Raw genomic sequence first — 115343 nt, forward strand, 5'->3', positions numbered from 1 at the left:
ACCCCCACTGGACCCTGCACGCGGCCGCCGACCAGTCCTACGAAGGCCCGGCCGCCCCCTGGCCCAAGCCCTACCGCGCAGGCAGCCGCAAACCCCCGACGGGCCGCGGCTGACGCCGCGCGCCACCGCCCGGGAGGCTCCTCTCAGGCACCCCGCAGGGGGCCGGCGCCTACAGGGCCACGAACTCCGCACCCAGGTCCCGCAGGCGGGCGTGGAGTTCCGCGAACACGGCCGCCGCCCGGTCGCCCGGCCAGTCCGCCGGGAGCAGTTCGCGCGGCAGGCCCGGGTCGGCGTACGGCAGGCGGCGCCAGCTGTCCAGCGCCAGGAGGTAGCCGCGGTAGGCCTCCTCCGGCGTCGGCCGGGGGCCCGACTGGAGAGCGCGCAGGGCGGGTTCGTGCAGGTCGAGGAACTCCTCGTGCTGCTTGGCCAGCGAGGTCAGGTCCCACCAGCGGGCCACCGCCTCGGCGGACGGCGCGAAGCCCAGATGGGTCCCGCGGAACAGCTCCACATACGGCGTCAGGCGCAGCCGCTCCAGCGTGTGCGCGGTCTCCTCCGCCAGCCGGGACGGCGCGATCCACACACCCGGCGCCACCGCCCCGAAGCCGAGCCCGGCCAGCCGGGACCGCAGCAGGTGCCGCTTGCTCCGCTCCTGCTCGGGCACGGAGAACACCGCCACCAGCCATTCGTCCGACGCCCGCGGGCCGCCGTAGATCCGGCGGTCGCCGTCGTCCAGCAGCCGGCGCGCCTCGCCGGACAGCTCGTACGCCGCCGCGCCGTCCGCGGCGCGCGCGGGCAGCAGGAAGCCGCGCCGCTTCAGCCGGGACACCGACGAGCGGACCGACGGGGCGTCCACGCCGGCCGCGCCCAGCAGGCGGACCAGCGCGGACACCGGGACCGGGCCCTCGTAGGACCGCCCGTAGGCGCCGTAGAACGTGACGATCAGGGATCGCGGAGTGTGCTGCTCGACCACGGTTTCACTCTAGGGCGTCGCGCCGGTCGGACCGGACTCCTTGATCGCGCAGCCGAAAGCGCTGGAGCTTGCCCGTGGCGGTGCGGGGGAGCGCCGGCAGGAAGACGAAGGAGCGCGGGCACTTGTGCGGGGCCAGCTCGGCCCGCATGAACGTGCGCAGGGCGTCCTCCGTGAGCACCACGCCGTCACGGACGACGGTGTACGCCACGACGACCTGCCCGCGTCGCTCGTCCGGGCGGCCCACGACCGCGGCCTCCACCACGTCCGGGTGGCGCAGCAGGGCCTCCTCCACCTCCGGGCCCGCGATGTTGTAGCCGGCCGAGACGATCATGTCGTCCGCGCGGGCGACGTAGCGGAAGTAGCCCTCGGTGTCGCGCACGTAGGTGTCGCCGGTCAGGTTCCAGCCGTTCTGTACGTACTCGGCCTGCCGGGGATCGGCCAGATAGCGGCAGCCCACCGGGCCGCGCACGGCCAGCAGTCCCGGCTCGCCGTCCGGGACGGGCCGTCCGGCCCGGTCCACGACGCGGGCCTGCCAGCCGGGCACCACCCGGCCGGTGGCGCCGGGCCGGATGTCCCCGTCGGCGGCGGAGATGAAGATGTGCAGAAGCTCGGTCGCGCCGATGCCGTTGACGATGCGCAGGCCGGTGCGTTCGAACCAGGCCTGCCAGGTGGCGGCGGGCAGGTTCTCCCCGGCTGAGACGCAGCGGCGCAGCGCCGACAGGTCGTACATGCCCACGTCGTACGGGCCGAGGGCGTCCAGCATCGTCCGGTAGGCGGTGGGCGCGGTGAACAGCACCGTCACCCGGTGCTTCGCCAGCGCGGGCAGCAGCCGGCGCGGCACCGCGTCCTGCAGCAGCAGCGCGGACGCGCCGGCCCGCAGCGGGAAGACGACGAGCCCGCCGAGGCCGAAGGTGAAGCCGAGCGGGGGACTGCCCGCGAACACGTCGTCGGGGCGGGGCCGCAGCACGTGCCGGGAGAAGGTGTCGGCCACGGCGAGCAGGTCGCGGTGGAAGTGCATGCAGCCCTTCGGCCGCCCGGTGGTCCCCGAGGTGAAGGCGATCAGGGCGACGTCGTCGGCGGAGGTCGCCACGGCCGGGAAGGGCGCGTCGTGACGCTCGGCCCGTCTGAGCAGGTCGTCCTCGGCGCCGCCGCCGTAGGCGGTGATCCGCAGCCCGGGCACCTCCGCCTTCACCAGGTCGTCGAGCACGTCCGCGTGGCACAGGGCGTGCCGGACCTGCGCCATCGCGCACACCGTCGCCAGCTCCTGCGCGCGCTGCTGGGGCAGTACGGTGACGGCCACCGCACCGGCCTTCATGACCGCCAGCCAGCAGGCGGCCAGCCACGGGGAGGTGGGCCCGCGCAGCAGCACCCGGTTGCCGGGTACGACGCCGAGATCGGCGGTCAGGACGTGGGCGATGCGGTCCACACGGTCGCGGAGCCCGCCGTACGTCCACACCTCGCCGGCGCCGTCGCGGAAGGCCGGGCGGTCGGCGCCCTCCGGCCCGAACCGGGCGATGGTGGCGTCGAGCAGCTCGGCACCGCAGTTCAGCCGGTCCGGATAGGCCAGTTCGGGCAGATCGAAGAGCAGCTCCGGCCAGGCGTCCGCGGGTGGCAGATGGTCGCGGGCGAAGGTGTCGACGTGAGCGGAAGGCTTGAGGTCCAAGGCGGGTACGCCCCCTTGCAGCGGTCCGGAGTGGGTGGGGCCGGCCGTGCGGTCGTTTCTCCCGGCGACCGCCGGAAGGTACTCCTTGGAGCGTATCGTGACGGTGACGGCAGTCAACAGGACGCGATAGATGCGGGGATGTTCGGATGACCGGATTCGCGCTCGGGTTGGACCAGGAGGAGTGGTGCGGGCGGTTGCGCGCACTGTCGGAGCAGCGGCTGAGGCCGCTCGCGGAGAAGGGGGAGCCGGGCCGCGTCAACCGGCCGCTGCTGGCGGCGCTGGGTGAGCTCGGCCTGCTGGAGCGGGTGTTCGCGTCGGGCGCGCTGGAACTGTGCCTGCTGCGGGAGTCCCTTGCCTACGGTTGCACGGAGGCCGAGACCGCGCTCGCCCTGCAGGGCCTGGGGGCGTACCCGGTCCTGCGGGCCGGCACCGAGGCGCAGAAGGAGCGCTGGCTGCCCGGGGTGCGGGCCGGGCGGACCGTGGCCGCGTTCGCACTCAGCGAGCCGGGGGCGGGCTCGGACGCGGCGGCGCTGGCGCTGGCCGCGGACCCGGATCCGGCGGGCGGGTGGCGCCTCGCCGGCGAGAAGTGCTGGATCTCCAACGCACCCGAGGCGGATTTCTACACCGTGTTCGCCCGTACGGGTGAAGGGCCGGGCGCGAAGGGGGTGACGGCCTTCCTGGTCCCCGCGGACCGCGACGGCCTCAGCGGCGAGCCGCTGGACATGCTGTCCCCCCACCCCATCGGATCCCTCCGGTTCGACGGGGTCCCGGTCGGCCCCGAGGACCTGCTCGGCGAGCCGGGGCGGGGCTTCCGCGTCGCCATGGACACCCTGAACCTCTTCCGGCCCAGCGTCGGCGCGTTCGCGGTGGGCATGGCCCGGGCCGCACTGGACGCGACGCTCGCGCACACGGCCGGGCGGACCGCGTTCGGCGGAACCCTGAGCGACCTGCAGGCGGTGGCGCACCGGGTGGCCGAGATGGCCACCCGCACGGAAGCGGCCCGGCTGCTGGTGTACGCGGCGGCCGGGGCGTACGACCGGGGCGCGGCGGACGTGCCCGGGCGGGTGGCGATGGCGAAGCTGCTGGCCACGGAGACGGCCCAGTACGTGGTGGACCACGCCGTCCAACTGCACGGGGCGGTCGCCCTGCGCCGGGGGCACCTGCTGGAACACCTCTACCGGGAGGTGCGGGCGCCGCGGATCTACGAGGGGGCGAGCGAGGTGCAGCGCACGATCATCGCGAAGGAGCTCTACGGGGCGCTGGGGGCCGGGCGGTGAGCCTTGAGCGGATCAACCCGGCGGAACTGTCGCCCGCGACGGGCTTCTCGCACGCGGTCGTGGCCACGGGGTCGCGGCTGGTGTTCCTGGCCGGCCAGACCGCGCTGGACGGCGCCGGCAAGGTGGTGGGGGAGACCCTGCCGGAACAGTTCGAGACGGCCCTGGCCAACCTCCTGTCCGCCCTGGCCGCGGCGGGCGGCGCGCCGGGGGATCTGGCCCGGGTGACGGTGTACGCGGTCGACGTGGCCGCCTACCGTTTGCACGCGGCCGAACTGGGCCGCATCTGGCGGAGGCTGGCGGGCCGGGACTATCCCGCGATGGCGGTCGTGGGCGTGACGAGGCTCTGGGACGAGGCGGCGCGGGTGGAACTGGACGGCCTGGCGGTCCTCCCGTAGCCCGGCCTTTCGCTCCCGCGGGGGTGGCGGTTTCGGGGTAGCCCCCGGGCCGGTGGTGCTGGGGCGCTGCCCCAGGCCCCGCGCCTCAATCGCCGGCGGGGCTTGGGTGGTGTGGGGTGGTGCCCCGCCGGAATGTCTCCTCGGCTCGCGCGGTGCCCAGGATTGCGGAGGTGGGTCGGTGGTGCGCGCTCGTCCTGCGGGGACACTCCGCCGTGTCCCCACCCCACGGCAGTGCGTTCGCCTGTACCCGGCAGCAGCCCAAGGCGCCTCCTGAAACCTCCTCGTCGCGGTTGGAGCGGGGACGGGCAGGGGTGTCCCCGCAGGACGAGGCGTCACCGCCGGGCACCGTGGTGATCGCTCGCGCTCGCCGAGCCGAGGAGACACCCCTGCCCGGCCCCGCGACCGCCCGCACCATCCCAGCCCCGCCGGCGCTTGAGGCGCGGGGCCTGGGGCAGAGCCCCAGCACACGGCCCGGGGGCTGCCCCGAAACCGCCACCCCCGCGGGAGCGGAAGGGCCCGGCCCCGCGACCGCCCGCACCATCCCAGCCCCGCCGGCGTTTGAGGCGCGGGGCCTGGGGCAGAGCCCCAGCACCACCGGCCCGGGGGCGACCCCGAAACCGCCACCCCCCGCGGGAGCGGAAGGGCCCGGCCCCGCGACCGCCCGCACCACACCAGCCCCGCCGGCGCTTGAGGCGCGGGGCCTGGGGCAGAGCCCCAGCACCACCGGCCCGGGCCGACGCCCGAACCGCTACCCCCGCGGGAGCGGAAGGGCGCGGGGCCTGGGGCAGAGCCCCAGCACACGGCCCGGGGGCCACCCCGAAACCGCCACCCCCCGCGGGAGCGGAAGGGCCCGGCCCCCCACGCCAGCACACGGCCCGGGGGCTACCCCGCCCCCCCCGGAGCGGGACAGTTAGCGCCGGGCCCCTTGCAGGAGGACCGCCATCCACTCCTCGATTCCGGCCACCGTCCGCGGAAGCCCCCCCGACATCAGACGCGCACCGTTCTCCGTGATCACCAGGTCGTCCTCGATGCGGACGCCGATGCCCCGCAGCTCGGCGGGAAGGGTCTCGTCGTCGGGCTGGAGGTACAGGCCCGGTTCCACCGTGAGGACCTGGCCCTCTTCGAGGACCCCGTCCAGGTAGGTTTCCGCCCGCGCCTTCGCGCAGTCGTGTACGTCGAGCCCCAGCATGTGCCCGCTGCTGCACAGTGTGTACCGCCGGTGCAGGTCGCCCTCGGCGTTCTTCAGGACGCCCCAGTCGGCCAGGCCCTCCGCGATCACCCGCATTCCGGCCCGGTGGAAGTCCCCGAAGCTCGCTCCCGGCCGCAGGGCCGCGATGCCCGCCTCCTGTGCGGCGAGGACCAGTTCGTAGACCTGCCGCTGGACGGGTGAGAAGCGGCCCGACAGGGGGAGGGTGCGGGTGATGTCGGCGGTGTAGAGGGTGTCGGTTTCCACGCCCGCGTCCAGCAGGAGCAGTTCCTGTCCGTTCAGCGGGCCGTCGTTGCGGATCCAGTGCAGGGTGCACGCGTGGGCGCCCGACGCGGCGATCGTCTCGTAGCCGGTGCCGTTGCCCTCGGCCCGGGCGCGCAGGCCGAAGACGCCCTCGATCCAGCGCTCCCCGCGCGGGTGCGCCAGCGCGCGCGGCAGGGCCCGTACGACGTCCTCGAAGCCCGCAGTGGTGTGGTCGACGGCGAGCTGGAGCTGCTCGACCTCCCAGGCGTCCTTCACCAGGCGCAACTCCGAGAGTGCTGCCGCGAGTTCCGCGTCGGAGCCCGCGTGGCGGCCGTCCGGCGAGCCGAGGGCGTCCAGGTGTGCGCAGCGGATGCCGGTGAGGCGTTCCGCCTCCGCCAGGTCGGGGCGGCGGCCCACCCAGAACTCCCCGTACCGGCGGTCCCGGTAGAACTCCCCGTCCCCGTCGGCCCGCGGTGAGCGGGGCCGCAGGTGGAGGACGGCCTCGTGGGCGTGCGGGCCCGACGGTTCCATGACCAGGACGTGGCCGGCCTGGTCCTCGCCGGTGAGGCCGGTCAGCCAGGCGTAGGCGCTGTGCGGGCGGAAGCGGTGGTCGCAGTCGTTGGAGCGGACCTTCAGCTCGCCGGCGGGGATGATCAGCCGCTCGCCCGGGAATCGGGCCGAGAGGCGTGCCCGGCGGGCGGGGGTGACGTCGTGGCCGGGGACGCGGGCGGAGTCGGGGAGTGGGGAGGCGGCCCAGCCGTCCGCCATGAACCGTGACAATTCCGGTGACACCGGACGGTCGTGACTGCCCGTGTTGAGGCGGGCGGGGGTGTCGGTCACGGGGGCTCCTTCACGGAAGACGCGAACTGGTGGGCGCACAGGTCTTGTCAGTGCAATTTCACATTACTATGTTACAGCTCACACCGCGGCACGTTAATCCCCGTCAAACGCCGCGTGACGCAGGGCAGTTCACGCACCACCCCCCACCTCACCCTCTCCACACAGGAGTTCTCGGTGCTCAAGCACAGAGCTGTGCGCTCTTCCCTCCTCGCCTCCGCCGTAGCCGTGACGCTGGTCGCCACCGCGGGACAGGGGGCCACACAGGCCGCCGAGTCCGCGGCCCCGGCCGCGTTCGCCGGCGCCCAGGCCGCCGCGCCCGCCACCGCGGCCCACGGCCCGACGGGCAACCCGTTCGACGAGGTCGACCGTTTCGCGGAGGCCAAGGACAACGCCCCCGCCCCCGCCCCGGCGCCGGGCGGGCTGAAGATCTCCGGCCAGGTCCCCGGCGCGGCCCCCGCGGCCGCGCCCGTCCAGGACCTGGAGAAGCGGGGCACGGCCGCCAAGTCGGCCCCCACCGCCAAGAGCGTCGCCGCGGGCGTCCCCTGCACCCTCGACGGGATCACGAACCTCGGCCCCGAGCAGTTCGCCGACTTCCTCGCCGACCCGGCCGTGCTGGCCGACGGCTGCCTGCGCGGCCTCATCTGGACGTGGGACGCCCGCCTGGCCCCGGTGATGTCGGACGCGCACGTCCAGGCCGTCTCGCGCCGGATATCCGCCCTGGCCGCCGCCCACGACGGCCGCAACTCCTCGCACCTGGAGGAGATGTTCACCTACCTGCACGCCGTCGCCTACCACGACTTCTCACGCGACGAGATCGACGTCACCGACGCCCCGACCACCGCCGCCATCCGCAAGGCCATCGACGACTTCGGCAACGCCGCGCGGACCTTCGACGTCACCCCGGCCAACGCCCGCACCCTGCGGGAGGCCCTCTACTCCGCCGGCCCCGGCCTGCGCCAGCACCAGCTCGGCCTGACGAAGAAGGTCCTGGCGACCATGGACCCGGCCCACCCGGCCACCCACCTCGACGCCGGCTGGGCGGGCGCCGTGCTCGCCGCGCTCTCCAACAACTACCTCGGCGTCTACCCGGGCAACGAGGACACCGCCTTCCACGCCGCCGTGGCCGCCGACCCCGCCTACCGCGCCGCGTTCAAGGCCTTCGCCGGCTACACACACCTCAAGGACTCGGGCAACGCCTGGGTGGTGCGCGACGCGCTCAGCGAGTACGCCCGCTTCGGCCAGGTCGACGGCCTGCGCGACCAGGTCGTCGCCGACCTCGGCGCCATGCTCGGGCCCCTGAAGGCCGGCTTCGGCGACGGCAGCGAGCCGTGGGCCAAGGTCGTCTCCTGGCTCAACTTCTACCAGGCGTGCAAGCCGTACGGGGTGTGCAAGGAGGACATCGAGAAGAAGCTCTTCCCCTACACCTACACCTACGACAACGGCGCCATCAAGGTCCGCACGGCGCTGGACCGGGCCACCGTCGACCAGCTCTACTACGCGAGCAAGCAGGTCAAGGCGCAGTACCACCGCGTCCTGGGGACCGACCAGCCGCTCGCGGGCGACCCCAACGACACGCTGAACATCGTGCTCTACGCCTCCCGCGCCGACTACGTCAACTACCACCCGATCCTGACCGGTTACGACACCAACAACGGTGGCATCTACATCGAGAACGGCGCCACCTTCTACACCTACCAGCGCCGCGTTCCGCAGGACTCCTCCCTGACCCTTGAGGAGCTCTTCCGCCACGAGTACACCCACTACCTCAACGGCCGCTTCGCCGTCCCCGGCTTCTTCGGCCAGGGCCCCTGGTACGAGGGCGACCGTACGACCGCGATGGACGAGGGTACGGCCGAGTTCTTCGACGGGGCCACCCGCGACAACGGCATAGCCGTCCGCAAGTCCCTTGTGAAGAGCATCATCAGCGACACGGCCGGCGGCGGCCCGCGCATGAGCGTCGAGCAACTGCTGAACGCCACCTACGACGGCGACGGCTTCCGCTTCTACAGCTATGCCGGCACCTTCTTCGAGTTCCTGTGGACCGAGAAGCCCTCGCTGCTGCGCGAGATGTACACGCACCTGCGGGCGAACGACGTGGCGGCGTACGACGCCTGGCGCCACCGGCTGGGGGCGGACACCTACCTCCAGCGCGACTACGACCGCTTCCTGGACGCGCAGATCGCCAAGGTCGACCAGCTCTTCGTGCCGAACACCACCTTCACCCCCAACGAGCGGCTGCGTGACTCGGCGCTCGCCTCCGTGAAGTCGTCGTTCGCCACGGCCACCTACAACACCCCGGACTGCGTGGAGAACGGCGACCCCGGCAAGCGCCGCTTCACCTGTACGGGCCGCATCACCGCGAACCTGAAGAACTGGCGCAGCGACGACCAGAACTTCAAGGACATGTCGGAGACGGTCGACTACTTCATCCTCGACCGGGCGGGTGCCGCCTCCAACAACCTCGCCGACATGAACTGCTCCTTCAGCACCCCGGAGATCTGGAGCAACAAGGTCGCCGCGACCTCCACCTACAGCTGCGAGGGACCGCTGCGCAGCTGACGGACTCCGGACCGGCCCCGCGCCTGAGGAGGGTGCGGGGCCGGTCTGGGCAGCCACTAAAGAATGTGACATATTACTGTCGTGCTCAAGAGACACTCCCTGGACGCCGTGATCGTCGGCGCCGGCGTCGTCGGAGCGGCCTGCGCCTACTACGCGGCCCGCGCCGGACTCTCCGTGGCCGTGGTCGACCGCGGGCCCGTCGCGGGCGGCACCACCGGCGCCGGCGAAGGCAACCTGCTCGTCTCCGACAAGGAGGCGGGCCCGGAGCTGGACCTCGCCCTGCTGACCACCCGGCTGTGGACCGAACTCGCCGCCGTCCTCCCGCGGGAGGTCGAGTACGAGGCCAAGGGCGGGCTCGTCGTCGCCCCGGACGAGGCCACGGTGAAGGCCCTGCGGACCTTCGCCGAGGGGCAGCGCGCCGCCGGCGTCGACGCGGTCGAGGTGCCGGCGCACGCCCTGCACGACCTGGAGCCGCACCTGGCCCCGGGCCTCGCCGGAGGCTTCCACTACCCCCAGGACGCGCAGGTCCAGCCGGCGCAGGCGGCCGCCCGGCTGCTGGCCGCGTCCGGCGCCGAGGTGCACCTGGGGGAGGAGGTGGTGGAGGTGCTGCTGGACCGGGGCGCCGTACGGGGGGTCCGCACCCCGCGCCGCGAACTCCTGGCCCCGGCCGTGGTGAACGCGGCGGGTACCTGGGGCGGGCACGTCGCCCGGCTGGCCGGCACCGACCTGCCGGTGCTGCCGCGCCGGGGCTTCGTCCTGGTGACCGAGCCGCTGCCGCGGGTGGTCCGGCACAAGGTCTACGCCGCCGACTACATCGCGGACGTCGCCAGCGGCTCCGCCGCCCTGCAGTCCTCCGCCGTGGTCGAGGGCACCCCTGCCGGACCGGTCCTCATCGGCGCCACCCGTGAGCGGGTCGGCTTCGACCGGAGCCTGTCGACCCAGGCGCTGCGCCGGCTGGCCTCGCAGGCGGCGGCCCTCTTCCCCGTGCTGGCCGGCGTACGGGTCCTGCGCACCTACCACGGCTTCCGCCCCTACCTGCCCGACCACCTCCCCGCGATCGGCCCGGACCCCCGCCGTCCCGGACTGCTGCACGCCTGCGGCCACGAGGGCGCGGGCATCGGCCTCGCCCCCGCCACGGGACTGCTGGTCGCGGCCGCCCTGACCGGAGCCGAACCGCCGCTGCCGGCCCACCCGTTCCGCCCGGACCGCTTCGGCAGCGGCCCGGCCCCCGCCGACACCCCCGAGGAGCACCCCTGATGCGCAGCCCCCGCTCGCTGGTCGGCGGCAGCCCGGAGGCCGCGTACGAGATCACCTTCGACGGCCGTGAACTGCCCGCGCAGGACGGCCAGAGCATCGCCGCCGTGCTGTGGGCCGCCGGGATCCTCGCCTGGCGCACCACCCGCGAGGGCGGCGCCCCGCGCGGCGCCTTCTGCGGGATCGGCAGCTGCTACGACTGCCTCGTCACCGTCAACGGCCGGCCGAACCAGCGGGCGTGCCTGGTCCCCGCCCGCCCGGGGGACGCCGTCACCACCCAGGAGGGAACCGGCCGTGCCGACCTCACCGTCTGACCCCGCCGTGCCCTCCTCCGAGCCGGCGGACCCGGCCCCTCGAACCCCGCCCGCGCCGCCCGCCGAGCCGGTGGACCTGGCCGTCGTCGGGGCCGGGCCGGCCGGTCTGGCCGCCGCCGTCACCGCCGCCGGGCGGGGGCTGCGGGTCGCCCTCCTCGACGCGGGCGACCGACCCGGCGGGCAGTTCTACCGCCACCCCGCCCCGGGGCTGGGAGCGGCCCGCCCCGAGGCCCTGCACCACGGCTGGGCCGAGTTCGCGACCCGCGAGGCCGCCCTGCGCGCACACGAGTCGGCCGGCCGGATCACCCACCTGCCGCTGCACCACGTCTGGACGGTGGTGCCGGGGGAGGGTGGCTGGACCCTGCACGCCGTCGCCGGCCATGCCCCCCAGGAGCGGGCCGCCGCCGTCACCGCGCGCGCCGTGCTCATCGCCACCGGCGCCTACGAGCGCCAACTCCCCTTCCCCGGCTGGACCCTGCCCGGCGTGGTGGGGGCGGGCGGCGCGCAGGCCATGCTCAAGGGCGGTCTGGTCCTGCCCGGCAAGCGCGTGGTCGTCGCCGGGAGCGGTCCGCTGCTGCTGGCGGTCGCCGGCTCCCTCGCCGCCGCCGGAGCCACCGTGCCCGCCGTGGTGGAGGCCGCCGCCTACACCGCGTACGCCGGCCGGCTGCCCACCCTGCTGCGCAACCCCGCAAAGCTCGTCGAGGCCGCCGGCTACGGCGGGGCGCTGGCCCGGCACCACGTCCGGCTGCTCACCCGGCACGCCGTCACCGAGGCCCACGGCACCGGCCGGATCGAGGCCGTCACCGTGGCCCGGCTCGACCGAGACTGGCGGCCGCTGCCCGGCACCGCCCGCCGGATCCCCTGCGACGCGCTCGCCGTCGGCCACGGCCTCGTGCCCCAGCTCGAACTCGCCACAGGTCTCGGCTGCGCCACCCGGCCGTCCCCCGACGGCACCGTGGCCCTGGAGGTGGACGCCGAACAGCGCACCTCGGTCCCCGGCATCTGGTCCGCGGGTGAGACCGGCGGCATCGGCGGGGCCCAACTGGCCCTGACCGAGGGCGAACTGGCCGCGCACTCCGTCGCGGACGCGCTGCACCCGGGCCAGGGCGCCCCGCGGGAGGCGCGCGTGGAACGCCTCGCCCGCCGCCGCGCCCGGCTGCGCGCCTTCGCCGGCGCCATGGCCGCCGCCCATCGTCCGGGCGAGGGCTGGACCGGCTGGCTGCGGGACGACGCCGTCGTCTGCCGCTGCGAGGAGGTCCCGGCCGGCCGGATCCGCGAGGCGGCCGGCGACCTGGGGGCGCGGGACGCCCGTACGGTCAAGCTCCTCACCCGGGCCGGCATGGGCTGGTGCCAGGGCCGCATGTGCGGACCGGCCGTCGCCGCCCTCGCCGGGCAGGAGCCCGCGGCGGACCGGCGGCCCTTCTCCTGCCCGGTCCCGCTGGGCCATCTCGCCGAACTTCCCGCCACCGACCGCTGATCCGGGGGGTGCGGCCCTTGTGGCCGCACCACACCCACTAGTAAAATGTCACACACCACACTAGGGAGCCTCACATGACCGACGCGCACACCCCCGCGCCCCGCACCCGCCCCTGGCACGGAATCATGGTCGCCACCGCGCTCCCCCTGCGCGAGGACCTCTCCGTCGACCACGACGCCTACGCCGAGCACGTGGCCTGGCTGATCGCCAACGGCTGCGACGGCGTGGTCCCCAACGGCTCCCTCGGGGAGTACCAGACCCTCACCGACGAGGAGCGCGCCCGCGTCGTCCGTACCGCCGTCGAGGCCGCCGGCGACGGAGCCCGGGTCATGCCGGGCGTCGCCGCCTACGGCAGCGCCGAGGCCCGCCGCTGGGCCGACCAGGCCGCCGAGGCCGGCGCCGGCTCCGTACTCCTGCTGCCGCCCAACGCCTTCCGCGCGGACGAGGAGACCGTACGCGCCCACTACGCCGAGGTCGCCCGCGCCGGGCTGCCCGTCGTCGCGTACAACAACCCCATCGACACCAAGGTGGACCTCGTCCCGTCCCTGCTCGCCCGGCTGCACGCCGACGGGTCCATCGTCGCCGTCAAGGAGTTCAGCGGAGACGTGCGCCGCGCCTACGAGATCGCCGAGCTCGCCCCGGGCCTGGACCTGCTCATCGGCGCCGACGACGTCCTCCTCGAACTCGCCCTCGCCGGCGCCGTCGGCTGGATCGCCGGCTACCCCAACGCCCTCCCGCGCTCCTGCGCCACCCTCTACCGGGCCGCCGTCGCCGGGGACCTCGACACCGCCCTGCCGCTCTACAAGTCCCTGCACTCCCTGCTGCGCTGGGACTCCAAGACCGAGTTCGTCCAGGCCATCAAGCTCTCCATGGACCTGGCGGGCCGCCCCGGCGGAGCCACCCGCCCGCCGCGCTTCCCGCTGACCGGCGAGACCGAGGCCGCCGTCCGCGCGGCCACCGAGAAGGCCCTCGCCGAGGGCCTCAACTAACCAGCCGGAGGGGACGCCTGATGCGCACACGCCACGTCTACCACGCGGTGGACTCGCACACCGAGGGAATGCCGACCCGGGTCGTCACCGGAGGAGTCGGGGTCATCCCCGGCGCCACCATGGCCGACAAGCGGCTCCACTTCATCGAGCACATGGACCACCTGCGGACCCTGCTCATGTACGAGCCGCGCGGGCACTCCGCGATGAGCGGCGCCATCCTGCAGCCCCCGACCCGCCCGGACGCCGACTACGGCGTGCTCTACATCGAGGTGTCGGGCCTGCTGCCCATGTGCGGGCACGGCACCATCGGAGTGGCCACCGTCCTGGTCGAGACCGGCATGGTGCCCGTCGTCGAGCCGGTCACCACCGTCCGGCTCGACACCCCGGCCGGGCTGGTCAGCGTCGACGTGCGGGTGGAGGACGGCGCGGCCACCGCCGTCACCCTCACCAACGTCCCCTCCTTCAGCGTCGGCCTCGACCTCAAGGCCGACGTCCCCGGCCACGGCACGGTCACCTACGACCTCGCCTACGGCGGCAACTTCTACGCCTTCGTCGAACTCGACGCCCTCGGCCTGCCCTTCGACCGTGCCCGCAAGGACGACCTGCTCGCCGCCGGGCTCGCGCTGATGGACGCGATCAACACCGGACCCGACCGCCCCGTCCACCCCGAGAACCCCTCCATCGCCGGGGTCAAGCACGTCTACCTCGCCGCGCCCGGATCCGACGCCCGCCGCTCCCGGCACGCCATGGCCATCCACCCCGGCTGGTTCGACCGCTCGCCCTGCGGTACGGGCACCAGTGCGCGGATGGCCCAGCTGCACGCCCGCGGCCTTCTCGGTCTCGACACCGACTTCACGAACGAGTCGTTCATCGGCACCGAGTTCACCGGACGGCTGGTCGCGCGGACCACCGTCGGCGGGCTGCCCGCCGTGGTCCCCACCGTCACCGGACGGGCCTGGATCACCGGCACCGCCCAGTACTTCCTCGACCCGTCCGACCCCTTCCCCGGAGGCTTCCTCCTGTGACGACCGTCCGAACGGTGGACTACCACACCGCCGGCGAGCCCTTCCGCATCGTCGACACCGCCGCCGAGGGCATGCCGCCCGTTCCCGGCGACACCGTCGCCGAGCGCTGCGCCACCGCCGTCGGGCCGGGCGGGTCGGGGACCGCGCCGCGCCGGGGCGCGCTGGACGACGTACGGCGCATGCTCGTGCAGGAGCCGCGCGGACACGCCGGAATGTACGGCGGGTTCGTGGTCCCCGCCGACGACGACGGGGCCCACTTCGGTGTGCTGTTCTGGCACAAGGACGGCTACTCCACGGCCTGTGGCCACGGCACCATGGCCCTCGGGGCCTGGGCCGTGGACAGCGGCCGGGTCGCCGCCCCGGCCGACGGGGACGTCCCGGTGCGCATCGACGTACCGTCGGGGCGGGTCACCGCCACCGTCCACCGCGGCGGCGGCCGCACCACCGGGGTCACCTTCCGCAACGTCCCGGCCCGGGTGGGCGCCCGCAAGGTCCCCGTGGCCACCACCCTCGGGCTGGCCGAGGCCGACATCGCGCACGCCGGCGCCTGCTACGCCTCCGTCCGGGCACGCGACCTCGGCCTGGAGGTCTCGCGCGCGGCGCTGCCCGCGCTGGTGCGCGCCGGACAGGAGGTCCGGGCCGCCCTCGCCACGCATCCCGCCACCTGGCACCCCGGCGGCCCGCTGCTGTCCGGGGTGTACGGGGTCATCCTCCACGAGGAGCTGCCCGACACCCCGTTCGGACCGCACCAGCGCAACGTCACCGTCTTCGCGGACGGGCAGGTCGACCGCTCGCCCTGCGGCTCCGGCACCTCGACGCGGCTCGCGCTGCTCGCCGAGGACGGCCGGCTCGGCCCCGGCGAGGACCTGCTGAGCGAGTCGGTCACCGGTACCGTCTTCACCGGCCGGATGCTGGACGGCGGGGTCACCGAGGTCACCGGCACGGCCTACCGCACCGGCGAACACGCCTTCGCCGTGGACCCGTACGACGCCCTCGGCACCGGGTTCCAGCTGTGAAGGGGACACCGCGGCTCGACGCCGCGGCGATGGCGGCCCTGCTCCGTCCGGCCGAGGCCGCCGACGCCCTGGCCGCCGCCCTGCGCGGCGGTCTCGACCCGGAGGACTGCCCCCCGCGCTCCGCGATCGCCGTACCCGGCGGCGGCGAACTGCTGCTGATGCCGGCCGCGTCGGGCGCGTACGCCGGGGTGAAGATCGCCGGGGTCGCGCCCGGGAACCCGGCCCGCGGCCTGCCGCGCATCACCGGCTCCTACCTCCTGCTGGACGGGCCCACTCTGCGCCCGGTGGCCCGGATGGACGGCGCGGCCCTGACGACCCTGCGCACACCGGCGGTCTCCGCCTTGGCGCTGCGCCACCTGGCGCCGGCCGGACGGCCGCTGCGGCTGGTGCTCTTCGGGTCCGGACCGCAGGCGTACGGGCACCTGGACGCGGTGCTGGCGGAGCGGGAGCTGGCCGACGTCGTGGTGGTCGCCCGCGACGGCGAGCGCGCCGAACGCCTCGCCGCGTACGCCCGCACCCTGGGTCCGGCCGCCCGGACCGGCGCCCCGCACGACGTGGCCGACGCCGACCTGGTCGTCTGCTGCACCACGGCCCGCGAACCGCTCTTCGACGGACGGCTGGTGCGCCCCGGCGCGGTGGTCGTCGCCGTCGGATCGCACGAGCCGACCGCCCGGGAGACCGACACCGCCCTCGTGCGACGCGCGGCGGTGTACGTGGAATCGCGGGCGGCGGCCCTGCGGGAAGCCGGTGACCTGCTCGTCCCGGAGGCGGAGGGGGCCATCGGGCCGGGCCACATCACGGGCACCCTCGCGGACCTGGTGGCCGGGCGGCTGCCGGGGGCAGGGGAGCGGGGTTGTCCACAGCTCTTCAAGAGTGTGGGCATGGCCTGGGAAGATCTTGCCGTGGCGGTCGCGCTGTACGAGGCCGCCCGCTGAGATATGAGTAGCGCAACGTGACATTGTACGCTGTTGCTCTGCTCGTCGGCAGGTGAAAAGGGTCTCGGAGGAAACGCAATGGGTGACCTGAAGCAGCACAGTCTCATCAAGGCCCAGGAACGACTCCGCGACCAGGTCGGACACGCCCTCCGAGCCGCCCTGATAGCGGGAGAGCTGCGCCCCGGCAGCGTCTACTCCGCCCCCGGCCTCGCGGCCGAACTCGGAGTGTCGGCCACCCCGGTGCGCGAGGCCATGCTCGACCTCGCCCGGGAGGGCCTGGTCGAGCCGGTCCGCAACAAGGGCTTCCGCATCACCGAGGTCAGCGAACGCGACCTCGACCAGTACACCGAGCTGCGCACCATGATCGAGGTGCCGACCATCGGCCGGATCACGCAGACCGCCACGGCCGGGCAGCTGGAGGAACTGCGCCCGATCGCGGAGGAGATCGTCACCAGCGCCCGTGAGCACAACCTCATCGGCTACCTGGAGGCCGACCGCCGCTTCCACCTCACGCTGCTGGGCCTCTCGGGCAACGAGCGGCTGGTGGAGACGGTCGGCGACCTCCGCAAGCGGTCCCGCCTGTACGGCCTGACCGGCCTGGACGAGGCCGGCAAGCTGGTCTCCTCCGCCGAGGAGCACCTGGAGCTGCTGGACCTGATGATCAGCGGCGACGCGAAGGCGGCGGAGGCCTGCATGCAGCGCCACCTCGGCCACGTCCGCTCGCTCTGGGCCCAGGGCCGCGACGAACCGGTCGGCCGTCCCCCGGGCGGCCTCGGCGCGGTCCGCTAGCCTCCCAGGCCCCTGTTCCCGCCGCCGGGCACCCCACGGGTGTCCGGCCCCAAGCATGCCCGGACGCAAGGGATTTGGACACGGCTGGGTAACGGCGGCTCCGACCCCTTGTCAGTGCAATTTCACATTACTATGTTACCGGTCACATCGCAGAGCCGTAGAGCCATGCGGCCGCACCGCCGCAGAGCGTGCCCCTCCCTGGAGTGACCCATGACCAAGCGCACCCAACTCGCCCTCGCCACCGCCCTGGTGGCCGCACTCGCACTCGGCGCCTCGGGCTGCACCGGCACCGGGAAGGGCGCCACCGGCGGCGCCGGGGCCGAGAACCCGGCCGCCGCCAACGACGGCAAGATCCTCGGCGGCACCCCGGTCAAGGGCGGCACCCTCACCGTCCTGTCCAACCAGGACTTCGCGCACCTCGACCCCGCCCGCAACTGGGTCATGCCGACGATGGACTTCGGCACCCGCCTGCTCTACCGCACGCTCGTCACCTTCAAGGCCGAGCCCGGCAAGGCCGGCAGCGAACTGGTCCCCGACCTCGCCACCGACCTCGGCACCCCCTCCAACGGCGGCCGCACCTGGACCTTCACCCTCAAGGAGGGCGTGAAGTACGAGGACGGCACCCCGGTCAAGGCCCAGGACATCAAGTACAACGTCGAGCGCTCCTTCGCCCCCGACCTCACCGGCGGCCCCGACTACGCCGCCCAGTACCTGGCCGGCACCGAGGGCTACAAGGGCCCCCTCCAGGGACAGCGCCTGGACTCCGTCAAGACCCCCGACGACCGTACGATCGTCTTCGAACTCAAGCGCCCCGTCGCGGAGTTCTCCGCCACCGCCACCCTGCCGACCTTCGCCCCCGTGCCCCAGTCCCAGGAGAAGGGCACCCAGTACGACGCCCGCCCGTTCTCCTCCGGCCCGTACAAGATCGAGTCGTACGACCGCGACAAGAAGCTGGTCCTCGTACGCAACGAGCACTGGGACCCGGCCACCGACACCGTCCGCAAGGCCTACCCCGACAAGTTCGTGGTCGTCATGGGCCTCAAGGGCGGCCAGATCGACGACCGGATCATCGCCGGCGAGGGCGCCGACGCCTCCACCGTGCAGTACGCCGACATGCGCCCCGAGAGCGCCCCCAAGGTGCTGCCCAAGCCCGACGTCAAGGCCCGGCTGCTCGCCGAGTCCCAGGGCTGCACCGAGATGCTCCACCTGAACAACTCGCGCGCCCCCTTCAACGACTCCAAGGTCCGCGAGGCCATGCAGTACGCCGTCGACAAGGAGGCCGTCGTCACCGCCGGCGGCGGACCCGCCCTCAACGAGATCGCCACCGCCTACCTGCCGCCCGCCCTCGCCGGCGGCAAGCAGGCCGACACCCTGAAGATCCCCCCGGCCGGCGACCCGGCCAAGGCCAAGGAACTCCTCAAGGCCGCCGGCAAGGAGACCCTGAAGGTCTCCCTCGCCGTCTCCACCGGCGACAAGGCCAAGGCCGAGGCCATCCAGCAGGGCCTCGCCCGCGTCGGCGTCGAGGTCGTCATCGACACCGTCGACCCCGGCGCCTACTACGACGTCATCGGCGACCTGTCCACCACCCCCGACATGACCCTCAGCGGCTGGTGCCCCGACTACCCCTCCGGCTCCACTTGGATCCCCTTCGTCTTCGACGGACGGACCATCAAGGACAAGGGCAACCAGGGCAACTACAGCCAGTTCCGCGACGAGGAGGTCATGAAGCGGATCGACGAGATCAACGCCATGGCCGACGCCAAGCAGGCCAACCAGGCCTGGATCGACCTCGACGCGACCCTGATGGCCAAGTCCCCCAACGTCCCGATCCTGCTGGAGCGCAAGCCGCTCCTCGTCGGCACGAACATCGCGGGCGCGTTCGGCCACCCCGTGTGGACCGGCACCATCGACTACGCCACGGTCGGCCTCAAGGACCCCTCGAAGAGCCAGGGCTGAGGCCCGGAGCCCCCGACACCATGACCACCACAGCACCCGGCAGCGCCACGGACGGCCGGCGCGCGGCGGCGCCCGGCGGCAGCGCGCCCGGCAGCAGCCCCTGGCAGCTCGCCCGGCGGGAACTGCGCCGCCGCCCCGCCGTCCGCGTCAGCACCGGCATCGTCCTGCTCTTCGTCCTGATGGCCGCCACCGCGCCCTGGCTGGGCGCGCTCGGCGGCTGGTCCCCGCACGAGTTCGACAAGAGCGCCGTCGACCCCTACCTCGGCGGCCAGCCGATCGGCCCCCTCGGCGGCATCAGCCCCGAGCACTGGCTCGGCGTGGAACCCGTCACCGGACGCGACCTGTTCGCCCGCGTCGTCCACGGCGCGCAGGTCTCCCTCCTGATCGCCTTCGCGGCCACCGCCATCGTCGTCGCAGCCGGCACGGCCGCCGGGATCGCCGCCGGCTACTTCGGCGGCCGCACCGACACGGTCCTGTCCCGGCTCATGGACCTGACCATGTCCTTCCCCTCCCTCATCTTCATGATCGCGATGCTGTCCGTGGCCAAGGACGTCAACCGGCTCGTCCTGATGACCGCCGTCATCGGGGTCTTCGGCTGGCCCGGCATCGCCCGCATCGTCCGCGGCCAGACCCTCTCCCTCAAACACCGCGAGTACGTCGACGCCGCCCGCGTGGGCGGCGCCGGCCCCTGGCGGATCCTCACCCGCGAGATCCTGCCGGGCGTGGCGGGCCCGGTCATCGCCTACACCACCCTGCTCATCCCCGGAATGATCAGCACCGAGGCCGCCCTCAGCTACCTCGGCGTCGGAGTCCGCCCGCCCACCCCCTCCTGGGGCCAGATGATCGCCGAGTCCGTCGCCTACTACGAGACCGACCCCATGTACTTCGTCATCCCCAGCGTCTTCCTCTTCCTCGCCGTGCTCGCCTTCACCCTGCTCGGCGACGCCCTGCGCGACATCCTCGACCCGAGGGGCGGCCGTACGTGATCGTCTACCTCGCCCGCCGGCTGCTCGCCCTCGCCGGGGTGCTCCTCGCCATCGCGGCCGTCACCTTCCTCATCTTCTACGTCCTGCCCGCCGACCCCGCCGCGGCCGCCTGCGGCAAGACCTGCAGCGCCGAACGGCTCGCCGACGTACGCGTACACCTGGGCCTCGACCAGCCCCTGTGGAGGCAGTTCGCCGACTTCCTGACCGGCATCTTCACCGGCCGCACCCTCGGGTCCGGCCAGTACGCCGTCACCTGCGACTTCCCCTGCCTGGGCTACTCGTACGAGAGCTCCCTGCCCGTGTGGGACCTGCTCATGGACCGCCTCCCGGTCTCCGCCTCCCTCGCCCTCGGCGCCGCCGTGCTGTGGCTGATCCTCGGCCTCGGCGCCGGCGTCACCGCCGCCCTGCGCAAGGACACCGCCACCGACAAGGCCCTGATGGTCGGCGCCGTCGCCGCCGCCTCCCTGCCCGTCTACTTCACTGCGGTCATGCTCATCTACGGCGTCATCCGCATCGCCGGACTGCTGCCCTACCCCACCTACCAGCCCTTCACCGACAACCCGCTCGGCTGGGCCTCCAACCTGCTCCTGCCCTGGACCGCGCTCGCGCTGCTCTACGCCGCCATGTACGCGCGCCAGAGCCGCGGCTCGATGATCGAGGCGATGGCCGAGCCCTACATCCGCACCGCCCGCGCCAAGGGCATGCCCGAGCGGACCGTCGTCGTCAAACACGGCCTGCGCTCCGGGATGACACCGATCCTGACCATCTTCGGCATCGACCTCGGCGGGCTGCTTGCCGGGGCCGTCATCACCGAGTCCATCTTCGGACTCCCCGGCATCGGACGGCTCTTCTACGGCGCCCTGGTCAACTCCGACCAGCCCGTCGTCCTCGGCGTCACCCTCCTCGCGGCCTTCTTCATCGTCGCCGCCAACCTCGTCGTCGACCTCCTGTACGCCGTCATCGACCCGAGAGTGAGGTACTGATGACCGAGGCCACCACCACCGCCGCTCCGCTCCTCGAAGTACGCGACCTGCGCGTCACCTTCACCACCCCCCGCGGGACCGTCCGGGCCGTCGACTCCGTCGGCTTCACCGTCGAGGCCGGACGCACCCTCGGCATCGTCGGCGAGTCCGGCTCCGGCAAGTCCGTCACCTCGCTCGCCGTCATGGGCCTGCACCGCGGCGCCGTCGAGGTCGGCGGCACCGTCGCACTCGCCGGACGGGAGCTGACCGGCCTGACCGAACGCGAGCTCGGCAAGGTCCGCGGCCGCCGGATGGCCATGATCTTCCAGGACCCCCTCTCCAGCCTGCACCCCTACTACACCGTCGGCGAGCAGATCGCCGAACACTTCAGGGTCCACTTCAAGGCCGGTCGGGCCGCCGCACGCAGACGCGCCGTCGACATGCTCGGCGAGGTCGGCATCCCGGAGCCGGCCCGCCGGGCGGGCGAGTACCCGCACCAGTTCTCCGGAGGCATGCGCCAGCGCGCGATGATCGCCATGGCCCTGGCGTGCGAACCCGACCTGCTGATCGCCGACGAGCCGACCACCGCCCTCGACGTCACCGTGCAGGCGCAGATCCTGGAACTCATCGCGAAGATCCAGCAGGAGCGCGGACTCGGCGTCGTGATGATCACCCACGACCTGGGCGTCGTCGCCCGCGTCGCCCACGAGGTGCTGGTCATGTACGGCGGCCGCGCCGCCGAACAGGCCCCCGTCGACGACCTGTTCGCCGACCCCGCCCACCCCTACACCCGCGGGCTGCTCGACTCGCTGCCCCGCCTGGACACCGCCGACGACGAACCGCTCCCCTTCATCCCCGGCTCCCCGCCGTCCCTCCGCGCACCGGCCCCCGGCTGCGCCTTCGCCCCACGCTGCCCGCTGGCCGCCGACCGCTGCACCGACGTGCGGCCCGAGCTCGCGGCGTACGGCGACGGCGACGCGGGTGCCGGCGCCGGCCGTTCCGTGGCCTGCCACTTCGCCGGAGCCCGCACCGCCCAGGAGGCGGCCCGATGACCGAGACCCCGCTGCTGTCCGTACAGGACCTGACCATGACCTTCCCCGGCAGACGCTCCGCGACCGGGCGCCGGGGGGCGCCCGTGCGCGCCGTCGACGGGGTCTCCTTCGACCTGGCCGCCGGCCGTACCCTCGGCCTGGTCGGCGAGTCGGGCTGCGGGAAGTCCACCACCGGCCGCATGCTCGTACGGCTGCTGGAGCCCACCTCGGGCCGGGTCGCCTTCGAGGGCAAGGACATCAGCCGGCTCTCCCAGGCGGCACTGCGCCCGCTGCGGGGGAACATCCAGATGGTCTTCCAGGACCCGCACTCCTCGCTCAACCCCCGCCAGACCGTCGCCCGGATCATCTCCGAGCCGCTGCTGGTGCAGGGCTGGAGCGCGGGGGACGCCCGGCGCCGGGCCGCCGACCTCATGGAACTCGTCGGGCTGATCCCCGAACACATCGACCGCTACCCGCACGAGTTCTCCGGCGGCCAGGCCCAGCGCATCGGCATCGCCCGCTCCCTGGCCACCAGCCCCCGCCTGATCGTCGCCGACGAACCGGTGTCCGCGCTCGACGTCTCCGTCCAGGCGCAGATCGTCAACCTGATGGAGCGGCTGCGCGCGGAACTCGGCCTCGCCTACGTGTTCATCGCGCACGACCTGTCGGTGGTCAAACGGGTCAGCGACCGGGTCGCCGTCATGTACCTCGGCCGGATCGTCGAGATCGGGGACAAGGCGTCCCTCTACGAGAACCCCCAGCACCCCTACACCCGGGCGCTGTTGTCCGCCGTACCGCTGCCCGACCCGGCGGCGGAGCGGCGGCGGGAGCGGATCGTGCTGCTCGGCGACCCGCCGAGCCCGGCCGCCCCGCCCCCGGGCTGCACCTTCCACCCGCGCTGCCCCAAGGCGCAGGAGATCTGCCGGACGGAGCGCCCGATGCTGCGGATCGCCGCCTCACGCGAGGTGGCCTGTCACTTCCCGGGTGACTGACGGGGATCACGGGAAGAAGGGGACCCGGGGCCGACACAATCGGCCCCGGGTCCCTCCGTTACCCGCTGTACCCCCCGGTGTCGCCGGCGGCAGGGGTGGTCAGGGGGAGGAGCGGACACCCCTACGCCAGGCCGAGCTCGCGGCGGAAGAACTCCAGCTCCAGCGCCATGATCTTCTCGCGGGTGCCGTTCGGCGTCATGTGGGTGACGCCCGGCAGGGCCAGCAGCTGGTGGGGGCGGCCCGCGTCCGTCAGGGCCTGGGACAGGCGCAGGGTGTGCGAGGGGTGGACGTTGTCGTCGGCGAGGCCCGTGACCAGCAGCAGCGGGCGGGACAGCTTCGGGGCGTCGGGCAGCAGCGAGTCCCGTTCGTAGACGTCCGGGTGGTCCTGCGGCAGGCCCAGGTACCGCTCCGTGTACGCGGTGTCGTACTGCCGGAAGTCGGTCGGCGCGGCCCCGGCCGCCGCCGCGTGGAACACGTCGGGGCGGCGCAGTACCGCCATCGCCGACAGGTAGCCGCCGTACGACCAGCCGCGGATGCCGACCCGGCCGAGGTCGAGGTCGCCGTGGCGGGCGGCCAGCGCGTGCAGCGCCGCGACCTGGTCGTCGAGGGTGACCTGGGAGAAGCCGCGGTACATGGCGTGGGTGTGGGCGGGGGAGACGTACGCGGTGCCGCGGTTGTCGACGGTCACCACCGCGAAGCCCTGGTCGGCCCACCACTGGCGGTGCTGCCAGCGGCGCGGGTCGGCGGTGATGTCCTGGGCGCCGGGGCCGCCGTAGCTGTCCATCAGGACCGGCAGCCTGCGGCCGGGGACGTGCCCGCGGGGCAGTACGAGCGCGGTGGGGACGGCGTGCTCGGTGACCCGCTCCAGGACCGGGGCCACCCGGTACGGCAGCGGTTCGGACAGGTCGGCGGGCGTCAACTCCCGCCCGTCGGGGGTGCGTACGGTGCGGCGCACGCGGTCGGCGCCGGCGGAGGTCAGCAGCAGGTACCCGGCCGAAGCGGTCACGCTGTGGACGCCCGGCCCGTCCGCGAGCGGGGCCGTCTCCCCGGTGGTGGTGTCCAGCAGGAGCACCTGCTGCTCGGCCGGGTCCCGCAGGGCCGCCTCGATCAGCAGCCGGCCCTCGTGGATCCCGGCCACCCGGCGGACCTGGACCTCGTCCCCGGTGAGCGGTACGCCGTCCACGGCGAGGCCCCGCGCGCCGCCGCCGGGGGTGTCGGTGACGGTCAGCGTCCGCCCGTCGGGGAGCCGGCAGGGGGTGCCGCCGACGTCGGGGTCCACCCAGAGGGGGTGCGTGGTGCGGGACACCTCCCGGGTGCGGCCGGTGGCGGGGTCGGCGGAGAGCAGGACGACGGTGCGCTGGAGCCGGTCCTGGACGGTGAGCAGGATCTCCCCGGCCGACTCCCAGCCCGCGTCGGAGACGTAGGGGTAGGTTTCGGCGTCCCAGTCGATCCGGGTCCGGGTCCCGGTCCCGTCCGGGCGGAGCACCCACAGCTGGACGTCGGCGTTGGGCCCGCCCGCCTCCGGGTAGGCGAAGTCCTCGGCCGGCAGCTCGGGGTGGGCCGGGTCGGCGAACCACCGTCGCCGGAGGGCGGATTCGTCGACGCGGGCGGCGAGCAGCGTGTTGCCGTCGGGGGACCACCAGTGCCCCCGGGAGCGTCCCAGTTCCTCGGCGGCGGCGAACTCGGCCAGGCCCCAGCGGGCTCCGTCGTCGGGGCTGACCCGGCCGCCCGGGGCGACGTACAGGGCGTCGTCGGCGACATAGGCGGTGCGTGAGCCGTCGGCGTTGGGCCGCGGGTCCAGCGCGGGTCCGGCGGCTGGGATCTCGCGGAGGCTTCCGGCGCCGTCCGCGGTGACCTCGTACAGCCGCCCGTACAGGGGGAAGGCGGCGCGGCGCCCGTCGCCGGAGAGGGCGTAGGAGCCGATCCCGGCGGCGACGAGCCGGGTGCGTTCGCGCAGCCGGCGCTCGGCGGTGGGGAGCGGGCCGGGCTCGGGGCACAGCTCGCGGGGATCGGCAAGCCGGATCTCCTCTCCGGTGGCGGTGTCGAGCACCCAGAGGCTGTCGAAGGCGTCGGTCGCGCCGGTCGAGCGGAGGAACCAGAGGAGCCTGCCGTCGTCCCCGAAGGACAGTGCGCGCGGGGCGCCGTGGGTGAATCGGGCCGTGCTGGCGGAGAGCCTGAGGAAGTCGTCCATGGCCGTAGTGTGACATGTGAAATGTCACCCCCACTAGGCCGTTCGAGTGGTGGTGCCTGGAGGGCGGGCTTAGCGTCGGAGGGTGGACCCGAACGCAGCGCCGAGCAGCAAACGGACCGACGGCTCGGTCCGAGGAAGCGGCAGCGGACTCGCCCTGTTCGTCATCGCGTCCTGCCAACTCATGGTGGTTCTCGACATCACGATCGTGAACATCGCGCTCCCGCACATCCAGAGCGCCCTGGACTTCTCGACCGAAAGCCTCTCGTGGGTCGTCAACGCCTACACCCTCGCCTTCGGCGGCCTGCTGCTCCTCGGCGGCCGCACCGGCGACATCCTCGGCCGCAAACGTGTCTTCGTCTTCGGCGTCCTGCTCTTCGGCCTGGCCTCACTCCTCGGCGGGCTCTCCCAGAACGAGGGCCAGTTGATGGCCGCACGCGCCCTGCAGGGCGTCGGCGGCGCCATCGCCTCACCGACCGCACTCGCCCTGATCACCACCACCTTCCGGGAAGGCCCCGCCCGCAACCGGGCGTTCGGGGTGTTCGCCGGAGTCTCGGCGGCGGGCGGCGCGATCGGGCTCCTCGCGGGCGGCATCCTCGTCGAATGGCTGGACTGGCGCTGGGTCCTCTTCGTCAACGTCCCCATCGCGCTCGTCATCGCCGTACTGGCCGCGAAGGTCCTGCGCGAGTCCGAACGCCACCCCGGACACTTCGACTTCGCGGGCGCGCTGCTGTCCACCGTGGGCATGGTCGCGCTCGTCTACGGCTTCATCCGGGCCTCCCAGGAGGGCTGGCGCGACCCGGTGACGCTCGCCTCCTTCGGCGCGGCCGTGGTCCTGCTGACCCTCTTCATCCTCAACGAGCGGCGGTCGCCGCAGCCCATCACCCCGCTGCACATGTTCGCCGACCGCAACCGGGCCGGCACCTACGGGATCATGCTCATGCTCGCCTGCGCGATCTTCGGCATGTTCTTCTTCCTCACCCTCTTCGTGCAGAACGTGCTCGGCTTCAGCCCCATCCAGGCCGGCCTCGCCTTCCTGCCGGTCAGCGCGGTGATCGCGGTGGGTGCGGGCCTCACCGCGAAGCTGCTGCCGAAGTTCGGGCCCAAACCGTTCATGGTCTGCGGCGCACTGTCCTCGGCCGTCGGGCTGGCCTGGCTGACGCGGATCGACGTCCATTCCACGTACCTGGGCAGCATCCTGGGGCCGATGCTGTTCTTCGCCCTCGGCATGGGCCTGCAGTTCGTGTCGCTGACGCTGATGGCCCTGTCCAACGTCCCCGACCGGGAGTCCGGGGCGGCATCCGGACTGCTGAACACCACGCAGCAGGTGGGCGGCTCGCTCGGCCTGTCGATCCTGGTGACCGTCTTCGGCACGGCCAGCCGCAACGAGGCCAAGGAGCAGGTGCCGGACTTCCTCGCCACGGCGGGGCCCGTGCAGCGGGCCTTCTTCGAACGCACCGGCCAGCTCCCGAAGCCCTGGGGCGACCAGGTGCTGACCTCGGGCATCAGCACGGCCTTCGTCGTGGCCGCCCTCTTCACCCTGGTCGGGGCGGCGATCGCACTGTTCGTCATCCAGGTCCGCCCCTCCGACCTCGAACGCCTCCAGGGCAACCACAAACCGGCGGCCGACCGCATCTGAGCCGGGCCGGGGACCTGCGCCGAGCCGGCCCCCGATACGCCCGGCGGTCCGGCGCGGGTCAGGCCACGGTGACTCCGGTGACACGGCCCACGAAGCCGTTCAGGTTGCCCTCCATGCGCGCCAGCCGCTCGTCGAGCGTCAGCGACTCCTCCTGCCGTCCGGCACGCAGCTTCGGCTGCCGCTTGCCGCGCACGTACAGGGAGCAGGCCAGGTCCGCGCAGATGTACGTGCCGACCGTGTTGCCCTCGCGGCCGCGGGCGCCCGCCAGCGGAGCGGCCAGCAGCGTCACCCCGGACGAGGCGTGGCCCGTCAGGCAGATCTGGCACAGGCTGGACTTCACCGCGCTGGTCCGGCCCACGGACGGCACCCGCAGGGAGATCCCCAGCGGGCCCCCGTCCCGCGGCAGCACCAGATGCGCCCGCAGCGGCGCGCCCGGATCGACCCACCCCAGGAAGTCCAGGTCCTCCCAGGGCAGTTCGGCGAAGTCGAGGGGCAGGCGCAGGCGCGCCGCCTCCCCCTTGGTGCAGTTCACGAAGGATGCGCGGATCTGTTTCTCGGTGAGTGGTTCCACGGGCGTCGACCCTATTGCGCACCCGGGCCGGCCCGCACCCCAATATCCGGGGGGAGGGGGGAACATCCGGGGCGTTCGTGGCCTCCTCCCTCCTGCGGGCTGTCAGCCGTCCAGGCGGCGGACCCGGCAGCGCGCGGGGCCCTCGGTCCGCAGGGTGATCCCCGCGCCGACCGGGACCTCGGCGTCCACCGCCTCGAACGAGTACGCCCGCAGGATCATCGCCAGCGCGATCACCGACTCCAGCATCGAGAAGTGCTGCCCGATGCAGGCCCGCGGCCCGCCGCCGAACGGGAGCCACGCGTACCGCGGCCGCCCGGCCTCCGCCTCCGGGGTGAACCGGTCCGGGTCGAAGCGCTCCGGGTCGGGCCAGTGCTCAGGGCGGCGGTGCGTCACCCAGGGCGCGAGGATCACGTCCGCGCCCCCGGGGATGGCGTACCCGCCGATCCGGGTGGCGGCGACGGCCTTGCGGCCGATGACCGGCGCGGCCGGGTACAGCCGCATGGCCTCCTTGAGCACCTGCGAGAGGTACGGGAGCCGCTCCAGGTCGGAGGCCTCCGGCCGGCGTCCGCCCAGGACGCGGGTGATCTCCTCGCGGGCCCGGTCCTGCTGCTCGGGGTGGCGGGCCAGCAGGTGCAGCGCGAAGCAGAGGGAGGTGGCGGTCGTCTCGTGCCCGGCGAGCAGGAAGATCAGCACCTGGTCGCGGAGCTCGGCGGCGTCGAACTCCTTGTCGTCCGCGCTCCGGGCGGCGGCCAGCAGCGTCAGCAGGTCCTCCCCGGAGCCGCCGTCAGGGGACGCCTCGGCGCCTGTCCGGCGCCGCTGCCCGATGATCCGGTCGCAGACCCCGTACAGCTCGGCCAGCGCGGCGGCCGCCCGCCTGTTGCCCGGGGTGGGCCAGCTGCGCGGGATGTTGGCGGGGGAGTACCCGCGGCGCAGGACGTAGTCGGTGATGACCGGGAAGCAGCGGGCCACCACGTCGGCGGTGGCTTCCACGTCGGTGCCGAAGAGGATCCGGGCGACCGCCCGCAGGGCGAGGTGGGCCATCTCGTCGGACACGTCGACGATGCCGTCCGGGGCCTCCTCCCAGGCGGTGACCACCGAAGCGGTCTCGGCGGCGACGGCCCCGGCGTACCCGTCCACCCGGCGCCGTGTGAACAGCGGCTGCACGAGTCGGCGCTGGCGCAGGTAGTCCTCGTCCTGACTGGTCAGCAGGCCGTTGCCGAAGGACTCCCGGATCTCCTGGTAGAAGGCGTTGTCCTTGCGGAAGTTGGCCGCCTCGGAGGCGAGCACCTGCTGCACGCCCTCGGGGGAGAAGACGCAGTACAGGTCGGCCCGCACCCCGGGCGGCCCGGCCGAGACCCGTACGACGTCCCCGTGCAGCCGCTGGGCCCGCAGAAAGGTGCCGAGGGAATCCGTCTTCAGGTCGTGGAGCGATCCGAGCAGCGGCGCGCCGGCGAGCGCGGGCACCTCCGTACTCGCTCCGGTTCCGCCCGTGTTGGTGTCCAGTGCCACTCGGCCCGCCCGTCCCCTCGTCGTCCCCGCGCCTTCGCGAGGAGCCTGATTCTGCCGCCCCTGTTTGTTTCTGGCGAGAGCGCGTGCCCCGCCGGGTCGGATCACAGCTCCCGCAGGTAGCGGAGTTCGGTCAGGGTGACGTCGCGGTGGACGCCCTCGTGGATGTCCTCGTAGACGTCGTCCTGTGTCGCGCCGTCGGCCGCGTATCCGGCCCGCGTGTAGAAGCGCCGGGCGCGCCGGTTGTCCCGGAGGACCCACAAGGCCGATGTCGCGAAGCCCTGGCCGCGCATCGCGGCGTGCGCCTCGGCGAGGAGCCCGCGGCCGATGCCCGTGCCGATGAGGTCCGGCGCCACGTACAGGGCGTACACCTCACCCGCCCGGCCCGCGCCGGGAGCCGCGCCCGGTACCTCGCCGCGGGCGGGCCCGAAGCAGACCCACCCCACCGGACCGCGCTCGCCGACCGCCACGAGGTCCCTGGACTCCCGCCCGGGCCGGGCGAACACTCCCGCCGGCGGCGGGCGTCGTCCCCGACTGTCATCGCGTCCAGGTATCCCTGGGGAACGACGCCGGCGTACGCCGCCTGCCACCCCCGGACCCGGATCGCCGAGACGGCCTCGATGTCGGCCCCACCCATCTCCCGCACGCGCACACCCGCCATCGCGCCAAGGTAGGCGACGGCTCCGCGCCGAACCACCGATCACCGCCCGGCGTCCCGGGCGGTGATCCGCAGCACCCGTGCGCTACGCGGGCTCGACCGGCAGCCACAGCTCGCAGGTCGCGGTGCTGAAGTCCGCCGCGCGGTCGAGGGTGGCGACGATCGAGGGGCCGGGGCGCAGGCGCCACGGGTTGGAGGGGAACCAGTCGGTCGCGGTCGCCGCCCACGTCGTCTGCAGGGCCTGCGGATGAGGTCCGCTGGTACGGAAGACCGCCCACATCCCCTCCGGCACCTCGATGGCGTCGAGGCCGTCCGGGGCGGGAGTCGCCCCGTCGAGGGCGACTCCGTGCAGGTAGGTCAGTTCGCTGCCTTCCGCCGCGTCCGGATCGACGTCGTCGGAGACCTGGAGCAGGCCGCCCGGTTCGGTGTCGCTCAGGGCCTTCAGCCGCAGGTGCTCCTCCGGCGGCAGTGCGGCGATGTGCTCCTGGATGTGCGGGTTGACGCCCTGGTGGACGAGCGGGACCCGGACGGCGTGTCCGACCAGCCGGAACGCGGGGCGGTTGACAAGGCGGGTGTCCATGGGGACGCTCCCTTCGACGGTCAGGCGGAACCTGAGCTGCGGTTGTGTGCGCAAGGGGCCTCCGTCGCGGCGCACGTCACCGGGCCCGGCGCCGTGCACCGCCCGGAACGCCCGCCCGAACGCCTCGCCCGACCCGTATCCGTGCCGGACCGCGATGCTGAGCAGGTCCGCCTCGCCGCGTACGACGTCGGCGGCGGCGACGGTCATGCGCCGCCGCCGTACGTACTCCGACAGCGGCATGCCGGCCAGGGACGAGAACATCCGGCGCAGGTGGTACTCGGTGGTACCGAGCGCGCCTGCCAGTCCCTGGACGTCGGGCTCCTCGGCGAGGTGCTCCTCGACGAGATCGACCAGCCGGTTGAGCGCAGAGATCACGGGGGCCTCCTTTCGACTCCCACCCTGGCAGCCGCCGCCCCCGCCGCACCCGACCGCGGCGAACCGATCCGATCAGACGGGATCGGACCGGACCGGATCGGACCGGTGCCGGGGACCTCTCGGAGGGCGCCCGCTACGCGCTGTCGAAGATGGCGCCGACCGTCTCCGTGATCCGGTGCCTCCACTTGTGCCGGCGGTTGCAGTACTGGCGCGGGAACCAGCGCCGCTCCTGCGGAATCGGCTGGTTGCACCACTTGCACAGCACCGTGCGCCCTCGGCTCGCGAAATCCCCCATGCCCCGACTCTAACCGCAGCGACCTGCGCCTTCGCCGCGCGGGGGAACGTTTCAGTAGCCCCAGCGCTGGCCGACGCTGTTGTCCTTGCGGCAGTGGATCGCGCGGCCGTTGGCGTCGCGTCCGGAGCTTCCGATGTCGGCCTTCCTGCATATCTGCCCGGCCTTGTAGCAGTTCCCGGCGTTGGAGAGGGGATGGCAGGCGGTGTCCTCCTCGGCCTTGGTGGGCGCGGGAGCCGGCGCTGTCGTACGGGTGCGCGCGGGGGCGGGAGGCGCGGGGGCGGGCTCGGTGGCGGCAGGGGCGGCCTGTGTCGCGGGCGGGGTGGTCGGCGCAGCGGTGGTCGGGTCGGCGCTCGGGGTGGGGCTGGTGCTCGGGCTCGGAGAGACGGCGGCGCTCGCGCTCGCACTCGGCGTGACGGCGCCGGCGCCGGTGGCGCTCGGGTCGCAGGCGGCGAGCATCAGCACGGTGGTGACGGCGGCGATGGCGCCTGCGTAGCGTCTCTTGACGGTGTTGTTGCTGCCGGGCGGGCGCATGGCCATCGGTGTCTCCTGGAAAGGCGGGGCACTTGGGATGGCGAGCAACATACTCGGCAAGTTGAAGCTTGTACGGGTTATGGGCAAATCGAGACGATGTACGAGGCGGGGTCCGCCGCAGACGGCCAGGCGGGCAGACGGCAGAGGTCCCGCCGCCCCCTCCTCGGGGAGCGGCGGAACATCGGCCTGAATCCCTTTGAGGTCCGCAAACGCGGCGGTCTAGTCTCGCGGCGTGGACCTGCACGACGTGTACCCGTCCGGATTCCGGTAGCGCACCCAGGAGCGACCTGGGGCGCCGCTGGAGGCTTTCATGTCCCGCACCGCCCACCACACCCCCGACAGGCAGACCCCGTACGGGCGTCAGCGCCGCGAGGACCACGACCGGCTGCCCTGGCACCGGATCCAGCAGGCGGGCCCGTGGCGTCGGGCCGACACGCGGACCCTGCGGTACTCCGCCACCGAACTCCGCGCCGCCGAAAGGGAAGGCCGGCGCCCCCGGCCGCAGGAGGTCCGCCGCGCCTTCGACATCTGGCGGTACTGCTGCGCCTTCACCGGCTCGCTGTCCGAGGCGGCAAACCTGGAGGAGCGCGGCGCCAGGGCCCGGCTCAGGGGCGCGGCACGAAAGGCGCTGTTCGACCCCGAGACGGTCATCGAGCCCTACCGCACCCGCTACCAGGCGCACTGGTGACGCTGCTTACGTCGCGACCGCCCGGACCGGACGAAGCCCCCGCCCGGTGCGGACCAAAGCGCTGAGGTCCCATCCCCGTGAAGAGCGATGGGACCTCAGGTGGGCTGTTCCGTGCCCGGCGGCGCGATGGAAACGGCGGAAGGCGGCTCAGATGTCCCGGAAAAGACTTGGCAGCCCTGTGAGCTGCGCAGACTCGTGACGCAGGGCTTCTGGCCTGGGGAAACACCCTTTCTCTTCTTTCGCCCTCGTACCCCTTGATGCAGCCGAAAGTCCCAGGAAAGTCCCAGAGGAGTCCCATGCGCGAGTGGCTGTAATGGCAGAGGCAGATGTGCCGCCATGTGGGGCGGAGTGGAGCGTCGCGGCCGGGGAGGGGGCGGTCAGGACGCCCCTCCGTGCCCGTCGAAACGCCGCACTCTGTTGAGTCGGCCCATGGCCGCCTGGTGCGCGTGCTGCAGAGAGAAGGTGCCGACAGGAGAAGGGCGCTGCCGCAGACTTGAAGTGCACCGGCTCCGGAGGCCGTCGGCGTTTCCGGCGCCTTCCCAGGTCAGTAGCTTAGATGGCGGCATGTTAGGGGCTCGGTCCCGCGTATGTCCCGTGAAAATGAAATGTTCTGTTTGTTTGCCATTCTGTGGCGTTGTCCTTGCGTCGAGGTCCCGCAGCGCGACGTGGCAGCCGTCACGAAGGCCTACCACGCGCAAGGATGGACGGCCCCGTCTCGGGTGCTCGAAATGTCGCGGTGACCAAGCACTTCCGAACGCCCGGAACGCGGCTGCCCGCCGGGCGGCCGTCGGGCCGGACGCCGTTCGAGCGCTGGCCGCACCCGAGGGAGTGCGCGGCCTGTCCTCGGCCGGGGTTACTTCCGGCCAGGTGTCCATTTCATGCCGAGCCGGTACGTCCGGGAGATCACGTCCTGGACGCCGGGGCCGTCCGCCGGCGTGAACCAGCGCACCTCGCGTTCGATGACGAGTTCGCCCTCCTGTCGTTTGATGAGGGCGATGGCACACGCGTGCGCCATCGGCGGGCACTCGTCCAGAACCACTCGGAACCGGTCACCGCGGTCGGAGGTCAGCGTCACCACCGCGTCGAGGCCGCGGAAGTCGCCGGACCCCTCGTATATGTAGACGAAGAGCAGGAGCTTCTGGAACTCGGCCTGGTGGTCCAGGTTGATGACGAGGTTCTCTCCCGTCTCCCGGGCCCCGGTCCGGTCGTCCGAGTCGAGGGCGACGTAGGGGAAGCGGTCCACCGCGCCGAAGGCGTTCCCCAGCGCCTGCACCACGGTCTTGGAACCGTCGGTGCAGCGGATCATGCAGCCGAGGTCGAGGTCCACCGTCCTGGCCGAGGCCGCGCGCAGCGAGGCCCGGATCCGGCCGAACAGACCACGCGCCTCGCCGGCCGCCCGCTGGGCGGCGGCCTGTGGCGAGGTCCAGTTGAGGTTGACCTTGATCAGTCCTGAGGTCATGCCGTGCTTGTCCAGGGAGACCGTGGGCGAAGCCTTCGTCAGGTCCACGGCGGTGGGCTTGGTCATACGGCACCTTTCCGAAGAGGGAGGGCGGGGGACGACAGTACAAGTGGAGGCATGGGATCGCAGAGGTGCGGCCGGAGGGCTGAGCCGGTAGGGCCGGGAGGGCGGCTCGAACAACCGGAAGCATCGACTCGTGGGGGTGGCGCCGTTCTGATCTCTGGAGTCGTTCGGCCTGACGGCCTCTAACATGAGGGTCGTCGGAGGGGGCCTGGGCCGGAGCGGAGCACGGAGAGTCGTGGGCGGTCTTACGGAAGCGAAGCTGAGGGCACTGGCCGGGGGTCGATCGTTCGAACGTGGACTCGGTTATGTGGACGAGGTGTCCGGGGTCGAGTTCGGTGACCGCTGGATCCGGGCGTCGGTGCAAGGCACGGAGCGGTACGAGGTGGAACTGCTCCTCGGCGGCAGGAAGCTCGCAGGCACATGCGACTGTCCGTACGGCCAGGAGGGCAACTTCTGTAAGCATCTGGTCGCGCTCGGTCTGGCGGTGATCGCCCAGAAGGCCGACCTGCCTCGCCTGAGGAAGGCAGCCCGGGACCGGACCCGAGGCCTCGAAGCCTGGCTGACCGGCCTGTCACGGGACGATCTGCTCGCTCTCGTGCGGGAGGAGGCGGCCGAGGACCGGAGCCTGCGGAGGCGTCTGGAGCTGCGGGCGGCGAGTGCCCATGGCGACGTGGCCGGGATCCGTTCCCGTATCCGCGAGTTGCTCGACATCGGCCCTTTCGCGCAGTACGGCTACGTCGAGTACGCCGATGCCCGTGCCTACGCCGACCAAGCCGGGCAGGCGGTCACCGCGATCCGGTCGCTGACGGCCTCCGGCCAGGTGACCGACGCGACGGCCCTGGCTCGGGAGGCGATCGGCCGGCTGGCCTCCGTGGTCGAAAGCGTCGACGACTCCGACGGCCGGCTCGGCCAGGTCGGCGCCGATCTCGCCGACGCCCACCACGAGGCCTGCCGCGCGGCCCGCCCGGATCCGGAGCAACTCGCGCACTGGCTGGTGACCCATGCCCTCGGCGAAGCGGCCGACCTGACGGACATCGACCCTCTCGATTACGGGGACGTGCTCGGGGAGCGGGGGACGGCCGCCCTGCGCCGGTGTGCGGCCGAGGCATGGCAGGCGAACCGCACCGGCTGGGCCGAGAAGCACCTGATGCAGCGCCTCGCGAAGTCCGGTCGGGACATCGATACGGTGATCGCCGTGCACGCCGCCGACCTCGCCCCGGACGGCCACACCCACCTGCTCGTCGCCCGCGAACTCGACACCGCCGGCCGTACCGCCGAAGCTCTGGAATGGGCCGAGCGCGGCATCCGGGAGGCCGAGGACCTTGCCGACGTCGACACCGCCCTGGTCGACCACCTCGCCGACCGCTACACCCGCACCGACCGGCTTGCCGACGCCGTCACCCTGCGCCGTGACCACTTCGCCGCCCGCCGCACCCTGCTCACCTATCAGCAGCTACGTGTCGCAGCCGTGGCCGCCGACTGCTGGCTGACCGAGCGGGAGAAGGCGCTGGAGCTTCTCCGCGCCGATGTCGAACAGGCTGGCGCGTACGGTGGCCGGGTCCTCGTCGACATCCTGCTGGACGACAAGGACCTCGACGCCGCCTGGCAGGCAGCCCACGAGCACGGCGCCCACGACGGCCAATGGCTCACCCTCGCCGACCAGTCCCGCCCGACCCGCCCCGCGGATGCCCTTCCCGTATACCTCCGCCTGGCCGCCAGCCTCGCACGCGAGACCGGCAACCGCGCCTACGAACAACTCGTCAGCCTGCTCCTGAGTGTCCGCGACTGCCACCACCGCCTCGGCACGCCGGACGACTTCACCACCTACATCGCCGACCTGCGCGCCGCCCAGAAGCGCAAGCGGAATCTGATGCGACTGATGGGCGACTGTGGGCTATGACTCGCCAAGCATGTCATGTTGACATCGTCAACGAACTTCGCTGTTGTTTACGATTGAACTCTCGTGTACGCTGCTCGCGGGGCTGGGGGTCTGCCCGCGTCGCGAGACGGGGCGTTCTCCCGTGGGGAGTCGTGTGCTCGCAGGGCCACGCGAAAACGCAAGGGAATGGGCTGTGGCGACGGAGATGATCGCGGGGCGGTTCCGGCTCCTGGGGGCTGTGGACTCGGGCAACATGGGCGAGGTCCACAGAGCCGAGGATCTGGAGGCCGCTCCAGGCGACGCCGATCGCGTCGTGGCGGTCAAGCTGATCCTCCGGCGTCGGTCCGGCCTGCAGATCGACACGCACGGCGACGCCAAGACCGTGGAACGGTTCGCCCGCGAGGTCCGGATCATGCAGACCTTCGCCCGGCACCCCAACCTCCCGCGTACGATCGCCGGCGGTGTGGACGACACGAACGGCGGCCTGCCCTACCTCGCGATGGAATTCCTCGACGGCCATCCTCTGGCCGACCTGGTCGCCGACGAGCCGCAGCTGCCGATCTCCTGGGCGGCGGCCATCGCGGCGCAGATGGCGGAGGGGCTCAAGGCCGCCCACGTCGAGGGCGTCGTGCACCGCGACCTCAAGCCCCGCAATGTCATGCTCACCCGCGGTGGCCTCGTGAAGGTCCTCGACTTCGGCATGGGCCGGATCGTCGACGACCCGGACGGTACCAAGCTCACCAGCACGGGCGTCACCGTCGGCACCGCCCGCTACATGGCACCCGAGCAGTTCCAGGGCGGAGCCGTAACCCCGGCGGCGGACCTCTACGCTCTCGGCTGCGTCCTGTACGAGATGCTCCTCGGCGTACCGCCGTTTGTCGGCACCTCCGCGTACGAACTCGGCGAGAAGCACGTCCGTCAGGCACCGAACCCGGTCAGGCTGGTCCGGCACGACGTCCCCGAGGCGCTCGCCCGCCTCGTCGACCGCCTCCTCGCCAAGGACCCGGCGGACCGCCCCGAGAGCGCCGCCGCCGTACGGGACGCCCTGCTGCCCTTCGTCGCGCCCGCCGAACCACTGCCCGCCTGGCGCGAGTTCGACCCGGTGGGCCGCCTCCTCCAGGACCGGGCCGCGCTCTCCACGCCCACGGCGCGGCAGGCTCCGGCCGACCAGCCGCCCGCCCAGACCCGCCCACACACGTCCGGTATGGACGTCTTCGGCGTCCACCGGGACCTGATCGACGAGTACCGCGCCTTCACCCAGGGCGGCACGATCATCCGTGACGAACGCGTCGCCGACTTCGTCCGGCGCGACCTCGACGCCAAGTCCCAGTGGCCCAACCCGTGGATCTCCCTCAACCCCTTCTTCGACTCCGCCGGCACCGTTGCCGAGCTCGCTTCCCAGGGCGTCCTCCACCCCGAGTGCGCGCGGATCTTCCAGGCGAAGAAGACCAGGGGCGGCACCGTCTGCGACGGCCGCCCCCTCACCCTTCACCAACACCAGCGCGAAGCCGTCGACGCCGCCCGGTCCGGGGCGTCCTACGTCCTCACCACCGGCACCGGCTCGGGCAAGTCCCTCTCCTACATCGTGCCCATCGTCGACAAGGTCCTCAGGGACCGGGAGACGGAGCCGAGAGGGACGGCCAAGAGAGTCCGTGCGATCATCGTCTACCCCATGAACGCCCTGGCCAACAGCCAGCTCAAGGAGCTGGAGAAGTACCTGAGGGACGGCTACGGCGCAGGACGCGAGCCCGTCACCTTCGCCCGCTACACCGGCCAGGAGGACGACGCCGCCCGCAGGGAGATCCGTGACAACCCGCCGGACATCCTGCTCACCAACTACGTGATGCTGGAGCTGATGCTCACCCGCCCCGACGACCGCGACAGCCTCGTCCGGATGGCCAAGGGCCTCGAATTCCTCGTCTTCGACGAACTCCACACCTACCGAGGCCGCCAGGGCGCCGATGTCGCCCTGCTCATCCGACGTGTCCGCGAGGCGTGCCAGGCCGACCGTCTCCAGTGCGTCGGAACCTCCGCCACCATGTCCACCGAGGGCACGATCGACGAGCAGAAGAGCGTGGTCGCGGGCGTCGCCTCCAAGCTCTTCGGCACGAGGATCCGCACCGAGCACGTCATCGGCGAGACCCTGGTCCGCGCCACCGACCCGGCCCCCGACACCGTCCCTGCCGAGCGGCTGCGCACCACCGACGCGCCCCGTGCGTACGCGGACCTGGTCCGCGACCCGCTCGCCCGCTGGATCGAGACCCGCTTCGGCCTGGCCACCGACACCCTCACCGACCGCCTCGTCCGCCAGAAGCCCGCCAAGATCGAGGACGCGGCCGAGGACCTCGCCCGGGAGAGCGGCGTGTCCGTCGAGGACTGCGCCGCGGCTCTGCGCGCCACCCTGGAGGCCGGCTCGCAGGCCCGTCACCCCGTCACGGAACGCCCCCTCTTCGCCTTCCGCCTCCACCAGTTCCTCTCCAAGGGCGACACCGTCTACGTCACCCTGGAGGACCCGGAAAGCCGCCACCTCACCCGTGACTACCAGCAGGTGCAGCCCGGCACCGACGGCAAGCTCCTCATCCCGCTCGCCTTCTGCCGGGAGTGCGGCCAGGAGTACCTGACGGTGTGGCGCACCGAGAAGGACGGAGAGGTCCGCTACGAGTCCCGCCGCGACACCTCCGCCACGGGCGGCAGGGCCGGCGACGGCTACCTCTACGTCGGCCGCCCGTGGCCCCGCTCGCTCGACGAGGCCGTCGCCGAGCGCAAGCTGCCGGAGTCGTGGCTGGAGCTCGACGACCGTGGTCAGGAAGTCGTCAGGAAGTCGTACCGCGAGCGCGCGCCCCGCGCCGTGACCGTCGACCCCTATGGGTACGAAGGACGGGGCGACCTGGACGCCGCCTTCATCCCGGCCCCGTTCCGCTTCTGCATCCAGTGCTCGGTGTCCTACGAGCAGCCGCGTGGCAAGGACTTCGCGAAGCTCGCGACCCTCGACCAGGAAGGCCGGTCCTCCGCCACCTCCCTGGTGTCGGCGGCCGTCGTCCGCTCCCTCAAGGCCGTGCCCGAGGAAGCCCTCGACAAGGAGGCGCGCAAGCTCCTCACCTTCGTCGACAACCGCCAGGACGCCTCCCTCCAGGCCGGCCACTTCAACGACTTCGTCCAGATCACCCAGCTGCGCGGCGCGCTCTACCGGGCCGCCCTGGACGCCGGGGAAGAAGGCATCCACCACGAGGAGCTGGCCACCCGCGTGGCGAACGCCCTCGCCCTGGACCCCGTCGAGTACACCGGCCAGTCGGACCTGCCGCCCGCCCTCGCCCGCAACGCGGCCAAGACCCTGCGTGACGTCATCGCCTTCCGTCTCTACCTCGACCTGGAGAGCGGCTGGCGCATCACCATGCCGAACCTGGAGCGGACAGGTCTGCTGACGATCGACTACGCGGACCTCCAGTGGGTCGCCGAGCGTGACGAGCGCTGGCAGGACACGCATGCGGCGCTCCGCGGCGCCGACCCCGCCCTGCGCGCCGAGATCACGCGGACGCTCCTGGACGACATGCGCCGCGAACTCGCCATCGACGTCCAGTACTTCCGCGACGACTTCGACGCCCTCCAGCGTGCCAGCGAGGAACGCCTCATCGACCCGTGGGTCCTCGGCAGGTCCGACGCGCCCAGGGTCAAGACCGCCTACCCGCAGCCCTCCAGCCCCGGCATGGACCGTTCCGGGCACTTCCTCTCGGCCCGCGGCAAGTTCGGCAAGTACCTGCGCCGCACCGCACCCACGGTCTTCGACGCGCGCGACGGCGTGAAGTTGGACAACACCGACCTCCAGAAGGTCATCGTGGACCTGCTGAAGGTGCTCGCGAAGGCCGGCCTGGTCACCGAGGTCAGTGCCGCCCCCCAGCGCGCCGGCCGCTTCCGCGCGCCGACCGGTCCCGCCGCCACCGGCTACCGGATCTCCGCCGCCTCCCTCATCTGGCGGGCCGGCCCCGGCGAGTCCGGCGCCCACGACCCTCTCACCCGCACCTACGCCAGCGGCGACGGGCCGCGCGTCAACACCTTCTTCCGCGACCTCTACCGCAACGCCGCCGCCGAACTGTCCGGCCTGTTCGCCCGTGAGCACACCGCCCAGGTCGACCCCGCCGAGCGTGAGCGCCGCGAAGAAGCCTTCAGCAAGGCCGAACTGAAGCTTCTCTACTGCTCCCCGACCATGGAGCTGGGCGTCGACATCTCGTCCCTCAACGCGGTCATGATGCGCAACGTGCCGCCCACCCCGGCCAACTACGCACAGCGCAGCGGACGCGCCGGCCGGAGCGGCCAGCCCGCCCTCGTCACCACGTACTGCGCCACCGGCAACAGCCACGACCAGTACTACTTCCGTCGCTCCGAGCGCATGGTGGCGGGTGCCGTCGCCCCGCCGCGCCTCGACCTCGCCAACGAAGACCTCGTCCTCTCCCACCTCCAGGGCATCTGGCTCGCCGAGGCCGGGCTGAAGCTCGGCCGGGCCATTCCGCAGATCATCGACATCGCGTACGACGAGAGCCTGGGCCGCCCGAACCCGGCGCTCCACCTCCACGACGACCTGTACGCGGCCTCCCGCGACGCCGACGCGCAGGCCCGCACGGTGGCGGCGGCCCACCGGGTCCTCGGCCCGTTGCTTGCCGACTTCGCCATGACCGTTTGGTGGGACGAGCGCTGGATCGAGGACCGTGTCCGTACCGCCCCCGACCGCTTCGACCGCGCCTTCGACCGCTGGCGAGACCTCTTCCGGGCCGCCCTCGTCGACCAGTACGTCCAGAACAAGCGGGTCCTCGACCACACCCTCACGGAAGGCGACCGGCGGCGCGCCGTCGCCCGCCGCAAGGAGGCCGAGACCCAGCTCAATCTCCTCAAGAACGAGACCCCGGACAGCAGGTCCGTCCTCTCCGACTTCAACCCCTACCGCTACCTCGCCTCCGAGGGCTTCCTGCCCGGCTACTCCTTCCCCCGCCTGCCGCTGGCCGCCTACATCCCGACCACCGGCCGTCGCCACGGCGACGGCGACTACCTCCAGCGCCCCCGTTTCCTCGCCATCCGCGAGTTCGGCCCCGGCGCGCTGATCTACCACGAGGGCGCCCGCTACCAGGTGACCCGCGTCCAGCTGCCCCCGGACTCCTCCGGCGACATCGCCACCACTGCGGCAACCCGCTGCAAGCACTGCGGCTACCACCACGATCCCGAGCAGCGCGCCGACGTCTGCGACATGTGCAAGGAGCCGCTCGGCGCCGCCGCCTACAACCTGCTGCACCTGCACACCGTCTACACCCAGCGCCGGGAGCGGATCTCCTCCGACGAGGAGGAGCGCCGCAGGGCCGGATTCCGGCTGGAGATCTCGTACCGCTTCCAGGACCACGGCATCCGCAAGGGCCGCCAGGACGCCCACGTCTCGGACCCGGCGGGCAGTCTCGCCACGATCTCGTACGGCGACTCGGCCACCGTCCGCATCACCAACAAGGGACGGCTGCGCGCCAAGGAGAACGAGCAGGACGGCTACTGGCTCGACCCCGCAAGCGGCCACTGGATGAACGAACGCGATGCCGCCGAGGCGTCCGGCGACTCCAGCGAGATGCCGGTCATCGACCCGGACGGCAACGAGAAGCGCCGCAGGAAGCGAGTCGTCCCCTTCGTCGAGGACCGCCGCAACATCCTCGTCGTCACCCTCGACGAGCCGCTGCCCGAACCCATCGCCCTCACTCTCATGTACGCCCTGGAGCGGGGCGTCGAGGCGGCGTTCGAGCTGGAGGACTCCGAGCTCACCAGCGAACTGCTCCCGCCCGACGACGGTCCCCGCAACCGCTTCCTGCTCACCGAGGCCGCGGAGGGCGGCGCCGGAGTCCTGCGCCGCCTCCAGGCCGAGCCCGGAGCGCTCGCCGTCGCCGCCCGCCGCGCCCTGGAGATCTGCCACTTCGACGAGCACGGAGTGGACCAGGCCGAGCAGCACTGCGCCCGAGGCTGCTACGACTGCCTGCTCACCTACGGCAACCAGCTCGACCACGCGGCCATCGACCGCCACACCGTCGTCCACCTGCTGCGCCGCCTCGCCTCCGCCGTGTCCGAGCCCGAAGGGCGGGGCGAGTCCCCGACGGAGCAGCACCGGCGGCTCGTCGAGGAGCTGGGGCGAACGGCCCCGAAGCTCGCCGACACGCCGGCCGACGACACCGACGACATGGCGAACACTCCCCTGGAGCAGACCCTCGTCAACTGGCTCAGGGACCACGGCCTGCGCCTGCCCGACGAGGGCCAGACTCTCGTCGGCACCGCCCTCCCCGACTTCGTCTACCACCTGCCCGGAGTCAACCTCGCCGTCTTCGTCGACGGGCCGGACAGGGAGGAGGACGCCACCCGGGACGAGGACGCCGAGGAGCGCCTCTACGACGCCGGCTGGGGCGTCGTCCGCTTCCCGGCCGACCCCGCCGACTGGGACGCCGTCGTCGCCCGCCACGCCCGCTACTTCGGCGGCCCCGCCGCCTCCTGACCACGGAACCGACCGACCACCCGAGGACCCCGAGGACTCACCCGATGACGCTCACCTACTCCGCCGGTTCCCTGGTCACCGCCCGAGGCCGCGAATGGGTCGTGCTCCCCGAGAGCGCCCCCGACATGCTCGTCCTGCGCCCGCTCGGCGGTTCCGACGACGACATCGCCGCCGTCTTCCCCGCCTTCGAGGACGTCAGAGGCGCCGAGTTCGCCCCGCCGTCCGCCGCCGACCTCGGCGACCACCGCGCCGCCGGGCTGCTGCGCTCCGCCCTCCGCATCGGCTTCCGCTCCGGAGCCGGCCCCTTCCGCTCCCTCGCCGGCATCGCCGTCGAACCCCGCGCCTACCAGCTCGTCCCGCTCCTCATGGCGCTGCGGCAGAGCACCGTACGGCTCCTCATCTCCGACGACGTCGGTATCGGCAAGACCGTCGAGGCCGGCCTCATCGCGAGCGAACTCCTCGCCCAGGGCGAGGCACGCGGCCTTGCCGTCCTCTGCTCACCGGCCCTCGCCGAGCAGTGGCAGGAGGAGCTGCGCACCAAGTTCGGCCTCGACGCCGAACTCGTCCTCGCCTCCACCGTCTCCCGCCTGGAGCGCGGCCTGGACCTGGGGCAGTCGCTCTTCGACAAGTACCCCCACGTCATCGTCTCCACCGACTTCATCAAGTCCACCCGCCACCGCGACGACTTCGTCAAGCACTGCCCCGACCTGGTGATCGTCGACGAGGCCCACACCTGCGTCGTCGCCGACGACACCACCTCCACGCAGAACCAGCTCCGCTACGAGCTGCTGCGCCGCGTAGCCGAGGACGCCGAGCGTCACCTGCTCCTCGTGACCGCCACCCCGCACAGCGGCAAGGAGTCCGCCTTCCGCAACCTTCTCGGCCTGGTCAGGCCCGAACTGGCAGGCACGGACCTGGACTCCGACCGGGGCCGACGGCTCCTCGCCCAGCACTTCGTGCAGCGCAAGCGCGCCGACGTACGCCAGTACCTGACGACCGAGGACGGCCTCGGCGACGACAGCCTGGCCGAGCGGACCGCGTTCCCGTCCGACCGCTTCTTCAAGGACGAGACCTACAAGCTGTCACCGGCCTACCGCGCCCTCCTCGACGACGCCATCGCCTATGCGAGCGAGCGCGTCGAGGCCGCCGGCAGCCAGGGCAAGCGCGAGGCCCGTATCGCCTGGTGGTCCGCGATCGCCCTGCTCCGCTCCCTCGTCTCCTCCCCGCGCGCCGCCGCCCAGACCCTCCGTACGCGCTCCGCCGCCGCGGCCGCCGCCAGCGCCGAGGAAGCCGACCGCTTCGGCGCGCCCCTCACCCGTGACGCGGCCGACAGCGACAGCCTGGAGGGCATGGACGTGGCCCCCGGTGCCGAGACCGACGACGCGGGCGCCCGCCTCGCCGAACTCGCCGACCGGGCCGCCGCCCTGGAGGGCCCGGAAGGCGACCTGAAGCTGAAGGCCCTGGTCAAGCACCTCAAGGCGCTGCTCGCCGACGGCTACCACCCGATCGTCTTCTGCCGCTACATCCCCACCGCCGAGTACGTCGCCGAGCACCTGGGCGGCAAGCTCGGCAAGAAGACCGTCGTTCGCGCCGTCACCGGCACCCTCTCGCCCCAGCAGCGCATCGAGCGGATCGAGGAGCTGGCGGAGGAGGCCGGGCAGGACCCCGCCGCCCGCCGCGTCCTCGTCGCCACCGACTGCCTCTCCGAGGGCGTCAACCTCCAGCACCACTTCGACGCCGTCGTCCACTACGACCTCGCCTGGAATCCCACCCGCCACGACCAGCGTGAGGGCCGCGTCGACCGCTACGGGCAGCAGCGCGACGAGGTCCGGGTCATCACCCTGTACGGCAGCGACAACGGCATCGACGGCAAGGTCCTCGACGTCCTCATCAAGAAGCACCGCCAGATCAAGAAGGACCTCGGCATCTCCGTCTCCGTCCCCGACGAGACCTCCTCCGGCGTCACCGACGCCATCGTGGAGTGGCTGCTGCTGCGCGGCCGGGAGGGGGAGCAGGGAACCCTCTTCGAGGCAGACTCCTTCCAGCAGAGCTTCGCCGACCTGGAGGCCGACTGGAAGTCGGCGGCCGAACGCGAGACCCGCTCCCGCTCCCGGTTCGCCCAGCGCTCCATCCACCCGGAGGAGGTCGCCCGCGAGGTCCTCGCCATCCGCGACACCCTCGGCCGCGCCGACGAGGTGAACGACTTCGTACGGACCTCCCTCGCGGCCCTGGAAGCCCACCTGGTGGAGGCGGGCGACGGCTCCGGCGACTTCACCGCCGAGGTCAGCGGCACCTCCGCCGGCCTGCGCGACGCCCTCGCCCCCGTCGTCGGCTCCGCCGCCGTCGAAGGCGCCCGCCCCATCCCGTTCCGTACGACCTCGGCCGTGGCCCGGGGCGAGGCCGCCCTCGTCCGCACCGACCCCGTCGTCGGTGCCATCGCCACCCACGTCCTGAACTCCGCCCTCGACAGCCAGGCCGACGGCCGCCGCCCCGCCCGCCGCTGCGGTGTCGTCGCCACCCGCGCCGTCGACACCCGCACGACCCTGCTCCTCGTCCGCTACCGCTTCCACCTCACGCTGCCCTCCCGGCAGGGGGAGAAGCAGCTCGTCGCCGAGGACGCCCGCCTCCTAGCCTTCCAGGGCTCCCCGAAGAACGCCGTGTGGCTGCCCGAGGACCGGGCCCATGCCCTCCTCACCGCCCAGGCCGCCGACAGCGTCGACCCCGACCACGGTGAGCACATGATGACCCGGGTCCTCGGCCAGCTCTCGGCTGTCACCGACCACTTGGAGCAGTACGGCGACACCCTCTCCGCCGAACTCCACGAGTCCCACCGGCGGGTCCGCCGCGCCTCCGACGAGATCGTCCGCGGCCTGCGGGTCACCGCCCAGAAGCCGGCCGACGTCCTCGGCGTCTACGTCTACCTGCCCGCCGCGTCCGGAGAGGCCGCCGTCTGATGTCCGCCACCACCCGCAACCAGGTCTTCTCCGCCGTTCACACCGTCGGCGGCCTGCTCCCCGCCGACATGCTGATCCGCATCGCCGACGGCAAGGACGTCAAGGGCTCCGCCCCCGCCGACTACCAGGTCATCGGCGCCCGTTCCGTACGCGACGAGGCCGAACGCCACTGGGACTACCTGAAGTCCGTCTGGCGCGAACTGCGCGAGAAGCTGCCGGTCGCCCCGGACGCCGAGACCCCGGCCGACCCGACCGGCCTGGCCGTCTCCCAGTGGCTGGAACCGCTCTTCGCCGAGCTGGGCTTCGGCCGCCTGACCCCGATCGGCGCCACCGGCATCCCGGCGGACAGCGACCCCGACCGCGTCTTCCCCATCAGCCACCGCTGGAACCACGCCCTCCTCCACATGACGGCTTGGAACGCCGACCTGGACAAGCGCACCGGCGGCGCGGGCACGGTCCCGCCCCAGTCCCTCGTCCAGGAGTGCCTGAACCGCACCGAGGCCCACCTGTGGGGCGTCCTCACCAACGGCCGCCGACTCCGGATCCTGCGCGACTCCAGTGCGCTCGCCACCGCCTCGTACGTCGAGTTCGACCTCGAAGCCATCTTCGACGGCGAACTCTTCAGTGAGTTCGTGCTCCTGTACCGCCTGCTGCACGTCTCCCGCTTCGCGGTGGCGGAGGGCGCGGCCCCGTCCGCCTGCTGGCTGGAGAAGTGGCGTACGGAGGCGATCGCCTCGGGTACACGGGCCCTGGAGCAGCTCCGCAAGGGCGTCCAGGAGGCCATCACCACCCTGGGCACGGGCTTCCTGCGCCACCCGGCGAACACGACCCTGCGCGAGGACACGGACGTCAAGGCCCTCCACGGGGCGCTGCTGAGGCTCGTCTACCGCCTGCTGTTCGTCTTCGTGGCGGAGGACCGCGATGTCCTGCACGGCAAGGAGGCGACGGAGCAGGCGCGGGAGCGTTATGCGTCGTACTTCTCCTCGGCTCGCCTGCGCGCCCACGCCCGCCGCCGCCGGGGCACAGCCCACGGCGACCTCTACCAGGCCCTCCGGATCGTCCTGGACGCCCTCGGCGACGAGAACGGCCGCCCGGAACTGGGCCTGCCGGGCCTCGGCGGCATCTTCGACGAGACGGAGACGGACGCCCCCCTGAAGGGCCTGTCCCTCTCGAACGAGTACCTCCTCACGGCCGTACGCCACCTCTCCCAGGTCCGGGACGCGGGTTCGCGGCGCTGGCGCACCGTCGACTACCGCCACCTGGACGCTGAGGAACTGGGCTCGATCTACGAGTCCCTGCTCGAACTGGTCCCGCAGCACAGCGCGGCCGACCGCACCTTCGAACTGGTGGAGCTGGCCGGCAACACGAGGAAGACGACGGGCTCGTACTACACCCCGTCCTCGCTCATCGAGTGCCTGCTCGACTCCGCACTGGACCCGGTCCTGGACGACGCGGTCAAGCGCGGCGAGCAGACGGCGAGCGCGGCGGGCGACCCGGACCCGTCGGACACGATCGTCCGCGAACTCCTTTCCCTCACGGTCTGCGACCCGGCCTGCGGCTCGGGCCACTTCCTGGTGGCGGCGTCGCGGCGGATCGCGAAGCGGGTGGCGGCGGTACGGGAACGTAACCCGGAGCCCACGCTTGAGGCCGTCCGCCACGCTCTGCACGAGGTCGTGGCGCGCTGCGTGTACGGCGTGGACCTCAACCCGATGGCCGTCGAGCTGGCCAAGGTGTCGCTGTGGCTGGAGGCCCTGGAACCGGGCAAGCCGCTGGGTTTCCTGGACGCCCACGTGAAGCACGGCAACGCGCTCATCGGGGCGACGCCGAAGCTGCTGCGGGGCGGGATTCCGGACGAGGCGTTCAAGCCGATCGAGGGCGACGACAAGAAGTACGCCAAGACCCTGGAGAAGCAGAACAAGGCGGAGCGGGGTGGCCAGCGGGGCCTCTTCGACCTCGGCGGCGAGACGAAGATTGCCAACACGGTCTTCGCGACGGGCCTGCGCCGCATCACCGGTGCCGCCTCGGACACCCTGGCCCAGGTGCGCCGGCAGGAGGCCGCCTACCAGGACTGGGCGGAGTCGACGGAGTACGTCCGCGCCCTGCACGTGGCCGACGCCTGGTGCGCCGCTTTCACGTGGCGCAAGAGGGCCGACGCTCCGATGGCGGTCACGGAGGAGGTCTTCCGTAACCTCCAGGATCCGACCTCGGACGCGGCCCCGCAGTCGACTCACGACGAGATCGTCCGCCTGCGGACGCAGTACCGGTTCTTCCACTGGCACCTGGAGTTCCCAGAGGTGTTCTCGGTCCCGGAGTCGGGAGTGGGGATCGATGAGGCGACGGGATGGGCCGGCGGGTTCGACTGTGTGCTGGGGAACCCGCCGTGGGAGCATCTTGAGCTCAAGGAGCAGGAGTTCTTCTCTGCACGCGCGGCGCACATTGCCGAGGCTGCGGGGGCGAAGCGGAAGAAGCTGATTGCAGGGCTTCCTGCGGGGGACCCTGCTCTGCACGAGGAATACGAGGCAGCCAAACGCGAGGTTGACGGAACGCGCCACTTTGCCAGCGGTTCGGGAGTATTTCCGCTGTGTGGGCGCGGCCGTATCAAGACGGACCCTGTCTTCACCGAGCAAGGGCGCAAGTTGACAGCGCCGCGCGGCCGAATGGGCGTGATCGTTCCGACGGGCATTGCGACGGATGCAACGACGCAGTACTTCTTCAAGGACCTGGTGCAGCAGGGCTCGATCGCGGCGCTGTACGACTTCGAGAACAGGGCCGGCCTGTTCCCGGACGTGGACTCCCGTATGAAGTTCAGCATCCTGTCCCTGACGGGCCGGGCACTGCGCGAGCCTGCCGCTCGGTTCGCCTTCTTCCTCCACGACCCGGCGGAGCTGGACGAGGCGGACAAGGCGTTCACGCTCACTCCGGAGGAGATCATCCTTCTCAACCCGAACACGGGCACCTGCCCGGTGTTCCGCTCCCGCCGCGACGCCGAGATCACCCTGGGCATTTACCGCCGTGTCCCGGTCCTGATCAAGGATGGTGATCCCAAGGGCAACCCCTGGGGTGTCTCGTTCATGCAGGGCTTGTTCAACATGACCAGCGACTCGCACCTCTTCAACACCCGCGAGGACCTGGAGGCCGAGGGGTGGCACCTGGAGGGGAACGCCTTCGCCAAGGGCGAGGCCCGAATGCTGCCCCTGTACGAGGCGAAGATGCTCCACCACTACGACCACCGCTGGGCTACCTACGACGAGGACGGCTCTACCCGTGACTTGCCCCTGGAGGAGAAGTGTGACCCGGGCGCGGTGGTTCTGCCTCGCTACTGGGTCGCTGAACGCGAGGTAGACGAGAAGCTGGCCTCGAAGCGCTGGAAGCGGAAGTGGCTCCTCGGCTGGCGCGACATCTGCCGTGCCACCGACGAGCGCACCGCGATTTCGTTCTCCTTCCCCAAGTCGGCGGTGGGTAACAAGATTCCCCTCATGCTGGCGGACCAACCTCCGGCTGCTCTGGTCGCGTTGATTGCCTGTCAGGGTTCGCTCGCCCACGACTTCGCCAGCCGACAGAAGGTCGGCGGAATCACCATGAACTTCTTCATCTGGCAGCAGCTTCCCGTACTAGCCCCGGGCGCGCTGCTGTCGCACTACCAATGGGTCGGCATCAGGGCCAAGGAACTCAGCTTCACTTCGTGGGATATGGCTCACCTTGCCCGTGACCTCGGCGACATCGGCGCCCCCTTCATCTGGGACGAAGACCGCCGTACCGTCATCCGTGCCGAACTCGACGCCCTGTTCTTCCACCTCTACGGGATCACCCGAGACGACGTCGACTACATCCTCGACACCTTTCCCATCGTCAAGCGCAAGGACGAGGCCAAGTACGGCACCTACCGCACCAAGGACCTCATCCTCGCCGAGTACGACCGCATGGCGGCGGCCGGCGTCAGCCTGACCACGCCCCTCGTGGACGGCGAGAACTACACCTCCACCCTCACGCCGCCCCCGGGCCACGGCCCCCGCCACCCGGCAGCCTGACGCGCACCACTGCCTACGCGGCCCGGACCGGAGGAGAGCACCACGGTCCGGGCCGCGACTCGAAAGGAGTGACCATGGATGACGAGATCCAGCTGATCAGGGACGGCGACGGCCTGGCGGTCATCGGGGATCAAGCGACAGTCGAACGCTTCCTCATGTCGGAAGGGCTGCCGTCGCAGGCCCTACGACCGCGCCCGTTCCGGTCCGCCCTCGGCAACGCCGCTGGATTCGCACAGGCGGGTTCCGACATCGCCGCCAACTCGGGCCGCTGGGTGAAGCTGACCAAGGAGTCCGCGCGGCGCATGGACAAGTACGGGCTGAGGGAGAGCGCCAAGACGGGTTTCAGTACCGGCGTGCTGAAGGGCGACAAGGGCCAGATCAAGGGATTCGTCGAGTTCGCGAAGGGGCAGGGGCCCCTCCGAGGCAACCCGGCGCAGATGGCCAACGTCGCGACGCTCATGGCACAGCTCGCGCTGCAGCAGGCGATGGACGAGATCACCGACTATCTCGCCGCGATCGACGAGAAGGTCACAGACGTGCTCCACGCCCAGGAGGACGCCGAGTTGGCGAAGATGGTCGGGGCGGACTTCGTGATCGAGGAGGCCATGACCATCCGGGACGAGGTGGGCAGGGTCTCCGATATCACCTGGTCGAAGGTGCAGGCCACGCCGGAGACGATCGCGACGACCCAGGTGTACGCGCTCCGCCGGCTCGACGCGCTCGCGGAGAAGATGGAGCAGAAGGCCAAGATTGGTGACCTTGCCGCGGCGGCCGAGGAAGCCGAGGCCAAGGCTCGGCAGTGGCTCGCCGTTCTGGCTCGTTGCTTCCAGCTCCAGGACGCGATCGCCGTGCTCGAACTCGATCGGGTACTGGACGCGGCTCCGGAGGAGCTGGACCGGCATCGCGACGGGATCCGGATCGCCCGGCGGAATCGGCTGGAGCTCATCTCGCGGAGCACCGAGCGGCTGGTGGCGCGGATGAACGCGGCCGCCGACGCGGCCAACGCGAAGGTGCTGCTGCACCCGACCAAGTCCCCGGCCGTGGTCCAGTCGAGCAACCAGGTCGTGGCCGGCGTCCACGACTTCCACGGGCGGCTCGGGATCGAGTCCGGTCGCCAGTCGTCGGAGACGAGGCGATGGGCGGTCGCGGCGGCGGAGGTGAGGGACAAGGCGCTTGAGACAGGAGCGAAGGGCGTCGGTGCCGCCAAGAACCTCGGCAACGAAACCCTCGACCGGGCCAGTTCGATGAAGGACAAGCTCTCCAGCGGTATCTCCGAACGAGCGCGCCGCCGGCGCGGGGACGAGGCGGAGAACGCCGCGGAAGGCTGAGCGAGCGGCAAGCGGGCTCGCCGGGCCTCGACGGGCTTCACGTGAGCCGTTCTGGCCTGGTGAGCGGCCACCTCGTCTGAGTCCCATGAGCCTGACGGTGGGCCGGTCTCCAGCAGCGACCGGCGGATTCACGGCCCCACCTGCACCTTCGATTGCGATGAGTTCCGAAACAGCCCCGCCCGCCCCGGACGGGTCCGCACCTCAGGAGTCTGCTGTCATGATCCCGCCGAAGCCCACCGACGAGCCGACTTTCCCCACCGCGCCCCTTCCGGCACCCGCGCCCGCCGGGCGCAAGCTGTCCCGGCGCGCCGCCGTGCTGCTTGCCGCCTGGACGGTGGTGGTCGCCGGAGTGTCCTCCGGTGTCACCCTCGCCATCGTGGGCGACGACGGCGTCCCGGACGTGACGTCCGCGCCGGCGTCCAGCCCGTCGATATGGCAGGACACGCGCACGTACCCCGACGATGCCGTGCAGGGCCCGGAAGAACTGGCCAGCCCGTCTCCCACCGCCAAGAGCTACGCCATGGGGGAGAAGGCCAGGAGCGGCGGCGCGACCGTGGTCGTCAAGAAGGTCCGCGAGTCCGCGACGGTGACCATCGACGACTTTGACACGACCAAGACGCGCAAGGCCGGTGCGGGCGCGAAATACGTCATGGTGGAGACCACCGTTTACAACGACGGCGATAGCCCCTTCGACCCCGTCTGCGGTGGTGGGATCTCGATCGGACTCGTCGATGCCGAGGGCCGGACGTTCGACCTCATCGAGGACGCGTATCTGGTCAAGGAGAATTCCAACGCCAAGGCATGCGGCGAAGAGGTGCAGCCCGGGTTCAAGCGCGACGCCTTCTTCGTCTACAAACTCCCCGCCGACGCGCGCCCCGCCCACTGGGCCTTCTCCGGCTCCCGGGGCGAGGCCGAGGACGACCTGGCCATCGTGACGATCACCACCACGACTTCTAGCTGACCAGACCACTCTCCCGCGCCCCTGACCCCTCGCCCGCCCGGAGCCGCGCCATGACGCCGTTCGCCGACGAGGAAGACACCCGTAAGGTCCAGACGGCCGTCCTCGGCCGCGCCGGATCCGACAACCCCGTCTTCCTTCCGTACGATCACGACGAGTTCGACCTCTTCATGCGGGGCCGCTCCCGCGACGATTTCTACTGTGGCACCCTCCTCGGCGGCTGCGGCAAGAAGCTCAGCGCCAAGCGCTACACCGAGAAGAAATGCCACTTCGCCCACCGCCCGCCCGTGCAGTGCCGCCGCACCGCGAATGGCGAGTCCAGCGCCGACCACCTCTACATCGGCCAGGCCCTCCAAGACTGGCTGCGCGGCCAGGGCCACCGGAAGGTGACCGTCACCTACCCGGACCTCGGCGCCGGGCCCGGCGGGGCGGTGGAGGTCCGGTTCGAATCCGCTCGCCGGCTCATCCGGGTGCAGATGGGGCGACTGCCGCTCCGTACCTGGCAGGGCGACCTCGATCGTCTCGCCAGGGCTCACGCGCGCGGTGTCCACTGGGCGTACGGCACGGACAGCGGACTCGCCCACAACGAGGTCGAGGAGCACGGCCACGCCATCCGGTTCTCCTGCCGGACCGAACGCGGCACCCGGCAGGTCTACGTCGGTACGCAGTTTCCCGGCCATGCCGTCGAGTGGGCGACCCTCGCGGAGTGCCGGCTGACGGACGACGGCATCGTCACGCCCACTCTCGCCGAGAAGCCGGATCCCGTGCCGGTGCCCCCGGCGGTGTTGGTCTTCCCGCTCCAGGCCGGGAGCGTCGCGTTCACCGGGGCGGCGGAGGTCCCGTCGGTACGGACGGACCACACACGCTTCTACGAGGCGGATATGCAGCCCGAAGGATCGGCCGCGACCCGTGCCCGGATCGGCCTGTCGAGTCAGGCCCCCGTGCCGCTGCCGCACCTCATCCACGTACTCACCGGCCCCGCCCAGCTGTACCCGCTTGAAGACGCCCACTGGCTCATACGTGCCGATGCGGCGACCCCGCTCCCGCACCGCACGGACCCCCGCTGGCCGGACCTTCACCCTTCACAGCCACCTGCCCCGGCCGTGGCCTTCGCGCCGGATCGCGGGGCTCTGGACGAACAGAGAACGGTGCGGGTGTTCCGAAGGATCCTTGGGAAGGCACATCGCCAGGGCAGATTCGTCACCTGGGAGCAGTTGGTCGGATTCGTGGGTGCCCGACCCGCTGATTTCACGGCTGCTGACCGGGTTCGGCTGCTCGTTGCCGTCGATGCACCGCTCACCTCGGGCAAGCCGCTGTTGTCGGCGAGGGTGAAGTCCTCTGGGCAGGTGCTCGGCGGCCACCCCGCCCCCTTCTTCGCGGACGTCCTGGCAGGGCTGGGCTGGGATGCTGAACTCACCCCGGCCGTCGTTCACGGTATCTGGCGCAGGGCGACCGCCCCCGTGCAGCGGGCCAAGTCCCTGCACGTAGTGGAGGAGCGTGCGTGGCAGGAGGATGAGGCCTGGCTGGTCAGCAGACTGCGGGAGCACCTTCACCTCGTGGCGAATGGGCGCGGCCTGGTCAAGTGGAATACGTTGCTGCAACGGCAGAACATCGATCCGTCCTCTGTCTCCCCGGTTGACCGTGTGCGGTTGCTCGCGGCCGTGGACAAGCCGTACGAGCCGGGTCGGCCCGTCTATTCCTCAGTGGTGAGGGCGAACGACCGGAACGACATCCCGCCGCCCTTCTTCCGCGAGGTGTTGGACGTGCTGGGCTGGCAACGGCCCGAGGACGTACACACCTTGGAGGCCGCGTGGCGCCTGGAGCGCGACCGTGTCTACACGGCGGCCAGGCGGAGGACCCGGCGGAGCGGAGGCGCGATCACTGGCACCGAGGCTCGGCCAGGGGCAAGGGACCGCGAAGCAGGGGAGGATGTCGTCGATGCCGTTCGTCGGGTCCTTGTCGATGCCGCCCGACGCCGGGTCTGCGTGGGCTGGCGTGCGCTCGCTGAAGCCTCCGGTACGCAGGTCGAAGCACTCCCCGACGCGGGCAAGCTTGCGCTCCTGATCGCCGTGGACAAGCACCCGTCTGTGTCAGGGGTGTTGCTGTCGTCGCTCGTGGTCCGCCCCGGTGATCCTGTACTGCCGTACTTCGATGAGATTCTCCGGGCCCACGGTCGTCCACACGGGCTCAGCCCGGTTCAAGTGGGCCAGGTCCGCAAGTATGAGCAAGCCCGTGTTTTTGAGGCGTACAACGGCACGAACCCGGCCGCCCCCAAGGAAGACGCATGAGATCAAGCCGTCGCCGGCTCGTGATCGGCATAGCCGCCACCCTGGCCGTCGTCAACGATCTCCGGCGCGACCGGGGGCCTGCGGGGCGAGCGCGGGGAGAAGGGGGAGCGCGGGATACAGGGTCCCGCCGCGATGCCTGTCGGGGCCGACAGTGGTGAGGCCGGCCCCGACCGTGGTCCCGGCCCTCACCAGCCAGTGCAGAACGCTACGGCCGCTTCGAGAAGCGGTACACCGCGTACGTCATGCCCAGGATGATGTCCACGACGGCCCACAGGATGAGGATCAGGCCCACGCCGATCGCGGTTCCGACGTTCTCGGCCTCGTTGCAGGTCTGCTGGTCGAGCGTGTCACAGTCCTCGGGGGTGCCCGCGCCGGAAGCGATCCCCGTGATCAGCCAGATCAGGAAGAGGAGCTGGACGGCGAGGAAGACCCAAAGGAAGACCCGGCGCCTCTTGCGCGAGGACTGCGGGGGAGGCAAGGGAGGCGGGGGCTGCGGGGGAGGCTGCCATTGGGGATTGTTCTCCGGAGGGGTGCTCATGACGGATCACGCTTTTCGTGCATGGCGCGAAGAGAGCCCACCGACATCGTCATGACGGCACGCACCTCTGCTCTTCGCGCCTAAGACCCATCATGGCCCCGCCCGGCGGCTTCCGCGCGCCCGGTCGCGGCGCTCTCGCCGCCGCCGCCCGCTGCTGCCCGCTCAGTCCTCGGACGCGAACGACACGAAGCGCGCCCAGCCCTCGCGCCCGACCGCGAAGGGCCGGCGCTTCACGTCCTTGGAGTCCCGGACGTGGACGGCCTGCGGGGTGACGGCGACCTCGACGCAGCTGTCGCCCTGGGTTCCGCTGTAGCTGGACTTGAACCAGGCGAGTCCGGTCGTACTCATAGCTCTCCTCGCAGTCGCTCCAACAGGCCCAGCGATTCCTTGGGGTTGAGGGCCTGTGAGCGCAGTGTGTCATAGCGCTGTTGGAGGAGGCGCACCTCTTTCGGATCGGAGATCAGGCGCCCGTTCTGCTGCCCCTCGGAGTACCCCAGCCGCCGTCCGTCCGGAGTCTCAAGGAGTTGTACCGGCCCGTCCAGGCAGCCGTGGACCTCGGCCTCCAGCGGAACCACTTGCAGGGTCACGTTGCGCGGCTTGGTCAGCTCAAGCACCAGGTCCAGCATGCTCCGGTGCACCTCCGCCCCACCCAGCCTGCGGCGGAAGACATGTTCCTCCACGATGAAGCTGAACGGGACGGTCGGCCGCTCGTACAGCATCCTCCGGCGCTTCAGGCGGGCGGCGAGCTGGGTCTCCAGCTGCCGCTCCGTCAGGAGCGGAATGCTGTTGTCGAACACCGCCCGCGCGTACGCCTCCGACTGCAACAGCCCCGGCACCAGCCTGCACTCGTACGTGCACAGGCTCACCGCCACCTTCTCCAGCCGCGCCCACCGGCGGAACCACACCGCCAGCCCCGACTCGGCCCGGGACAGAAACGGCGCGGACCTCCGGAGCGCCCCGGTGTTCCCCAGGGCGACTTCTCCTCGCTCGACGAAGGCCTCGTCCGGCACCCGCCGCCCCAACTCCACTGACTCCACCGTGTGCTTGGAGAACCGGACGATCTCCCCGAAATCGGCCCTGCTCAACCCCGCGTGCTCCCGCAGGGCCTGGACGACTGCCCCGAAGGTCCGCAGGCTGTCCGACGGATCGGGTTCCCGACCCTGCTCATCCGCACCCTCCACACCCTCCGTTTCCTCCGCCTCGTCCATGCCGTCCAACCCGTCCGTCACGACCTCGACGTCCTCCGCCATTCGCGGCCACCTCCTGACGCGCCCGTACGCCGACCTCCGTTCCCGGGTCGGCAGCACTCAGCGTGACGCGTACGAGCCCGTACCGTCCACTCAATGTGCCCGTACGCTGACGCAGCGTACGAACCTCGCTCCTGGAGCGCGCTCCCACGCGCCCGTCACGCTGATCCCATGCGCACCATCACCCCTCACCAGCTCACCGCCGTGCGGACGTTCGCCTAGCGGCTGTCCTCCACCCGCCGTGGCGCCCGCCTCGCCCGCCTGCTCGTCATGGAACGGCTGACGGCCTGGGAGGCGTCACCCAGCGTGGCCGAACGCACGGAGCAGATCGTCGCCGAACTCGCGGCAAACGCCGTCAGGCACGGCCGTCTCCAGGGGCGCGACTTCAGGGTCGCCCTCACCTGTGTGTCCTCGCCGGGCGTTCTCCGCATCGAGGTCACCGACCCGCGCGGCGAGACGCCTCCCGCCCTGCCGTCGGACCCCGAAGGCCTGTCGTACGAGGCAGAGTCGGGCCGAGGGCTTCTCCTGGTCGCGGCCCTCGCCGACCGCTGGGGCGTGGAACCGTATCCGCCGAGTGGCAAGACGGTGTGGGCGGAGGTCGGGCCGGCAGGGGTCGAGGGCGCTTCCCTCTCCGGCGCCCTGTCAGGAGGGTCGAATCAAGACACGTGACCATGAGATCCAGCCGCTTTTAGAGTGTGTGAACGCGTTCGGCGGTGCCGCGTGATCACACACGACCTGTCGGCGACGAGGAATGCGCTAGCCTCCGTGCTGCCCGTGAGAGGCAGGACTGTGAGCCTTCGGCTCGCCTCGGGGCACAGCGGCGAGTCGGGCCACTGCGGAGACGCACAGGGGGGCCTTTGAGCTGGAACGACGCGCCGCCGCCGCAGGTGGTCAGGGAATACCGCATCGAGCGTCGCATCGGCCAGGGTGGGATGGGCGTCGTCTATCTGGCCGTGTCACCGTCGGGCCGCCGGGTCGCCCTGAAGATCATCCGTGGGGAGTTCGTCGACGACACCGATCACCGCGCGCTTTCGCCAGGAGATCGACGCCGCGCGACAGGTCAGTGGAGCGTTCACCGCCGCGGTCGTGGGCGCCGACCCCGACGCCGAGCCCCCTTGGATGGCGACGCAGTACTTCGATGCCCCGACGCTTTCCCGTCGCATCCGCGAGAAGGGGGCTCTTGAGGAGAGCGCTGTATGGCGGTTGGGGCAGGGACTCGCCGAGGCTCTGCGCGACATTCACCGGGCCGGCTTGGTGCACCGCGACCTGAAACCCAGCAATGTGCTGCTGACGGACGACGGTCCCCGGGTCATCGACTTCGGCATCGCCCGGGTCCTGGAGGCGGAACCGCGTACCCGGACCGGAAAGATCCTCGGAACGGTGTCCTTCATGGCGCCGGAGCAGCTGAGCACCCCGCGTGAAGTGGGGTCGGCGGCCGATGTGTTCGCACTGGGCGGGGTCCTCGCCTACGCCGCGACCGGGCGTGGGCCGTTCGACGGGGACACCGGCACCCCTCCCATCGCGATCGCGATGAAGATCGCGCAGGACGAGCCCGACCTCGCCGGAGTCTCACCAGGTCTGCGTTCCGTCATCGAGAAATGCCTCTGCAAGGAGCCGTCCGGCCGGCCATCTCCCACGGAACTGCTCGCTCTGCTGCACGGCAAGGAGCCGGAATCCCCAGAGGCGAAGAGGCTCACGCCTGCGGCGACATCGGCCGAGCCGGAGGATCCCCGAGGGGCGCCGGAGACGAAGGGAGGGGCAGAGCTGGCGGGGTCTGCCGACACCCCCCGGCCACGACTGCGGTCGCGAACCTATCTGCTGACTGCCCTGGCCGTGATCGCGGCTGTGATGGCTGTCGTGGCTGTGCCGATGATGCGAGAGGGCGGCGGGCCAGGGAACCCGGCTGACGGCAAGCGCTCCGCTTCCCCCACCGCGAGTGCGTCACCGAGGCCGACCGGCCCCATGGTCGAAGAGGCGGCGGCCATGCGGCCGAAGGGATGGACCTTGTGGGAGCGGAAGCCCACGACGTCCATGGCACGAGGCCTGGGCGAGCCTCCTTCCTGTGGCGGCAGCGAGGATGTGCTCGTCTGCGTGCAGGCCGGTGGACTGGCCGAGCGGCTCGACGTGGCTTCTGGACGGGTCATGTGGAGCAAGCGGCACGGCGAAGGGAATAGGTCCACGGGGGCGGTCGTGGGGATCGCGGGCGACACGGTCCTGGTCACGGACATGAGCAGCGAAGGGCTCCTCGCGCTCGACATCGATTCAGGTGACCGTCTGTGGTCGGATCCGACGGCAGATCTCCGGTCCGTCATCCTGCGTGAGTCCACAGTCACGCTGACGTATCCGCGTGTGGATACTTTCCGCTTCAAGACCAGGGACGCACGGACAGGCAAGGTCATCGCGTCCAGGACCTTTCCCGCCGGGGGGTGGTACGACCTCTTCGATGCCGGAGACCAGGGGACGTACCTGCTGGAGGCTCGGGTGGGTGACCCCTATGCCAGATCCATGGCCGCCTTCGACCCGGCCACACTGCGTACGACCAAGAAGATCGCCACCTTCGACAAGGGCCCGGGCACGCCGATTGCCGCCGACAGCGAAGCTGTTTCCTTTCTGGGCGATGACCTGAGCATCACCCGCGTCGGCCTGGCGGATGGGAGCGCGAAGCGCATCTCCACAGGCGCGGGCAGACTGAGCGTCTTCCGCGCGCAGGGTGACACGGTGTATGTGAGCCGGGCCGACGGCGCACTGGCCTCCTACGATCTGCGGACGGGCCGGCGGCACTGGTTCGTGGAGACGGACGTCGAGTCTCCGTCGCGACCGGTGCTCGCGGGCGACCGGTTGTACATTTTGGCCGGCGACGGGCGGATCGTCTGTGTCAGTCAGGCCACAGGGGAGCTTCTGTGGCGGAGCGCAGAACGACGAGATCCGAACAGAAGGCTCGTGAATGAGGTCGGCTCGGTCGTGGAACCCCTGGTCCTGAAGGGTGTGGTGTACGCAGGATCGAGCACGGGATCCGTCTTCGCGGTCGCTCCGCCCTCAGGGTGAGGAGCCCACGCCGTCGCTGGGCGGGGAGTCACCCCGCCTGTGCCTTGAACCGCCAGACGGCGTGCTCGAGCCCACCGGGTTCGTGCCCGAGGCAGGCCGCGGTCTCCACGTACACGGCTCGCAGCTTCTCGTAAGGGAGGCCGGTCACACCGGCCTCCGCGGCGAAGGCCCGAAGGTGCACGTCCACGGCGACCTGCGACCGCCCGACCAGGTTGCCGATGTAGTCGACGCTCTTCGGTCCCACCCCCTTCACCTGTCGAAGGGCCGCACGGTTGTCCGCATCGCCGAGCCAATAGTGGAGATCATCGCGGGTGTCGACACCCCTCGCGGCCAGCAGATCGGTGAGGGCATGGGCGGTCGCGACTCTGCCGGGGCTGTTGAACCTCATGGCGACGCCGAGGTCTTCCGTGGCCAGGCGTGCCTGGAAGCCGCCGACGGTGACGGCGTCCGGCCATGCCGACTGGAGCTGGAGCAGCCGAGGCCGGATGGTCGACTCGTACTTGCGGCGCGCCTGGAAGCTGACATCGCAGATGACGGTGCCCATGTGAGTCCAGCCACCTGGCGGAGGGAAAGGTCCGTCGCCAAGGACGGACCGGACATGGGTGGTGAGCAACTGGACGGGGCTGAGAGCGGCCATGGGCCAATGATGGCGTTCCGGCCGGACAACCGGAGCGGATCGCAAAGGTCTGTCCGGGGCGCGGTCAGGACCGGAGTATGTCCGCCACCCTCTGCAGCGCGTCCTTGCGATGCTGTTCGCGAGACGCTCGGACCTCGGGATCGGGCGACCACAGTGCCTGCCGGCCGGGGTGATACGTACGCACCACCTGGAACCATACCTCTCCCGCGAACTCGGGATGTCGCTTCTCGAGCCGTCGCCACGTGGCCTGCGCGTCACCGCCCTGGAGCAGGACGACGCGCGGATTCGGCATCAACCCGAGGAGGCGCGCGAGGACTTCCGCGCCGGCCTCCTGCTGGGAGGCGTCGGGCTTCTGGTTGATGTACCAGGGGTAGGCGTTCCAGGGTGTGGTGTCGCGGATGTCGATGCCGGCCTCCTTGAAGGCATGGCACTGACGCTCGGCGGTCGGGTCGTCGTTCTCCACGCACAGGAATCCCGAGCCGGAGCCGTCCTGCGTCTTGGGGCCGGGATCGCGCAGTACGGACAGGACACGTGCGTCGACTCCGCCGTGCCAGGGGGCGACATACGGCATCCAGCCCCGGTCGTCCTGGTCGCGCAGACCGTCGACCAGTTCGTTGATCGCGCGCACGTGCGGCGCGTACCGATTCTGCTCTTGAGCGACGCGAAACGCGTCGTCCGCCATCCGCCGGACCATGACTGCTCCCTCTTCGTCCCCACCCGAGTCATGCCGCGGCTGGAGGGCCGCCCGGCCTCAGGTTAGAGGACCTCACCGGCATGTGCTTCGGTACGGGGCCTCGCCCGGCGTCGCCGCTCCCGCACCGAGCTCTCCCGGCTACGATCGACCGCATGACGACCTCGGAGACCCCGCCGCCCCCGATTCAGGAAGAGTACTTTCTCGACATGCCTACGGGAGTCGAGGCGGAGGCGGAGGACGAGGCGATCCCTGAGATCGAGCGCCCGTGGAAGCCCGAGCAGATCCGGGTCAACACCAAGCAGTTCTCGCTCCGCAACGCACTGGACATGATCGACGACGAGTCGCTGGAGCTCGCTCCTGATTTCCAGCGTGGCCGTGTCTGGAAGCATGTCCAGAAGTCCCGTCTCATCGAGTCTGTCCTGCTGCAGATCCCGCTTCCGGCGTTCTATTTCGCCGAGGACTCCGAAGGGTTCATGCGGGTCGTGGACGGCCTTCAGCGCCTCTCGACGATCCACGACTTCGTGCGGGGCGGGGAGAAGGCGGGATTCGCGCTCAAGGGGCTGGAATATCTGGAAGAGTCGGTAGAGGGGAAGCGGTTCGAGGATCTGCCCGCGCCGTGGAAGCGGCGGATCAACAACGCGCAGATCATGGCCCATGTCATCGACCCGACGACCCCGCCCGATGTCATGTACGACATCTTCAAGCGCATCAACACGGGTGGAACTCCACTCAACGCGCAGGAGATCCGGCACTGCATGAGCAAGGACCGAAGCCGGCGGACCCTCAGGATGATGACGTCCTCGGACGAATTCAACGCGGCCACCAACGGTCTCGGTGGCCATGAGCGTATGAACGACCGGGAGATGGCTCTCCGCTTCGCCGCCTTCTGGCTGCATGGTGCGGAGGAGTATATGAGATTCGGGGCGATGGACCCGTTCCTCCAGCGCACCACTGCCATGCTGGACAATCCGAGCGAGGTGGATGACACCAAGCTCGACCACATGATGGCCGACTTCCGCCACGCCATGGAGAACGCGTACCTGGTCTTCGCGGGGCAGGCATTCAGGAAATGGCCACAGGGACCGAGCCAGGGCAAGTATCCGATCAACCGGGCACTCTTCGAAGCATGGGCCATCACGCTGACGACGTACGACGGCCGCGATCTCGCGGACCGCAGGGAATCCATCGTCGAGGCGGCACGCGACCTGATGACCCATGACTACCGCTATCTGGAAGCGATCACCTCGTCCACCGGTGACACCAAGCGCGTCATCTACCGCTTCGGTGTCACCCGCCTCGCCGCCGAGGCCGGCCGGTGATCACCTCCCTGGGCATCCGCCACTTCAAGCGCTTCGCCGAGGCCTCGTTCGCCCTGCGGCCGCTCACCGTCCTGACTGGCCTCAACGGAACCGGGAAGAGCACCGTCATCCAGGCGCTGCTCCTCGCCCGCCAGCTCGCCGACGCTCCGGGCAGCCGCGTGGTGCGGCTCAACGGCCCGCACGGACTTGCCCTGGGCGAAGCGCACGAACTGCTGCACCCCGACGCGCCGGACTCGGTCATCGAGGTCAGGACCGAAAGCGATCAAGCCGACGTGCCGCCGAGCGATCTCACCTTCGCCGTCCCCGATGAGCAGGCCCTCTACCTCGCCGTCGAACCCTCCTCCGACGCCCCACTTCCCGAGCTGACCGGCCAGGGATGCGCTTTCACCTATCTCTGCGCCGAACGCCTTGGCCCCCGGGACCAGCTCGACGTCTCCGCCGAGCACCCGGAGCTGCTCGGGGTCGGCGTCCGCGGCGAGTACACGGCTCAGGTGCTCGCCCTGCACGAGAGCCGGCCCGTACGGGCGGAGCTGCGGCACCCGGACACCGAGGCCACCCACGGTGTCACCGTCCTGCGGACCCAGACCGAGATGTGGGCGTCCGAGATCATTCGGCCCATCGAGATCATGGCCCAGTGGCCGCCCGGGATCACGGCGAGCACGATCCGCTTCCGGGAGCCGGGCCTGCTCAGTGAGGCGATCCGCCCCACCAACATGGGGTTCGGCTTCTCCTACGCGCTGCCGGTCATCGTGGCCGGGCTGCTCACCGTGCCCGGTGACATCCTGATCGTGGAGAATCCCGAGGCCCACCTGCATCCGGGGGGCCAGTCCCAGCTGGGGCGCTTTCTCGCGAGGGTCGTGGGAGCGGGGGCCCAGGTCATCGTGGAGACCCACAGCGACCATGTGATCAACGGTGTCCGTCTCGGTGTCGCCGAGGATCGGACCATCGGTCCGGAGTCGGCGCTGATCCACTACTTCGGGGCGGAGGCGGCAGGCTCCGTACCCATCGAACTCACCGAGAGAGGTGAGTTGAGCGACTGGCCGGAGGGATTCTTCGACCAGATCGAGCGCGATCTGGGGAGGCTGGCGCGTGCCAGGCGCAGGGGGAGGTGAGCCGGCCAGGTTCGTGGTCGACGAGTCGTCGTTCGACTTCCGGGGGCTCACCGAGGAGGCGTTGACCGATGCCATGGACGCGTTCAACGACGCCCTCGAAGAGCTGAGAGAGACGCGCACGGTCAACGTCTCGCCGTGGTGGTTCGACGCGGAGTGCGCGGAGGGACGCGACCTTCACGAAGTCCTGTACGAGGGCGGGACTCCGAAGGCCGGGCGGGACGCGAGGCTGCGGATGGCCAGGCTGATGGACCGCTGCCCGTCCTGGGACCCGGATCTGCCCGGCCTGCCTGATGAGGTATCGGTGAACGGGGCGGAGCCGTGTCTTGCGCTCTCCGTCGGACACTCCTGGTGGCACGCCGGGAACGGGCACAGCGTGGGATGTCTGGTCTTTACCGTGTCCAGGCGCCGAGGATGGCATTCGGTCACGGCCAGGGAAGACAAGACCTCGGAGCACATCGAGCGGGACGTGTTCTTCTTCGGGGGGGCCGCAGGGGCTGCCGGAGTTCTGGCGCTCGCTGTTCGCTCGTGAGGGCGTCAGGGAGAACGAGTTCTTCGAGCGGGCGAGGGAGGCGTTTCCCGGGCTGGTCTTCGCCGAGTCCCTCGCCTTCCGGAAGTTCGATGGTGGTTACGGCCAGTTGAGGGACTGGGTCGTCCACGTCCTCACTGTGGTGAACGACCATTTCGCAGACGCCGTGGCCAAGCACGCGGGAGTGGCGGCGAACGTCCAGGCGGAGCTCGGCCACCACGGCCTCGTTCTCTCCCCGGAGAGCCCCAACACACGCTCCAAGGCCCGCATCATGGCGCAGCGGGATGTGGATCACGTGGGGGAGACCTACCGCTGCGAGTGGCATGCGAAGAAGGAGCCGAACCGAAACAGGGTGCACTTCAGCCTGCCCGATCAGCGTCTGGGGGGCCGCATCCTGATCGGCATCTTCGTCGATCATCTAGACACGGAGTGACATCCCCTTCCGATCGATGAGGCGCAGTCGGCGAAGCGTTCGGCAACTTCAACTTCGGCGATCGTACACACGTCCACAGTCGTAATGGCCAGATTGGTCTGTTGACGTCGCTAACGCGAGTGCGTCAAGGTGTGGTTCTGAGATGCGGTCCACCGCCGTACCGCAGTTCCCTTGCCTGGAGCCGCCGTGAGCGATCAGTCCCACCCGTCCCTCCGCGACCTCGTCCTCAAGCGCCTGGCCGTTTCCAGCGTGGAGCCGGAGACGGCGGACCTGTTGCGCGACCTGTTCCCCGAGGCTCCGAACGGAACGGCCACCCGGACGGGACCCCTCTTCCTGCGCTCCATCACGGCTGCCGGGTGGCGGGGCATCGGGCCGGAGGCCACGCTCGACCTCACGCCGGCACCGGGACTCACCGTCGTCGCCGGACGCAACGGCTCCGGGAAGTCCAGCTTCGCCGAGGCTGCCGAGATGACGCTGACGGGCGACAACTTCCGCTGGCAGGACCGTACACAGATCTGGCGGCAGGGGTGGCGCAATCTGCACAACCCCGCGACTCCCCGTGTGGAGGTGGTGTGCTCCCGCGACGGTGCGGCGGCTCCGGCCACCATTGGCAGGAGCTGGCACGGTGCGAACCTGAGTGACGCGCGGGTGGCGGTCCGCCGGCCCGGCGAGCCCGATGCCGAACTGCATCAGGTCGTCGGCGCGGAGGAGCTCGCGCTGTACCGGCCGTTCCTCTCGTACAGCGAACTCGGGGCCGTGATCAACGGCCCCATGACCGCCCTCCATGACGGACTCGCCCAGATCCTCGGCCTGGAGCAGCTCTCCGAGGCCTATAAGGAGGCGGGAGCCCGCCTCAAGGCGATCAAGGACGGCGAGAAGAAGGTCACCGACCTGGCAGCCACGGTCCTCACCGAACTGCGGGGCTCCGGCGACCCGAGGGCCGTCGCGGCCGTGGAGGTTCTCTCCGCACGCCGCCCGGACCGCGAACGCGTTCGCACCCTCCTCGCCGCACGGCCCGAAGGCGACAACGCCGAACTCGAAAGGCTGCGCGGGCTCTCCACCCTCGAAGGGCCTGATCTGAGCGACATCAGCGGTGCCGTGACGCGGCTGCGGGAAGCCGCGGCCCGGGCCGATGACGCGCGGTCCGGCTCCGCCGAGGACGCCCGCCGTCTCTCCGACCTCCTGGAGCGGGTGCTCGACCACCGGCGGCGGGCGCGGACCGCCGACTGCCCCGTCTGCGACACCCCCGGACTGCTCGACGACGACTGGGCGGTGCGCGCCCGGGAGCAGGTCGAACGGCTCCAGCACGAAGCCGCGGAAGCGCAGTCCGCGCGCGACGACCTGCGCGGCGCCATCCGCGCCGTCCACGATCTCGTCCAACCCGTTCCCGTATGGCTCCGGCCGGAGGACTCGCCGCTCGCCACCCTCTGGCGGGAATGGTCCCTGTGCCGGAGCGTGACCGACCCCCGCCCGCTGGCGGATCAGGTCGAGCGCCTTTCGGCCGCCCTCGCCGACGCCTGCCGACAAGAGAGCGAGCAGGCGGCCCGCCTGCTCGCTGATCAGGACGCCGGCTGGCAGCCGCTCGGGGTGCGCCTCGCCGAATGGCTGGCCGCCGCCGACCGGGCCGCCGAGGCCGCATTGCTCGGCAAGCGGCTCAAGGACGCGCAGACCTGGCTCAAGAAGGTCACCGACGAACTCCGCGAGGAGCGGCTGCGCCCGTTCGCCGACCAGTCGCAGACCATCTGGAAGCTGCTCTGCGAGCGCAGCAGCGTCACGCTCGGCTCGATCGGCCTGACGGGGACGGCCAACCAGCGCAAGGTGAAGCTCGACGTGTCCGTGGACGCCATGGACGCGCCCGCCTTCGGCGTGATGAGCCAGGGTGAACTGCACTCGCTCGCCCTCTCGCTGTTCCTCCCTCGCGCCACCCACCCCGACAGCCCTTTCGGATTCCTGGTGATCGACGACCCGGTGCAGTCCATGGACCCGGAGAAGGTCGAGGGGCTCGCGCGGGTCCTCCACGCCTGTGCCCAGCGCCGCCAGGTGATCGTCTTCACTCACGACACCCGCCTCCAGCAGGCCATCCGCCACCTGCGCATCCCCGCGACGATCATGCAGGTCTCCCGGCAGACCGACTCCGTCGTCAAGGTCACCCGCACCGACGACCCGGTCTCCCTCGCGCTGAGCGAGGCCCGGGCCGTCGCCAAGGACCCGAACGTGCCGCAGGACGTCGCCGACCGGGTCCTGCCCCAGATGTGCCGTGGCGCCCTGGAGGCCGCCTGCCTGGAACCCGCACGGCGCCGCCTGCGGGCCGAAGGCCACGGCCACGCCGATGTCGAGGCCAGGATCGGCAAGGCACACAAGCTCACCGAACTCGCCGCGCTCGCCTTCTACGACAGCACCATGGAGCCCGCCCAGGTCCTCGCCGCCGTCGCCCAGGACCACGGCCCCTGGGCCCGCGCGCTCATCGAGCGGTGCAACGCCGGCGCCCACCAGCTCCTCACCCCGATCGGCGACCGCATGGACCTGGTCCGGGACACCGAGCGCCTTGCGAAGGCGGTGCGCGGCCGATGACCCGTACCCCCGACGACCTAGCCGCGGCCGCCCGTCATCTGCTGCTCCCTCCCTCCGGCGTCATCCACACCCTCGCGCCGGGACTCCGCGCCCGAGCCGCCGCCGCCCTGCTCCGGCTGGCCCTGGACGAGGCCATGGACGGCTTCTGGCGGCAAGTCAGCCCCGCCATGGCGCACAGCCGTGGCCGTACCAAGGCGCTCTGTCTGGAGTGGTACGCCCCGTGCTCCGTGGCCCGTCAGTGGTACGCCGTGTGGTCCGCGCTCAGCGCGGCCTGCCACCACCACACGTACGAACTCCCGCCCACCCCGGGCGAGGTCAAGGCCTGGCACGACGACGTCGTCGAACTGCTCGCCGCCCTCCGCCAAGGACCCGAGCGGACCGAAGCCTGACCGGTGCACCGAAAGGACCACGGCATGGACACACGCCGCTACCGCATGGTCGTCACCAGCGGCCTCGACTACGTCAGCACCGGCGCGCAGGTCGACGCCCGGCTCCGGGACTGGCTGCGTGAACCGCCCAAGAACTACGACATCCAGGCGTTCGCGGAGGGACGCAACGAGATAGCCCGGGGAGTCACGCTCGACCACGACTCGGCGACCGGCACCGGCGGGGCGTACGGGCGTTGGCGCCTCCGGGAGACCGCCCCGGACGGCACCTGGCAGACGACCCTGGTGATCAGGCAGACGGAGAGCCGGCCGACCCGCGTACAGCTGGACGTGGAGCACCTTCCCGACGATCCGGACACGTTGCCGACGCCCGCAAAGACCCCCCGTCTCGCGGCAAGCCTGCTGGACGTCCTTCAGGCCCGCGACGGGCTCGCGGACGTGACCCGGATGCCACAGGTCGTCGAGGCGGCCGACATCGACTCCGTCATCGACGAGTTGTGCGACGCGGAGCGTCGTCTCCCGATCGTCATGGCCACCGCCCCGAACGGGGCCGACTTCGATGTCTGGCTGGAGCGGACCCTGGACCCGCTGGTCCGTCCCCTGGCCGGCCTCGCCATCCTCTACGCCCTCGCGCCCGGGGCGGACAACCGCTTCAACCGGCTCATGGAGTACCACCGGGTGTACGGCGGCGGCATCCGGACCTTCCTTCCTGGTGTGGACCCGGCCTGGGCGGCCGACGGCCAGCGCCACCGCGTCATGTCGCACCGGGTCGTCGCCGAGAACCCGGCCCGGGCCCGCCGCCTGCTCGCCCAGCTTCCCCAGGGCCTCGCCACCCGGGCGCCACTGCCGCCCGAGCTGGACGCGGTGCCCGTGTTGCGCGCGCGTACCAAGGAGAGCTCGGGCAGCTCCGAGCTGGAGCGGCTGAGGGACGAGAACCATGCCCTCTTCGAGATCCTCGAGGAAGCCGGGCGCGAGCAGCGGGTACGGGCCGACGAGATCAGGGACCTGAAGAACGAACTCCAGCGCGCCAGGAGCGACGAGATCACGCTGATCGCCGAGTACGACGAGCAGTACCGGGAACTGCACGAGAGCCGGGTCCAGCTCGTCACCGTGCAGAAGCGCCTGCTCGCCCTCGGCGCCGCCGAAGCCGCGTACGCCCCGGACGACGGCGGTCCCGCTGTCCCCGAGTCCTTCGCGGAGATCCTGGAACGGATCGAGGAGATGCCTCGCGTGCACTTCACCGGAGCCAGGAAGATCACCCTGGAACTGGACGACCAGGCGTACGGTTCCTCCTGGGTCCGCATGGCCTGGGACGCACTGCTGGCGCTTCGGGACTACGCCGACGTCTCGGTCGACGCCCCCGCCGACGGCGCGGCCTTCCGTGACTTCAAGCAGTGGTGCGAGGACGCTCCGGGCGGCAGGCACGCGATATCGCCCCGTAAGGTCGTGCGCGACGAGTCCAGGACGGTGAAGACGAACAACGCCTGGCGCAAGGAACGGACCTTCCCCGTCCCGGAACACGTGGATCCAGCCTGCCGGCTGTTCATGGGCGCGCACGTGAGGATCGGCGGCGGCAACACCGTCGCTCCACGCCTGCACTACCACGACGCCGCCCGCGCCGAGCACGGGATCTTCATCGGATACATCGGGCCGCACCTCACCAACACCCTCACCTGAGGTACAGAGCGGGGTTAAGGTCCTTCTCGGCACCGACCTTCGGGCATATGCCCTGCCCGTGTCCAAGGACTCACGGGAACGAGGAACGTACGTGAACCAGGAGTGTGCGTGAACGAGGACAGCGGCAACCCCGCCGAGTACCCGGAGTTCCGGCTGCGGCTGCCCGGCGGGGACGGCATCGGGCGGGCGGTCGGCGTCCTCCTCGACGCCGTCGGCACCAACGGGAGCCGCAAGTTCCTGGTCCGGGCCGGTTCGCCGGCCCGGGAGCACGTCATGCCGTCGTTCCCCAAGCACTTCAGCGGCACGTTCAAGCGGCGCGAGGAGCTGAGAGCCGCCGGAGTCCTCGCGCCGTCCGACCGCTGGCCCGGCTGGCTGGAGCTGACCGCTGACGTCGAGTGCGGATCGCCGTCCGCCGCCGCCGAGATACTCGTCGGAGCCCCGCGCAACGGCTGGGAGGAGTGGCGCACCAAGGCGGGCACACCGCTGTCCGACTTCATGGAGGGCATGCGTTCCGGGCCCAACCGGGCCTGGCTCGTGCGCGGCTCGAACGTGGCGGGCAGTGACCTCGTCCACCGCCTCTGGCTTCCCGAGGGCAGGGTCACGCTGTCGGCCTCGCGGCTGCGCCAGGGAGTGGCGCAGGGGGCGAGCAAGGAGCGGCTGAGAGCGTTCGTCGAGGAGGACTACGGGACGACGGCGACCTACAACCAGAAGCTGGAGCTCGTCGACGAGCTGTACGCGTTCCTCTCCTGGATGAAGCCGGGCGACACGGTGTGCGGCATCTCCGGGGGCCGCCTGTACGTGGGTGAGATCACCGGAACGGTCGAGCAGACCGCCTCCGAAGGCGGCCGCTCCAACCTGCGCCGCCCCGTCGACTGGCAGAGCAGCGGGTACGCCTACGACGAGCTTCCCGAGGAACTCCAACAGAAGCTCTCGGCGCAGCACGACGTCGTCGACCTCACCTCCGTGCAGGCCCTCATCGACGGACTCGGCCGTACCGACGAGGAGCTCGCCGACGAGGCCGTGTCCCGGGAACGCGACCCGAGCGAGACCGTCCCGGCCCTCGCGGCCCGGCGTGAGCTGGAGCTTCCCGAGCCGGGCCAGGCCCTCGCCGACGAACTGCTCGTCCACGACGTGGAGTGGCTGCGCGAGGTGAAGGACCTCCTCTGGGACGAACGGCAGCTGGTGCTGTACGGACCGCCGGGCACGGGCAAGACCCACCTGGCCCTCAAACTCGCCGAGTTCCTCGGAGGCGGGCCCGAACGGGTCAAGCTGGTGCAGTTCCATCCGTCGTACGCGTACGAGGACTTCTTCGAAGGCTTCCGGCCGAAGGAGGACCCCGACACCCGGGAGGTCGCCTTCCGGCTGACGGCGGGCCCGCTGCGGGAGCTCGCCGACCTCGCCTCCCGTGAAGGAAACCGCCACATCCCGCACTTCCTGATCATCGACGAGATCAACCGTGCGAATCTGGCCAAGGTCTTCGGAGAGCTCTACTTCCTCCTGGAGTACCGGAACAAGTCGGTCCGCCTGACTTACTCGGGCGACGACTTCGCCCTCCCGTCCAATCTCTTCGTCATCGGCACGATGAACACCGCCGACCGCTCCATCGCCCTTGTCGACGCGGCCATGCGACGGCGCTTCGCCTTCGTGGAGCTCTCGCCGCGTACCGAGCCCACCCAGGGGCTGCTGCGCCGCTGGCTCGCCGCCCAGGACCGCGGCCCCGAGCCGGCGGACCTGCTGGACGCGCTCAACTCCCGCATCGACGAACCCGATTTCCGTATCGGCCCCTCGTACCTGATGAAGAAGGCGGTTTACCGGGAAGGCGGCCTCGACCGCACCTGGCGCACCAAGATCCTTCCACTCCTGGAGGAGCATCACTACGGAGAGGGAATCGACATCGCCAAGACCTACGGTCTCGAAGCCCTTCGCGCGAGCATCGCACCGGCTGCCGGCCCGGGTGAGCCCGACGCGTGACCGGCATCGAGCTCGTCGAACACGCCCCGCACACCACCCATGACCTGCCGGCGGCCATCGGCCGGGCACTCGCCGCCTCCCGGATCGTGGACGCGGCGCCCGACCCGTACCGGACCGGGGGATGGCGGCTGCGCGCGGGGAGCAAGGTCGGAGCCTTCGTGGTCAGGGCCCCGGGGGAGGACCCCGTCACCCTGAGGATCACCCCGAAGGTACCGATCGCCCATCTGTTCTTCCTCCTGGGGTACGCCCTGAACCCGCGGATCCACCAAGAGGGCACGGTGGAGGTGTCGGCGCACACGGAACTGGTCCCCTTCTTCGCCCAGACCTACGAGAGGGCGCAGGAGCGAGCCCTGAGGCAAGGAGTGCTGCAGGGGTACCGGCACACGGAAGAGGCGTCCCCTGTCCTTCGCGGTCGGCTCAGGGAGACCGAGCAGGTGCGCCGTCACCACGGACGGCTGTTTCCCCTGGAAGTGGCCTATGACGAGTACACCACCGACATACCCGAGAACCGGCTGCTGCGGGCGGCGACCGAGCGGCTGCTGAGCCTGCCCCGCGTCCCGGCCGGAGTACGGCGGTCCCTCCAGCACCAACGGGCCCGGCTCATCGACGCCCAGCCCCTGCTGCGCGGCGCCGCTCCGCCCCGGTGGCGGCCGAGCCGCCTGAACCTCCGCTACCAGCCCGCGCTGCGGCTGGCGGAGACCGTCCTGCGCAGCGAGTCGCCCGAGCACCTGCCGGGTGACGTCACCGTCGACGGATTCCTGCTCGACATGAACAAACTCTTCGAGGACTTCGTCTGCGTAGCCCTGCGTGAGGCCCTCGCCGCGTATGGCGGACACTGCGCGCTCCAGGCCAAGGGAGTGCATCTCGACGCGGACGGGACCATCCGTATGAGGCCGGATCTCCTCCGGTACGGGGACGACGGCCGCCCGCTGAACGTGGCCGACGCCAAGTACAAGGCGCGGAAGCCCGACGGTTTTCCCGACGCCGACCTCTACCAGATGCTCGCCTACTGCACGGCGCTGGGTCTTCCCGAGGGGCATCTGATCTACGCCAGGGGCGGCGCGCTTCACGCTTCCCACCGTGTCCGGAACGCGGGGATCGTCATCCACCAGCACGTCCTGGACCTGGAAGGGGCGCCGACGGAACTGCTCGGGACGGTCCGGGACCTTGCCCGCCTGATGGCCGAGGGCGCGGGACTCGCATCCCCCTAAGATCGTTTCGGCCGCGCCGCACGCCACGAGGTAAGGAGCCCACCGTGCCCCAGCTCGCCTTCGCGAACAGCTTCTGGGAGAGCTACGACGTGCTGGAGAAGCCCGTCAAAGCCGGAGTGCGCAAGGCGATGGCCAAGTTCCAGCAGCTCACCGTCGCGGAACTGCACGCCGACAAGGGGCTTCACCTGGAGTCGGTGGACAAGGCGCGCGATCCACGGATGAGGACCATCCGGATCAACGACTTCTGGCGCGGAGTGGTCCTCGCCCCGAACGACGGCAGCGACGTCTTCCTCCTCATCAACGTCGTGCCGCACGACGACGCCTACAGCTGGGCGGCCAAGCGGCTCTACACGGTCAACACCGCCACCCGCGGCCTGGAGGTCCGCAACGTCGTCGCCATCGAGCAGCTGACGCCAGTCCTGGAGAAGGCGGCGGCAGTGGCCCCCACTCTGCTTTTCGCCTCCCATTCGGACACCGTGCTGCGGGAACTCGGCATCGACGCGCAGGTGTTGCGGGCGGTGCGCACCATCACGGACCAGGCCCAGCTGGACGCGTTCGGCACTCTGCTTCCCGAGGACCAGTTCGAAGTCCTCCAGTTCCTCGCGGAGGGTTTCAGCCCGGAAGAGGTCTACCGTGACGTCGTCACCGCACGGCGGCCCGCCGACGCTCCTGAAGACCCCGCGGACGACCTCGTGTCGGCGATCCTCCATACCAGAAGCCGCATCACGCTCGTGACCGGGCCGGACGAGCTGGCCGAGATCCTGGAGAAGCCCTTCGCCGCCTGGCGGGTCTTCCTCCACCCCTCCCAGCGGCGCGTCGCTTATCGTGTGTCCTACGGCGGGCCGGCCCAAGTGACCGGAGGCCCGGGCACGGGCAAGACCGTTGTCGCCCTGCATCGTGTCAAACACCTGCTGTCCCGCTCCGAGGACAGCCGGGTCCTGTTCACCACGTACACCAACGCGCTCGCGGTGAGCCTGCGTGAGAACCTCGCGCAGCTGCTCGACGGCGATGAGGCGCAGCTTCGCAGGGTCGACGTGACGACGGTGAACGCCTACGCGCACCGAGCCCTTCAGACAGCCGACGGTCGGACGCCGTCCCTTGTCGGAGACCGTGAGGAGCGGCAGATCTGGCAGCGGGTCGGCAAACGCCTCGGCCTTCCGTGGCCGGAGCAGTTCCTCGCCCAGGAATATCGCCACGTCGTACTCGCCCAGGACATCGGCACGCTCGACGCCTACCGGGGCGCGGCGCGCAGAGGACGCGGCTCGGCGCTGCCCGTAGCCCAGCGAGAGCGGGTCTGGGAGGCGATCGAGCTCTTCCGGGCCGAACTCTCCGCCCGAGGCGGCCGCACCCACCTCGAAGTCTGCGCCGAGGCGGCACGGCTACTGGCGGCGCGACAAGCCTCGGACGGTCATGACTACCACCACGTGGTCGTCGACGAGGCGCAGGACCTGCATCCGGCCCAGTGGCGCGTACTGAGGGCCGCTGTACGGCGCGGACCCGATGACCTCTTCATCACCGGTGACCCCCATCAGCGGATCTACGACTCCCGGGTCAGCCTGAGTTCACTGGGGATCGGGGTGACAGGCCGGAGCAGTCGGCTGAGGGTCAACTACCGCAGCACGGAGGAGATCCTGAGCTGGTCCACCGGCATCCTGAACGATGTGGCTGTCGAGGATCTCGGCGGGGACGGTGTGGACACCCTCCTCGGCTACCGTTCCCTCCTCCGTGGAGGCCGGCCTCATGTCATAGGACACGCCACCGAACAGGCTGAGGCGGACGCGATCGTCGAGCGGATTGAGGAGTGGATCGGCCAGGGCATGCGTCCCGAGGAGATCGGGGTGTGTGCCCGGTTCCACCTGCTCCTGGACAAGGTGTACGACAGGCTCGCGGCTCGGGGCATTCCCGTGGTCCGGGTCAAGGAGGCGCCGAGGGCGGGAGCGGCAGGAGTGCGCCTTGCGACGATGCACGCGATGAAAGGGCTGGAGTTCCGGGGCGTCGGTGTACTTGGCGTCTCCGACGGCGCGCTTCCCTTCGCCCGCGAGGTCACCGCGGCGGCGACGGACAGACTGCAGCACGAGGCTGATCTGCTGCGCGAGCGGTGCCTGTTGTTCGTTGCCTGCACACGGGCCCGAGAAGCGCTGCACGTGTCCTGGAGCGGAAAGCCCAGCCCGTTCGTTCCCCTGGCCGCCGAACTCACCTGACCGGTCGGCCTGTCACTCGCCCCAGTCGCCCGCATGGGGGACGAGGGCGCCGTTGGTCAGTCCGTCCCTGGCCAGAGAGGCCGCCCTCTGCCCCAATTCCGCCAGCTTCGTCATGCGCTCCTCGAACTCCTGGAGTGTGCGGAAGACCGCTCCGTAGCGACGCTGGTCGGCGACCGCCATCTGCGGGATGCGTGCCGCTCGCGCGTCCACACGATGCGTACCGCTGGCGCTGGTCGAGCGACGGACATTTGACACGCTCTGAAGAAAGCCGCGCAGGTAGTCCGTATCGAGTTGAGGACTCGTCGAATGGGGGCCGCCGGTATCCGTCTCGATCAGACCCGCCCGGGACAGTTCAGCGAGGCTGACCGTGGCCGTGTCCAGAGAGTCCTCTCCTGCCCCCTCTCGTAGAGCGGGCAGGAGGGCACCCAGCGCATGGAGTTGCTGCTCGATCTGTTCGCGCAGGGACTGGTACTCCGCTCGGAAGTCATGGGTGGAACGGTGGACGTGATGGCCCGGAGTGAGATCGACGGTCTCGTCGAGAAGGTCGATGAGGGGGACGTCGACGACCTGGTCACCCGTGGGTTCCAGTGGTCCGTCCGGCTCGTTGCCCGTCAGGTCGATCATGCGCACGTGCGACGGAGTCGCATCGTCCGGCTTCGGGCGGCGGAGGATCCAGAGCAGTACGGGGACGGAGTGCGAGGAGGCGACTCCGCCAGGCAGTGCGACGACCTGGACGAGGATTCCCCGCCGCACGAGCTCTGCCCGGATCCGGCGCCCCGCCTTGCGGTAGGCCGTGGAGGCCGGCATGACGATCACCGTGCGACCCCCGGGGGCGGTGTGGGCGTAGCAGTGTTGGAGCCAGGCCAGTTCCCCCTCGGCCTTGGAGGGCGTACCGAGCTCCCAACGCGCGTCGAGGAGCAGTTCCTCACGCCCCCAGTCGGGGCCGGAGACAGGCGGCTCGCAGACGACGAGATCGGCGCGGAGCGAGGGCCAGGCATCCGCCCGCAGCGAGTCACCCGCTTGGATCACCGCATCGGTTCGGCCGGTCAAATCGGCTCGAAGGCCGGCGAACCGTGCTGCTGCGGGGTCGATCTCCTGCCCGCGAACGACCGTACCGTCGGCGTCGCCCACGGCCATGAGAAGGACCCCGATACCGCAGGCTGGGTCGAAGACGGTGGCGCCGTCGGTGGCCCGGCCCGCGAAGTGGACAACCGCCCGGGTGATCCGTGCGGAGGACACCTGGTCAGAGCCGCTGCGGCGGGCCGAGTCCTGGAAGCGCTCGACAAGTCCGTCGACTGCGTCGGCCGCGGGGGCGTTCTTTGCCAACGAGGTGACGATCGCGGCTGCCGTGGAGTCGAGGCCGGACGGATTTCCCGTCGAGAGGAACTCGGCGACCGAAGCCAGACCGCCGATCATGTCATCGCTGAACGACGCACGGAGCGCCTGCCAGAGCCGGACCTCGTCGGAGACGTCGTGGCTCTTCCGCTGGGTTGCCAGCCATGTCCGTACGTCGGCAAGGGAGAACAGCGGCGTGCCCGGACTGCCTCCCGCCGGGGCGGGGAAGTCCTTGTGGCGACGCCTCCAGTTCGACACAGCCGCTCGCGTGACGCCCGCGATGCGTGCGATCTCGGCCCCGGTGATCAAAGGGTCTGCTGCACCCGCTTCATCCCTCATGAGTCAACCGTACACGCCGCTACAGACGCGAGTTAGATAGTGAGCGTTGACGACGTCAACGTATCTTGAGGGGAGTCATCTTCTTCCCCTACGGAGAGGGCGAGCGAGGGATCGGTCAGACCTTGATCACGGTGACGCGTCCACCGCACAGGGCGATGAGGTCCTCGGGGTCGGAGGTGAGGATCGTGGTCGGTCCCGGAGCCGCCAGGGCGGTGGCGGCGAGCATGGCGTCGATGGCGTACTTGTGGCCGTGCAGGCCGGCGTCGGCGAGGAGGGCGGCGGCGTGGCGGGCGATCGGTTCGGTGATCGGCTCCACGACGAGACGGGAGAGCGTCCACTCCAGGGCCGGGCGGTTGATGCGGGGGTGGACCACCTCGACGAGGGTGGCCGCCGAGGTGATCACGCGCAGGTCGTCGGCGCGGGCCAGAGCGAGCCAAGTGGTGACCGTTCTGTCGCGCAGGACCGCCTTCGCCAGCCCTTCGCTGTCGAGGACGAGGGCGCCGCCGGGAACCGCGGGGGAGCGGGTCACGCTGCGCTCGCCCCATGCTGGTTCTGCTCGCGACGGGCTTCGGCGAGCTGGTCGCGCAGTGACTGGATCTCGTTGTCAGTGACGGGACCGTGTTCGGCCTCGGCGACGGTGATGAGTTCGTTGAGGTTGTCGCGTTCGATCTGGCGGGCGACGGCGGCGGCCACATAGGCGGACAGGCCGGAGGGGCCGCTGCGGGCCTTGGCGGCTTCGGCGATGTCGCGCGGCATGGTGATCGAGTACTTTCCGGTGGGCTCGCTCATGCTACTTATCCTACCCTTCATCCTCCCGGTAGGGCTTTCTTGTCTGTCACTGGGACCGCAGGCGGCACGTTGAGCTGGAGGGAGGTGGTGGACGCCATGCGGAGTTCGGCAGGTCAGGTGCGAAATGCACTCGGACGGCGTGGGCCGAGGTGGTGAAGCCCCGGCGGGGGTCGGCGGCCGACGATGGGGTGCATGTCAGGGCTCTGGCCGACGAGCTCGGGGCCTTGTTGGTCCGGGCCGCCAGGGAAGCCGCCGCTGACGGCTTCGGCCGGAGTCATGACCCCGCCACTCACGCCTCGGACAGCGCAGCCCGATCCCTGGGAGACGGCGTCCGGAACGACATCAGCCACGCTGGCGCCGGCCGCATAACTCGTGTCCAGGACGCAGGGTCAAGGCCCACCCGTGCCTGCCCCCGCCAGGACTCCCTCGGCCCGCGCCTGTTCGGTGAGGACAGTGCCGTCAAGTCCACGCCCGCCTGGAAGACGGGCGACACGACCGACTGATCCGACCACGCTGTCCGACGGCCAGGCATCCACGCCCATGCCCCGCCCCGGTTACGCTGTTCGCGGGCGTGTACGGCGTGGGCGTAAAGTCCCAGAGAAATCCCAGAAAGCGTGCCTCGCCTCCTGATGGTGCGCATTGACGCAGGTCAGAGAGGTTTCGTTAGCCATTACCTGACGATCTTTCAGATGTCCCGGAAGATCTCGATCTGGGCGCCCACCGAGTTGAGGCGTTCGGCCAGTTCCTCGTAGCCGCGGTTGATCACGTAGACGTTGCGCAGCACCGACGTGCCCTCGGCCGCCATCATCGCCAGGAGGACGACCACCGCCGGGCGGAGGGCCGGCGGGCACATCATCTCCGCCGCGCGCCAGCGGGTCGGGCCCTCGACCAGGACGCGGTGGGGGTCCAGCAGCTGGAGGCGGCCGCCCAGGCGGTTGAGGTCGGTCAGGTAGATGGCACGGTTGTCGTACACCCAGTCGTGGATCAGGGTCTGGCCCTGGGCGACGGCCGCGATGGCCGCGAAGAAGGGGACGTTGTCGATGTTCAGCCCGGGGAAGGGCATCGGGTGGATCTTGTCGATCGGCGCCTCCAGCTTGGAGGGGCGGACCGTGAGGTCGACCAGGCGGGTGCGGCCGTTGTCCGCCGTGTACTCCGCCGAGCGGTCGTGGTCGAGGCCCATCTCCTCCAGGACCGCGAGCTCGATCTCCATGAACTCGATCGGCACCCGGCGGATCGTCAGCTCCGACTCCGTGACGACCGCGGCGGCGAGCAGGCTCATCGCCTCGACCGGGTCCTCCGAGGGGGAGTAGTCCACGTCCACGTCGATGTTCGGGACGCCGTGCACGGTGAGGGTGGTGGTGCCGACGCCCTCGACCTTGACGCCCAGCGCCTCCAGGAAGAAGCACAGGTCCTGGACCATGTAGTTCGAGGAGGCGTTGCGGATGACGGTGACGCCGTCGTGCCGGGCGGCCGCCAGCAGCGCGTTCTCGGTGACCGTGTCCCCGCGCTCGGTCAGGACGATCGGGCGGTCGGGGGCGACGCCGGCCGCGACCTTCGCGTGGTAGATGCCCTCGGTCGCGGTGATGTCCAGGCCGAAGCGGCGCAGGGCGATCATGTGCGGCTCGATGGTGCGGGTGCCGAGGTCGCAGCCACCCGCGTACGGCAGGCGGAAGGTCTCCATCCGGTGCAGCAGCGGGCCCAGGAACATGATGATGCTCCGGGTCCGGCGGGCCGCGTCCGCGTCCATGGCCTCCATGTCGAGGCGGGCCGGCGGTACCAGCTCCAGGTCCACGCCGTCGTTGATCCAGCGGCTGCGGACGCCGATGGAGTTCAGGACCTCCAGCAGTCGGTAGACCTCCTCGATGCGGGCCACCCGTCGAAGTACCGTACGGCCCTTGTTGAGGAGCGAGGCGCAGAGCAGGGCGACGCACGCGTTCTTGCTCGTCTTGACGTCGATGGCGCCGGAGAGCCGGCGGCCGCCGACTACGCGCAGGTGCATCGGGCCCGCGTAGCCCAGGGAGACGATCTCGCTGTCGAGAGCTTCACCGATTCGGGCGATCATCTCAAGGCTGATGTTCTGGTTGCCGCGCTCGATCCGGTTCACTGCGCTCTGGCTGGTGCCGAGGGCGTCGGCGAGCTGACTCTGTGTCCAGCCCCGGTGCTGACGGGCGTCACGGATGAGCTTGCCGATGCGTACGAGGTAGTCGTCTGCCATGGGGGCACCGTATCTCAGATATGAGATGACTCCCGCGCCGGGTGTGGCAGTCGGGTGTGTCGGACGGCGTGTCGGGGCGTGTCGTCGCGCCCTCCCGGGTGTTACCGACCGTCAGATCCCGTGGCGGGGCTGCCGTACGCGTGGTGCTCGACCGGTTCGCGTTCGGCGAGTTCGGTGAGGACGGGACCAGGCCCCTGCCGTGATGCCGATGCGGTCGTGCATGCGGCCCGGCCCGCCAGCCCCGACTTCTCCGCGGCAACCACGGCCTGCGTAGTGCCATTTATGGGCATCTGTCCGCTGCGACGCCCCGGCCGCCCCGCGCTGCGCGCGCCTGGGGGACTGCCCTTGGACGGTCCCGGGGGCCCGGCCGGGGCGGCGCTCCCCTCCGGCGCCGCCCCTCCGGACGGCCGGCGCCCTTCTCGTCGCGCCCCTCGCCCCCCGAGGGCTGGACGCGGACGCACCCTTGCAGAAGATCCGAACACGTTCAACGCCGGGCGATATCCCGCCGTTCCCCGGTACCCCGGAGGCGGATCAGGGCGCGCCGCGGCGCCCTCCCGGCCTGCCGCGCCTCCGGGCGCGCGTGTGTGCCTCGTCGCCGCGCCCGGACATGTACTAGAGTTATCTCGACATCGAGATATCTGCCGAAGGCGTACCGCAGCCGCCCCCGCTGATAAGGGTTACCTAACTTAGCCTGACCTTAGCGGATTGGCCAAGGGGCGTGGCGGCAGGATGCGGTAAACGCGCGAATTCATGCATGAAGGAGACTGTCGTGTCGGCGAACAGCTTCGACGCCCGCAGCACGCTGCAGGTGGGCGACGAGTCGTACGAGATCTTCCGGCTGGACAAGGTCGAGGGCTCCGCCCGTCTGCCCTACAGCCTGAAGGTGCTGCTGGAGAACCTGCTCCGCACCGAGGACGGCGCGAACATCACCGCCGACCACATCCGGGCGCTCGGCGGCTGGGACTCCCAGGCCCAGCCCAGCCAGGAGATCCAGTTCACGCCGGCCCGCGTGATCATGCAGGACTTCACCGGCGTCCCCTGCGTCGTGGACCTCGCCACGATGCGTGAGGCCGTGAAGGCCCTCGGCGGCGACCCGGCGAAGATCAACCCGCTCTCGCCCGCCGAGATGGTCATCGACCACTCGGTCATCGCCGACAAGTTCGGCACGAAGGACGCCTTCGCGCAGAACGTCGAGCTGGAGTACGGCCGCAACAAGGAGCGCTACCAGTTCCTGCGCTGGGGCCAGACCGCCTTCGACGACTTCAAGGTCGTCCCCCCGGGCACCGGCATCGTCCACCAGGTCAACATCGAGCACCTGGCCCGCACGGTCATGGTCCGCAATGGCCAGGCCTACCCCGACACCCTCGTCGGCACCGACTCGCACACCACCATGGTCAACGGCCTCGGCGTGCTGGGCTGGGGCGTCGGCGGCATCGAGGCCGAGGCCGCGATGCTCGGCCAGCCGGTCTCCATGCTGATCCCGCGTGTCGTCGGCTTCAAGCTGACCGGCGAGCTGCCCACCGGCACCACCGCCACCGACCTGGTGCTGACCATCACCGAGATGCTGCGCAAGCACGGTGTCGTCGGCAAGTTCGTCGAGTTCTACGGTGAGGGCGTCGCCGCCACCTCCCTCGCGAACCGCGCCACCATCGGCAACATGTCGCCGGAGTTCGGCTCCACCGCCGCGACCTTCCCGATCGACGGCGAGACCCTGAAGTACCTGCGTCTGACCGGCCGCTCCGAGCAGCAGGTCGCGCTCGTCGAGGCGTACGCCAAGGAGCAGGGCCTGTGGCTGGACCCGGCCGCCGAGCCGGACTTCTCCGAGAAGCTGGAGCTCGACCTCTCCACGGTCGTCCCCTCCATCGCCGGCCCGAAGCGCCCGCAGGACCGCATCGTCCTGGCCAACGCCGCCGAGCAGTTCGCCCTGGACGTCCGCAACTACGTCGACGAGGTCGACGAGGCGGGCAAGGAGTCCTTCCCGGCCTCCGACGCCCCGGCGATCTCCGCCGCCGCCCCGTCGAAGCCGACCCAGGTCACCCTGGCCGACGGCACCTCCTTCGAGATCGACCACGGCGCCGTCACCGTCGCCGCGATCACCTCCTGCACCAACACCTCGAACCCCTACGTCATGGTCGCCGCGGCGCTCGTGGCCAAGAAGGCGGTCGAGAAGGGCCTGACCCGCAAGCCGTGGGTCAAGACCACCCTGGCCCCCGGTTCGAAGGTCGTCACCGACTACTTCGACAAGGCCGGCCTCACCCCGTACCTCGACAAGATGGGCTTCAACCTCGTCGGGTACGGCTGCACCACCTGCATCGGCAACTCCGGTCCGCTGGACGAGGAGATCTCGAAGGCGATCAACGAGCACGACCTCGCGGTCACCTCGGTGCTCTCCGGCAACCGCAACTTCGAGGGCCGGATCAACCCCGACGTCAAGATGAACTACCTGGCCTCCCCGCCGCTGGTCGTCGCGTACGCCATCGCGGGCTCCATGAAGGTGGACATCACCAAGGACGCCATCGGCACCGACACCGAGGGCAAGCCGGTCTTCCTGAAGGACATCTGGCCCTCCGAGGCCGAGGTCAACGACGTCGTCGCCAACGCCATCGGCGAGGACATGTTCTCCAAGTCCTACAGCGACGTCTTCGCGGGCGACGCCCAGTGGCAGGCGCTGTCGATCCCGACCGGCAACACCTTCGAGTGGGACCCGCAGTCCACCTACGTCCGCAAGCCCCCTTACTTCGAGGGCATGACGATGGAGACCACCCCGGTCTCCGACATCACCGGCGCGCGCGTGCTGGCGAAGCTGGGCGACTCGGTCACCACCGACCACATCTCCCCGGCCGGTGCGATCAAGGCCGACACCCCGGCCGGCAAGTACCTCACCGAGCACGGCGTCGAGCGCCGCGACTTCAACTCGTACGGTTCCCGCCGCGGCAACCACGAGGTCATGATCCGCGGTACCTTCGCCAACATCCGCCTGCGCAACCAGATCGCGCCGGGCACCGAGGGCGGCTTCACCCGCGACTTCACCGTCGAGGGCGCGCCGGTCTCCTTCATCTACGACGCCTCGCAGAACTACCAGGCCGCCGGCATCCCGCTGGTCATCCTGGCCGGCAAGGAGTACGGCTCCGGCTCGTCCCGCGACTGGGCCGCCAAGGGCACCGCGCTGCTCGGTGTCAAGGCCGTCATCGCCGAGTCCTACGAGCGCATCCACCGCTCCAACCTGATCGGCATGGGCGTCCTGCCCCTGCAGTTCCCCGAGGGCGCCACCGCGGCCTCCCTGGGCCTCACCGGCGAGGAGACCTTCTCCTTCACCGGTGTGGAGGAGCTGAACAACGGCACCACCCCGCGCACCGTCAAGGTCACCACCGACACCGGTGTGGAGTTCGACGCGGTGGTCCGCATCGACACGCCGGGTGAGGCCGACTACTACCGCAACGGCGGCATCATGCAGTACGTCCTGCGGAACCTCATCCGCGGCTAAGGGCGCGCCAGGCGGAGCGATCCGCCGTCTGTCGGCACCATAGGGCCGTACCCCCGTCAAGGGGGTGCGGCCCTTCCGCTTTTTCGCGGTGGCGGTCTCAGGTGACGGACAGGTCTCAACTCGGAAAAGCCGGGGACGATCCTTGTGCACGATCTTGCTCAGCCGAGCGGAAGTGGACTATACCTGTGCCCCTCCGGGCTCGCTGCGTGACGAGCGGCCCCGGACCGGGGGAAGCCGGGGGGACCTGCGGTGATGCCCGCGTGCACGGCAACTGCCGCGAATTCCGGCCTCCTTCACACTCTGACGAAGGCGAGGACATGAGCATGGGATCCACTGGTGAGGGCTTCGGCCGCCGTGATCTGATCAAGCGTTCCGCGGCGCTCGGACTGATCAGCGTGCCGACGATGAGCTTCCTGTCCGCCTGCGCCTCCGGCGGGGGGGACACCACGAAGGGCCCCGACAAGGGGGTCGTGTCCAAGGAGAACCCCTTCGGCGTCGCCAAGGGCGGCAAGATGGACGTCGTCGTCTTCAAGGGCGGCTTCGGCGACGACTACGCCAAGGCCTGGGAGGCCGCCTTCGACAAGAAGTGGGGGACCACCAGCTCCCACCTCGGCACCCAGGAGATCACCGGCAAGCTCCAGACCCGCTTCAACGGCGGCAACCCCCCGGACGTCGTCGACAACTCCGGCGCCCAGCGCATCAAGCTGGACGTGCTCTTCAAGAGCAACCAGCTCGCCGACCTCACGCCCGTGCTGGACGCGCCCTCGCTGGACGACCCGACCAGGAAGGTCCGCGACACGCTCATCGCGGGGACCGTCGAACAGGGCACGCAGGGCGGCAAGTTCGTCTCCCTGAACTACGTCTACACCGTCTTCGGCTTCTGGTACTCGGGCAAGCTCTTCAAGGAGAAGGGCTGGACGCCGCCCAAGACCTGGGACGAGTTCCTCGCGGTCTGCGCGAAGGCCAAGGAGGCCGGCCTCGGCGGCCTCGCCCACCAGGGCAAGTACCCGTACTACATCAACGTCGTCATCATGGACCTGATCGCCAAGAAGGGCGGTCTGGAGGCCATGAAGGCCATCGACAACCTGGAGCCCAACGCCTTCGAGGGCAACGCCGACGCCCTCGCCGCCGTCGAGGCGGTCTACGAGGTGGTCGAGAAGGACCTGCTCCTGCCGGGCACGAACGGCCTGACCCACACCGAGTCCCAGACCGCCTGGAACCAGTACAAGGCCGCCTTCATCCCCTCCGGCTCCTGGCTGGAGAACGAGCAGCTCAAGCAGACGCCCGACGACTTCGACATGCAGTTCCTGCCGGTTCCGCTGCTCCCCGGCAGCAAGCTGCCCTTCGAGGCCATCCGGGCGGGCGCCGGCGAGCCCTTCATCGTCCCGGAGAAGGCCGCCAACAAGGCCGGCGGGCTGGAGTTCATCCGTTCGATGCTGTCGCGCGAATGGTCGACCATCTTCGCCCAGCAGGCCAACTCGCTCACCGTGGTCAAGGACGGCGTGGACCCGGGCGTGAAGCTGCGGCCCGGCACCCAGTCGGCGGTCACCGCCCTCAAGGCGGCGGGGACGAACACCTTCAACTACCTTTACATCGACTGGTACAGCGAGATGGACACGGCGATCCAGGACGCGTCCAACGAGCTGATGGCCAAGCGGATTCAGCCGAAGGAGTGGATCAGGCGCGCCCAGGCGGCGGTGAACAAGGCGGCACAGGACCCCAACGCCAAGAACAACCGTCGCAGCTGACAGCACGCCCCACCGGTCACCGGCACACCAGGGACGGACACCATGAGCCAAGTAGTCCAGGGCAGGGGAAGGACCGGCTTCATCGCCGGCTTCCTCCTCGCACCGCTCGCGCTGTATCTGACCTTCGTCATCTGGCCGTACGTACAGACGTTCGGCTACTCCTTCACCAACTGGACGGGCCAGTCTCCGACCTTCGACTTCGTCGGCGTCGACAACTACTCCGCCCTGATGAAGGACGAGGTCTTCCGCGGAGCCCTCTGGAACAACCTGCTGCTCCTGGTGTTCGTCCCCGCCGTCACCATCCTGCTCGCCCTCTTCTTCGCCTTCATGGTGAACGCGGGCGGGCGGGGCGGCGCCGGCGGCGTACAGGGCGTGGCCGGCTCCCGCCTCTACAAGGTCGTCTACTTCTTCCCGCAGGTCCTCTCCCTGGCCATCCTCGCGGTGCTCTTCGGGGCCGTGTACCGCTCCGACGAGGGCGGCCTCCTCAACGGCGCCCTCATCCGGCTCGGCCTCGTCGACCGGCTCCACCCCGTCGAATGGCTCAACGAGCCGAACCTCGTCCTGTGGTGCCTGCTCCTCGTCGTGGTCTGGCACGGCGTGGGCTTCTACCTCGTCCTGTTCTCCGCCGCCATGCAGTCCATCCCCAAGGACATCTACGAGGCGGCCCTCCTCGACGGGGCCGGCCGCGCCCAGACCTTCTTCAAGGTCACCCTGCCCCTGCTGTGGGACTCCGTACAGACCTCCGCGGTCTACCTGGGCATCGCCGCCATGGACATGTTCGTGCTGGTGTCGACCATGACCTCGGGCCAGTTCGGCGGCGGCCCCGACCACCACAGCGAGGTCATGGCCACGGTCCTGATGAGGAACTTCCTCTACTTCGGCAAGAGCGGGTACGCCTGCGCCATGGGCGTGGTCATGCTCGTCCTCACCATGATCCTTTCCGTCGTCACGCTGCGCGCCACCCGCCGCGAGCGCATCGAGTTCTGAGCGGGAGACCGTCATGACCACAGTGATCAAGGCTCCGGGCGAATCCGCGGCGGAGCGCTCCGGCGGCGCCGGCCCCGGCGCGGAACGGGGCGGCGGACGCTCCGAGGACATGGTCCTCAACGTCTTCTCCCACGGCTTCCTCGCCGTCTGGGCCGTGCTGATCGTGCTGCCGCTGATCTGGCTGGCGCTCGGCTCCTTCAAGACCGACGCGCAGATCGGCGGCTCGGCCCTCAGCTGGCCGGCCAACTGGAACTTCGACGCGTTCGGCAGGGCCTGGGACAAGGGCATCGGCGACTACTTCGCCAACACCCTCATCGTGATGGTGTTCTCCGTGCCGCTGACGATGCTCCTCGGCTCGATGGCGGCGTACGTCCTGGCCCGCTACCCCTTCCCGGGCAACCGGTTCCTCTACTACTTCTTCGTCAGCGGGGCGATGTTCCCCGTCTTCCTCGCGCTCGTGCCGCTGTTCTTCATGGTCAAGCGGTTCGACATGCTGAACACCTACCAGGGCCTCATCCTCGTCTACGTGGCGTACTCGATGCCCTTCACCGTCTTCTTCATGCACTCGTTCTTCCGCACGCTGCCGACGGCGGTGCACGAGGCGGCGGTGATCGACGGCGCCTCCGACACCCGGATCTTCTTCCAGGTGATGGTCCCCATGGCCAAGCCCGGCCTGATCAGCGTCGGGATCTTCAACGTCCTGGGCCAGTGGAACCAGTACATCCTGCCCTCGGTGCTGATGCAGCCCCAGACCGGATCGGACCCCGAGCGCTACCTGCTCACCCAGGGCCTGATCCAGCTCCAGCAGCAGCAGGGCTACGAGACCGACCTGCCCGTGCTGTTCGCCGGCGTGACCATCGCGATGATCCCGATGCTGGTGGTCTACCTCTCCTTCCAGCGGCAGATCCAGGCGGGCCTCACCTCGGCGACGCTGAAGTAGCACGGCCGGCCGAAGCAGCCCCGTCACGAGACCTTGCGCAGCCGGTACAGCCGTCCCGGGCCCGGGCCCCCGATCTCCTGCTGGATCCGGGGCTCCCGGGCGGTGCCGCCGACGCTCCAGACGGGCCACGCGCACCCCGGGACGTCCACGCGGACCTGCTGCGTCCATACGTCCCGGCCGCTCTCGTAGACCCAGGTCCCGGAGCCCGAGCAGCTCGGCGCCGGGTCGCCGGGGTAGTCGGCCTGGCTGCGGCCGCCGACCCCGGAGGCGGTGACCCGGCCGTCCGGGGTGAAGACGAGCGTGTTGCCCGTCTGGTCGATCCAGCTGCCGGCCATGTCCTGCGGCCCGAGCCGCGGCGGCTCGTACGCGGGCAGCAGGCCGACGGCGAGCGCGAGCGCGCCCAGGAGGCCCGTCCCCGCCACCACGGCCGTGCCCCACAGCGCGACCCGCCGCAGCAGGCCCTCGCCGCGGGGGAGGGCGAAGACCACGCCCAGGGAGAGGGAGGCCGTGGCCGACGCCCAGAAGACCAGCGTGTCCCCGGTCTCCGCGTCGTTGTACGTCGCGAAGACCAGGACGGGCGCCGCCAGCAGGGCCGCCACCACCGGCGGCGCCGACCACCAGGCCGTACGCCCGCCGAGCCCCCGGGAGAGGAGGTCGGCCAGCGCGACCGCCGGCAGTACGAAGACCAGCGACAGCAGGAACGAGACGAAGCCGACGAGCGGCGTGAGCGCCACCAGGGCCCCCGCGGCCTCGGCGTGGCCGGAGCGCACGTCCGGTGGCGGCTGCGTCTGTACGTACAGCAGGACCACCACGGCCGCGAGCGCGACCTCCAGGCACCCCACCAGCGTCGAGACCGCCAGCACGCGGCCGTAGGACCTCTTTTCCTGACGCATGCCAACCCCCCTCGTGGCCGGGCGGAGCGACACGTCCGCCCGGCCGGCGATGTCTCCCGTCCATGGTGCCAGCCCAGGCTGAACGCGTTCAGTTCATTCTGGGCGCTGTTACAGCCCTGTGCCAGGAGCCGGCGCAGGACGCGGTTGTCCGGCCGTGTGGAAAGGGGGAAAGTGAGAGGAGTGCGGGCGAGCGCGCGCGGGCAGGGGCGTGCCGCTGCCGCGCGGGCAGGCGCCCGGCCCGGCCGGAAATGGCCGCAGAGGACCGGTGCCCACGGCGGCCGTGACGCGATCCGGTGGGCTGCTCTTTCCCCCTTTCAGTCGGTAGGTCCGATTCGTGTCGCGTCAGCCTCTTGACGTGCGGATGCGTAAAGGCTCGACTTAAGGTTCACAAGTTGGAGAGACGCCGGGGTCTCGGAGCGCCAAGCCGCGACGTGTCCCGGCCGGGGGGCGACGGCCAGCCGTCGCTAATGGGCAGGAGTGGATGAGTCGTGCAGACTCCCGGATCGCAGTCGTCGCTGCACCGCGCGAATCTCGAACGGGTCGTACGGGCGGTGCGGCTCGCGGGGTCGCTGACCCAGGCGGAGATCGCCCGTACCACCGGACTGTCGGCGGCCACGGTCTCCAACATCGTCCGGGAGCTGAAGGACGGCGGGACCGTCGAGGTCACCGACACCTCGGCCGGCGGCCGGCGGGCGCGGAGCGTGTCGCTCAGCGGTGACGCGGGCATCGTGATCGGTGTCGACTTCGGCCACACCCACCTGCGGGTGGCCGTCGGCAACCTCGCCCACCAGGTGCTGGCCGAGGAGTCCGAGCCGCTGGACGTCGACGCCTCCTGGGCGGACGGCTTCGACCGGGCGGAATCCCTGGTCGGGCGCCTGATCGAGGGCATAGGTGTCGCCCTCGACAAGGTCATCGGGGTCGGCCTCGGCGTCCCCGGCCCCATCGACGTGGAGTCCGGCACGCTGGGCTCGACGGCGATCCTGCCGGGCTGGGCGGGGATCAACCCCCGCCAGGAGCTCTCCCAGCGCCTCGGCGTGCCCGTCTACGTGGACAACGACGCGAACCTCGGCGCCCTCGGTGAACTCGTTTGGGGGAGCGGGCGGGGAGTGAAGGACCTGGCCTACATCAAGGTGGCCAGCGGCGTCGGCGCCGGCCTGGTCATCAGCGGCCAGATCTACCGCGGACCGGGCGGTACGGCGGGCGAGATCGGGCACATCACGCTGGACGAATCGGGCCCCGTCTGCCGCTGCGGCAACCGCGGATGCCTGGAGACCTTCGCCGCGGCCCGGTACGTCCTGCCGCTGCTCCAGGGCACGCACGGACCGGAGTTGACGATGGAGCGGGTGGTCGAGCTGGCCCGCGGCGGGGACCCCGGCTGCCGCCGGGTGATCACGGACGTCGGCCGCCACATCGGCAGCGGAGTGGCCAGCCTGTGCAACCTGCTGAACCCCAGCCGGGTGGTGCTGGGCGGCTCGCTGGCCGAGGCCGGTGAACTGGTCCTCGCCCCCATCCGTGAATCGGTGGGGAGGTACGCGATCCCCAGCGCGGCCCGGCAGCTGTCGGTGCTCACGGGGTCCCTGGGCGGGCGGGCGGAGGTGCTGGGCGCACTCGCCCTCGTGCTGAGCGAGATGGGCGATTCGACGCTTTTGTCAGATCATGGAAGTGGAGTGCGAGCTCCAGCCGTCTTGCCTTCAGGTAGATAACGAATGGCACCGTTGTCATCTCGTTAAGAATTCACTCCTTGACGGCAAAACGCGGCCGGGGTTGACTCACATCCACCTCGGCCGCGGCGTAGCGGCCTCGTCAGGGAGGTTCAAGTAATGAACACGCGTATGCGCAGAGCCGCCGTAGCCGTTGCCGCCGGCGCCATGGCCGTTTCCCTTGCCGCCTGTGGCAGTGCCAAGGAGGCCGGCGACAAGACCAAGGAGTCCTCCGGCGCTGCCAAGGGCGACGCGATCAAGGTCGGTCTGCTCCTGCCGGAGAACCAGACCGCGCGTTACGAGAAGTTCGACAAGCCGCTCATCGAGAAGAAGGTCGCCGAGCTCACCGGCGGCAAGGGCGAGGTCGTCTACGCCAATGCCAAGCAGGACGCGACCACGCAGAACTCCCAGGTCGACACGATGATCACCAACAAGGTGGACGTCCTGATCATCGACGCGGTGGACTCCAAGGCCATCGCCGGCTCGGTCAAGAAGGCCAAGGACGCCGGCATCCCGGTCGTCTCCTACGACCGCCTGGCCGAGGGCCCGATCGACGCCTACACCTCCTTCGACAACGAAGAGGTCGGCAAGGTCCAGGGCAAGGCGCTGCTGGAGGCGCTGGGCGACAAGGCCAAGGACGGCCAGATCGTCATGATGAACGGTTCGGTCACCGACCCGAACGCCAAGCTCTTCAAGTCCGGCGCCCACTCCGAGCTCGACGGCAAGGTGAACGTCGGCAAGGAGTACGACACCGTCGAGTGGAAGCCGGAGAACGCCAACACCAACATGGCGGCCGCGCTCTCCGCGCTCGGCAAGGACAAGATCGTCGGCGTCTACTCCGCCAACGACGGCATGGCCGGCGGCATCATCACCGCCCTCAAGGCCGCCGGCGTCAACCCCCTGCCCCCGGTCACCGGCCAGGACGCCGAACTCGCCGGCGTGCAGCGCATCGTCGCGGGCGAGCAGTTCATGAGCGTCTACAAGCCGTACGCCCCCGAGGCCGAGGCCGCCGCGAAGATGGCCGTCGCCCTCGCCAAGGGCGGCAAGCCCGAAGGCACCACCTCCACGGTCGACAGCCCCACCACGAAGGGCGTCCCCTCCGTGCTGATCCCGGTCATCTCGCTGACCAAGGGCAACATCAAGGACACCGTCGTCAAGGACGGCGTCTACACGGTCGACGAGATCTGCACCGACAAGTACGCGGCCGCCTGCGCCGCCATCGGCCTGAAGTAGCGGCCCCCGCCGCCTCCCGGTGAGGCGGCCCCACGTACCTGACCGGCGCCCCGCCCCTTCATCACCCCGCCACCCGGCGGGGCGCCGGGCAGAAACGTTCCCCCATTCGCCCCGCTCCTGCTCTTCTGCACGACATCCCCGCCGGTCAGGCGGCGAAGGAGATGGTTCATGTGTCCGCTGCGCCCGTGCTGGCGTTGCGAGGGGTTTCGAAGCGGTTCGGCGCCGTTCAGGCCCTGACCGACGTAGAACTCGAAATCCACTCCGGTGAAGTGGTCGCCCTCGTCGGCGACAACGGTGCCGGCAAGTCCACGCTGGTCAAGACGATTGCCGGCGTGCACCCCATCGATGACGGTGTCATCGAGTGGGAAGGGCGCCCGGTCTCCATCGGCAAGCCCCACGACGCCCAGAACCTGGGCATCGCGACGGTCTACCAGGACCTGGCGCTGTGCGACAACATCGATGTCGTCGGCAACCTGTTCCTCGGCCGGGAGCTCAAGAAGTTCGGCGTCCTCGACGAGGTGGAGATGGAGCGCCGCGCCCGCGAGCTCCTGACCACGCTGTCCATCCGGATCCCCAGTGTCCGGATCCCCATCGCCTCGCTGTCGGGCGGTCAGCGCCAGACCGTGGCGATCGCCCGCTCCATGCTGGGCGAGCCCCAGCTCGTCATCCTCGACGAGCCCACCGCCGCCCTCGGCGTCGAGCAGACCGCTCAGGTGCTCGACCTGGTGGAGCGGCTGCGTGAACGGGGCCACGCCGTCATCCTCATCAGCCACAACATGGCCGATGTGAAGGCCGTCGCCGACAAGGTGGCGGTCCTGCGGCTGGGCCGCAACAACGGTGTCTTCAACGTCGCCGACACCTCGCAGGAAGAGATCATCTCCGCCATCACCGGTGCCACGGACAACGCCGTGACCCGCCGGGCGGCCCGCACCTCGGAGGCCGGCAAGTGAGCACCCAGAACCCTGCCACCGATCCGCTGGACAAGGGCCACGTCGACCCGGTCAACCCCGCGGCCGCGCACGACGCGATCCCTGCCGTGGACCCCCGCCTCCTCGTCCGCGAGGAGGGCCTCGCCGGCTACGTGGGCGAGTTCAAGCGCAAGATGAAGGCGGGCGACCTGGGCTCCCTCCCGGTCGTCATCGGCCTGATCGTCATCTGGTCCATCTTCCAGGGGCTGAACTCGAACTTCCTCTCCCCGGAGAACCTGACCAACATCGCGATCACGATGACCGGCACGGGCATGATCGCCATCGGCATCATTTTCGTGCTGCTGCTCGGCGAGATCGACCTCTCGGTCGGCTCCGTCAGCGGTGTCTCGGGCGCGATCGTCGCCGTCATGGCCGTCACCCACGGCGTGAACGAATGGCTCGCCATCCTCGCGGCCATCGTCGGCGGCGCCCTGATCGGGTCCATCCACGGCTTCTTCTTCGCCAAGGTCGGCGCCCCGGCCTTCGCCGTCACCCTGTCGGGCCTGCTCTTCTGGCTCGGCGCCATGCTGCAGATCCTCGGCAGCAACGGCACGATCAACATCGACGGCGACGGCGTGGTCGGCCAGCTGACCACGTACTTCTTCTCCGACGTGGCCGTCGCCTACGGGCTGGCCGCCCTCGCGGTGGCCGGCTACTTCATCGCGGCCTTCCTCGACGCGAGGCGCCGCGAGGCGGCCGGGATGCCCTCCCGCCCGCTCGCCGAGATCCTGCTGCGCACCGGCCTGCTCGCCCTGTGCGCGTTCGGTCCCGCCGTGCTGTTCAACCAGTACAAGGGCCTGCCGCTCGCGGTGGTGCTCTTCCTGCTGGCCCTGGTCGTCACGGACTTCCTGCTGCGCCGCACGACCTTCGGGCGAAACGTTTTCGCACTGGGTGGCAGCGTCGAGGCCTCCCGCCGCGCGGGCATCAACGTCACCCGGATCCGGATCACGGTCTTCGCGATCTCCAGCACCTTCGCCGCCATCGGCGGCCTGTTCTGGGCCTCCAAGATCGCGGCGGCCAACCAGAGCGCCGGCGCCGGCGACCTGCTGATGAACGTGATCGCGGCGGCCGTCATCGGCGGCACCAGCCTCTTCGGCGGCCGAGGCCGGACCTGGAACGCCCTCCTCGGTGTCATGGTCATCGTCTCGATCCAGTACGGTCTGGCCCTGGAAGGCATCGCGACGCCGATCCAGTACATGATCACCGGTGCGGTCCTGCTGGCGACCGTGGTGATCGACTCGGTCACCCGCAAGACCCAGAAGACGGCCGGACGCGCCTGACCGCGCGCCCGACCGCCGACCCGAGCCGGCTTCGGCGGCAAGGCCCGAGCCGGCTTCGGCGGTAAGAACGGTCACAGAGCCCGGCGCCACCTCGCGTGGCGCCGGGCATCTGTGCGTGCGAACGCGGGCACTCCTGTGCGGGTATACGCCCATATGCGATGTGTGTACGCGGCGCGGCGTGTACATGTATGACAAAGGTGTGACCCCACCGGGACGGCCCGATGACCGCGCCCGCGAACGGAACATTAGACTCGACAGACCAGCAAGCAACTGCAAGGAGGCACGGGTGCTGCTGACCCGCATCAAGGGACCGCGCGATCTGGACCGGCTCAGCCAGGAGGAGCTGACCCAGCTCGCGGCCGAGATCAGGTCCTTCCTCGTCGACGCCGTCTCCAAGACCGGCGGGCACCTCGGCCCCAACCTCGGCGTGGTCGAACTGACGATCGCCCTGCACCGGGTCTTCGAATCGCCCAAGGACAAGGTCCTCTTCGACACCGGCCACCAGGCCTACGTCCACAAGCTGCTCACGGGCCGCCAGGACTTCGCCGGCCTGCGCACCAAGAACGGCCTGTCCGGCTACCCTTCGCGCGCCGAGTCCGACCACGACGTGATCGAGAACTCGCACGCCTCCACCGTCCTGGGCTGGGCCGACGGCCTCGCCAAGGCCAACGAGGTACTGGGCCGCGAGGACCACCACGTCGCCGCCGTCATCGGCGACGGCGCCCTCACCGGCGGCATGGCCTGGGAGGCGCTGAACAACATCGCCGCCGCCAAGGACCGCCCGCTCGTCATCGTCGTCAACGACAACGAGCGCTCCTACGGCCCCACCATCGGCGGCCTCGCCAACCACCTGGCCACCCTGCGCACCACCGACGGCTACGAGCGCTTCCTCGCCCGCGGCAAGGAGCTCCTGGAGCGCACCCCGGTCGTCGGCAAGCCGCTCTTCGAGACCCTGCACGGCGCCAAGAAGGGCCTGAAGGACTTCATCGCCCCCCAGGGCATGTTCGAGGACCTGGGCCTGAAGTACATCGGCCCCATCGACGGCCACGACATCGAGGCCCTGGAGTCCGCGCTCCAGCGCGCCAAGCGCTTCAGCGGCCCCGTCATCGTGCACTGCCTCACCCAGAAGGGCCGCGGCTACACCCCGGCCCTGGAGCACGAGGCGGACCGCTTCCACGCCGTCGGCGTGATCCACCCCGACACCGGCCTGCCGGTCAAGACCGCCGCCGCCAGCTGGACCTCCGTCTTCGCCGACGAGATGGTCAAGATCGGCCACGAGCGCCCGGACGTCGTCGGCATCACCGCGGCCATGCTCCACCCGGTCGGCCTCAACAAGTTCGCCGAGGCCTTCCCCGACCGCATCTACGACGTCGGCATCGCCGAGCAGCACGGCGCGACCTCCGCGGCCGGCCTCGCCACCGGTGGCGTCCACCCCGTCTTCGCGGTGTACGCGACCTTCCTCAACCGCGCCTTCGACCAGGTCCTGATGGACGTCGCCCTGCACAAGTGCGGCGTCACCTTCGTCCTGGACCGCGCCGGTGTCACCGGCGACGACGGCGCCTCCCACAACGGCATGTGGGACATGTCCATCCTCCAGGTCGTCCCCGGCCTGCGCCTGGCCGCACCGCGCGACGCCGAGCAGCTGCGCTCCCAGCTCCGCGAGGCCGTCGAGGTCAAGGACGCCCCGACCGTGGTCCGCTTCTCCAAGGGCGTCGTCGGCCCCGCCGTCCCGGCCGTCGGCCGGATCGGCGGCATGGACGTGCTGCGCGCCCCGGGCGCCGAGGTCACCCGGCCGGACGTACTGCTCGTATCGGTCGGCGCACTCGCCCCGATGTGCCTGGAGATCGCCGACCTCCTCGACAAGCAGGGCATCTCCACGACCGTCGTCGACCCCCGCTGGGTCAAGCCCGTGGACGAGGCCCTGGCCCCGCTCGCGGAGCGGCACCGCGTGGTCGTCACGGTCGAGGACAACGGCCGCGCCGGCGGCGTGGGCTCCGCCGTCTCGCAGGCCCTGCGGGACGCGGGCGTCGACGTACCCCTGCGCGACTTCGGCATCCCGCAGCGCTTCCTGGACCACGCCCTGCGCAAGGAGATCCTTGCGGAGATCGGCCTGACCGCACCGGACATCGCCCGGCAGGTCACCGGCCTCGTCGCCAAGCTGGACGGCCGCTACGACAGCGAGCCGGCCGCCACCGTCGACTGACGCCGGGTCGCCGCGCGGTTGCACGTCACGGGCCGGGAGATCACTCTTGAGGAGTGGGCCTCCCGGCCCTTCGCGTGCGTCGACACCTGTTCGGAGGTGCGTCGGTGAGTAGGGATACGAACAGCCCCTTCCGCACCAAGACGGTGGAGCAGTCCATCCGTGACACGGAGGAGCCGGAACACGCGCTCCGGAAGTCGCTCTCCGCCTGGGACCTGACGGTGTTCGGTGTGGGTGTCATCATCGGCACCGGCATCTTCGTCCTGACGGGCATCGCGGCCCGGAACAACGCCGGACCCGCCACCGCCCTCGCCTTCGTGGCAGCGGGCATCGTCTGCGCCCTCGCGGCGCTCTGCTACGCGGAGTTCGCGTCCACCGTCCCGGTGGCGGGATCGGCGTACACCTTCAGTTACGCCTCCATCGGTGAACTGCCCGCCTGGATCATCGGCTGGGACCTGGTGCTGGAGTTCGCGCTCGGCACCGCGGTGGTCGCCGTCGGCTGGTCCGGCTACGTACGCCACCTCATGGACACCAACCTGGGCTGGACCCTGCCGACCTCCCTCTCAGGGCCGGACGCAGGCGGCCACTTCGACCTGCTGGCCTTCCTGCTGGTCCTGGTGCTGACCTGGATCCTGGTCGTCGGAACGAAGCTGTCCGCCCGCATCACCGCCGTCGTCGTCGCCATCAAGGTGACCGTGGTGATGCTCGTCATCATCGCGGGCCTGTTCTTCATCAAGGCGGACAACTACTCGCCGTTCATCCCGCCGGCCAAGCCACAGGCAGAGGGTGTCAGCGGCTGGCACTCCCCGCTGGTGCAGGTGCTCTTCGGCTACGAGCCCACCAACTTCGGCGTCATGGGCATCTTCACGGCGGCCTCGCTCATCTTCTTCGCCTTCATCGGCTTCGACGTCGTGGCCACGGCGGCGGAGGAGACCAGGAACCCCCAGCGGGACATGCCGCGCGGCATCCTCGGCTCGCTGCTGATCTGCACGGTCCTCTACGTGGCCGTGACACTGGTCGTGACCGGCATGCAGAAGTACTCGGAGATGTCGCCGACCGCGCCACTGGCCGAGGCCTTCAAGTCGGTGAACCAGCCCTTCTTCTCGGGCGCCATCAGCCTCGGCGCGTCCGTCGGCCTGATCACCGTGTGCATGATCCTGCTGCTCGGCCAGACCCGCGTGTTCTTCGCGATGAGCCGTGACGGACTGCTTCCGCGCGTCTTCTCCGTCACCCACCCCACGTACCGCACCCCCTACCGGGCGACCATCCTCCTCGGTGTGGTCATCGCCGTCGTCGCGGGCTTCACCAGCCTGGCGAAGCTGGCCGAACTGGTGAACATCGGCACCCTGTTCGCCTTCGTGGTCGTCGCGCTCGGCGTGATCGTCCTGCGCAAGACCCGCCCCGACCTGCACCGCGCCTTCCGCACCCCCTGGGTGCCGCTGGTCCCCATCCTGTCGATCCTCGCCTCGCTCTGGCTGATGCTCAACCTGCCGGCCGAGACGTGGCTGCGCTTCGGCATCTGGATGGTCATCGGCGTCATCGTCTACTTCGCCTACGGACGGCAGCACAGCCGCCTCGGCAAGGTGGGCGCGGACGCCAAGTACTAGGGGGTGTCGTCGAAGTCCCGTCCGGGTGGCGGGCACGGGCGGCCGACGCCACTTCGACGACCCCCCTAGACCCCCGCGCGCGAACGCCGGAGCCGGCCGTACGGGTCACCCGTACGGCCGGCTCCGTGTGCGCGGGTCCCGTCAGCCCTTGGCGGGGGACTCCTTGGCGGAGGCGGGGACCTTCTCGTCCTTGCGCAGGGCCTCCCACAGCTGGCTCGCCTGCGGCTCGGCCGCGACCACGCGGTTGGGGTCCGCCTTGTCGTAGGCGACCGGCAGCATGATGGTCTCCATCGTCTCCGGGTTCACGCCCTTCATGCTCCGCGCGAAGTCGGACAGCGCGGTGAGTGAGGCCAGATCGGAGTCCGTGGTCAGCGACTTGGTGCCCGCGTCGGCGAGCTTGTAGAGCCGCGCCGGGTTGCCGAGGGCGTCCTGCTTCTTGATCTCCGCCAGCATCGCCAGCATGAACTGCTGCTGCAGGCCGATGCGTCCGAGGTCGCTGCCGTCGCCGTAGCCGTACCGGGTACGGACGAACTTGAGCGAGTCGGCGCCGTCCAGCCGGTGCGTGCCCGCGTCGAGCTTCAGACCGCCCTTGGCGCCGCTCATCGGCTTGTCCAGGGTCACGGTGACCCCGCCCAGCGCGTCCACCAGCCCCTTGAACCCGGCGAAGTCCACCTCGACGAAGTGGTCCACGCGCACACCGGACATCTGCTCGACGGTGTTGACCACACAGGCCGGACCGGCCAGCGAGTAGACGGAGTTGAACATGACCCGCTTCGCGGACGGCACCGTCTTGCCGTCGCGGTCCTTGCACTCGGGCCGGGTGATGAGGGTGTCGCGGGGAATGCTCACCGCGGTGGCCTTCGCCCGGCCCTCGGGTATGTGCACCAGCATCGCGGTGTCCGAGCGGGCGCCGCTGACGGCGCCGTGGTCGAGGTCGCCGTTGGCGCCGGCCCGCGAGTCGGAGCCGAGCACCAGGATGTTCTGCGCGTTCGCGACGACCTTGGCGGGCCGGTTGTCCCCGATCGCCTGATCCAGGTCGACGCTGTCGATGTTGCCGTTGAGGTGGCTGTACGCCCACCAACCCGCCCCGGCCGCGCCCAGGATCAGCACGGCGACCAGCAGCAGGGTGATCCGCAGAATGCGGCGTCGGCGGCGCCTGGGCCGCGCGTGCGTTTCCGTCATGGGGGTGAATCTTAGACAGGTATTCGAACGGCCGGAGCCCGCCCCCCGTGGGAGGCGGGCCCGGTCGTCGAACAGCCGTCCGCGACCCGGACTAGGCCGGGACGCTCGCGATGCCGGGGGCGAGGAACTTCTTGCCGTTCACGCGCTCCGAGACGCCCTCGCGGTCCAGGTACGGCGTGATGCCGCCCAGGTGGAAGGGCCAGCCGGCACCGGTGATGAGGCAGAGGTCGATGTCCTGGGCCTCGGCCACGACACCCTCCTCCAGCATCAGGCCGATCTCCTGCGCCACCGCGTCCAGGACGCGCATCCGGACCTGCTCCTCCGTCAGGACGGAGTCGCCCTGCACCAGGAGCGCGGCGACCTCGGGGTCCAGCTCCGGCTTGCCGGAATCGTAGACGTAGAAGCCGCGCTTGCCGGCCTCGACGACCCGCTTGAGGTTCGGGGAGACGGTGAAGCGCTCCGGGAAGGAGCGGTTCAGGGTCTCGGAGACGTGCAGGCCGATCGCCGGGCCCACGAGTTCCAGCAGCACCAGCGGGGACATCGGCAGGCCGAGCGGCTCGATGGCCTTCTCCGCCGTGACGACCGGGGTGCCCTCGTCGATGACGTTCTGGATCTCGCCCATGAAGCGGGTCAGGATGCGGTTCACGACGAACGCCGGGGCGTCCTTGGTGAGGACCGCGGTCTTCTTCAGCTTCTTGGCGACACCGAAGGCCGTGGCCAGCGAGGCGTCGTCGGTCTGCTCGCCGCGGACGATCTCCAGCAGCGGGAGGATCGCGACCGGGTTGAAGAAGTGGAAGCCGACCACGCGCTCCGGGTGCCGGAGCTTGGAGGCCATCTCCGACACCGACAGCGAGGAGGTGTTGGTGGCGAGGATCGCGTGCGCCGGGGCGACCGCCTCGACCTCCGCGAACACCTTCTGCTTGACGGACATCTCCTCGAACACGGCCTCGATGATGAAGTCCGCGTCCGCGAAGCCCTCGGCCTTGTCGAGGACACCGCTCACCAGGGCGGTCAGGCGGTTGGCCTTGTCCTGGTTGATGCGGCCCTTGCCGAGCAGCTTCTGGATCTCGGCGTGGACGTAGCCCACACCCTTGTCCACGCGCTCCTGGTCGATGTCGGTGAGGACCACCGGCACCTCCAGGCGGCGCAGGAACAGCAGCGCCAGCTGCGAGGCCATCAGGCCCGCGCCGACCACGCCGACCTTGGTGACCGGACGGGCCAGCGACTTGTCCGGGGCACCGGCCGGGCGCTTGGCGCGCTTCTGGACCAGGTTGAAGGCGTAGATGCCCGAGCGCAGCTCGCCGCCCATGATGAGGTCGGCCAGGGCCGTGTCCTCGGCGTCGAAGCCGGCCTGCAGGTCGCCGTCCTTGGCCGCGGCGATGATGTCCAGCGCGCGGTAGGCGGCCGGAGCGGCGCCGTGCACCTTGGAGTCCGCGATGAAGCGGCCCTTGGCGACGGCCGCGTCCCAGGCGTCGCCGCGGTCGATCTCCGCGCGGACGACCTCGGTCTCGCCCTTGAGGACCTTCGCGGTCCACAGGAGCGACTGCTCCAGGAAGTCCGCGCCCTCGAAGATCGCGTCGGCGATGCCGAGCTCGAAGACCTGCTTGCCCTTGAGCTGGCGGTTCTGGTTCAGCGAGTTCTCGATGATGACCGAGACCGCGCGCTCCGCGCCGATCAGGTTCGGGAGGATGGCGCAGCCGCCCCAGCCCGGAACCAGGCCGAGGAAGACCTCGGGCAGCGAGAACGCCGGGATGGCCTTCGAGACGGTGCGGTAGGAGCAGTGCAGGCCGACCTCGACACCGCCGCCCATCGCCGCGCCGTTGTAGTACGCGAAGGTGGGGACGGCCAGCGCGGAAAGGCGCTTGAAGACGTCGTGGCCGCCCTTGCCGATGGCGAGCGCCTCGTCGTGCTTCTTCAGCAGCTCGACGCCCTTGAGGTCGGCGCCGACCGCGAAGATGAACGGCTTGCCGGTGATGCCCGCGCCGACGATGGTGCCGGCGGCGGCCTCCTGCTCGACCTGGTCGATCGCCGCGTTCAGGTTGGCGAGGGACTGCGGACCGAAGGTGGTCGGCTTGGTGTGGTCGAAGCCGTTGTCCAGCGTGATGAGCGCGAAGCGCCCGGCGCCGAACGGCAGGTCCAGGTGGCGGACGTGCGCGGACGTCACGACCTCGTCCGGGAACAGCTCGGCCGCGCCCTTCAGGAGCTCAGCGGTGGTGCTCACTTGGCTTCTCCCTCGGAGGTGAAGTGCGGGTTCTCCCAGATGACCGTGGCGCCCATGCCGAAGCCGACGCACATGGTGGTCAGGCCGTAGCGGACGTGCGGCTGCTCCTCGAACTGGCGGGCCAGCTGCGTCATCAGGCGCACGCCGGAGGAGGCCAGCGGGTGACCGAAGGCGATGGCGCCGCCGTACTGGTTCACGCGGGCGTCGTCGTCGGCGATGCCGTAGTGCTCCAGGAAGGCGAGGACCTGGACCGCGAAGGCCTCGTTGATCTCGAAGAGGCCGATGTCGTCGATCGTCAGGCCGGCCTGGGCCAGGGCCTTCTCGGTGGCCGGGATCGGGCCGTAGCCCATGACCTCGGGCTCGACACCCGCGAAGGAGTACGAGACGAGGCGCATCTTGACCGGGAGGTTGTTCTCGCGGGCGAAGTCCTCGGACGCGATGATCGCGGCGGTGGCACCGTCGTTGAGACCGGCGGCGTTGCCCGCGGTGACCCGGCCGTGCGTACGGAACGGGGTCTTCAGGCCGGCCAGGTTCTCCAGCGTGGTGCCCGGGCGCATCGGCTCGTCGGTGGTGACCAGGCCCCAGCCCGTCTCGCCCACCTCGGAGTTGGTGTTGCGGACCGAGATCGGGACCAGGTCCTGCTGGATCTTGCCGTCGGCGTACGCCTTGGCGGCCTTCTCCTGCGAGCGCACGGCGTACTCGTCGGCGCGGAGCTTGGTGATCGTCGGGTACCGGTCGTGCAGGTTCTCGGCGGTCATGCCCATGAACAGGGCGGACTCGTCGACCAGCTTCTCGGAGACGAAGCGCGGGTTCGGGTCGACGCCCTCGCCCATGGGGTGGCGGCCCATGTGCTCGACGCCGCCGGCGAGGGCGACGTCGTAGGCACCGAAGGCCACACCGCCCGCGACGGCGGTCACGGCGGTCAGCGCGCCGGCGCACATGCGGTCGATGGAGTAGCCGGGGACGGACTGCGGGAGGCCCGCGAGGATTCCGGCCGTGCGGCCCAGCGTCAGGCCCTGGTCGCCGATCTGCGTGGTCGCGGCGATGGCGACCTCGTCGATCTTCTTGGGGTCCAGGTCCGGGTTGCGGCGCAGCAGCTCCCGGATCGCCTTCACGACGAGGTCGTCGGCGCGGGTCTCGTGGTAGATGCCCTTCGGGCCCGCCTTGCCGAACGGGGTGCGGACGCCGTCGACGAAGACGACGTCCCTGACGGTACGAGGCACGTTGGCTCTCCTCCAGGTGCGGGATGGCACTGCTGCGCGGGGGCGCACTCGGCACAGTGTGCTGAGCGCCCGCTCACCCGACCATGCTACTTGCGGGTAACCAATGTGCACACCCCCTCCCCGAGGAGCGGCGAAGGTCACACTCCGCACCCGCCGCCAGGTCCCCGCGCGCCCCCTCCCGCGCCCGTCCGATCGGAGCGGGTCCGGTGCCCCGATCGGGTCGGCCGCCCGGCCGCCACGGTCACGTCGATGGCGCCCGGCGCGCCCCTTCCGGATTCTGGCCCCGTCCCGGCACCGCGCCCCGGACCCCGGCCGACCGAACGGAGACCCCGGCCATGCAGATCAAGACGACCGACCACGAGGTCAAGCACCCTTCCACCCTCCCCGTCAACGAAGGCGAGGTGGTCAAACTCTTCGTCCGGGAACGCGACGGGACGAAGAATCCCACCAAGCGCACCGCCGTCCTGATGCTGCACGGCCGCAGCGTCCCCGTCCTGCCCGGCGCGGACCTGGGCACCGGCGAGTACAACTGGATGCTGTTCCTCGCCAAGGCGGGCTTCGACGTCTTCGCCATGGACCTCCAGGGCCACGGCCGTTCGCCGCGCCCGGCGGTCATGAACGAGCCCTGCAACACCAACAGCACCCAGCAGGCGAAGCTCCTGCACGACGGCCACCCGCTGCCGGGCCCCTGCACCCCCGCGTACGCCAAGCACCTCGGCGACTCCGAGCAGGACTGGGCCGAGGTCCACACCGTCGTCGAGTACATCAAGGCCGAGCGCGGTGTGGAGAAGGTCGCCCTCTTCGGCTGGTCAGCCGCCGCGGTGGCGCTGGGCCCCTACGCCATCCAGCACCCGGAGAACGTCTCCAGCCTGTTCCTGCTCGCCCCGGTCTTCCGGCCGGACGGGCCCGGGAGCAAGCCGGGCACCAAATGGGAGCGGCCGGACGCGCTGCCCCCTCCGCCCTCCCTGTGGACCTACCCGATGAACATCACCGGCCGGCAGGGCTTCTCAGACGCCTGGGACAAGGAACTCGGCTGCGGCGAGGAGCAGCGTGCGGAGGGCATGGTCGACACGGTCTGGGCGGCGATCATGGAGAACGACGTGGTGGGCCGCAACTGGGGGCCGCCGGTGTCCGGCGTGCCCTCGGGCGTGCTGCGCTTCCGCAACGCCTTCTGGTGGGGGTGGAACAGGGACGGCGCCAAGGTGGACGACGTCCTCGGCAACCAGGTGCCGGTGCTCATCGTCGTCGGCGAGCACGACAGGACGGTGAACAGCGTCCCGGGCACCAACCCCTTCCTCTCGGTCACCGAGCTGTACAAGGCGATCCCCGGTCCGAAGAAGATGCACTTCAAGGTCGCCTGCGCGGGCCACCAGATTCCCTGGGAGCGGGTGGTCAAGCACGTCCACCAGCTGTCCCGGAAATGGCTCAAACACACCGAGATCGACGGCCACACACAGGGGACCTTCGCCATGGACACGGACGGCGACTACACCGGGCAAGCGCTGTGAACCGGCCGTGCCCCGGCCGGCGCGTCGCGGACCGGGGCACGGCGGGGACCGGCTACGCCGTGGCCGTCAGGGCCGCGACCAGGACCGGGGTCACCTGCTCGATCTGCCAGGGGCGGGCGCCGTGGAGGGCCAGGGACCGGGACACCGCGTCCTCGTCCAGCCGCTGCGGCGGCTCCCAGCACAGGCGGCGGACCGTGTCCGGGGTGATCAGGTTCTCCTGGGGCAGGTTCAGCTGCTCCGCCAGGGCCGACACGGCCGTACGGGCGGCGGCCAGCCGGGCCGCGGCGGCCGGGTCCTTGTCGGCCCAGGAACGCGGCGGAGGCGGGCCCGCCGGCGTCGCGCCCGGCTGCGGCAGCTCGCTCTCGGGCAGCGCCTTCGCCCGGTCCACGGCGGCCATCCACTGGTCGAGCTGGCGGCGGCCCATGCGCTGCCCGTAGCCGGGCAGGGCCGACAGGGTGTGCACGTTCGCGGGCAGGGCCAGCGCGGCCTCGACGATCGCGGCGTCGCCCAGCACCTTGCCCGGGGACACGTCACGCCGCTGCGCGATCCGGTCCCGGGACTCCCACAGCTCCCGTACGACCGCCATCTGCCGGCGGCGGCGCACCTTGTGCATGCCGGACGTGCGGCGCCACGGGTCCTTGCGCGGCGGAGCCGGCGGCGCGGAGGCGATCGCGTCGAACTCCTGCCGGGCCCACTCCAGCTTGCCCTGGCCGTCCAGCTCCTCCTCCAGCGCGTCCCGCAGGTCCACCAGCAGCTCCACGTCCAGAGCGGCGTAGCGCAGCCACGGCTCGGGCAGCGGCCGGGTGGACCAGTCGACGGCGGAGTGGCCCTTCTCCAGGGCGTAGCCGAGAACGCTCTCGACCATCGCGCCGAGCCCGACCCGCGGGAAGCCGGCGAGCCGGCCGGCCAGCTCGGTGTCGAACAGCGACGTGGGGACCATGCCTATTTCGCGCAGGCAGGGCAGGTCCTGGGTGGCGGCGTGCAGGATCCACTCGGTGCCGGAGAGCGCCTCGCCCAGAGAGGACAGGTCGGGGCAGCCCACCGGGTCGATCAGCGCGGACCCGGCACCCTCGCGGCGCAGCTGCACCAGGTAGGCGCGCTGGCCGTAGCGGTATCCGGAGGCGCGCTCGGCGTCCACGGCCACGGGGCCGGTGCCCGCGGCGAAGGCCGCGACCACGTCGGCGAGGGCGTCCGCGTCGGCGACCACCGGGGGGATCCCCTCGCGGGGCTCCAGCAATGGGATCGGCACCCCACCGGGCGGAACAACGACGTCGTCCGGGGGGCCGCCCCCGGTGGTGGTGCGCAGGTCTGCTGCGGTCTCTTGGGCGTCGGTCACCGGTCAAGGGTATCCGTGTATACGACGCGCCCGTCGCCGGAACGTTCCGTCGACGGGCGCGATCAGTAGGCGGGGTGTTTGCCGGGGGCCTCCCGGAGGTTATCCGGGGGTCGCGGCCCGCGTTCAGTGGATGATCCCGGTGCGCAGGGCCACGGCGACCATTCCCGCGCGGTCACCGGTGCCCAGCTTGCGGGCGATACGGGCGAGGTGGGACTTGACGGTCAGGGCGGACAGGCCCATCGAGACGCCGATGGCCTTGTTGGACTGGCCCTCCGCGACGAGGCGCAGGACCTCGACCTCGCGGCCGGAGAGCTCGCGGTAGCCGCCCGGGTGGCTCGGGGCACCCGGGGGGCGGCGGTGCATACGGGCGGCGGCTGCGCCGATGGGGGCGGCGCCGGGCCGGGTGGGGAGCCCGATGTTGGTCCGCGTGCCGGTGACGACGTAGCCCTTCACGCCGCCCGCGAGGGCGTTGCGCACGGCGCCGATGTCGTCGGCGGCGGACAGGGCCAGGCCGTTGGGCCAGCCTGCGGCACGGGTCTCGGAGAGCAGGGTGAGACCGGAACCGTCGGGCAGGTGCACGTCGGCCACGCAGATGTCGCGCGGGCTGCCGACGCGGGGGCGGGCCTCCGCGATGGACGACGCCTCGATGACGTCACGCACGCCGAGGGCCCACAGATGGCGGGTCACGGTGGAGCGGACGCGCGGGTCGGCCACGACGACCATGGCGGTCGGCTTGTTCGGGCGGTAGGCGACCAGGCTTGCGGGCTGCTCGAGAAGAACGGACACCTAGGCCTCCTGGGGGAGTGGCGGGACGGCCGGCTCGGGGAAGGAAGCCGGTGCGAACCGTGCGGATGGTCACTGACTCCTTCGGCACGTCACCCGCCCGGCTTTAGGGAATGATCACGATTTGGTGAGTAACAATTCGGGCAATTCGGACACGTGATCGATCATCGGGTGATCAGAAGCCCACAACGGGCGCCGGGATGTGATCGCGGTTGCGGACCTCGACCGGCCGTTCCCCCCGCGGACGCGGCCGCACCGCCCCGGCCGTACACTCCCGCGCCTACGGGTGGTGCGGACCGCGGCGCTGGGGCAGGGAGACCACGCCCGTCGCCGTGTCCGTCGGGCCCACCGGCGGCAGTCCCGCGATCTGGCAGATCAGCTCGCACCAGGCCGACAGGTGCGCCGCGGTGTCCGGGACCCCGCCCACACCCTCGCGCGGCGTCCACGAGGCCCGGATCTCGATCTGCGTCGCGGGCCGCCGCTCCGCGAGCCCGCCGAAGTAGTGCGAGCCCGCCATGGTCACCGTCCCGCTCGCCTCGCCGTAGGCCAGCCCGCGCGCTTCCAGGGCCCCCGTCAGCCAGGACCAGCACACCTCCGGCAGCAGCGGATCGGCGGCCATCTCGGGCTCCAGCTCCGCGCGTACGAGCGTCACCAGCCGGAAGGTGCCGTGCCAGGCGTCGTGCCCGGCCGGGTCGTGGAGCAGGATCAGCCGGCCGTCGGCCAGGTCGTCCTCCCCGTCCACCACCGCGGCCTCCAGCGCGTAGGCGTACGGCGCCAGCCGCTGGGGCGGCTTCGTGGGGTCGATCTCGACCCCCGGACGCAGCCGGGCCTTCTTCAAACCCTCGACCGCCCGGCGGAACGGGAGTGGGACGGAGCTCTCCTTCGCACTGTCCGTACCGTCGGCGCCATCTGAAAATCGTCCCTGAGCCGCAGCCATGCGGGGAAGACTAGGCGGTATGTGAGCCCGTACGGCGCAGGGACACCCGCGCCGGGCCGGGCACTTCTTCATACGTGCGAAGATTTGGGTCGTGAGCGCCAACGACAGCCCCCAGGGCCAGCCGAGCCAGACGTACGATTCCGCCTTCCTGAAGGCGTGCCGGCGTGAGCCGGTGCCGCACACGCCGGTGTGGTTCATGCGGCAGGCCGGACGCTCCCTCCCCGAGTACCGAAAGGTCCGCGAGGGCACCGCGATGCTGGAGTCCTGCATGCGGCCCGACCTGGTCACCGAGATCACCATGCAGCCGGTGCGGCGCCACAACGTCGACGCGGCGATCTTCTTCTCCGACATCGTGGTCCCGCTCAAGGCCATCGGCGTCGACCTGGACATCAAGCCGGGCGTCGGCCCCGTCGTCGCCCAGCCGATCCGCCGCCGCGAGGACCTCGCACAGCTGCGCGACCTCACCCCTGAGGACGTCCGCTACGTCACCGAGGCGATCGGCATGCTCACGGGTGAACTGGGCGCCACGCCGTTGATCGGTTTCGCGGGCGCGCCTTTCACCCTCGCGAGCTACCTCGTCGAGGGCGGCCCCTCGAAGAACCACGAGCACACCAAGGCCCTCATGTACGGGGACCCGCAGCTCTGGGCCGACCTGCTGGACCGCCTCGCGGACATCACCTCCGCCTTCCTGAAGGTCCAGATCGAGGCCGGCGCCTCCGCGGTCCAGCTCTTCGACTCCTGGGTCGGCGCGCTCGCCCCGGCGGACTACCGCCGCTCCGTCATGCCCGCCTCGGCGAAGGTCCTGGAGTCCGTCGCCTCCTACGGGGTCCCCCGGATCCACTTCGGTGTGGGCACGGGCGAGCTCCTCGGCCTGATGGGCGAGGCCGGCGCGGACGTCGTGGGCGTCGACTACCGCGTCGCACTCGACGAGGCCGCCCGCCGGGTCGGCCCGGGCAAGGCACTCCAGGGCAACCTGGACCCGGCCGTGCTCTTCTCCACCACCGAGGCGGTCGAGGCCAAGGCGGACGAGGTCCTCGCGGCCGCCGCCGGCCTGGAGGGCCACGTCTTCAACCTCGGCCACGGCGTCCTCCCGACGACCGACCCCGAGGCGCTGACCCGCCTGGTGGACTACGTCCACACCAAGACGGCCCGCTGAGGACCGGCCCTTGCGCACCGCCCCCACCGCCGCCGGTGGGGGCGACGGTCAGACGCCCGCCGCGCGGACCGCTGAGACCGCTTTGCGGGCCGCCACCAGCACCGGGTCCCAGACCGGCGAGAACGGCGGCGCGTAGCCGAGGTCGAGCGAGACCACCTGCTCCACCGTCATGCCCGCCGTGAGCGCCACCGCCGCCACGTCCACCCGCTTCGCGGAGCCCGCGCCGCCGACGATCTGCACGCCGAGGAGCCGGCCCGTACGGCGCTCCGCCAGCATCTTCACCGTCATCTCCGCCGCGCCCGGGTAGTAGCCCGCCGTGTTGGTGGAGGTGACGGCGGCCGTCACGAAGCGCAGGCCCGCCTCCAGCGCGTCCCGCTCGCGCAGCCCCGTACGGGCGATCTCCAGATCGCAGACCTTGCTGACCGCCGTGCCGACCACCCCCGGGAAGGTCGCGTAGCCGCCGCCCACGCCCGAGCCGATGACCTGGCCGTGCTTGTTGGCGTGGGTGCCCAGCGGGACGTGCCGGGTGCGGCCCGCGACCAGGTCGAGGACCTCCACACAGTCGCCGCCCGCCCAGACGTTCCCGTGGCCGCGCACACGCATCGACAGGTCCGTGAGGATCCCGCCCGAGGGGCCGAGCGGGAGGCCGGCGGCGCGGGCCAGCGCTGTCCGCGGTTCCACGCCGATGCCGAGCACCACCACGTCCGCCGGGTACTCCCCGCCGGCCCCGGTGGCCACCGCCCGGGCCCGGCCCTCCTCGTCGGTGAGGATCCCGGTGACCTCGGCGCGCGCCACCGTACGGATCCCCAGACGGTTCATCGCGGTGTGCACCAGACCGCCCATGTCGGGGTCCAGCGTGGCCATCGGCTGCTCGCCCCGGTGCAGGACGGTCACCTCGTAGCCCCGCAGCACCAGGGCCTCGGCCATCTCCACACCGATGTAGCCGGCGCCGACCACGACCGCCCGCCGGCCCCGCGTACGCTCCAGCGATTCCATGAGGCGCCGGCCGTCGTCGAGGGTCTGGATGCCGTGCACCCCCTGCGCCCCGATGCCGGGCAGGCGCGGGCGGACGGGCCGGGCGCCCATGGCCAGGACGAGCTTGTCGTAGTGCGTCCAGGATTCGAATCCACTGTCCAGATCGCGGGCGCGCACCCTGGATCCCGGCAGATCGAGTTCCACCACCTCGGTGCGGGTGCGCACGTCGATGTCCCGTGCGCGGTGCTCCTCGGGGGTGCGGGCGATCAGGTCGTCGCGCTCGGCGACCAGACCGCCGACCCAGTAGGGGATGCCGCAGGCCGAGTAGGAGGTGAAGCGGCCTCGCTCGAAGGCGACGATCTCCAGCTCCCGAGGCCCCTTCAGCCTGCGGGCCTGCGACGCGGCGGACATCCCCGCCGCGTCGCCCCCGACCACCACCAGTCGTTCCGTCGCCATCGCCCCTACCGCCCCTTCACCACCGTCGAGTGGTGAACACGCTACGGGCGAAGGCGGGTTCAGTCCCGCACGCCGTCCTCGGTGTCCGCGGCCGGGGCCGCGGCCGCAGTGGGGGCGGTGGCCGGGGCGGGAGGCGTCTGCCGCGCCGCGGGCACCGGCAGCCGCTTCGGCGTCAGGCCCGTCTTCGGGCGCGCCGGACGCCACCGCCGGTACGCCCGGACCAGCAGCACCACCACGGCGGCCGTCGCCAGGAAGGGCAGCAACGCGCCCAGCGCCGCCAGCAGATAGCGCAGGATCTTCGTGAAGATCTCCCATCCGCCGCTCAGCGCACTGAGGAAGGTGGGCTCCTTCTTCTCCTTCTTCTTCTCCACCACGGGGGGCGCCGGTTCCGAGACCTCCAGCGTGATGGTGCCCATCGAGGTCTTGTCCTTCAGCGCCGTCTGCTGCGCCAGCAGCGACTCCAGGTCCGACTGACGCCGGCTCAGCTCGCTCTCCAGCATCACCACCTCGCTCAGCGCCGTGGCCTTGCCCATCATCTCCCGCACCCGCGCCACGCTCGCCTGCTGCGAGGAGACGCGGCTGTCGATGTCGGCGACCTTCTCGGTGACGTCCTGCGCCTCGACCTTGCGGTGCAGCAGCTTCCCGCTGCCCTCCATGGCGCCGAGTACGGCGTCGTAGTGCTCGCCCGGCACCCGCAGGGTGACGGTCGACGTCATCCGGCCGTTCTCGCCGCGCTTGGTCGACTCGTTGCCGACGTAGCCGCCCGCGCCGTCCGCCGCGCCACGGGCCGCGGCGAGCGTCTTCTGGACGTCCGACGTCTCGATCCCGAGCGTCGCCGTGCGGATGACGTTCGGGCGGACCGTGACCGGCGCCCCGTCGGTCCTGCCCGCCGCCCCCGCCGAGCCCGCCGCCCCCGCCGAACCCGCCGGGGCCGGGGCCGCCGCGGAGCCCGCCGCCCCCTCCCGGGCCTTGGAGTCCGCCGCGGGCGGCCGGGCCGCCGTGTCGCTCGCGGAGTTCTGCCCGTCCGCACCGCAGCCGGTGAGCGTGAGAGCCCCGGCCAGGGAGAGGGCCGCCAGGGCCGCCGCCGCATGAGCACGCATCTTGTAAACCCCCGATGATCGGCTGCTGTTGCCGTTTCGACGTACAGGGTGCCGCCCCGGGTTTCGCACGGGCGGTTCCGGGCCGGTAGCGATGAGGTCACGGTCCGGCCTCGGAGATCGGTCTGAGACGATGTGTCCATGCACGAAGCGGACATGCGTACGGATCGGCCGGCGAGCCCCACCCGGTCCAGCGGCTCCCCGGCCCACGTCGTCGTCATCGGCGGCGGCATCGCGGGCCTCGCCGCGGCCCACCGGCTGCTCGCCGAAGGCGCCCGCGTCACGCTGCTGGAGGCCGGACCGAGGCTCGGCGGCAAGCTCCACTCCGGCGAACTCGCGGGCGCCCCCGTCGACCTCGGCGCCGAGTCCATGCTCGCCCGCCGCCCCGAGGCCGTGGCCCTCGCCGAGGCCGTCGGCCTGGCCGACGCCGTGCAGCCGCCCGCCACCGCCACCGCCCACCTGTGGACCCGCGGCGCGCTGCGGCCGATGCCCCGCGGCCATGTCATGGGCGTCCCCGGCGACCTCGGACCGCTCGCCGCCTCCGGGGTCCTCTCCGCCGAGGGCCTGGCCCGCATCGAGGCCGAGCGGACACTGCCCCCCACCGAGATCGGCGAGGACGTCGCCGTCGGGGAGTACGTGGCCGCCCGCCTCGGCCGCGAGGTCGTCGACCGGCTCGTCGAACCCCTGCTCGGCGGGGTGTACGCGGGCGACGCCTACCGCATCTCCATGCGGGCCGCCGTACCGCAGCTCTTCGAGGCCGCCCGCACCCACTCCCTGCTGCGCGACGGCGTACGGGAGATCCAGCGCACCACGCAGAGCCTGCCCCAGCAGGCCGGCCCCGTCTTCGCCGGCATCGACGGCGGCATCGGGCGGCTCCCGCTCGCCGTGGCCGACGCCTGCCGTGCGGCCGGAGCGCGCATCGTCACCGGCGCCCCCGTCCGCGAGGTCCTTCGTACGGCTGAAGGCTGGCGCGTGGCCGCCGCCGAGGAGACCGTCGACGCGGACGGCGTCGTCCTGGCCGTCCCGGCCGGACCCGCGGCCCGGCTGCTGGACACCCTCGCACCGGCCGCCGCCGCCGAACTGCGCCAGGTCGAGTACGCCTCCATGGCGCTGGTCACCATGGCCTTCCGGCGCGCCGACCTGCCCGAGGCCGTCTCCGGCGGCGGCGCCAGCGGCTTCCTCGTACCGCCCGTCGACGGCCGGACCATCAAGGCGTCCACCTTCTCCAGCAACAAGTGGGCCTGGGCCGCCGCCGACCCCGACCTCTTCCTGCTGCGCACCTCCGTCGGCCGGTACGCCGACGAACGGGACCTGGAGCGCGAGGACGGCGAACTCGTCGACGTGTCCCTCGCCGACCTCGGCGAGGCCGTCGGACTGACCGCCCGTCCCGTCGACTCCACCGTCACCCGCTGGCACGGCGGGCTGCCCCAGTACCCGGTCGGCCACCTCGGCCGGGTCGCCCGGATCCGCGGCGCCGTCGACGCCCTGCCCGGCCTCGCCGTGTGCGGCGCCCTCTACGACGGCGTGGGCATCCCGGCCTGCGTCGCGAGCGCCGGCCGGGCCGCGGACACGGTCATGGCCGCGCTCGCCGCGCGTACGGCACCCCTGGCGCGGACCACTGATCAGCGCACGGGACAATAGGCACATGACTGCACCAGAGAAGATTCCCAACGCGGGGAAGAAGGCGAAGGACCTCAACGAGGTCATCCGCTACACCCTGTGGTCCGTCTTCAAGCTGAAGGACGTCCTGCCGGAGGACCGCGCCGGTTTCGCCGACGAGGTCCAGGAGCTGTTCGACCAGCTGGCCGCCAAGGACATCACCGTCCGCGGCACCTATGACGTCTCCGGCCTGCGCGCCGACGCCGACATCATGATCTGGTGGCACGCGGAGACCGCGGACGAGCTGCAGACCGCGTACAACCTGTTCCGCCGCACCAAGCTGGGCCGCGCGATGGAGCCGGTGTGGTCGAACATGGCCCTGCACCGCCCGGCCGAGTTCAACAAGTCGCACATCCCCGCCTTCCTGGCCGACGAGGTCGCCCGCGACTACGTCAGCGTGTACCCCTTCGTCCGCAGCTACGACTGGTACCTGCTGCCCGACGAGGACCGCCGCCGCATGCTCGCCGACCACGGCAAGATGGCCCGCGGCTACCCCGACGTGCGCGCCAACACCGTCGCCTCCTTCTCGCTGGGCGACTACGAGTGGCTGCTGGCCTTCGAGGCGGACGAGCTGTACCGCATCGTCGACCTCATGCGTCACCTGCGTGCCTCCGAGGCCCGTATGCACGTCCGTGAAGAGGTGCCCTTCTACACCGGGCGCCGCAAGTCCGTCGCCGATCTGGTGGCCGGGCTCGCCTGATACCTCCCCTGGGGGGAAGGACCGGAGGACGACCACACCGTCAGGTGAGTGCCTCCGGTGGATCGGGAGGCACAGCCCCCGAAACGACGCAGCCGGAGACCCCGCCCCGGAAGTTCAGACGACCGGCGGCAGCAGCGCCCCGCGGGCGCCCGCCGCCCCGTCGTCCAGCGACACCGGTGCGGGCTCCGGATGCGGCGCACAGCGGACACGCCACCCCGGGGTGGCGCCCGTCAGCAGATACCGCTCCACGTGCCGGTCCACGCACCCGTTGCGTCCGCCGGCCACACCGTGCGAGCCGGCCCCCGCCTCCGTCACCAGCGACGCCTGGGCCCCGAGCCGCCGCTGGAGCTCCAGGGCCCCCGGGTAGGGAGTCGCGCCGTCCCGCTCCGCCGCGACCACGAGGGTCCGCGGCAGCCGCTCGGGCTGCGAGCCGACCGCCACCGGCGCCTGCCGGCCGCGCACCGGCCAGGAGGCGCACGGCAGGTTGAGGAAGGCGTTCGCCCAGGTCTCGAAGGGCGCCTCACGGGCCAGCTCGGTGTGGTCGCGGTCCCAGGTCCCCCAGTCCGCGGGCCACGGGGCGTCGTTGCACAGCACCGCCGTGTAGACGGCCGTCGCGTTCTCGGCCGCGGCCGCCGTGGCCGGGTCGGGGGCGGCCTGGGCGGCCAGCACCGAGGGATCGCCGCGCAGGAACGCCGCCAGGGCCGCCGCCCGGTCCGGCCAGACGTCGTCGTAGTACGCGGCCTGGAGGAAGGCGGCCCGCAGCTCGCCCGTCCCGACGGCCCCGCCGGCCGGGGTGCGGGCGACCGCGTCGCGGACCCGCTCGTAGGAGGCCCGCACGGCCGCGGGGGTGGCGCCGAGCCCGTACGTCGCGTGGTGGCGGGCGGCCCAGGCGCGGAAGTCGTGCCAGCGGGCCTCGAACCCGCGCGACTGGTCGAGCTGGTTGCGGTACCAGACGCGGCGCGGATCGGGATCGACCGCCGAGTCGAGAACCATCCGGCGGACGTGGCCCGGGTACAGGGTGGCGTAGACGGCGCCGAGGTAGGTGCCGTACGAGGCCCCCATGAAGGTCAGCTTCTCCTCGCCGAGCGCGGCGCGCAGCACGTGCAGGTCACGGGCGTTGTCCGGGGTGGTGTAGTGCGGCAGGGCCGCCCCCGCCCGGAGCGCACAGCCGCGGGCGTACTCCCGGGCCTGCGCGAGGCGTCGCATCTTGTACGCGGCGGAGGGGCGGACCGGCTCCTGGGTGGGGCCCTGTGCGCGGGCGGCCGGCTCCCGGCAGGACAGCGGGGCGGAGCGCCCGACTCCGCGCGGCGCGTAGCCGACGAGGTCGTAGGCGGCGGCGATCCGCTCCCAGCCGGGAAGCCCGGCGACCAGCGGGAAGTGCATTCCGGAGGCACCGGGGCCGCCGGGGTTGTGTACGAGCGCACCCTGGCGGGCGGCGTTCCCGGCCCCGGTGGCGGCGGCCCGGCTGACGGTGAGGGAGATCTGCGGGCCGTCGGGGCGGGCGTAGTCGAGCGGGACGCGCAGGGTGGCGCACCGGACGGTCGACGGCAGTGCCTCGGCGGCGGGGCAGGTACGGAAGTCCAGACCGGCGGCGCCACCGCCCCGGGAGGCGGCCGCGAGGGCGGCGCGGCGGGCGACGAGCGCGGCGCCGGCGCTGGCGGCGTCGGCGGTGGTGCCGGTGCCGGTGCCGGTGGTGTCGGTGTCGGCCGCGGCGGCGGGCGTGGACAGCGTGAGGAAGAAGGCGGCCACGACGGCTCCGTGGCGTGCGGTTCTGGTGCGCATGACGACCCCGGCCTCTCATCGGATGAACCGATGAGAGGCCGGTGGTGCCGCGCTTGTAAAGGATCACCGGCCGGTGTCGGCGGCCGTGCCCCCGGTTGCCGTATCAGGAACTGCTGGAGCAGCTGGAACTGCTCGAACTCGAACAGCTGGAACTGCTCGAACTGGAACAGCTGGAACCGGAGGAGCTGCCGCAGCTCGAACTGCTGCCGCCTCCGCAGCCGCTGCCGGAGGAACCGCACCCGGAGCCCGACGACCCGCAGCCCGAACCGCCGCGGCCGCTGCCTCCGTCGCCACCGTCGCTCATGGCGCACCACACCACCGGCAGCAGCTCGGGCGCGGAGTCGGACGACGACGTGTAGGGGTGGCGGTGGGCGTGCGCCCCCGACTGGGCCGCCGCCAGCCGGGTGCTGCGCGCGGCGGGCACCAGCTGTTGGCGCAGGAACGGGTCCCGCAGGCCGCGCAGGCCGAAGAGCGCGGTCTGCACCTGCGGGGTGCGGTCGTTCACGTACGCGGAACGCAGGGCGAGCAGCGCCCGCAGCCCCGCCGGGGTGACCCGGTTGCGGGCCCGGGCCGCGCAGAACAGGCCCACGACGATGCCGGCGAACAGCACGGGCGCCACCAGGGCGATGAACGGCAGGCCGGAGTCGAGGGCGAGGCCCACGAAGGTCAGCGGGACCGACGCCACCAGCCAGACCAGGCACACGACGGCCTGCACCAGGCCCCAGCGGCGCCAGGTGCGGCCGGTGCCGGGCGGGGCGATCAGCCCTCGGGCGGCCAGCGCGTTCCCGATCTCCTGGACGGCCGGATCGCACATGGCCGCGTAGCGGACCTGGTAGAGCCACCCCGAGGGGGCTGAGGCGTGGGCCTGGAGCACGGCGCGTTCGGCGGGGTCCGCCGCCCGCGCCCCGGGGCGTACCTGGACGATGCCGGGGCCGCCGACGACCAGCCGGCCGTCCCCGAACATCGCGACGAGCGCGCTGTCCACCACGGTCGCGGGGCCGCCCACCACGAACGCGGCCTCGGACAGGTCGTGGAGGCCGGCCGACGGGCCCGCCGGCACGGGCCGGGCCCGGCGCAGCCCGCGCGCGAGCAGGACGCAGGAGACGACGACGGCGATCCAGATCGCGAGGGCGAGGACGTTCATGCCGCCCTCCCCGCGAGCGCCCGGGCCCAGCGCACGATGCGGCGCGGCGGCCTGGCCCCGGCCCGTTCCCGCCACCAGGCGGTGAGCCGGCGCCGGGCGGCCGGGTCGGCCGGCAGGTCCCGGATCAGCAGGTGCTCGGCGAAGTCCAGCGCGTCGCGGCGGTACCCGGCGGTCATGGGCCGGTGCTTGGCGTACGCCAGGAAGGCCTCCCGGTACGGGTCGCGGCCGCCGAGGATCCCCGGCAGCTCCGGGGCCACCTTGGCCACCACATCGGCCCGCTTGGCGGCCAGCGCCCGCGCCTGCACGCGGATGCGCGCGCGGTCGAAGCCCTCGGGCACGGGCGTGCCGGCCACGAGCGCGGAGAGCAGCGCCGCCTGCCCGAGCCCCACCCGAGTCCGCGCCCCCTCCACCCCGCCGAAGGCCCGCGCCGCGGCCACGGCCTCCGGCCCGGGCACGGCTTCCGGCCCCGCCGGATTCGCCCTGGCTACGGCCTGCGGCCCGGCTACGGCCTGCGGCCCGAATCCGGGCTCCGCCCCGGCTGCCGGGGTCGCTCCGGACACGGGCGCCGCCCCGGGCGCGGGCACCGGCTCAGCCACGGGTCCCAGGCCCGCACCGGCCACGGCCTCCGGCCCGGGTACGGGCTGCGGCCCGGCCGCCCGGGCCGCCCTGGGCGCAGGCAGGGGCACAGGCAGTGGGGCCGGGCCGGGAAGGGGGCGCAGGGCCCGGGCCCGTACCGGGGCCGGGCGGCCGGCCGCCACCGCCGCGCGGATGGCGGCCAGTTCGCCCGCCAGCTCCGCCTCGGGCGGGAAGTCGTCGTCGCGCTCCAGCAGGACGCCCGCCGGCTCCACCCGCGAGCGCAGCTCGGCCAGCAGGTCGAGGACCACCGGCGGTACGGGGTGCGCGTGGGTGTCGTGCCAGACACCGGCCCGTTCGACGCCGCCCGCCACGTGCACGTACGCCAGCGCCTCCAGCGGGATCGCGTCCAGGACGGCGGCCGGGTCCTCGCCCCGGTTGACCCGGTTGGTGTGCAGGTTGGCCACGTCGACGAGCAGCCTGACCCCGGTCCGCTCGACCAGCTCCGTCAGGAACTGCCCCTCCGTCATCTCCTCGCCCGGCCACGAGAACAGCGCGGCGATGTTCTCCAGCGCCAGCGGCACCGGCAGCGCGTCCTGCGCGATCCGCACGTTCTCGCACAGCACGTCCAGCGCGTCGCGGGTGCGCGGCACCGGCAGCAGGTGCCCGGCCTCCAGCAGCGGCGAGGAGGTCCGTACGAAGGCGATGTGCTCGGTGACGAGCGGCGCCCCCAGCGCCACCGCCCGCTCCCCGAGCGCCGCCAGCTTCTCCGCGTCCGGGCGGTCGGCGCCGCCGAGGCCGAGCGAGACCCCGTGCGGCACGATGCGCGTGCCGCGCTCGCGCAGCCGCCGTAGGCCGTCGGGCAGGTGGCCCGGGCAGATGTTCTCGGCCACCACCTCGACCCAGTCCAGGCCGTCCAGCCGCTCGACGGCGTCCGCGATCTCCGGCCGCCAGCCGATGCCCACCCCCAGGTGTGCCATGGGCTTCATGTCCCCTCGCCCCCTCTCTTCGTACCGTGTGCGGATGTCATGGCCCCGACGCAGTCGCGCCAATCCGCACGAGGGGACGTTCAGAGCAACATTTGAGGTTCCCGGCGGCCGGGAAGGCGTGGACAAGCCGTGGGGAAGCCTTGGGCAAGCCGTGGGGAACCCGTCAGAGGCGTGTCCGCAGCGCCGGATGGTCGGCGACGACGGTCGCGCTGCCGGGGGCGATCTCGGTGAAGCCGGCGTCGCGGACCACCGGCAGCCCGCTCCCGCTCAGCTCCGCCCACCGCTCGCGCGCGGCGGTCCGTACGGCCAGTCGGAAGCCCGACTCCTGCCAGGCGGCCCGCTCCGCACCCGTCAGCTCCCACCACGCCAGCTGCGCGGCGTGACCGGCCTGGGCCATCGCCTTGCCGGCCGACATGCCGAGTTCCGGGTTGAGCCACAGCACGGGCAGCCCGGAGCCCTCGGCCGCGGGGACCGGCCCCGGGTCGTCGAGGTCGGTGCCCGACACCTGGAGCTTGGCCAGCTCCTTGGGCCAGCCGTCGAGGGGCACCGGCGGGAAGACCCGTACCTGCGCGGCGTCGCCGTGGACGGTGATCCCCGGCAGGCTCTCCGCCTTGCGCCACTCCGCGCCGCGTGCCCGCCGGACCACCTTGCGGATCCGCGCGTCCTGCCAGTCGCGGACCGCCTGCGCCCACTCGCCCCCGCCCCGCGCCCGTTCGTCGGTGAGCAGCACCAGCACCGCCCGGGCGGCGGTCTCCAGGGCGTCGGTCCGGGCGGGCGGCTCCGCCTTCTCGATGCGCACCACCAGTGGCAGGACGAACTGCGGGGCCTCGTCGCGCAGTACGTGCTCCCGCCGGAAGGCGCTGTCGGCCCCGACCGCCGGTACGGCCGGGGTGTCGTTCGTGTGCTGGCTGCTCATCCCGCCAAGGATGCCAGCCTCCGCCCTGAGGAGGATGCCCCGGGTGG

85 protein-coding genes (1 of these 85 cut by a window edge) are annotated in these 115343 nt (G+C 71.3%); 52 read left to right on the forward strand and 33 right to left on the reverse strand.

The features are described 5' to 3' along the window. Positions 1–113 carry the end of a bifunctional salicylyl-CoA 5-hydroxylase/oxidoreductase gene (locus BSL84_RS25765; RefSeq protein ID WP_075971209.1) on the forward strand. 2143 nt of this gene lie to the left of the window's left edge, so 113 of the gene's 2256 nt are visible here — the last part of the coding sequence; its start codon lies off the left edge, out of view; its stop codon occupies positions 111–113. Positions 114–169: 56 nt separating this feature from the next. On the opposite strand, the gene BSL84_RS25770 is transcribed toward BSL84_RS25765, so the two are convergent. Together BSL84_RS25770 and BSL84_RS25775 are read right to left on the reverse strand one after the other, a co-directional pair. Further along, the gene (locus BSL84_RS25770) at positions 170–970 is read right to left on the reverse strand and encodes a PaaX family transcriptional regulator C-terminal domain-containing protein (protein WP_045323970.1); all 801 of its coding nucleotides are present in this window, start codon (positions 968–970) and stop codon (positions 170–172) included. A gap of 4 nt (positions 971–974) precedes the next feature. Next, on the reverse strand, positions 975–2633 hold the full coding sequence (locus tag BSL84_RS25775) for an AMP-binding protein (protein ID WP_075972231.1): 1659 nt from the start codon (positions 2631–2633) through the stop codon (positions 975–977). A gap of 146 nt (positions 2634–2779) precedes the next feature. Between BSL84_RS25775 and BSL84_RS25780 the strand changes: the two genes are divergently transcribed. Further along, on the forward strand, positions 2780–3910 hold the full coding sequence (locus BSL84_RS25780) for an acyl-CoA dehydrogenase family protein (RefSeq protein ID WP_045323971.1): 1131 nt from the start codon (positions 2780–2782) through the stop codon (positions 3908–3910). After that, positions 3907–4305 (forward strand): RidA family protein, encoded by a 399-nt coding sequence (locus BSL84_RS25785; protein WP_030033759.1) that lies wholly within the window; start codon positions 3907–3909, stop codon positions 4303–4305. Before BSL84_RS25780 ends, BSL84_RS25785 begins: the two co-directional genes overlap by 4 nt. 910 nt (positions 4306–5215) lie before the next feature. Here the strand turns inward: BSL84_RS25785 and BSL84_RS25790 are convergent. Beyond that, positions 5216–6595: an aminopeptidase P family protein gene (locus BSL84_RS25790; protein WP_030033051.1), complete on the reverse strand. Its 1380-nt coding sequence runs from the start codon at positions 6593–6595 to the stop codon at positions 5216–5218. Between the two features lie 174 nt (positions 6596–6769). On the opposite strand from BSL84_RS25790, the gene BSL84_RS25795 reads away from it, so the two are divergent. The 14 genes from BSL84_RS25795 (at position 6770) to BSL84_RS25860 (ending at position 22880) form a co-directional block, all read left to right on the forward strand. Further along, positions 6770–9154 carry a collagenase gene (locus tag BSL84_RS25795; RefSeq protein WP_075971210.1) on the forward strand — a complete coding sequence of 795 codons (2385 nt, stop codon included), beginning with the start codon at positions 6770–6772 and terminating at the stop codon, positions 9152–9154. 81 nt (positions 9155–9235) lie between these two features. Beyond that, positions 9236–10411 (forward strand): NAD(P)/FAD-dependent oxidoreductase, encoded by a 1176-nt coding sequence (locus BSL84_RS25800; protein WP_075971211.1) that lies wholly within the window; start codon positions 9236–9238, stop codon positions 10409–10411. Beyond that, positions 10411–10722: a (2Fe-2S)-binding protein gene (locus tag BSL84_RS25805; RefSeq protein ID WP_078849012.1), complete on the forward strand. Its 312-nt coding sequence runs from the start codon at positions 10411–10413 to the stop codon at positions 10720–10722. The genes BSL84_RS25800 and BSL84_RS25805 overlap by 1 nt, the downstream gene beginning before the upstream one ends. Then, positions 10703–12199 (forward strand): NAD(P)/FAD-dependent oxidoreductase, encoded by a 1497-nt coding sequence (locus BSL84_RS25810; RefSeq protein ID WP_199816167.1) that lies wholly within the window; start codon positions 10703–10705, stop codon positions 12197–12199. Before BSL84_RS25805 ends, BSL84_RS25810 begins: the two co-directional genes overlap by 20 nt. 74 nt (positions 12200–12273) lie before the next feature. Next, a complete protein-coding gene (locus BSL84_RS25815; protein WP_030028941.1) occupies positions 12274–13188 on the forward strand; it encodes a dihydrodipicolinate synthase family protein in 915 nt (304 codons plus the stop codon). Positions 13189–13208: 20 nt separating this feature from the next. Next, entirely contained in the window at positions 13209–14213 is a 1005-nt protein-coding gene (locus BSL84_RS25820) for a proline racemase family protein (RefSeq protein WP_030028942.1), read from the forward strand. After that, complete coding sequence (locus tag BSL84_RS25825; protein WP_075971212.1) at positions 14210–15229, forward strand: proline racemase family protein; 1020 nt, start codon at positions 14210–14212, stop codon at positions 15227–15229. Before BSL84_RS25820 ends, BSL84_RS25825 begins: the two co-directional genes overlap by 4 nt. A 29-nt stretch (positions 15230–15258) precedes the next feature. Next, entirely contained in the window at positions 15259–16164 is a 906-nt protein-coding gene (locus tag BSL84_RS25830; protein ID WP_030028944.1) for an ornithine cyclodeaminase family protein, read from the forward strand. A gap of 78 nt (positions 16165–16242) precedes the next feature. Next, a complete protein-coding gene (locus tag BSL84_RS25835) occupies positions 16243–16953 on the forward strand; it encodes a GntR family transcriptional regulator (RefSeq protein ID WP_030028945.1) in 711 nt (236 codons plus the stop codon). 210 nt (positions 16954–17163) lie between these two features. Continuing rightward, on the forward strand, positions 17164–18909 hold the full coding sequence (locus tag BSL84_RS25840; RefSeq protein ID WP_045322330.1) for an ABC transporter substrate-binding protein: 1746 nt from the start codon (positions 17164–17166) through the stop codon (positions 18907–18909). 20 nt (positions 18910–18929) lie between these two features. After that, a complete protein-coding gene (locus BSL84_RS25845) occupies positions 18930–19895 on the forward strand; it encodes an ABC transporter permease (protein WP_045322331.1) in 966 nt (321 codons plus the stop codon). Continuing rightward, positions 19892–20878: an ABC transporter permease gene (locus BSL84_RS25850; RefSeq protein WP_045322332.1), complete on the forward strand. Its 987-nt coding sequence runs from the start codon at positions 19892–19894 to the stop codon at positions 20876–20878. Before BSL84_RS25845 ends, BSL84_RS25850 begins: the two co-directional genes overlap by 4 nt. Then, positions 20878–21909, forward strand: coding sequence for an ABC transporter ATP-binding protein (locus BSL84_RS25855; RefSeq protein WP_045322333.1), 1032 nt, complete (start codon positions 20878–20880; stop codon positions 21907–21909). The genes BSL84_RS25850 and BSL84_RS25855 overlap by 1 nt, the downstream gene beginning before the upstream one ends. Further along, the gene (locus BSL84_RS25860; protein ID WP_075971213.1) at positions 21906–22880 is read left to right on the forward strand and encodes an ABC transporter ATP-binding protein; all 975 of its coding nucleotides are present in this window, start codon (positions 21906–21908) and stop codon (positions 22878–22880) included. Before BSL84_RS25855 ends, BSL84_RS25860 begins: the two co-directional genes overlap by 4 nt. 121 nt (positions 22881–23001) lie before the next feature. Here BSL84_RS25860 and BSL84_RS25865 read toward each other — a convergent pair whose 3' ends face one another. Continuing rightward, positions 23002–25071, reverse strand: coding sequence for a S9 family peptidase (locus tag BSL84_RS25865; RefSeq protein WP_075971214.1), 2070 nt, complete (start codon positions 25069–25071; stop codon positions 23002–23004). 82 nt (positions 25072–25153) lie between these two features. On the opposite strand from BSL84_RS25865, the gene BSL84_RS25870 reads away from it, so the two are divergent. Continuing rightward, positions 25154–26707: an MFS transporter gene (locus BSL84_RS25870; RefSeq protein ID WP_045322336.1), complete on the forward strand. Its 1554-nt coding sequence runs from the start codon at positions 25154–25156 to the stop codon at positions 26705–26707. 58 nt (positions 26708–26765) lie between these two features. Here BSL84_RS25870 and BSL84_RS25875 read toward each other — a convergent pair whose 3' ends face one another. The 6 genes from BSL84_RS25875 to BSL84_RS25895 form a co-directional block, all read right to left on the reverse strand. Continuing rightward, the gene (locus BSL84_RS25875) at positions 26766–27278 is read right to left on the reverse strand and encodes an FBP domain-containing protein (protein WP_045322337.1); all 513 of its coding nucleotides are present in this window, start codon (positions 27276–27278) and stop codon (positions 26766–26768) included. A 102-nt stretch (positions 27279–27380) separates the two neighbouring features. Continuing rightward, positions 27381–28787, reverse strand: a complete 1407-nt coding sequence (locus tag BSL84_RS25880) for a cytochrome P450 (protein ID WP_045322338.1) — start codon at positions 28785–28787, stop codon at positions 27381–27383. 101 nt (positions 28788–28888) lie between these two features. Continuing rightward, positions 28889–29254: a GNAT family N-acetyltransferase gene (locus BSL84_RS25885; RefSeq protein WP_324616548.1), complete on the reverse strand. Its 366-nt coding sequence runs from the start codon at positions 29252–29254 to the stop codon at positions 28889–28891. Positions 29255–29527: 273 nt separating this feature from the next. Next, positions 29528–30397 carry an AraC family transcriptional regulator gene (locus BSL84_RS25890; protein ID WP_075971215.1) on the reverse strand — a complete coding sequence of 290 codons (870 nt, stop codon included), beginning with the start codon at positions 30395–30397 and terminating at the stop codon, positions 29528–29530. A 133-nt stretch (positions 30398–30530) separates the two neighbouring features. After that, entirely contained in the window at positions 30531–30692 is a 162-nt protein-coding gene (locus BSL84_RS36220; protein ID WP_159393554.1) for a hypothetical protein, read from the reverse strand. Between the two features lie 51 nt (positions 30693–30743). Beyond that, complete coding sequence (locus BSL84_RS25895; RefSeq protein WP_075971216.1) at positions 30744–31229, reverse strand: hypothetical protein; 486 nt, start codon at positions 31227–31229, stop codon at positions 30744–30746. 304 nt (positions 31230–31533) lie between these two features. Between BSL84_RS25895 and BSL84_RS25900 the strand changes: the two genes are divergently transcribed. Next, positions 31534–31911 (forward strand): hypothetical protein, encoded by a 378-nt coding sequence (locus BSL84_RS25900; protein ID WP_075971217.1) that lies wholly within the window; start codon positions 31534–31536, stop codon positions 31909–31911. A gap of 853 nt (positions 31912–32764) precedes the next feature. Here BSL84_RS25900 and BSL84_RS25905 read toward each other — a convergent pair. Continuing rightward, complete coding sequence (locus BSL84_RS25905) at positions 32765–33436, reverse strand: hypothetical protein (protein WP_075971218.1); 672 nt, start codon at positions 33434–33436, stop codon at positions 32765–32767. Between the two features lie 232 nt (positions 33437–33668). Between BSL84_RS25905 and BSL84_RS25910 the strand changes: the two genes are divergently transcribed. From BSL84_RS25910 to BSL84_RS25940, 7 genes are all read left to right on the forward strand, one after another. Next, positions 33669–35333, forward strand: a complete 1665-nt coding sequence (locus BSL84_RS25910) for an SWIM zinc finger family protein (protein WP_107484843.1) — start codon at positions 33669–33671, stop codon at positions 35331–35333. A 184-nt stretch (positions 35334–35517) separates the two neighbouring features. After that, on the forward strand, positions 35518–41817 hold the full coding sequence (locus BSL84_RS25915; RefSeq protein ID WP_075972232.1) for a protein kinase domain-containing protein: 6300 nt from the start codon (positions 35518–35520) through the stop codon (positions 41815–41817). 44 nt (positions 41818–41861) lie between these two features. Then, positions 41862–44771 (forward strand): DEAD/DEAH box helicase, encoded by a 2910-nt coding sequence (locus BSL84_RS25920; protein ID WP_075971220.1) that lies wholly within the window; start codon positions 41862–41864, stop codon positions 44769–44771. After that, complete coding sequence (locus tag BSL84_RS25925) at positions 44771–48799, forward strand: Eco57I restriction-modification methylase domain-containing protein (protein ID WP_075971221.1); 4029 nt, start codon at positions 44771–44773, stop codon at positions 48797–48799. Before BSL84_RS25920 ends, BSL84_RS25925 begins: the two co-directional genes overlap by 1 nt. Positions 48800–48873: 74 nt before the next feature. Then, positions 48874–50127 (forward strand): hypothetical protein, encoded by a 1254-nt coding sequence (locus tag BSL84_RS25930; protein WP_075971222.1) that lies wholly within the window; start codon positions 48874–48876, stop codon positions 50125–50127. A 217-nt stretch (positions 50128–50344) separates the two neighbouring features. Further along, positions 50345–51088 carry a DUF4352 domain-containing protein gene (locus BSL84_RS25935; protein WP_075971223.1) on the forward strand — a complete coding sequence of 248 codons (744 nt, stop codon included), beginning with the start codon at positions 50345–50347 and terminating at the stop codon, positions 51086–51088. Between the two features lie 50 nt (positions 51089–51138). Beyond that, positions 51139–53373 carry a competence protein CoiA family protein gene (locus BSL84_RS25940; RefSeq protein ID WP_075971224.1) on the forward strand — a complete coding sequence of 745 codons (2235 nt, stop codon included), beginning with the start codon at positions 51139–51141 and terminating at the stop codon, positions 53371–53373. A gap of 205 nt (positions 53374–53578) precedes the next feature. On the opposite strand, the gene BSL84_RS25945 is transcribed toward BSL84_RS25940, so the two are convergent. The 3 genes from BSL84_RS25945 to BSL84_RS25955 form a co-directional block, all read right to left on the reverse strand. Continuing rightward, positions 53579–53911 (reverse strand): hypothetical protein, encoded by a 333-nt coding sequence (locus BSL84_RS25945; protein WP_075971225.1) that lies wholly within the window; start codon positions 53909–53911, stop codon positions 53579–53581. Positions 53912–54073: 162 nt separating this feature from the next. Continuing rightward, positions 54074–54259, reverse strand: a complete 186-nt coding sequence (locus BSL84_RS25950; protein ID WP_075971226.1) for a DUF397 domain-containing protein — start codon at positions 54257–54259, stop codon at positions 54074–54076. Continuing rightward, positions 54256–55119, reverse strand: a complete 864-nt coding sequence (locus tag BSL84_RS25955) for a helix-turn-helix domain-containing protein (protein WP_075972233.1) — start codon at positions 55117–55119, stop codon at positions 54256–54258. Before BSL84_RS25955 ends, BSL84_RS25950 begins: the two co-directional genes overlap by 4 nt. Before the next feature lie 264 nt (positions 55120–55383). On the opposite strand from BSL84_RS25955, the gene BSL84_RS25960 reads away from it, so the two are divergent. Together BSL84_RS25960 and BSL84_RS25965 are read left to right on the forward strand one after the other, a co-directional pair. Beyond that, positions 55384–55827 (forward strand): ATP-binding protein, encoded by a 444-nt coding sequence (locus BSL84_RS25960; protein ID WP_267894067.1) that lies wholly within the window; start codon positions 55384–55386, stop codon positions 55825–55827. Positions 55828–56151: 324 nt separating this feature from the next. Next, complete coding sequence (locus tag BSL84_RS25965) at positions 56152–58203, forward strand: protein kinase domain-containing protein (protein WP_075971228.1); 2052 nt, start codon at positions 56152–56154, stop codon at positions 58201–58203. Between the two features lie 28 nt (positions 58204–58231). Here BSL84_RS25965 and BSL84_RS25970 read toward each other — a convergent pair whose 3' ends face one another. Together BSL84_RS25970 and BSL84_RS25975 are read right to left on the reverse strand one after the other, a co-directional pair. Further along, complete coding sequence (locus BSL84_RS25970) at positions 58232–58747, reverse strand: hypothetical protein (RefSeq protein ID WP_234363514.1); 516 nt, start codon at positions 58745–58747, stop codon at positions 58232–58234. A gap of 157 nt (positions 58748–58904) precedes the next feature. After that, a complete protein-coding gene (locus tag BSL84_RS25975) occupies positions 58905–59522 on the reverse strand; it encodes a uracil-DNA glycosylase (protein ID WP_075972234.1) in 618 nt (205 codons plus the stop codon). Between the two features lie 164 nt (positions 59523–59686). Between BSL84_RS25975 and BSL84_RS25980 the strand changes: the two genes are divergently transcribed. The 10 genes from BSL84_RS25980 (at position 59687) to BSL84_RS26025 (ending at position 72941) form a co-directional block, all read left to right on the forward strand. After that, positions 59687–60853, forward strand: coding sequence for a DUF262 domain-containing protein (locus BSL84_RS25980; RefSeq protein WP_075972235.1), 1167 nt, complete (start codon positions 59687–59689; stop codon positions 60851–60853). Continuing rightward, positions 60850–61965, forward strand: coding sequence for an AAA family ATPase (locus BSL84_RS25985; protein ID WP_075971230.1), 1116 nt, complete (start codon positions 60850–60852; stop codon positions 61963–61965). The genes BSL84_RS25980 and BSL84_RS25985 overlap by 4 nt, the downstream gene beginning before the upstream one ends. A gap of 13 nt (positions 61966–61978) precedes the next feature. Continuing rightward, positions 61979–62494: a hypothetical protein gene (locus tag BSL84_RS25990; RefSeq protein WP_159393555.1), complete on the forward strand. Its 516-nt coding sequence runs from the start codon at positions 61979–61981 to the stop codon at positions 62492–62494. A gap of 136 nt (positions 62495–62630) precedes the next feature. Continuing rightward, the gene (locus BSL84_RS25995; protein ID WP_234363515.1) at positions 62631–62924 is read left to right on the forward strand and encodes a hypothetical protein; all 294 of its coding nucleotides are present in this window, start codon (positions 62631–62633) and stop codon (positions 62922–62924) included. 186 nt (positions 62925–63110) lie between these two features. Further along, the gene (locus BSL84_RS26000; protein ID WP_075971233.1) at positions 63111–65495 is read left to right on the forward strand and encodes an ATP-binding protein; all 2385 of its coding nucleotides are present in this window, start codon (positions 63111–63113) and stop codon (positions 65493–65495) included. Further along, on the forward strand, positions 65492–65884 hold the full coding sequence (locus tag BSL84_RS26005; RefSeq protein WP_075971234.1) for a hypothetical protein: 393 nt from the start codon (positions 65492–65494) through the stop codon (positions 65882–65884). Before BSL84_RS26000 ends, BSL84_RS26005 begins: the two co-directional genes overlap by 4 nt. Before the next feature lie 24 nt (positions 65885–65908). After that, positions 65909–67558, forward strand: a complete 1650-nt coding sequence (locus BSL84_RS26010; RefSeq protein WP_079273295.1) for a hypothetical protein — start codon at positions 65909–65911, stop codon at positions 67556–67558. A 108-nt stretch (positions 67559–67666) separates the two neighbouring features. Next, positions 67667–69529, forward strand: coding sequence for a DUF4357 domain-containing protein (locus BSL84_RS26015; protein WP_075971235.1), 1863 nt, complete (start codon positions 67667–67669; stop codon positions 69527–69529). Further along, positions 69526–70740 (forward strand): McrC family protein, encoded by a 1215-nt coding sequence (locus BSL84_RS26020; RefSeq protein WP_075971236.1) that lies wholly within the window; start codon positions 69526–69528, stop codon positions 70738–70740. The genes BSL84_RS26015 and BSL84_RS26020 overlap by 4 nt, the downstream gene beginning before the upstream one ends. Before the next feature lie 44 nt (positions 70741–70784). Next, positions 70785–72941, forward strand: a complete 2157-nt coding sequence (locus BSL84_RS26025) for a UvrD-helicase domain-containing protein (protein WP_075971237.1) — start codon at positions 70785–70787, stop codon at positions 72939–72941. Positions 72942–72953: 12 nt separating this feature from the next. Here the strand turns inward: BSL84_RS26025 and BSL84_RS26030 are convergent, their stop codons facing one another. The 4 genes from BSL84_RS26030 to BSL84_RS26050 all read right to left on the reverse strand — a co-directional run bounded on the left by BSL84_RS26030 (position 72954) and on the right by BSL84_RS26050 (position 77619). Beyond that, positions 72954–74615, reverse strand: coding sequence for an N-6 DNA methylase (locus BSL84_RS26030; protein ID WP_075971238.1), 1662 nt, complete (start codon positions 74613–74615; stop codon positions 72954–72956). A gap of 115 nt (positions 74616–74730) precedes the next feature. Beyond that, positions 74731–75144: a PIN domain-containing protein gene (locus tag BSL84_RS26035; protein ID WP_075971239.1), complete on the reverse strand. Its 414-nt coding sequence runs from the start codon at positions 75142–75144 to the stop codon at positions 74731–74733. Continuing rightward, positions 75141–75404 (reverse strand): CopG family transcriptional regulator, encoded by a 264-nt coding sequence (locus tag BSL84_RS26040; protein ID WP_075971240.1) that lies wholly within the window; start codon positions 75402–75404, stop codon positions 75141–75143. Before BSL84_RS26040 ends, BSL84_RS26035 begins: the two co-directional genes overlap by 4 nt. A gap of 685 nt (positions 75405–76089) precedes the next feature. Then, positions 76090–77619, reverse strand: a complete 1530-nt coding sequence (locus tag BSL84_RS26050; protein ID WP_030036415.1) for a helix-turn-helix domain-containing protein — start codon at positions 77617–77619, stop codon at positions 76090–76092. 769 nt (positions 77620–78388) lie between these two features. Between BSL84_RS26050 and acnA the strand changes: the two genes are divergently transcribed. The 4 genes from acnA to BSL84_RS26070 all read left to right on the forward strand — a co-directional run bounded on the left by acnA (position 78389) and on the right by BSL84_RS26070 (position 84778). Continuing rightward, positions 78389–81103 carry an aconitate hydratase AcnA gene (acnA, locus tag BSL84_RS26055; RefSeq protein ID WP_075971242.1) on the forward strand — a complete coding sequence of 905 codons (2715 nt, stop codon included), beginning with the start codon at positions 78389–78391 and terminating at the stop codon, positions 81101–81103. A 323-nt stretch (positions 81104–81426) separates the two neighbouring features. After that, positions 81427–82851, forward strand: a complete 1425-nt coding sequence (gene ngcE / locus BSL84_RS26060) for an N-acetylglucosamine/diacetylchitobiose ABC transporter substrate-binding protein (protein WP_075971243.1) — start codon at positions 81427–81429, stop codon at positions 82849–82851. Between the two features lie 42 nt (positions 82852–82893). Then, positions 82894–83838 carry a carbohydrate ABC transporter permease gene (locus BSL84_RS26065; protein WP_075971244.1) on the forward strand — a complete coding sequence of 315 codons (945 nt, stop codon included), beginning with the start codon at positions 82894–82896 and terminating at the stop codon, positions 83836–83838. Positions 83839–83851: 13 nt separating this feature from the next. Next, on the forward strand, positions 83852–84778 hold the full coding sequence (locus BSL84_RS26070; RefSeq protein ID WP_075971245.1) for a carbohydrate ABC transporter permease: 927 nt from the start codon (positions 83852–83854) through the stop codon (positions 84776–84778). Positions 84779–84801: 23 nt separating this feature from the next. On the opposite strand, the gene BSL84_RS26075 is transcribed toward BSL84_RS26070, so the two are convergent. Beyond that, the gene (locus BSL84_RS26075) at positions 84802–85671 is read right to left on the reverse strand and encodes a hypothetical protein (protein WP_159393557.1); all 870 of its coding nucleotides are present in this window, start codon (positions 85669–85671) and stop codon (positions 84802–84804) included. Between the two features lie 488 nt (positions 85672–86159). Here BSL84_RS26075 and BSL84_RS26080 point away from each other — a divergent pair, with 488 nt between their 5' ends. The 6 genes from BSL84_RS26080 (at position 86160) to BSL84_RS26105 (ending at position 94659) form a co-directional block, all read left to right on the forward strand. Beyond that, on the forward strand, positions 86160–87374 hold the full coding sequence (locus BSL84_RS26080) for an ROK family transcriptional regulator (protein WP_075971247.1): 1215 nt from the start codon (positions 86160–86162) through the stop codon (positions 87372–87374). Positions 87375–87491: 117 nt separating this feature from the next. Then, positions 87492–88604, forward strand: coding sequence for a sugar ABC transporter substrate-binding protein (locus BSL84_RS26085; protein ID WP_075971248.1), 1113 nt, complete (start codon positions 87492–87494; stop codon positions 88602–88604). A 161-nt stretch (positions 88605–88765) separates the two neighbouring features. Further along, a complete protein-coding gene (locus BSL84_RS26090; RefSeq protein ID WP_030036503.1) occupies positions 88766–89554 on the forward strand; it encodes an ATP-binding cassette domain-containing protein in 789 nt (262 codons plus the stop codon). Next, positions 89551–90852, forward strand: coding sequence for a sugar ABC transporter permease (locus BSL84_RS26095; RefSeq protein ID WP_078849015.1), 1302 nt, complete (start codon positions 89551–89553; stop codon positions 90850–90852). Before BSL84_RS26090 ends, BSL84_RS26095 begins: the two co-directional genes overlap by 4 nt. 286 nt (positions 90853–91138) lie before the next feature. Continuing rightward, positions 91139–93055 (forward strand): 1-deoxy-D-xylulose-5-phosphate synthase, encoded by a 1917-nt coding sequence (gene dxs, locus BSL84_RS26100; RefSeq protein ID WP_030036499.1) that lies wholly within the window; start codon positions 91139–91141, stop codon positions 93053–93055. A gap of 104 nt (positions 93056–93159) precedes the next feature. Continuing rightward, positions 93160–94659, forward strand: coding sequence for an amino acid permease (locus tag BSL84_RS26105; protein WP_030036498.1), 1500 nt, complete (start codon positions 93160–93162; stop codon positions 94657–94659). 141 nt (positions 94660–94800) lie between these two features. On the opposite strand, the gene BSL84_RS26110 is transcribed toward BSL84_RS26105, so the two are convergent. The 3 genes from BSL84_RS26110 to BSL84_RS26120 form a co-directional block, all read right to left on the reverse strand. Then, entirely contained in the window at positions 94801–95841 is a 1041-nt protein-coding gene (locus tag BSL84_RS26110; RefSeq protein ID WP_030036496.1) for an LCP family protein, read from the reverse strand. Positions 95842–95932: 91 nt separating this feature from the next. After that, a complete protein-coding gene (locus BSL84_RS26115; protein WP_045322354.1) occupies positions 95933–98062 on the reverse strand; it encodes a 3-hydroxyacyl-CoA dehydrogenase NAD-binding domain-containing protein in 2130 nt (709 codons plus the stop codon). Further along, positions 98059–99285: a thiolase family protein gene (locus BSL84_RS26120; protein ID WP_030036492.1), complete on the reverse strand. Its 1227-nt coding sequence runs from the start codon at positions 99283–99285 to the stop codon at positions 98059–98061. The genes BSL84_RS26115 and BSL84_RS26120 overlap by 4 nt, the downstream gene beginning before the upstream one ends. A 335-nt stretch (positions 99286–99620) precedes the next feature. On the opposite strand from BSL84_RS26120, the gene BSL84_RS26125 reads away from it, so the two are divergent. After that, positions 99621–100793 carry an alpha/beta fold hydrolase gene (locus BSL84_RS26125; protein WP_030036491.1) on the forward strand — a complete coding sequence of 391 codons (1173 nt, stop codon included), beginning with the start codon at positions 99621–99623 and terminating at the stop codon, positions 100791–100793. A 52-nt stretch (positions 100794–100845) separates the two neighbouring features. Here the strand turns inward: BSL84_RS26125 and BSL84_RS26130 are convergent, their stop codons facing one another. From BSL84_RS26130 to BSL84_RS26140, 3 genes are all read right to left on the reverse strand, one after another. Then, positions 100846–102129 (reverse strand): HRDC domain-containing protein, encoded by a 1284-nt coding sequence (locus BSL84_RS26130; protein WP_075971249.1) that lies wholly within the window; start codon positions 102127–102129, stop codon positions 100846–100848. A gap of 123 nt (positions 102130–102252) precedes the next feature. Then, entirely contained in the window at positions 102253–102915 is a 663-nt protein-coding gene (locus tag BSL84_RS26135) for a helix-turn-helix transcriptional regulator (protein WP_007267191.1), read from the reverse strand. 277 nt (positions 102916–103192) lie between these two features. Next, positions 103193–103849, reverse strand: a complete 657-nt coding sequence (locus tag BSL84_RS26140; RefSeq protein ID WP_030036483.1) for a DUF3000 domain-containing protein — start codon at positions 103847–103849, stop codon at positions 103193–103195. 91 nt (positions 103850–103940) lie between these two features. On the opposite strand from BSL84_RS26140, the gene hemE reads away from it, so the two are divergent. Further along, positions 103941–105005 (forward strand): uroporphyrinogen decarboxylase, encoded by a 1065-nt coding sequence (gene hemE, locus BSL84_RS26145; protein ID WP_030036480.1) that lies wholly within the window; start codon positions 103941–103943, stop codon positions 105003–105005. Between the two features lie 48 nt (positions 105006–105053). On the opposite strand, the gene BSL84_RS26150 is transcribed toward hemE, so the two are convergent. Further along, the gene (locus BSL84_RS26150; protein WP_075971250.1) at positions 105054–106436 is read right to left on the reverse strand and encodes an FAD-dependent oxidoreductase; all 1383 of its coding nucleotides are present in this window, start codon (positions 106434–106436) and stop codon (positions 105054–105056) included. Positions 106437–106495: 59 nt separating this feature from the next. Continuing rightward, positions 106496–107536 carry a DUF4349 domain-containing protein gene (locus tag BSL84_RS26155; RefSeq protein ID WP_075971251.1) on the reverse strand — a complete coding sequence of 347 codons (1041 nt, stop codon included), beginning with the start codon at positions 107534–107536 and terminating at the stop codon, positions 106496–106498. Between the two features lie 138 nt (positions 107537–107674). Here BSL84_RS26155 and hemG point away from each other — a divergent pair, with 138 nt between their 5' ends. Beyond that, on the forward strand, positions 107675–109174 hold the full coding sequence (hemG, locus tag BSL84_RS26160) for a protoporphyrinogen oxidase (protein ID WP_079273297.1): 1500 nt from the start codon (positions 107675–107677) through the stop codon (positions 109172–109174). A 4-nt stretch (positions 109175–109178) separates the two neighbouring features. Continuing rightward, positions 109179–109892, forward strand: a complete 714-nt coding sequence (gene hemQ, locus BSL84_RS26165; RefSeq protein ID WP_030032685.1) for a hydrogen peroxide-dependent heme synthase — start codon at positions 109179–109181, stop codon at positions 109890–109892. Between the two features lie 114 nt (positions 109893–110006). Here hemQ and BSL84_RS26170 read toward each other — a convergent pair whose 3' ends face one another. The 4 genes from BSL84_RS26170 to BSL84_RS26185 all read right to left on the reverse strand — a co-directional run bounded on the left by BSL84_RS26170 (position 110007) and on the right by BSL84_RS26185 (position 115296). After that, positions 110007–111674: an alpha/beta hydrolase gene (locus BSL84_RS26170; protein WP_045322357.1), complete on the reverse strand. Its 1668-nt coding sequence runs from the start codon at positions 111672–111674 to the stop codon at positions 110007–110009. A 103-nt stretch (positions 111675–111777) separates the two neighbouring features. Further along, positions 111778–112818, reverse strand: a complete 1041-nt coding sequence (locus tag BSL84_RS26175) for a TIGR04222 domain-containing membrane protein (protein WP_052680572.1) — start codon at positions 112816–112818, stop codon at positions 111778–111780. Continuing rightward, positions 112815–114371: a DUF692 family multinuclear iron-containing protein gene (locus BSL84_RS26180; protein ID WP_107484845.1), complete on the reverse strand. Its 1557-nt coding sequence runs from the start codon at positions 114369–114371 to the stop codon at positions 112815–112817. Before BSL84_RS26180 ends, BSL84_RS26175 begins: the two co-directional genes overlap by 4 nt. Before the next feature lie 172 nt (positions 114372–114543). Further along, on the reverse strand, positions 114544–115296 hold the full coding sequence (locus tag BSL84_RS26185; RefSeq protein ID WP_030030841.1) for an aminoacyl-tRNA hydrolase: 753 nt from the start codon (positions 115294–115296) through the stop codon (positions 114544–114546). Between the last annotated feature and the right edge of the window lie 47 nt (positions 115297–115343).

It is taken from the genome of Streptomyces sp. TN58 (assembly GCF_001941845.1).
In the GTDB taxonomy this organism is placed as follows: domain Bacteria; phylum Actinomycetota; class Actinomycetes; order Streptomycetales; family Streptomycetaceae; genus Streptomyces.

Excerpts from the sequence above, each read along its gene's own strand:
- BSL84_RS25780 (WP_045323971.1), top strand. The coding sequence starts at position 2,780 with ATGACCGGATTCGCGCTCGGGTTGGACCAGGAGGAGTGGTGCGGGCGG.
- BSL84_RS25805 (WP_078849012.1), top strand. The coding sequence starts at position 10,411 with ATGCGCAGCCCCCGCTCGCTGGTCGGCGGCAGCCCGGAGGCCGCGTAC.
- BSL84_RS25815 (WP_030028941.1), top strand. The coding sequence starts at position 12,274 with ATGACCGACGCGCACACCCCCGCGCCCCGCACCCGCCCCTGGCACGGA.
- BSL84_RS25820 (WP_030028942.1), top strand. The coding sequence starts at position 13,209 with ATGCGCACACGCCACGTCTACCACGCGGTGGACTCGCACACCGAGGGA.
- BSL84_RS25830 (WP_030028944.1), top strand. The coding sequence starts at position 15,259 with ATGGCGGCCCTGCTCCGTCCGGCCGAGGCCGCCGACGCCCTGGCCGCC.
- BSL84_RS25835 (WP_030028945.1), top strand. The coding sequence starts at position 16,243 with ATGGGTGACCTGAAGCAGCACAGTCTCATCAAGGCCCAGGAACGACTC.
- BSL84_RS25840 (WP_045322330.1), top strand. The coding sequence starts at position 17,164 with ATGACCAAGCGCACCCAACTCGCCCTCGCCACCGCCCTGGTGGCCGCA.
- BSL84_RS25845 (WP_045322331.1), top strand. The coding sequence starts at position 18,930 with ATGACCACCACAGCACCCGGCAGCGCCACGGACGGCCGGCGCGCGGCG.
- BSL84_RS25855 (WP_045322333.1), top strand. The coding sequence starts at position 20,878 with ATGACCGAGGCCACCACCACCGCCGCTCCGCTCCTCGAAGTACGCGAC.
- BSL84_RS25860 (WP_075971213.1), top strand. The coding sequence starts at position 21,906 with ATGACCGAGACCCCGCTGCTGTCCGTACAGGACCTGACCATGACCTTC.
- BSL84_RS25865 (WP_075971214.1), bottom strand. The coding sequence starts at position 25,071 with ATGGACGACTTCCTCAGGCTCTCCGCCAGCACGGCCCGATTCACCCAC.
- BSL84_RS36220 (WP_159393554.1), bottom strand. The coding sequence starts at position 30,692 with ATGGGGGATTTCGCGAGCCGAGGGCGCACGGTGCTGTGCAAGTGGTGC.
- BSL84_RS25895 (WP_075971216.1), bottom strand. The coding sequence starts at position 31,229 with ATGGCCATGCGCCCGCCCGGCAGCAACAACACCGTCAAGAGACGCTAC.
- BSL84_RS25900 (WP_075971217.1), top strand. The coding sequence starts at position 31,534 with ATGTCCCGCACCGCCCACCACACCCCCGACAGGCAGACCCCGTACGGG.
- BSL84_RS25905 (WP_075971218.1), bottom strand. The coding sequence starts at position 33,436 with ATGACCAAGCCCACCGCCGTGGACCTGACGAAGGCTTCGCCCACGGTC.
- BSL84_RS25915 (WP_075972232.1), top strand. The coding sequence starts at position 35,518 with ATGATCGCGGGGCGGTTCCGGCTCCTGGGGGCTGTGGACTCGGGCAAC.
- BSL84_RS25920 (WP_075971220.1), top strand. The coding sequence starts at position 41,862 with ATGACGCTCACCTACTCCGCCGGTTCCCTGGTCACCGCCCGAGGCCGC.
- BSL84_RS25925 (WP_075971221.1), top strand. The coding sequence starts at position 44,771 with ATGTCCGCCACCACCCGCAACCAGGTCTTCTCCGCCGTTCACACCGTC.
- BSL84_RS25930 (WP_075971222.1), top strand. The coding sequence starts at position 48,874 with ATGGATGACGAGATCCAGCTGATCAGGGACGGCGACGGCCTGGCGGTC.
- BSL84_RS25935 (WP_075971223.1), top strand. The coding sequence starts at position 50,345 with ATGATCCCGCCGAAGCCCACCGACGAGCCGACTTTCCCCACCGCGCCC.
- BSL84_RS25940 (WP_075971224.1), top strand. The coding sequence starts at position 51,139 with ATGACGCCGTTCGCCGACGAGGAAGACACCCGTAAGGTCCAGACGGCC.
- BSL84_RS25945 (WP_075971225.1), bottom strand. The coding sequence starts at position 53,911 with ATGAGCACCCCTCCGGAGAACAATCCCCAATGGCAGCCTCCCCCGCAG.
- BSL84_RS25950 (WP_075971226.1), bottom strand. The coding sequence starts at position 54,259 with ATGAGTACGACCGGACTCGCCTGGTTCAAGTCCAGCTACAGCGGAACC.
- BSL84_RS25955 (WP_075972233.1), bottom strand. The coding sequence starts at position 55,119 with ATGGACGAGGCGGAGGAAACGGAGGGTGTGGAGGGTGCGGATGAGCAG.
- BSL84_RS25970 (WP_234363514.1), bottom strand. The coding sequence starts at position 58,747 with ATGGGCACCGTCATCTGCGATGTCAGCTTCCAGGCGCGCCGCAAGTAC.
- BSL84_RS25975 (WP_075972234.1), bottom strand. The coding sequence starts at position 59,522 with ATGGCGGACGACGCGTTTCGCGTCGCTCAAGAGCAGAATCGGTACGCG.
- BSL84_RS25980 (WP_075972235.1), top strand. The coding sequence starts at position 59,687 with ATGACGACCTCGGAGACCCCGCCGCCCCCGATTCAGGAAGAGTACTTT.
- BSL84_RS26005 (WP_075971234.1), top strand. The coding sequence starts at position 65,492 with ATGACCCGTACCCCCGACGACCTAGCCGCGGCCGCCCGTCATCTGCTG.
- BSL84_RS26010 (WP_079273295.1), top strand. The coding sequence starts at position 65,909 with ATGGACACACGCCGCTACCGCATGGTCGTCACCAGCGGCCTCGACTAC.
- BSL84_RS26030 (WP_075971238.1), bottom strand. The coding sequence starts at position 74,615 with ATGAGGGATGAAGCGGGTGCAGCAGACCCTTTGATCACCGGGGCCGAG.
- BSL84_RS26040 (WP_075971240.1), bottom strand. The coding sequence starts at position 75,404 with ATGAGCGAGCCCACCGGAAAGTACTCGATCACCATGCCGCGCGACATC.
- BSL84_RS26050 (WP_030036415.1), bottom strand. The coding sequence starts at position 77,619 with ATGGCAGACGACTACCTCGTACGCATCGGCAAGCTCATCCGTGACGCC.
- ngcE (WP_075971243.1), top strand. The coding sequence starts at position 81,427 with ATGGGATCCACTGGTGAGGGCTTCGGCCGCCGTGATCTGATCAAGCGT.
- BSL84_RS26065 (WP_075971244.1), top strand. The coding sequence starts at position 82,894 with ATGAGCCAAGTAGTCCAGGGCAGGGGAAGGACCGGCTTCATCGCCGGC.
- BSL84_RS26070 (WP_075971245.1), top strand. The coding sequence starts at position 83,852 with ATGACCACAGTGATCAAGGCTCCGGGCGAATCCGCGGCGGAGCGCTCC.
- BSL84_RS26075 (WP_159393557.1), bottom strand. The coding sequence starts at position 85,671 with ATGCGTCAGGAAAAGAGGTCCTACGGCCGCGTGCTGGCGGTCTCGACG.
- BSL84_RS26085 (WP_075971248.1), top strand. The coding sequence starts at position 87,492 with ATGAACACGCGTATGCGCAGAGCCGCCGTAGCCGTTGCCGCCGGCGCC.
- BSL84_RS26090 (WP_030036503.1), top strand. The coding sequence starts at position 88,766 with ATGGTTCATGTGTCCGCTGCGCCCGTGCTGGCGTTGCGAGGGGTTTCG.
- BSL84_RS26110 (WP_030036496.1), bottom strand. The coding sequence starts at position 95,841 with ATGACGGAAACGCACGCGCGGCCCAGGCGCCGCCGACGCCGCATTCTG.
- BSL84_RS26125 (WP_030036491.1), top strand. The coding sequence starts at position 99,621 with ATGCAGATCAAGACGACCGACCACGAGGTCAAGCACCCTTCCACCCTC.
- BSL84_RS26140 (WP_030036483.1), bottom strand. The coding sequence starts at position 103,849 with ATGGCTGCGGCTCAGGGACGATTTTCAGATGGCGCCGACGGTACGGAC.
- BSL84_RS26150 (WP_075971250.1), bottom strand. The coding sequence starts at position 106,436 with ATGGCGACGGAACGACTGGTGGTGGTCGGGGGCGACGCGGCGGGGATG.
- BSL84_RS26155 (WP_075971251.1), bottom strand. The coding sequence starts at position 107,536 with ATGCGTGCTCATGCGGCGGCGGCCCTGGCGGCCCTCTCCCTGGCCGGG.
- hemG (WP_079273297.1), top strand. The coding sequence starts at position 107,675 with ATGCACGAAGCGGACATGCGTACGGATCGGCCGGCGAGCCCCACCCGG.
- hemQ (WP_030032685.1), top strand. The coding sequence starts at position 109,179 with ATGACTGCACCAGAGAAGATTCCCAACGCGGGGAAGAAGGCGAAGGAC.
- BSL84_RS26170 (WP_045322357.1), bottom strand. The coding sequence starts at position 111,674 with ATGCGCACCAGAACCGCACGCCACGGAGCCGTCGTGGCCGCCTTCTTC.
- BSL84_RS26175 (WP_052680572.1), bottom strand. The coding sequence starts at position 112,818 with ATGAACGTCCTCGCCCTCGCGATCTGGATCGCCGTCGTCGTCTCCTGC.
- BSL84_RS26180 (WP_107484845.1), bottom strand. The coding sequence starts at position 114,371 with ATGGCACACCTGGGGGTGGGCATCGGCTGGCGGCCGGAGATCGCGGAC.
- BSL84_RS26185 (WP_030030841.1), bottom strand. The coding sequence starts at position 115,296 with ATGAGCAGCCAGCACACGAACGACACCCCGGCCGTACCGGCGGTCGGG.